A 114,589-nucleotide genomic window follows, 5' to 3' on the forward strand; every position below is an offset into this window, starting at 1 on the left:
GATGGACCATGCGCTGGAAGGCACCCCTGAACGCCTTCCAGGTCGCCTTCGAGGGCCGACTCACCCCGGCCAACGACTGACCACCTCAACAACCAAGATCAGCCGTTAACTTGACAGACCCGGTAATACGACGGTCTACCAGTACGCCCATCGTTATGGGCAGATTAGTGGATCGGCGTGCTTCATGTTCTGCATAACTGCCACCTATCAGGATGGCTACATAAGTAGCTCTTTCGGCGCAGGGGTGGGTCTCGGTGTTAGTGCGACTGCTGGGGGCGTTAGTGCGAGGCCGCATGAACAAAGCCCGAAGGGTTGGATGGGTTGCTTTGGAGACGGTTTCGGCGCCTGCTATGTCGGTGGCGTAAAGAGTGGTGAGGGTGATCAGAATGGACACGCGAAGACATACCACGGCGGGGGTGTTGGTGTGGGCGTCTCGTTGTGGGTAGGTGTGACATATAGTTGGGGTGGATGGAGGATTGGCACCCGTGATGGCTGGTTCTTCCCGGAGATGTAGGCGGAGGTGTCTAGATGTGGCGAGCCGTTCTCGGTGTCTTGTGGGGAACTGTGTTGGTCCTTGTAGGATCGGCCCTTGCGGCTAACTTCAAGGACGCCGCTACGAAGCATATAGATATGTCAATGCGTATGGTTGGCAGAGTCGGCCCCCCTAGGAGAATGGACTGGAGTGGCGAGCGACTTGCGCGTCGCCGTGCCCGGTTCATCGCTATCGATAGACTTCTTGGAGTCCTGATTATCTTGCTGGGGGTTGGGGCTTTGGGTGTCGGTGGTTATTTGTTGGCAATGCGGTTAGGGGATGGCATTTAGCCCAGCGTCGTTGTTATTCAAGTGGCAATGGAGGGAGCTGAGGAAGATGCCCGCCACACGCTGGCGGGCATCTTCCTCATGCATCCCGCGGGTGGCTGGCTTACGGGGACGTCCGTTATTCAGAGGACACCGCTACAGATCTTCCCGAGGGCTGGGCACCTGCGCACACGGCGATCTCGTCTGCAGGAAAACGACCTGATTATGGTGGATCGAGGTGGCTGTCCGCGCAGCCACGATGGCCGGGTCAGACCGTGCGTCCACGTACCGCTGGGACCGTTACGATCGGTCCCTGAGCTTGGGAATGTGGTTCGGATTCTGCCGAGTATGGTCCACCCGGGTTCAGGGCTCAGGCAAGGTAGCCATACGCCCGTTTTCAGGTGATCGCGAGTAGTTGTAGCGGTCGGTACGGGTTCCGGCTGTTGCGGTGTAGGGCTTTCGCGATGGTGGTGATGCCGGCCAGGCGGAGCAGGCTGATCGCGGTGTTGCGCAGGGTGGCCATGACACGGGGTGCGTTGCCGGTGCGCAGGCGGCTGGTGTCTTCGGCGTAGGTGGTCTTGGTGACGTAGCCGCGCTGCCCGTGGCCGTGGTTGTCTTCTTCGAAGTAGAGGCCGGTGGGGGCGCTGTATGTGGCTGGAGAGTTGTTGGCGTACGCAAACCCATGTATCTGCTGCGGGTCAGTCAAGCCCACGCTCAACCGATCAACTCAAGCTGAATACGTACATGTACTCGGCCTCCCCATGGCTGGCGAGGCCGAGTACACCGATGGTCGCTACATCGTTTCTATAGGTGGCCCGGGTCAAGTGGTGGTCGCTCACGAAGGAGCCCGAGGGATGCGACGGGGGTACGCCTCTCTCGGGCTCCAGCAGAAGGGCCTAGCTCACCTGGTGCGCGGGCGCATCACATTCCAGGTCACGAAGGCGCTCGCGGCGGTCGCCATGGCCAGGCAGCCGAGGACGGCCCAGGTCAGGGTGCCGCCGTTGAGGCGCATCGTCACCCGGGTCGCGGTCTCCGCGCTGAGGCCCGAGGCGACGCCGGCCAACGGTGGCAGGGTGGCGAGCAAACCCAGCATCGAGCCGATGATCACCAGCAGCCCGGTCTCGCTGACCGCGAAGCCGAGCAGCTGCCGGCGGGTGCCGCCGGCCGACTTCATCACCGCGAAGTCGGTGCGCCGCCCGTATCCCGCCATGGCCATGCTGTTGGCCACTGCCAGACCGCTGTAGCCCACCGCGACCACCGTGAGCATCATGGCCAAGCTGTCCGTCAGTCTGGCGTCGGTGTTGTACTCCTTCAGCGCGAACTGCTCGGCGTTCTGCAACCGGGCTCCCGCGCTGAGGCGTTGCGGCGCCTGGTCGGCGGCCATGAAGATGTTGTCGGTCAGGGCCGTCGGGTCGTGCTCACGAACCGTGTCCCGCGACAGCACGAACGAACCACGGGCCTGATCCGGCGGCAGCACCTGGGCGACCCGCAGCGGGGCGCTGAGGCCGTCGGCGAACCGTACGGTGACCGTCGAGCCGGCCTGTACGTTCAGGAACTTCGCCATGGCCGTGTCCAGCACCGCCTCGCCCGGTCGCGACCAGCGCGGATCCCGCGATCCGACCCCGTCGATCACGGTGTCGCCGCCGTCCGGCCGGGTCACGAACAAGCGGGTCGGCAGCGCGGCCCGGCCGACCGGGTTCTCCCGGACCACCGCGTCGCTCAGCCCGGGCGCGTTGCCGGGATCGATGAGCACCTGCCCGGCCAGTTGCTTGGTGGTCTCGGCGGGGTAGGCCATCCGCATGGTGTCGACCAGCCCACTGATCAGAACGGCGAAGCCCACCGCCACGATGACCGGGGCGGCAGTGGAGGCGGCTCGCCGGGTCGCGTTGAGCAGCTCGGCCCGGACGAGCATCGAGCCCGCGCCGGACGACCGGCGGGCGAACGGCGCGGTCGCCAGGCGTACCACCGGCCCGATGACGATCGGCGCCAGCAGCGCGGCGGCGGCGATCAGGCACATCGAGGTCGCGATCGCCAGGTTGACGCGGCGGTCCGCGCCACCGACAGCGGTCATGGAGGCCAGCGCCACGCCCAGTCCGAGGATCGCCAGCCCGGCGATCCACCGGCCCCTGCTCATCGGACGATGATCCGTCGCGGCGTCGAGCAGTGCCTCGATCGGCGACACCCGGGCGGCCGAGCGGCTGGCCACCCAGGCGCCCAGCACGGCGACCCCGGTGCCGACCGCGGTGGCGGCCAGCAGCGGCCACGCCGAGATGATGATCCGGGAGTCGGGAGGCGTGACCTCAAGCCGATCGAGCGACGCCAGCATGGCGGGCGCGGCGAGTATGCCGGCCAGACAGCCGACCACCGAGCCGAGCAGACCGACGATGACCGCCTCGCCGAGCACCATGCGGCGGATCTGGCGCGGGTCGGCGCCGATCGTCCGCAGCAGCCCGATCTCGCGACGGCGTTGCGTCGTTGCCAGGGCCAGGGTGGCGGCGACCACGAAGATCGTGGTGAACAGGGCCATGATCGCCATCGCGCCGATCAACTGAGCGCCCAGGAACCGTTTGTGCGTGATGTAGCCGGGCTCCACGACACCACGTGCGTCACCGGTCAGCGCGGAGCCGCCGTCGCCGACGATGCTGCCGGCCCGGTCGGCGATCTTCGAGACGGAGGAACCCGGTGACACCAGCAGCCCGATCGTGGTCACCCCGGTGTCCCGCCGAGCGGCCTCGGCGTCCGTGAAATAGAAGCCGTGACCATCGGCCGTCCCGCTCACCGTGTACGTGTGCACGCCGTCGGTGAGGCCGACCGAAAGAGCTGATCCGGCGGGCACTCCGAGGTCGGTGCCGACCACCACCTCGTTGTCGGACTGCGGCGGTCGGCCAGCGGTCAGCTGGTACGGCGCCAGCCGGGTGCTGGACCAGCCATGCCCGGCCTCCATCGCGGCCTCGTCGGCCACCGGCTCGTCGTCGGCGAAGGCCTGTGCATAGAAGTTGCGGTCGATGATCGCGGCCTCGACGCCGTCGATACCGTCGAGCTGCCGGACCAGGGCGCCGGCTTCGCTCTCGCTCCACGGCACGCGGTCCCGAAGGGCGCCGGCCTGGTCCGTCGCCTGGTTCGACACCACAAGAACCGGTGCGTCGGCCACTCGGGGCTGGGGCCGCGGCCGGCCCGAGTCGTAGAGGATGAAGGTGACGGCGATCAGGCCGACGCCGACGACGACGGCGAGGAAAGTGGCGAGGAAGGCCCGCCAGTGTTCCCGAATGTTCGCAGCGGCCAGCATCATGCCTCCAGCCGAGCCATCTGAGCGGCGATCTGGGCGGGCTTCGATCCGTCGGCCGGGTCGAGCTCCAAGCGGCCGGCGATCCGGCCGTCCTTCAGGAAAACCACCACGTCGGCGTACGACGCGGCGACCGGATCGTGGGTGACCATGAGAGTGGTCTGCGCCTGTTGGTCGACCAGCCGGCGCAGCAGCGACAGCACCTCACGCGAGGTCTTGGTGTCGAGCGCGCCGGTCGGCTCGTCGGCGATCAGCACGTCGGGCCGGGTGATCAGCGCGCGGGCCAGTGCGACCCGCTGCTGCTGGCCGCCGGAGAGCTCACTCGGCCGGTGCCCGGTGCGCTCGCCGAGGCCGACCGCGGACAGGGCCCGGGTCACCTCGGCGCGGTCGGGGCGGCGGCCGGCGAAGCGCAGCGGCAGCTCCACGTTCTGCGCCGCGGTCAGGGACGCGACCAGGTTGAAGGCCTGGAACACGAAGCCGACCCGGTCCCTCCGCAAGGCTGTTCTCTGGCGCTCGTCCATCCCGCTGATGTCCTCGCCGGCGACGAATATCTGCCCCGCGCTGGGCTCGTCCAGGCCGGCAGCGCACTGTAGGAGCGTGGACTTACCGGAGCCGGAGGGGCCCATGATCGCGGTGAAGGTGCCCGTCGCGAAGCCGATGGACACGCCGTCCAGCGCCTGAACCTCCTGTGTGCCCCGGTGATAGACCTTGTGCACAGCGCGGAGCTCGACCGCCGTCGTCACAGACGAATCTTGAGTCGCAGTCATGCCTTTGATTCGATCGCATCGGCCCTTCTGCGGGCACTGGTCCTGGAAATAGTCATTCTGGTAGAGCTCGCACTACCGTGCCGGCATCGGTCGTTGGCCTACCGTGGCGGGGTGCGAAGCTGTGGCGAGATGCGAAGCCGAACCGCCTGGCAGGCGATGGCCCTGCACCCGGTCGGATTCCTTGCCTCGGCCTGGCCCTGGCGAGCCCTGCTCTATCTAAGCTCGGGCGTGCTCGCCGGTGCCCTCACGATGTTCCTCTTCGTCGGGGTGGTCACCGCCGGCATCCTCACCGTCGTCGTGCTCGTCGGGGCCGGGCTGTTGCTGGCCGCTGCGCTGATGGGACTGCCCTTCGCACGCCTGGAGCGGCTGCGCCTGCGGCTGGTGGATCTGGATGGCATCCAGGATCCGCACCGGCCACCGGAGCAGCCGGGGCTGCGCGCATGGTTGTGTACCCGGCTGACGGAGTCGGCGACCTGGCGTGAACTGATCCTGATGGTGATCTCGCTGACCGCGCTCTGGTGGGTCGACGTCGCCGTGCTCGGCCTGGCCTTCGTGGTGCCGGCGCTGTGCATCAGCGCGCCGATCGACGACCCGTTCGCCTGGCCCTGGGCCGTGCTGGGCGGGTTACTGCTGCTCGCTGCACCCTATTCGCTGACCGCCTGGGCGGGCGCCCGCGCGACGCTGTGCCGGATCGTTCTCGCGCCCAGAGACGCCGAAGTCGACCCGGACCTGAAAGAGATCAGCGAGTCGCGGGCGCGGCTGCTCGACGCGTTCGAGGCCGAGCGGGCGCGCATCGAGCGCGACCTGCACGATGGCGCCCAGCAGCGGCTCGTCTCGCTCAGCGTGATGCTGGGCCTGATGGCCTTGGACGTGCCCGAGAACTCGCCGCTCCAGCGCGAAATCGAGTCGGCGCGGGAGCAGCTCGCCCTGGCGTTGGCCGACCTGCGCAACCTGGTCCGCGGGCTGAACCCGCAGGTGCTCACCGACAACGGGCTGGTAGCCGCGCTTGAGGAGGTGGCCAGCCGGTTCCCGGTGCCGGTCTCGCTCGACCTGCGACTCGCCGGACGGCTGCCACAGCCGGTCGAGACCGCCGCCTACTATGCCGTCACCGAGGCACTGGCCAATGTGGCCAAGCACAGCCGGGCCACCCAGGTCGAGCTGATCGGCCGGCACCACGCCGACATCCTCGTCCTGCAGGTCAGGGACAATGGCGTCGGTGGCGCGAACCCCTCCGCCGGGACCGGGCTGACCGGGCTCGCGGACCGGCTCGCCGTGCTGAACGGGCGCACGCGGGTTTCCAGCCCGCCGGGCGGTCCGACTCTCGTAATGATGGAGATTTCATGTCCCTTCGGGTGACCCTTGCGGAGGACTCCGCCCTCCTGCGGGAGGGGCTGGTGAGCATCCTCGGCCGGTTCGGGCACGAGGTCATCGACGCGGTGGCGGACGCCGACGCGCTGACCGAAACCGTCCAGTCCCGGCGCCCGGACATCATCATCACCGACGTCCGGATGCCGCCGGGTAACGCCAACGACGGACTGCGGGCAGCCGTACGGCTCCGCCAGTCCTTCCCCGGCCTGCCCGTACTGGTTCTCAGCCAGTACGTGGACCAGTCGTACGCGGCGCAGTTACTGGATTCCGACAACGGCGAGGGCGTCGGTTACCTTCTGAAGGACCGAGTCGGCGCGGTCGTGGAGTTCAACGCCGCGGTGGAACAGGTCTCAGCCGGGGAGACGGTCGTCGATCCCGAGGTGGTCCGCCAGCTGATCAGCCGGCGGCCGGACCCGAGGCAGCGGCTGACCGCCCGCGAGCTCGAGGTCCTCGCGCTGATGGCCGAGGGGCGCTCCAACGACACGATCGGCAAGCGGCTGCACGTCACGGACGCGGCGGTCAACAAGCACATCGGCAACATCTTCAGCAAACTCGACCTGCCGACCACGACGGAAGGCCACCGGCGGGTGCTCGCGGTGCTGACCTACCTGCGCAGCTGAGCCGCAGGGTCACCGAGCTCGGCAAGGCTGCCCGGTCGCCAGATCGCAGAACCCGCCGTTGAAGAAGAGCAGCGGCTCGCCCGCGTCGGGCGCGTGGTGGACGGCCACCACCTGGCCGATGAGGATCGTGGGGTCGTCGCCCGGCACCACGTCCCGGATGACCGAGTCGATCCACGTGAGGGCGCCGTCCCGGTGCGGTACGCCGGTGAGCGGTGACGCCTGCCAGTCCACTCCGGCGAACTTGTCTGGCCGGGAGGTCGCGAAGCGCCGTCCCAGCGCTTCCGAATCCGCGCACTGACGCGGTGGCCGTCGGCGGCGAGCCCTCCGGGCGGGGGTGGAGGTCGTCGGCGGCGACCTGACGGACCCGCCGTCGCTGAACGGCGTCGAGAACATGTATCTGTTCCCGGTCGGACGGACAGCGTGTGAGGTAGTCACCGCCGCGAAGCGGGCCGGTGTGTAGCGCATCGTCGTACTGTTCTGGGCGCTGGCCGACACCGACGACAGCGAGGACGGATGCATGACCTTGGCCGGTCGAGCCGCTGTCGTGTCGAGGCGCAGGCAGACCACTAAGCCCTTCTCATCCTACGTAGCGGTTGGCTTCGACGTGGTGCAGAACGAGGATGGCCGCCACGATCGGAGCCGCTCGATGTGGACAGCAGCGCAGCTTGTTCAGGATCTTTCAGGTCTTGAGGGTGGTGATCGCGCGTTCGCCGCGGGCGCGGTTGACGGCCCTTCTGCCGGCGTGACAGCTTCGGCTGGAAGCGGCGCCGCTTGAATGGCGTGCGCACGCTGCCACGGGTTCCTTGGTGGCCTTGTCGGTGAAGGTCAACACGTCTGCCCTGCTCAGTGCGTCGATGATGCCGTGGGTTCGGGCTGCGGTCAGGTCATGGACGGAACCGGGCAGCGCTGGCGAAGCCCAGACGAGCCGACCGGCGGCATCGGCGATGACCTGCACGTTCACGCCGTGGTGCTGGTGTTTCCCGGAGTGGTACGGCCGCTGGTCGGCGACCCGGTCGATCGGAATCGGGGTGCCGTCGAGGATCGCGTACGCCAGCAGCCGGATGCGTCGCATCGCGGTGTTCAGGTCGGCGGCTGCCGAGCTGAGGAGGGTATCGCTTCCTGGACGTAGCGCCAGGCGGTGGCGACGACGATGGTGAAGCCGGACGCGAGTCGGGTGTAGGTGTCGCCGTTGCGCAGATGAGCCAGGGCGAGCAGCGCTTGCCGGCCGGGGTCGAGGCGTCGCCAACGGGATTGGCGCTGCTTGCGGTTGCCGCGGATGCGTTCGGCAAGGTGGTTCAGGGTGCGGCTGGACAACGGAATCGTGGCGGGGTAGGACAGCATGGCGAGGCTCCCGGTCGGGGCTTCGAGTCTTGGTCGACAGCTGTCCTACCTGGAGCCTCGCACCCATCGATCACCGGGCCTGCCGCACCACCCTGAGCTGCAAGATCAGCTTGGAAAGGCTCAGTGATGGAGGAAACGATGGCAACCGGCGGGACGGTCACTTGCCGCGGAGGATGGGCAAGGGGCGGACCCGCAGCCAGTCGTCACCCACCACGACGATTGCTCCACTGCGCAGGTCGTCATCGACTGCGGCGAGGTTCGCCACCGGGATTGCGACGATCTGTGCGGCTCGACGACCGCTGATCCGCCGTACCAATAACACGGACGGTTCGCTGGCCCCGGAGGATGCCAGCAGAGTGCCGAAGTCGGCATCTGCTGAGATCAACACCCGCCGTTCCTGGCGTGTCCGATCCAGCACGATCTCATCCGACGCCGCCGCCAAGCCGTAGTCCCTGACGTGCTCGGCATCATGCCCCTGTATGCACAGACCTTCGGCCACCGCTGGCGACAGGTTGTTGTCGATCAGAAATCTCATGCCGCGCGATGTAGCGGCAGTTCCCGCTCCCGAACAGCCTCGGCGGCGAAGCGCAGCGCCTCCCAGACGTCATCGACAGTCAGGTCGGGCAACTCCGACACGATCTCATCCGCGCTCATGCCGTCCGCGACCATCGCGACGACCGTCGCAACCGGGATGCGTAGACCACGGATACACGGCGCGCCGCCCATCTGGGCCGGGTTGACGCTGATCCGTTCGAAGTTCATGACGGCATCGTAACCCGCCGTGACCTGATCCGACTCGACCAACCTGAGGAGCCCGGCTCGCCATCGCACCCCGAAGGATCCACGACAGCCATGACGATCGCGTGGTTGGCCGCAGCCCCGAATCGCTACCATGCTGGCAGTGTGGGGGTCAGGGGTTCGAGACCCCTCGGCTTCACCTCGCGTTTATGCAGGTCAATCGGCGTCAGTCATCGACTAGTGCTGATTGTTTGTGATCTTGTGGTCACAGCCGTGGTCACCCAGCGCCCCACACTGCACTTCGGTGATCGGTGTCGAGACTTCGTCCGAAACCTCCTCCGGCCAGGGATCTTTCGACTGCGCCGCCTGTTCGGGTGCTGTCGGGGCGGAATGTGGGGCGCAATACAGTGTGGTACCGGGGTGCCGGCTCGTACCGTCAGAGGCTGCCCCGACGGTGTGCTGGCGTACTCGATTGGTGCGCGGAGGGGTACGTAACTTCGTAAAGCCCAGAACCGTCGCCCGTAACGCCTACGGATTCCTCAACCAGGCTGTGCACGTGTGCGGCGACCGTCCGCCGCCACCGTGGACACCTCAACCCTGCTTGATGGTCGAACGCCAGGGTGGCCCCGAGCGCATGACTCCACCATGAGCTCGGGGCCTAGGCCGCAACTTCAGGAGGTGACAACCATCCCCGGCGACCTTTCTGGTGGGGCAGGTGTCGGCGCCTTGGCGTAGCTGGGAGGTGTCAGCGGGCGGGTTGGTGAACGCGGCGGTACTACTCGTTCCTGCCGCCAGCTTTTGTCACCGGGCTCGTCGGCGCTGGTTGCCGCTGGTCGGGCCGAGGGGGTTTCGGCTGCTGCCCTGGCCTCCGCCCCGCCGGTCGTGTCTCCTTTCGGACGACGAGGACGTCGAAGCGGCTGCCGAAGTTCTGGGATCCGGCATGCTGTATCGCCCCGAATTGAACGCGACTATGTTCGTCAGTCCTCGGGTGTTAATTCTGTTGATTAGATTCACGCGCTGATTTTCCAGCGTGTTTCTTGCGTTCTCGGCGGCGGCTCTGATGTTAGCCATCAATTGGTTCTGCACACCTGCGGAGTTTTGGTATAGAACTTGAATCTGCGCCTCGTTGAAGTTGTTTTCGTGGGCGAATTCCCTAATGTGTTCCTCGAACTGGTCGAGTGCTTCCTCACTACTTGCCAGCCTGTCGCTGGCCGCGACGATTTCTTGCGGTGGGTTTGCCCGGTCAAAGGACCGTCGCTCGTTGTCGGGTAGGGCGTCTCGTGCAGCCTCGAGGCCCAAGGCGTCAACCAGTTCCCGTGCCGTCCGTGGAGGTGGCGGCAACTCGTAGATATTGAAGTTTTCACCCTGATTTGGATAGCTCATCGCTGCCCCTTCGTAGTGGAAGACTGTCGGCATGACGAGCCGGGGGGCCGGAAGGTTCAGCTGACTGCTGGGTGAAGTTGAGCCGGGTGGTCCGGTCGACGTCGGCCGTCCGTGCGGGTGGGCGACTGTCGCCGGCCCACCCGCACGGACGACTCCGGTCAGCTGTCGCGCCAGGTGATCAGATTGTTGAAGACGCTCTCGGTGATGCGGGTGCCGTGGTTGTTGCTCGAATGTGGCCAGGAGCCGTACAGGCCGTACGCGTGGATCGCCATCACGCACTGCCCGACGCAGAACGAACTACCGGCGGCCCGGGTCTGGTAGACGGGGCTGCCGCTCTGGCAGCCGAAGGTGTCGTTCTGGTAGAACACCTGTCGGTCGTGGGTGACCGTGACGGTCTGCCCGGCGTGCCGCCACTGCTGCCCGAAAGTCTTGTCGCAGGGGTAGCCGCTGACGGTGGTGGCGGTGCCGGTCAGTGAGGCGCTCTGCCACCACATGCCGAACCAGCCGGTGCTGTTGCCGGCGGCGCAGCTCAGCCGGATGGCTCCGTAGTCATAAGTCACGTCGCCGTTCTGGGTCCAGCCGGTGACCGACAGGAGTTGGGTGGCGGTGCAGGTGCCGTACGGGGTCGACGTCCCGTTGCGTCCAGGGATGATCTGAAAGTCGCCACGCGGGTAGAAGTTGTTGCCGCCACCACCGTTCTGACCGCCGCCCGGGTGCACGCAGTGTCCGGCGGTGGCGATGATGTTCGGCCCGTAGAGCCAGCCGGTGCAACCCCAGGTTCTGCCGTTGGTGGTGCGGACGATCTGCACGATGGCGCTCGACGGGAACACGGTGGTCGGGTCGACGCGGACCCGGTTGTCGGTGCCGATGACACTCTGGACGCCGACCGAGCCGCTGACGGGTGCGGCGGGACGGGCGCCGACGTCGAAGCGGTTGCCTCCCGGTCCGGCCTTGCCGGTGCCGACCGACCCGGAGGTGCCGGAACCCCGTACGCCGTTGGGGGCCTGCTGCACGGTGGGTGGCGCGACGGCGGCGGGTACGGTGCCCGAGTCGGCGACGGCGCCGTGCGCGTCGGTGCGGGTGGTGGTGGTCGGAGCCTCGTTGGCCGGTGCGGCGGTGGCCGGTGCGGCGGCGAGTGCCGCCGCCAGGACGGTGGTGATCCCGATGCCGAGGATGATCCCCGGGCGGGTCCTGCTGAGCGGAGCGGATGTCACGAGAGCCCTCCTCATCGGAAGCTGGGTGCTTCCGATGGGCAAGCTAACTCGACCGGATTGATCCAAACTCGTCTCTGTCCGTCCGTCGACAGCATTACGTTCGGTTTCGGACAGATCACCGCTGGTGGTGGTCAGCAGACCAGGGCTGCGGTGGGTACGGCGCCGGGGCCGTCGTGTTCGACGGTGGAGAGATTGGCGATGGTTGTCTCCGCGATGTTGTGTAGGCCGTCCTCGGTGAAGAAAGCCTGGTGCCCGGTGATCAGCACGTTGGGAAAGGTGGTGAGTCGGGCGAAGTCGTCGTCACCGAGGACCCGTTCGGAGCGGTCCTCGAAGAACAGGTCGCTCTCCTCCTCGTACACGTCGAGGCCGAGGTAGCCGATCCGACCGCTCTTGAGCCCGTCGATCACCGCCCGGGTGTCCACGAGCGCACCCCGGCCGGTGTTGATCAGCATGACACCCGCACGGCACCGGGCGATCCGCTCGGCGTCGATCAGGTGCCGGGTGTCGGCTGTGAGCGGGCAGTGCAGAGTGACGATGTGCGACTCGGTGAGCAACCGCTCAAGCGGCACGTACTGCACCCCGGCGGCGGCTGCCGTGTCGCTCGGGCACGGGTCGCTGGCCAGCACCCGGCAACCGAAGCCAACCATGATCTGGGCGACGCAGACCCCGATCCGCCCGGTCCCGACGATGCCGACCGTACGGCCGTGCAGGTCGAAGCCGAGCAGGCCGGTGAGGGCGAAGTTGTGTTCGCGTACCCGGTTGTAGGCTCTGTGGATCTTGCGGTTGAGGGCGAGGATCAGGCCGACGGTGTGCTCAGCCACCGCGTGCGGTGAGTACTCCGGCACCCGCACCACGGTCAGACCCAGCTCACGGCCGGCGACCACGTCGACGTTGTTGAAGCCGGCCGAGCGCAGCGCCACCACCCGGACACCGACGTCGGTGAGCTGGTCGAGCACCACGGCACAGAGGTCGTCGTTGACGAAGGCGCAGACCGCGTCCGACCCCTCGGCGAGCCGGGCGGTCTGCGCGGTGAGTCTCGGCTCCAGGAACGTCAGCTCGTGGCCGGCCTTCTCGTTCGCCTCGGCGAGGAACGTCCGGTCGTACGGCTTGGTGCTGAACACTGTCACGCGCATGGGCCACCTCCCCCCTCACGCTAGGCCCTGCCTACGATCCGTGGGCAGGGTCCTTCGACCCTGTCGACCCTGAGGGGGAGGGTCAGGTCAACTGGGCCTCGATGTCGGCCAGGTCCTCGGCGGTCAGGTCGAGCCTGTCCACCGCTGCGATGTTCGCCTCCAACTGCGGCACGCTGCTGGCGCCGATGATGAGGCTCGTCATCCGCGGGTCGCGTAGTGCCCAGGCGAGCGCGAGCTGTGCGAGGGACTGACCCCGGCGCCGGGCGATGTCGGCAAGCCCACGGATGGTGGCCAGTCGCTGCTCGTCGAGGTCGCTCTCGTCGAGGAAGACGCTGGTGCGGACCCGGGAGTCGGCCGGGATGCCATCGAGGTAGCGGTCGGTGAGCAGACCCTGGGCCAACGGACTGTAGGCGATACAGCCGGCACCGACCCGCTCCAGCGTGTCGAGCAGCCCGTCCTGCTCGGTCCACCGGTTGAACATCGAGTACGCCGGCTGATTGATCAGCAACGGCGTACCGAGTTCGCGCAGAATCGTTGCGGCTCGCGCGGTCTGCTCGGAGGTGTAGTTGGAGATGCCGACGTAGCGGGCCTTACCGGAGCGGACGGCGGTGTCGAGCGCACCCATCGTCTCCTCGAGCGGGGTGTCCGGGTCGTACCGGTGGCTGTAGAAGATGTCGACGTGGTCCAGACCGAGCCGGCGCAGTGACTGGTCGAGTGAGGCGAGCAGACTCTTGCGGGAGCCCCACTCGCCGTACGGGCCGGGCCACATCAGGTAGCCGGCCTTGCTGGAGACGACCAGCTCGTCGCGGTACGGCCTGAGGTCCGTGGCGAGCATCCGGCCGAAGTTCTCCTCGGCGGACCCGGGCGGCGGGCCGTAGTTGTTGGCCAGGTCGAAGTGGGTGACGCCGAGGTCGAAGGCGCGCCGGACGATGTCTCGTTGCCGTTCGACGGGGCGGTCCGGTCCGAAGTTGTGCCACAGACCGAGCGAGATCACGGGCAGCCGAAGCCCGCTGGCTCCACTGCGCCGGTAGGTCATCTGGTCGTAGCGCGTGTCTGCGGCGAGGTAGGTCACGATCATGACCATAGCCCTTGGTGGGATGTTCCCCACACGGCGGCGTCGATGGTCGGTGACCAGGCGGTTCGCTGGGTGCGGGACGGGTCGTGGACGCTGTCGAGCTGAGCGGTTCCGTGGATCGATCGGCGGTTGACGTGCGGCTGTGACGGGTAGCGTCGTCTCATGCGTTACGTGCGTCTCGACACCCCGAAGCCGGTGTCCAGGATCGGCCTCGGTACATGGCAGTTCGGTTCGCGGGAGTGGGGATACGGCTCCGACTACGAGCGGCTGGCGGCGAACATCGTGCGGCGCGCCGTCGAGCTGGGCGTGACCCTCTTCGACACCGCCGAGGTCTACGGCTTCGGCCGCAGTGAACGGCTCCTCGGCGCGGCGCTGGCTGCCGACCGGGACAAGGTGACGGTCGCGTCCAAGATCTTCCCGGTGCTGCCGGTCTCCTCGGTGGTGCAGCAGCGAGCGGTGGCCTCGGCGGCCCGGCTCGGTGTCACATGCATCGACCTTTACCAGGTGCACCAACCCAATCCGGTGGTCAGCGACCACCGGACCATGCGTGGCATGCGCGCGTTGCAGGACGTCGGCCTGGTCGGTGAGGTCGGGGTGAGCAACTACAGCCTGCGCCGCTGGCAGGTGGCGGAGGTCGCGCTCGGCCGGCGGGTGCTCAGCAACCAGGTCCGCTACAGCATGCTTGACCGCAGGCCGGAGGAGGACCTTCTGCGTTACGCCGAACAGGCCGGCCGGTTGGTCATCGCGTACAGCCCGCTGGCGCAGGGCTTTCTCTCCGGGCGGTACGACGCGAACCGTCCGCCGGTCGGTGCGGTCCGTCGGGCCAACCCGTACTTCCTGCCGGAGAATCTGGCGCGCGGTGGCGCGCTCATCGAGACGCTGCGCCAGGTGGCCGCCGCGCACGACGCGACGCCGAGCCAGATCGCCCTGGCCTACGTGCTGCGTCACCCGAACGTGGCGGCAATTCCTGGTGCGTCGAGCGTGGAGCAGTTGGAGCGCAACGCCGCCGCCGCGGAGATCGATCTGACCGAGGACGAGTACGCCGCACTGGTCAATGCGGCCCGGGCGTTCCGCCCGGTCACCGGTCTCGCGGCCGTACCGAGGCTGATCAGGTCCCGGGCGCGCGGCTGAGCACCGTCTCCCGGTCCGCTGCCCGCATCGGGCGGCGGACCGGGTTGTCACGGCAGGTGACGGGCGTAGCAGACGGAGAGCGGCTCGCCGCGGTACGGCCCGAAGTTGTCGATGCGCTGGTAGCCCTCCCGTTCGTAGAAGCGCATGGCGTCGGGCTGGGCGGTGCCGGTCTCCAACAGCAGGGTGCGCACCCCGTTGTCGCGGGCGGCCTGTTCCAGGGCGTGCAGGATGGCGGTTGCGACGCCGGTGCCCCGGGCCGGCGGGCTGACGTACATCCGTTTGATCTCGGCGGAGCCGGCGGCGAGGAAGCGCAGACCGCCGCAGCCCACGGCGGTGCCGTCCGGCTCGCGGGCGACCAGGAAGATGCTCACCGTTGCGGCGGTGGGTGCTTCCCCCGGTTCGTGGTCGTCGCAGCCGTAGCGGGCGTCGAGTTCGGCCCGCTGAGCTGCGCGCAGCCGGGCGGCGTCGGGCGACTCGAAGGGTTCATGTTCGACGGAGAGCACCTGTCCCACCTTTCCGTAACGAGCGTTACCGTAACGTACGCTACGGTACGGGTCGTCGACCAGGGAAGGGACCCACATGGCCAGACGACGTGACCTCGCCGACCAGCAGCAACGCCTGTCGGCTGCCACCTGGTCGGTCCTTGCCGAACGTGGCCTGCCCGGGCTGACCCTGCGTGCCGTCGCCGAGCGGGCCGGCTGCACCACCGGGATGGTGCTGCACACCTTCGCCGACAAGCAGGCACTGCTCGTACACGCCCGCGAGCTGCTGCACCGGCGCACCGGCAGGCGCGCCGACGCCGCCCAGGCCACGGCCGCCGACCCAGTGGAAGCGCTGCGGGCAGTGCTGCTCCAGGCCGCCTCTCCCACCGAGGAGAAGCGGGAGGAAGCCCGGGTCTGGGTCGGCTTTCTCGCCGCCGCGCTCGCCGACCCGGTGCTGGCCGACCTGCACCGCGACTACAACCGCAGATTCGTCACCCGGGTCCGTGAGCTGGTCCGCGCCGCCCGGCCCGACTGGCGTCCGGTCCAGGTCACCGACACGGCCACCAGTCTGGTGGCCGTGGTCGAAGGGCTCAACGCCCTCGCCTGCCTGGACCCGGAAACCTACGACGAGCGAACCCAGCAGACCGCACTCGACGCCACACTCGCCCGGCTACGGGCCGAACCCTGACCAGGAGGCGGACCGGCAGGGACACCCACCCACAATTCATGATCGAGCAGCGCTGACGGGGGCGGGCTGCGCGCTAGCGTGGGCGAGGTGAGTGAGTCTTCGCCTGTTCCGCCGCTCCCACCGGCCGACCTGCCCGTCACGCTCGGCGCGCTACGCGCCGCCGGGCACCGGCACCGCACCGTCAAGCAGGAGCTACGCGACAACCTGCGGGCCAGGATGCGTACCGGCGCGCCCCGGTTCCCCGGCATCGTCGGGTACGACGACACGGTGCTGCCAGAGGTGGAGCGGGCGCTGCTCGCCGGGCACGACATGGTGCTGCTCGGCGAGCGGGGCCAGGGCAAGACCCGGCTCATCCGGGCACTGGCCACGCTGCTTGACGAGTGGACGCCGGTGATCGTCGGATCGGTGCTCAACGAGCACCCGCTACACCCGGTCACCCCGGCGTCGCGGACGCTCGTCGCCGAGGCCGGCGACGACCTGCCGGTGGGCTGGCTGCACCGCTCGATGCGGTACGGGGAGAAGTTGGCCACCCCGGACACCAGCGTGGGTGACCTGATCGGCGACGTGGACCCGGTGCGGCTGGCCCAGGGACGTACGCTCGGTGACCCCGAGACGATCCACTTCGGGTTGGTGCCGCGGACGAACCGGGGCATCTTCGCGGTGAACGAGCTTCCCGACCTGGCCGAGCGGATTCAGGTGGCGCTGCTCAACGTGCTCGAGGAGCGGGACATCCAGGTACGCGGCCACCAGCTGCGACTGCCGTTGGACCTGCTGCTGGTAGCCAGCGCCAACCCGGAGGACTACACGAACCGGGGCCGGATCATCACCCCGCTCAAGGATCGTTTCGGTGCGGAGATCCGTACCCACTATCCGACCGACCTGGAGCTGGAACTGGCCCTGATCCAGCAGGAGGCCGACCTGGTCGCCGAGGTGCCGGAACATGTGCTGGAGGTGCTGGCCCGGTTCGCCCGGGCGGTACGCGAGTCGCCGTCGGTGGACCCACGCTCCGGTGTCTCCGCCCGCTTCGCCATCGCCGCCACCGAGACCGTCGCCGCTGCCGCGCTGCGCCGGACGTGTCTGCTCGGCGCCGACTCGGACGAGGTGTCGGGCAACGACCCCTCCGCCACCGCAGGCGTCAGCGAGGTGCCCTGCCTGTCACCTGAGGCGGTGGCGCGGGTGGGGGATGCGGTGTCGGTGACGTCGACGCTGCGCGGCAAGGTGGAGTTCGAGAGCGGCGAGGAGGGTCGGGAGACCGAACTTCTGGGCCACCTGCTGCGTACCGCGACCGCGGAGACGTTCCGCGCCCGGCTGGCCGGGCTGGACCTGTCCGGTTTCACCGCACTGGTCGAGGAGGGGCAGGCGGTCGAGACCGGCGAGCTGGTGTCGGCGGCTGACCTGCTGCGCCAGGTGGGCACGGTGCCAGGGCTGGCCAAGGTGCTCGACCGGCTCGGTTTCGGCGACGCTCCGAGCGCCGGGCAGGCCGCGGCGGCAGTCGAGTTCGTGCTGGAAGGGCTGTACCTCAGCCGCCGGCTCGGCAAGGACGTCACCGATGCCGGGCGGACCCGTTACGGCGGCCGGGACTGAGATGACCGGCAACCGGTTCCGGTACGGGCAGTGGCGCGGCGGCCCTGATCCGCTCGCCCCGCCGTACGACGTGCAGGGCGCAGTGGACCAGGTCGGCGCGGAGGTGCTGACCGGCGGTAGCCTCCGGGACGCGCTGCGGGATCTGCTGCGCCGGGGTCCACAGGGGCGTGGCGGGCTGGACGGGCTGACCGCCCGCGCCCGCCGGCTGCGCCGTGAGGCGTTGCGCCGGGGTGAGCTCGACGGAGTGGTGACCCGGGCACGGGCGCAGCTCGACCAGGCGTTGGCCGCCGAACGGGACGAGTTGGCCCGGCGTGGCGACGAGGCGGCCCGGTTCGCCGAGACGGTTCTCCACGACCTGCCCCGCTCGACCGCGCAGGCGGTGCGGGACCTGTCCGACTACCGGTGGGCCAGCGACGAGGCCCGGCAGATCTACCAGCGGATCCTCGACGGGCTGCGCGACGACGTGCTCGGCCAGCGTTTCGCCGGGTTGCGCGACTCGGCGCGGTTGGCCGGTGACCCGGCGGTGCAGGGACAGGTCGCCGACATGGTGCGGGACCTCAACGCTCTGCTGGCCCGGCACGCTCGCGCCGAGGACACCACCGACGCGTTCGCCGAGTTCATGCGGCGGCACGGCGACTTCTTCCCGGAACGTCCGCGCGACGTGGACGAGCTGATCGACATCCTGGCTCGACGATCGGCGGCCGGGCAGCGGCTGCTGAACTCACTGTCGCAGCGGCAGCGGGAGGAACTTGCCGGACTGATGCGTGAGTCCCTCGGTGACCGGCTCGCCGGTGAGTTGACCACGTTGGAGGGGAATCTGCGGGCGTTGCGGCCCGACCTGCGCTGGGGGCGGGGCGAGCGGATGCAGGGCAGCCGCCCGTTGGGTTACGGCGAGGCGACCGGTGCGCTCGACGAAATCGCCGAACTGGACGACCTGCTCGATCAGTTGGGCCAGGCGCATCCGGGGGCGACCCTGGACGACATCGACGTCGACGCGGTGGCCCGGACACTGGGCCGGGACGCGGCCGACGACGTACGCCGGCTGCGGGAGCTGGAGCGGGAGCTGCGCCGGCAGGGTTGGGTGACCCGCGATGCCGACGGTCTGACCCTGAGTCCGAAAGCGCTGCGCCGTCTCGGTGGCACCGCGCTGCGACAGGTCTTCGCCGAGCTGACCGCCGGCCCCCGCGGCCAGCACGACCTGCGTTCGGCCGGGGCGGCCGGAGAGGTGACGGGGGCGTCGCGTCCCTGGGAGTACGGTGACGAGCAGCCACTGGACGTGGTGCGGACGCTGACCCGGGCGGTCCGTCGAGCGGGTCCGGGAGTGCCTGTCCAACTGGCCGTCGAGGACTTCGAGGTCGTCGAGACCGAGCGGCGGGCGTCAGCGGCGGTGGCGCTCTGCGTCGACCTGTCGTACTCGATGATCTCGCAGGGGCGGTGGGGGCCGATGAAGCAGACCGGGCTGGCCCTGGCCCATCTGATGGCGACCCGGTTTCCGCAGGACGCTTTGCAGATCATCGGGTTCGGCCGGCGGGCCGAGACGCTTACCCAGCAGGAACTGGCCGCCGTCGAGCCGGACATGACGCAGGGGACCAACCTGCAGCACGCGTTGCGGCTGGCTGGCCGGCACCTGCGACGCCATCCGGAGGCGGAGCCGGTGGTGCTTGTGGTCACCGACGGGGAACCGACCGCCCACCTGGACCCGGACGACGGAGAGGCGCTGTTCGCCTGGCCGTCGTCGCCGGAGACGATCGAGGCGACGGTTCGGGAGGTGGACCGGCTCGGCCGGATCGGGGCCACGCTGAACGTCTTCATGCTCGGCGACGATCCCGGCCTGCGACGCTTCGTCGACGCGGTGGCCCGACGCAGCGGCGGTCGGGTGTTCACCCCGGACGCCGACGATCTCGGCGAGTACGTCGTCAGCGACTATCTACGTGCCCGCCGGGGCCGCCGCTAGACCCGGCCGCGGTACGGGGCAGGTCGGCCGGTGAAGGTGGCTCGAAGCTGTGTGCTTCGTCGCGACATGAGCCCCCGAGCATGCGGCTACTGGAGGGTCCAGCGCTGGGCCGGGTTACCGTCGCAGGTCGTCTGGACGATGTCGGTGCCGGCAGTCGCGCCACCGTCGCGGGCCTGGGCGCACTTGCCGCTGTGCACGGCCACCAGGACGGTCGCGCCGTCGTCGACCCGGCGCAGCTGCCACTGCTGGTTGCTCTCGCCGTGGCAGCCGAACTGCTGCAACCGGGCGCCGTCGTCACCGCTGCGGCCCTCCACGTCGAGGCACTGGTTGTAGGCGGCGTTGGTGAGCGTCACCGTCTGCGGCCCGAAGGCGTTCACCACCCACTGCTGCTCCGGCCCGCCCCCGCACTCGGTCAGCTTGGCGGCGGCCTTCTCACCATCACCGTCGAGGCCGAGGCAGAGACCGGATCCGACCCCCCGCAACACCTTCGGCCGGGCGGGCACGTCCGGATCCTCGCGGGGACTCGGGGTGGGTGACGGCTCGGAACTACTCGGGCTGGGCTCCGGCTCGTTCCCGGTCGGGCTGGCCTGCACGGTGCTCGGGCTGGGCGCGACCGCCGTCGTGGCCGGGCCCGGCTCACCGCCGCCGAGCACGCCGGTGGCGAACAGCACCCCCAGCAGTACGCCGACCAGCCCGACCGCCATCGCCCCGACCAGGAGGGGATCGCGGAACGGTCCGGTTCGGCGGGTGCCGTAGACCCCGCCTGATCCATCGGTGTGCGACATGCCGGCATCCTGTCCCACGGTGCCCCGCGCCGACCACTCGCCCCCGGCGGCAACCAGCTTCGAATGCGAAACACCTGTGCTGGAGGTCCCGTAAGCCAGGTGTGCGCGCGTAGAGTGATCCCATGCACGCCCTGCGTGATCATGATCTGGCGGTGGCGCAACTGCGACGGTCGTACGCGGCGGTGCCGCGCGGCCAGCCGGTGCGGTTGGCCAAACGCACCTCCAACCTGTTCCGCCCGCGCAGCGCCGCCGCCTCCGGACTGGACGTCAGCGGTCTGGGCGGCGTGATCGGTGTCGACCCGGTCGCCCGCACCGCCGACGTGCAGGGCATGTGTACCTACGAACGGCTGGTCGCCGCGACCCTGCCCCACGGACTGATGCCGCTGGTGGTGCCGCAGCTACGCACCATCACCCTGGGCGGGGCGGTGACCGGGCTGGGCATCGAGTCGACCTCGTTCCGGAACGGCCTGCCACACGAGTCGGTGACCGAACTGGACGTGCTCACCGGCGCCGGTGAGGTGGTCACCGCCCGCCCCGACGGCCCACACGCGGAGTTGTACGCGGCGTTCCCCAACTCACTCGGCAGCCTCGGGTACGCCACCCGGCTGCGGATCGAGCTGCAACCGGTCCGCCGGTACGTCGCCCTACGCAACCTGCGCTTCACCGACCTGACGGCGTTGACCGAGGCGATCAGCGAGATCTCCGCGACCCGCCGCTGGGCTGGTGAGCGCGTCGACGCGATGGACGGGGTGATGTTCAGTCCAGGTGAGGCGTACCTCGTCCTGGGTGGCTTCGCCGACGACGTGCCAGTGGCATCCGACTACACCGGCCAGAGGATCTACTACCGTTCGCTACGCCAGCGTCCGCACGACGCACTCACCGCCCACGACTATCTGTGGCGATGGGACACCGACTGGTTCTGGTGCTCGGCGGCGTTCGGTGCGCAGCATCCGGTGGTGCGGCGGTTGTGGCCGGCGCGGTGGCGGCGCAGCGACGTCTATCACCGTATCGTGCGCCTGGAGCACCGGCACCGGGTTGCCGCACGGGTCGACAGGTGGCGCGGCCAGCCGGCCCGGGAACGGGTCGTGCAGGACGTGGAGATCCCGCTGGCGGGTGCCGCCGAGTTCCTGCACTGGTTCGCCACCCGGGTCGGGATGACGCCGGTGTGGCTGTGTCCCCTGCGCCTACGCGAGCCGGCGGGCCAGGGATCGGCCCGCTCCTGGCCGCTGTATCCGCTCCGGCCGGGGCAGGACTACGTCAACATAGGTTTCTGGGGGAGCGTTCCGATCGCCGACGGTGCCGCCGACGGTGACGTCAACCGGGTGATCGAGCGCGCGGTGTCGGAGGCGGGCGGGCACAAGTCGCTCTACTCCGACGCGTACTACGACCGGGATTCGTTCGACCGGCTCTACGGCGGCGGGACGTGGCGCGCCGTGCGGGACCGGTACGACCCGGAGCATCGGCTGACCGGACTGTACGAGAAGGCGGTAGCGCGAGCATGAGTCTCACCGACCGAAGTAGAGGAGCCGCAGGCGCTTCCGCCACACCACCCACCGGGGGTCGACGGCCCTGGTCGACCGTGGCGGACATCGTCCGGGCAGTGACCTCCGGCCCCCTGCCGGTACGCGTCACCGCGTACGACGGCAGCTCCGTCGGCCCGGCCGACGCCGGAATCACCCTGTCGATCCGCTCCGCGCGCGGGCTGTCGTATCTGCTCACCGCGCCGGGGGATCTGGGCATGGCCCGGGCCTACGTCAGCGGTGACCTGACCTTGGAGGGTGTGCATCCGGGCGACCCGTACGAGGCACTGCGGTTGCTCAGTGGGCTGCGGATGCGGCCTCCGGCGCTGGCCGACGGGCTGGCGCTGGCTCGTGAGCTGGGCTGGGAGCGGCTGCTGCCGCCGCCGGCTCCGCCGCAGGAGGCCCGGCCTCGCTGGAAACGGGTCATGGGTGGCTTGCGGCATTCGCGTACCCGCGACAACATCGCCGTCTCACACCACTACGACGTGTCGAACGCCTTCTACGAGCGGGTGCTCGGCCCGTCGATGACGTACACCTGCGCGGTGTACCGCAGCCCCGACGACACCTTGGAGCAGGCTCAGGCGAACAAGTACGACCTGGTCGCCGGCAAGCTCGCGCTGCGGCCGGGGATGCGGCTGCTGGACGTCGGCTGCGGCTGGGGCGGCATGGTCCGGCACGCGGCCCGGGAGTACGGCGTCAAGGCGCTCGGGGTGACGCTGTCGCGGGCACAGGCACAGTGGGCGCAGGCGGCGATCGAACGGGAGGGGTTGACCGGGTTGGCGCAGGTGCGACACCTGGACTACCGCGACGCGCCCCGTGAACAGTTCGACGCGGTCTCCTCGATCGGGTTGACCGAGCACATCGGAGTCCGCAACTATCCTGCCTACTTCGGGTGCCTGCGGAACCGGTTACGTCCGGGTGCCCGGCTGCTCAACCACTGCATCACCCGGGCGGACAACCGGGCGCCGCACCGCTCCGGGGCGTTCATCGACCGCTACGTCTTCCCCGACGGTGAGCTGGCCGGCCCGGGGCGGGTGATAGGTGAGATCCACGATGCCGGTTTGGAGGTGCAGCACGAGGAGAATCTGCGGCAGCACTACGCGCTGACCCTCGCTGCCTGGTGCCGCAATCTGGTGGAGCACTGGGACTTCTGCGTCGGCGAGGTCGGTGCGGGTAGGGCCCGGGTGTGGGGGCTCTACATGGCCGGGTCGCGGCTGGCGTTCGAGCGCAACGGCATCCAGTTGCATCAGGTGGTGGCGACGCGCAACGGCCCGGACGCGGTGAACGGCTACCCGCTGCGCCCGGACTGGCTGCCCTGACGGGGCCGCCGTAGGGCTGACCGGCCGGCGGCGTGCCGCCCGGGTGTGAAACGGGCCGGAATACGCGGGCACGGCTATCGTGGCCTGTCGTGATGGACACCGAGCAGCGTCTGGCCGTGATTCGGGGTGGCGTGCCCCCGAAACGGCACAACGCGCGCACGATCGCGGCGTTGACCGGCAACCCGGGCTGCACCCGCCGGGCGGTCCTCGACGGTGCCGGGGTTGACAAGCCGGCACTCGCGGAGCGGGTCGGTTTCCCCGCCCGGTTCGGGCAGTCCCGCTTCGCCATCACCCGGGGCAACGTCTTCGAGGCGCAGGTGAAGGCCGACGGCGGGGCCGAGCTGCTGCGGCTGGTCGCCGAGCGGCTGGGCGTACCGGTGCCGGCGGCGGCCCGCTGGACGAACCTCGGCGGTGACGACGACCCGGCGGCCCGGGCTCGACGTTCGGCGACCCTGCTCACCGAGGTACTGTCGCCCGCCGACGAACCGGCGGCCCTGTTCGACCATCCGATGCTCGGTCTGGTCGTCGCTGGGCAGCGGGTACACCTGGAACCTGACCTGGTCGCCGCCCGGCTGGGCGGCCGGTTCCATGTGGTCGAGGTCAAGTCGTTTCCGGTGATCGACGGCCAGGCAGACCCGGCGAAGCTGGCCGCTGCTGCGGTGCAGTCCGCCGTCTACGTGCTCGCTCTGCGGGACCTGATGGCCGCCGGGGGACACGACCCGCACCTGGTGTCGCACGAGGTGGTGCTGGTCTGCCCGCGGGACTTCAGCAACGCCCCGGTCGCACATCTGCTCGACGTCCGCCGGCAACTGCTCGTGGTACGCCGGCAGCTGGACCGGATGGACCGGCTCGACACGTTGCTGGCCGGTGTCCCAGACGGCTTCACTGCCGATCCCGCGGCCGATCCGGCGGCCCTGGCCGGATCACTGGCCCAGGTTCCCGCCCGATATGCCCCCGATTGTCTGGCCAGTTGTGAGCTGGCCTACTTCTGTCGGCAGGAGACGCGCGGACAGACCGGGGCGCTCGGCCGGCCGGTCCGTGAGGCTCTCGGCGGGATCGCCGAGGTCGCCGAGGTGCTGGCGTTCGCCGCCGGGGAGCCCGCCACCGACCCGGACCGGGCCGAGGCCGCCGCGTTGCTGCGGACCGCCGCCCGCCTGCGCGCCGACGCCCTCGCCACCGCATGAGCAGCGGGCGGATCAGGCACCGTGCCGGGGGCCCCCGCCGCAGCGGGGTGCCGGCATGAGTACGTTGCGGGCGTTGGCGGCGGCGCAGGCGGTGGCCACGGGTGTGGCTCAACCGGTGGCCACGGTCCGGCACCTGCACCTGTCACGGCGACCGCTGGTGCTGGTGCCGCTGGCGATGGCGGGGGAGGCGAACGCCCCACTGGCCGCGATGGTCGGCTCGGCTCCCGGTGAGGGCCGCCTGCTGATCGTGCCGCAGCCGCGTAACCGGGACCAACGGTTCGGGTTCGCCGCCGAGCTGGCCGCGATCGTGCTGCCCTACGTGGATGGGCACCGCACGGCGAACGAGGCGGTCGCCGTGGATCGGGGCCGCGACGTGCGGTACCGCTACCTCGACGCTCCGCAGCTGCTGGTGCCGAATCCGGCAGCGGTGACGTTCCTGCGGCTGCTCGGCCGGTCCACCCGGTTCCGTCGGGTCGACGGTGACCATCCGGTGCCGCCACAGGTGCCACTGTTGGGTCGGTGGCTGACCTTTCTCGCCGAACGGGCCGAGCATCCCGGTTCGTCGGCGTTGGTGGCGATGACGCAGGCGTTGACGCTGCACTGGGCGACGGGGCAGAGCGCCGTGGAGGACCTGCATCTTCCGGCGCTGCTCGGCTGGATCGCGCCGCCGTCCGGGTTGTCCGGTGCTGAGGCGGCCGTCCGGGCCGAGGACCCGTCGATCTGCCCACCGGCTGGCCCGGCCACCGATCCCGGGTTCGACAACCGGCTGCTGGCGCCGGCTTTCGAGGCGTACGCCGAAGCTGACGACGAGGCGACGCGCGTCGAGGCGTACGCCGAGCTGGAGCGGCTGCTGCGGGGTCAGCTGACGCCGACGTGGGAGCTGATGTGGCGCGGCGTGGGGATGTTGCGTGCCATGCCGCCGGGTTCCCGGGTCGCCGGGCGGTGGGACGGCGACCGGGACGCCTTCACGGCCCACGCCGACCACCTCGACGAGGACGGTGCGCCTCAGCCTCGCCGTGACGGTGCGGTGGCTGCCGCGGCCCGGCTACACCGCCTGGAGCGGGCTGCGGCGACCTACGCGGTGCAGCGCGCCTACGACGATCCGCTGGTGATGGCGGAGTACCGGCTGACCGGGGAGGCTTTCGTCGGTGAGGTGCTGCTGGCCGACCCGACCCGGGTCGACGACAGTGGCCGACGGCCGGTGCTGCGCCCGCGTGTCCAGCTGATGACCACCGACCCGGTGCTGGTGCAGGTCGGTGCGACCCTGTCCAGTCCGTCGCGTCCCGGGCAGAAGGCGCGGGTCGTGTACCTCACGCGGGCCGCCGACGGGAAGACCGAGGTGGTGCTGGAACTGTCCGGCGGCATGGGTCGTGGCCTGACGGCCAACCCGGGGAGCGTGCCGGAGGTGGGCGAGCGGCTCTGCTACACCACGCTCAGCGACGCGTACGTGCCGGGCGCTGGCTTTCCCACGGTGGACGAGACGCCGTGGACCCATGGTGGTCCACCCGCGATCGGTACGGCAGAGCCCGACGAGGAATGGGTGTAGGAGCGACCTGCGCACCTGGCGGGGTGCGGCGGGCGTGGCTAGGCTTTCGTGGTTTGCCGGGGCCGGACCTCACCGTCGACGGTGTACGCACGAGAGAGAGCCGGAGCGATCGCTGTGTCGCGCAAGGACATCGAGCGGGCTGCCGCGCGCTCACCCGGAACGGACCGGGTCGACCGTGTGGGGCTGGTCGGTGCCGGTGTCGTCGTGGCCGTCGAGGCGCTCTGGCTGCTGGTGGGGTTGCCCGCCGGTGCGTTGGTGAGCGATCTGGGTGCGCTCGCGGTGGCGGGTTGGGCTGCAGTGGCCTGCGCTGCGGCGGCTCGTCGCCATCCGGCACGTGTGCGGCGGTTCTGGCTGCTGCTCGCCGTCACCATGGCGTTGGCGCTGGCCGGGCGGGCACTGTGGACAATCGAGCGGCTGCTCGGGAACAGCCTGCCGCATACCCTGCCCACCGGATTGATCTTCGCGGCGAGCCTGGTGACGGGTACTGCTGCGCTGTTCTTGTCGGTCACCGCGCCGCGTACCACGGTGGGTCGGGCCCGGACCCTGCTCGACGGGGTGATCGTCGGGTTGGCGCTGGTCCCGATCGGCTGGCTGTTGATCTTCCGTAACGTCAGCTTGGCCGATCTGGACGAGCCGCTGCGCACCGCCGGTCTGCTGTACCCGACGTTCGACCTGATGCAGCTGACCATCCTGGTCGCGGTGATGGTCCCGAAACGGCCGGTGTGGCTGCCGATGGCGCTGCTCGGCGCGAGCCTGACGGTACGGGCGGTGGCCGACGCTATCTACGTGGCGCAGGTGGCCGCAGGCACATATCAGACCGGCACCCCGATCGACGTCCTCTGGCCGTTGAGCTATCTGCTGATCGTGGTGGCAACCCGAATGCCCGCGCCTCGGGACCACGGTGTCACCGAGGACGCCACCGAGAAGCCGTTGCCGCCCTGGTGGCGGGTGGTGCTGCCCTATCTGCCCGTGGGCGGGGCGATCGTGGCGACCATGTTGGCCCGCGACGTCGACGGCCACACCCCGATGCCGATCTTTCTGTCGATGATGGCGTTGTTGGCCGTGTTGGCGCTGCGGCAGGGCCTGGCGGCCAACGAGAACCTGCGTCTGGTCGTGCGGCTACGTAAGCTCGCCTACGCCGACCAGCTCACCGGGCTACCGAACCGGCTGGCGTTCACCCGAAAGCTGCGGATCGCGTTGCGTGGCACCGACCGGGTGGCCGTGCTGCTGCTCGACCTGGACGGCTTCAAGCAGGTCAACGATCGGTTCGGGCACACCACCGGCGACACCCTGCTGTCCGGTCTGTCCCGACGGATGCGCCGGGCGGTGGGGGACGACGGCATGATCGCCCGGATCGGTGGTGACGAGTTCGCCGTGCTGGTGACCGGCGGGCGACCGCTGGCACCGGAGCGGCTCGCCGAACGATTGCTGGCGGCTCTGCAACCGTCCCCCGGCGAGGAACTGGTCGGGGTGCACCCGTCGGCCAGCATCGGCATCGCCGAGTACGGGCCGCAACACATCTCGCACACCGATCTGCTGCGCGACGCGGACATCGCCATGTACGCGGCCAAAGCGGCCGGGAAGTCCGCGTACCGGCGATGCACGCAGGGCCTGCGGGAGTCGGCGGTGAGCCGGGCCGAGCTGATCGCCGACCTGCGACGGGCTGTCGACGAGCAGCAGCTGCACCTGGAGTTCCAACCAATCGTGGACTTGGCGACCGGCACGGTACGTAGCGCGGAGGCGTTGGTGCGGTGGCGTCACCCGGCGCTGGGCATGCTCAGCCCGGCCAGGTTCCTGCCGTTGGCCGAGGAGACCGGGCTGATCGTGTCGATCGACAGGTGGGTCATCCACGAGGCGTGTCGGGCTGCGGCCACCTGGCAGGATCGGGTGCCGGCGGTGACGGTGGCGGTGAACATCGCCGCGTCGCACCTGCGCCGACCCGACCTGATCGCCACCGTCACCGAGGCCATCGCGGCCGCCGGGCTGGCGCCCCGGGCGCTGACCCTGGAGCTGACCGAGTCGGCGCTGATCGAGGGCAGCGACGTGGTGCTGGACCGGCTCAGGCAGCTGCGGGAACTTGGCTTCCGGATCGCCATCGACGACTTCGGCACCGGCTACTCCTCGTTGAGCTACCTGCACCGGATCCCAGCCACGGAGTTGAAGATCGACCGCTCGTTCGTGGGCCGGATCCCCGAGGACACTCGGGCGTACGCGACCGTGGAGATGGTGACCCGGCTGGCCGGCGCGTTCGACCTCGGCGTGGTGGCGGAGGGAGTGGAGACCGAACGGCAGCATGAGGCGGTGGCGGCGATCGGCTGTCTGCAGGGACAGGGCTACCGCTACGGTCGCCCGGCCAGCCTGGCCGAGTTGCGTACCGTCCTGGCGGACACCCGCCCGCCGGACGTGCCCGGCGTCGCAGAATCAGGCTTGACCCTCACGTAACGGCAGGCGGGACCGTGGTTGTCGGAGAGGGGGAACCATGGCCCACACGGTTGGTCAGGTGGCGAAGCTCGCCGGGGTGACGATTCGGGCGCTGCACCACTACGACGAGATCGGGTTGCTGACGCCGAGCGGGCGTAGCGGCTCGGGATACCGCCGTTACTCCGAGGCGGACCTGGAGCGCTTGCAGCTGATCCGGTACTACCGCGAGTTGGGGTTCCCGTTGGAAGAGATCGCCGTGATCCTCGACGACCCGGCGAGCGACTCGGGAGCGCACCTGCGTCGTCAGCACGAGCTGTTGACGGTGCGGATCAAGCGCCTGCAGGAGATGGTCGCGGCGATCGAGTTTGCGATGGAGGCGAGCAAGATGAACATCCGACTGACCCCGCAGGAGCGGTTCGAGGTCTTCGGTGACTTCGACCCGGACGCGTACGCCGAGGAGGCGGAGCAGCGTTGGGGTGGAACCGAGGCGTACCGGGAGTCGAACCGGCGGACGTCGAGCTACAGCAAGCAGGACTGGCAACGGTTCAGGGCGGAGACCGAGGACTGGGGACGGCGGATCGTCGCGTTGCTGGGTTCGGGTGCGCCGGCCGACGGGCCGGAGGCGATGGAGTTGGCTGAGGAGCACCGGCAGCAGATCGGCCGGTGGTTCTACGAGTGCTCGTACGAAATGCACACCGGTCTGGCCGACATGTATCTGGCCGATGAGCGGTTCACCGCACATTACGAGACGCTGGCTGCCGGTCTGACCCGGTTCGTGGCGGAGGCGATCCACGCCAACGCGAGAAATCGTGCCTGATCGGTGACGTGCGTACGGTGACGGATCGGGAGAGTATGACTGGCGTCCGCTCTCCCGATCTTCGGAGGTTGCCTTGTTGATCGTCGCCGGCACGCTACAGGTCGACCCGGCCGGACGGGACACCTACCTTGCCACCTGCGCCGAGATCGTCCGCCAGGCGCGTGCGGCACCCGGTTGCCTCGGCTTCGCCATCAGTCCGGACCTGCTTGAGCCGGGGCGGATCAACGTCTACGAGCGGTGGGAGTCCGAGGAGCAGATGCTCGACTTCCGCGGCTCCGGCCCGGAACCGGAGCAGCAGGTGGCGATCGTGGAGGCCGAGGTTCACAAGTTCCTCATCAGCGCGGTCGAGTCTCCGTGAGGTAGCTCTGCACCACAACCCGGCGTACAGCTACCACCCTTTCGCCAATCTTGCTCCGCCGAAAGAACAATTTGCCCGATCTAGGCCGTGTCCCTGCTGGCTCCCGTGGCCGTTAACACCATGACACCCCTTCCGGTGGCCTGCGGTTGACGGCCTGCGCGGCGAAGGAGTTCGGCGTGGCGAGGACTGATTCGACGGGTTCGACGTGGCGGTACCGGTGGGCGCGCCGGCAGAACGAGCGCCGGCTGCGGTTGTTCCGCAGCGCCGAGGGGACCTGGCGGCGACGCGACGACGAGCTGCGCCGTCTGCGTACACTCGCCGAGCATTGCCAGGGCTCTGCCACGGCCGGTGACGGCCTCCCGCTGGAGCTGGTACCCGACGAGGTCGTCCTGCGGGTGGCACCCGCAGCCCAACTCGTCGAGATGCGGCACAACGCTGTGCTGCCCGCCCCTGACCTGACCGTGGGGACGCAGACCGGTCGGCTGCGCCGGCACCTGCCCGACGGGGTACGAGTCACCGACGCCGGAATGGCAGTGATCACAAACCGGCGTCTGGTGCTGCTCGGCGGGCGGGGCCGGCGCGACTGGGCGTACGGCAGGATGACCGGTCTGTCGCACGACCCGCACGCCTCGGTCACCCTGATCCAGGTGCTGGACCGGCGGCGGACGTCGGGCGTGCTGCTGCGCCCAGACGTGGCGGTCGAATTCCGGTTCGTGCTCACGCTGGCCTTCGCCGACGCTATCGAGCAGCGCCAGACAGTCATCGACGAACTCGACGAGTTGATCGGCGAACACGCAAGGCTGCGTCCGTCCCGTCCGGGCATCGCCACTCCCGGGCAGGCCCGGCTGTCGGCACTCGTGCCCGGCGGTCGGCGGACCGCCGTGGTCGCCGCCGCGCTCGCCGTGATGGTGCCGGTGGCTCTGGCCAACTCCGGTCCGTCCGACCCGACGAGCACCGAAACCGCGGTGGCCGCCACCGGAATGCCTGTCCCGACCGGTACGACGCCTGCACCGCGCGCCACCGGCTCCGCGCCGACAACCCGCACCTCCGGGTCCGCGAAGGTCAGCCCGAAGCCAGAGCAGCGCTGCGGTGCCCCCGACAACCCGATGGGGTACGACTTCTGCGGTGGGCAACGGGTACGCGAACCCGCCCGCGAGGTCTGCGACCACTTCGACTGCGTACCCGGTTTCTGGGAGGGGCGCGGTTACCTGGTGCAGTGTGAGAACGGCAAGGTCAGCCTGGCCGGCGGCAGCCCTCGGGCCTGCGGCCTGCACGGCGGGGTACGCCGCACCGTCTGGACCTGACCCCTCACGGCAGTTCGGCGGTGCGGTCGGCCAGGCGGGACAGGGCTGGCGCGGCGGCGCGTAGTCGCTCCCGGTCGGTCGCGTCGAGGTCGGCCAGGGCGGCGGCGAGAAGTTCGCGGCGGTACTGCTCGTAGGCGGCGACGCGGTCGTACGCCATCTCGGTCAACGTCAACCGGACGGTACGCCGGTCGGCCGGATCCCGGTCCCGGCGCAGCAGACCGGCGGTGGTCAGTTCGCCGACCAGGGTGCTGACCGTGTTCGCGGCGGTGCCCAGCCGCTCGGCGGCCTCCCGGACACTGATCCCGGGCTGGCGTTGCACCAGCCGCAGCACCTCGACCTGCGCGTCCGGCAGGGCGGCCCGCCCGGTCCGCTGGACGGCCCGACGGCGGAGCACCCGGTGCAGGTCACTGAGGGCGGCGCCGAGCTGGTCGAGCGTCTCGTCGGTCACAGTGCCGCCCCTTCACCCTGCAACACCTCTGTAGGCAGAGCTATCGTAGCCGCACGCCCCCGGCAACCGGCGACGCCGTGGTGGCGCCGACCGCCGGGAGGACCACCGATGCCTCACACCGCCGTGCCCGTACGCCCGCCGGAGGGGATCACCCCACCCACCGGCCGTGCCGCTCTCGCACTGCTGATGCTGCTCGGCTCCCTCACCGCGATCGGCCCCCTGTCGCTCGACACCTACCTGCCGGCTTTCCCCGGGATGACCCGCGACCTGGCCGCCAGCCAGGCGCAGATCCAGCTCTCCCTCACCACCTGCCTGATCGGCATGGCCCTGGGACAACTCGTTACCGGCCCACTCAGCGACCGCTGGGGGCGACGCCGCCCGGTGCTGGTCGGGGTCGCCGCGTACACCCTGTTGTCGCTGGTCTGCGCCCTCGCACCGTCGTCGGAGACGCTCGCGGTAGCCCGCTTCGCGCAGGGTTTCGCCGGCGGCATGGGCACGGTCGTCGCCCGCGCCGTCGTGCGTGACCTGTATGCCGGCCGGGCCGCCGCGAAGTACTTCTCCCGACTCGTCCTGATCTTCGGTATCGCGCCGATGGTTGCCCCCGCCCTCGGCAGCCTGGTGCTCAACGTCGGCGACTGGCGCACCATCTTCGTCGCCCTCGCCCTGGTCGGTGCCCTGCTCGCCACCGCCGTCGCGCTGCGGCTACCGGAAACCCTACCCGCCGCGCGGCGCAGCCCCGGCGGCCTGGCCGCGACCGCCGCCGCCGGGCGCACGCTGATCGCCGACCGCATCTACCTCGGGTACGCGCTGACCCAGGGCCTCGCCTTCGCCGGCCTCTTCGCCTACCTCTCCGGCTCCTCGTTCGTGCTCCAGGACGTCTTCGGCCTCTCCGCCGGCACGTTCAGCCTCCTCTTCGGCGCCAATGCGCTCGCCTTCGTCGCCGTCGGCCAGCTCAACGCCCGCCTGCTCGACCGCTACGAGCCCCGACTGCTGCTGGCCAGTGGCCTCGGCCTCGGCCTGCTCGCCGCCCTCGGGGTACTCGCCGGGGCACTGCTGAACAACCTGCCCCTGGTCGTCGCCGCACTCTTCGTCTTCCTCGGCTCGCTCGGCCTGGTGATGCCCAACGGGACCGCCCTCGCCCTGGACCGGCACGCCGCCCGCGCCGGCACCGCCGCAGCGTTGCTCGGCGGCATCCAGGCGGTGGTCGCCGCCAGCGCCGCACCACTTGTCGGGCTCGGCGGGGAGGGCAGCGCGCTCCCGATGGCCGTGGTGCTCAGCGCCGCCGCAGCCGCCGCGCTGCTGATGCTGCTGACCCTCGCCCGCCCCGCCCGCGTGCGTTAGCTGCGACTGCGCCGGCTATTCGGGCTGTTGCGGCTGTGCTGGCTCGTTGGCGAGCGCGGCGCAGAGCCGCTCCAGGTAGGCGTCGACCTGCCCCATGTCGTAGCCGCGCAGCGCGACCTCCAGCGTCCCGATTCCTGCGCAGCTCCATGACGACACCTCGATCAGCTGAGTGGCGTGCAGAGCATGCCACGCCGGGCACCCCGTCGGTTGCCCTGACGGCGGGCACCGGCGCAGGTGGTCCCCGGACCGTCGGGTGGCGATCTGCGTGCGGTGATGACGAGACCCGTGAAGCCCGGTCGGGTCAGGGTGCGTCGAAGTCGGGGATGGTGATCGTGCCGTCCGCGGCGATCGGGAAGCCGGGGTTCCAGGCGATCTCCCAGAGGTGACCGTCCGGGTCGGTGAAGTAGCCGGCGTACCCGCCGTAGGAGGTGTCGCGGGCCGGTTGGGTGACCTTGGCCCCGGCCCGGGTGGCGGCGGCCATCAGCTGATCCACCTCGGCGGGCTCGCGTACGTTGTGGGCCAGCGCGACCCCGGCGAACCCACCCGCGCCCCGGTCCTCGACACCGGCGTCCTCGGCCAACGACTGCCGCGCCCACAGCACCACGGCGAGCCCGCCGGCCTGGAAGAACACGGTCTGCTCGACCTCCTGGCCATGCCAGCCGAGCTGCCGGTAGAAGTCGCGGGACTGGGCCAGGTCGGCGACGCCGAGCGTGATCAGGCTGAGTCGCTGTTCCATCAGCGTAACCTAACCCGGATCTGCGACGGGCTATCCGAGGGAGACCTGGACGGCGACGTCGTGTTTCGGGTAGAGCGAGGCGAACTGGTCAGCACCGTACTTGTCGCGGAACATCGTCACGACGTGGTCGACCCGGTCGGCCTCGGTGATCGGGGTGGCGCTGGAACTCAACGCGGTGCCGTCGACGGCCAACTGGACCATCGGGGTCTGCTTGACGTTTTTGTACCACTGACTGTCCGAGCCGGTCACCGGCACCAGGAACACGTTGTCGTCCTCCTGCACGAACCAGACCGGATGGGTGATCTGCCGCCCGGTCCTGCGGCCGGTCACCGTCATCTCGACTTCGCGTACGCCATCAAGTGCGTCACCGATCGCGTTGGTCATGGTGTCCCCCCGGGCTGTTTGCCCCCGACGATGCCTCTGCTGGCCAGGCTAGGGACCGACGCCGGGCCGCGTCGCCGCATCCGGCAGCTTCGCCCGGCGAAACAGAGAACTCCCGGTGCCGCGTGGCGCGGCACCGGGAGAAACCTGCTCAGGGTCAGCTCAGCGGTGCGCCGCCGGGCTGCGCCACGTCGTTGACCGTCAGGGTGTACGGGGCGTACTGGGTGACCTGCTCGGTCGGCTCGTCATAGGCGACGATGGCGACCACCTTCGGGAAGGCGGACAGCAGCGCCGTCTGGATCAGGCCGAGGGTGAAGTTGGACTTGCCGTCGGCCTCCACCTGGTAGGCCAGCTTCAGCTTCTCGTTGATGCCGACGAAGCGGACGTTCCAGTTCGCCACCGGCGTCGGCTTGATCTCCGACGGCGAGTCGAACTGCTCCAGGCCCGAACCGTCGCTGACCAGCGTGCCGCCGACCGCGATGTCGTCGATCAGCAGACCGCCCTCGTTGACACCGCCGTCGCTGACGTACCGGAAGCTGACCAGCACCTCCTGACCGGCGTACGCGGACAGGTCGAACGAGTGCGGCTGGAAGCCGTCGGTGGTGCCGTTCAGCGCCGGGCCGAGCGGACCGGCGACCGTCTCCTCACCGGCGATGACGGTGTAGCTCTCGCCGCCGTCGGTGGAGACGCCGACGTAGCCGTAGTCGTAGCCGGCCTCGGCACCGTACTTCGCCAGGAAGGTAAGCGTCGGGTCGGCGGCCGGCACGGTCACCGGGGTGACCGCGGCGACGTCCAGGCTGTTGCCGTTGCCGGACCACAGCACCGGGTTGCCGCTGCGATCCGGGTCGTCGCTGACGACCTGCCAGGCCAGCGGGACCGGCGGCAACGTCTTCGCGCCCTGGAACTTGATCGAACGCAGATCGCCCAGGCCCAGCGGCTTACCGTTGGCCTTCTGCAAGGTGACGTAGTCGGCGCCGTTGGGTGCCGCGCCGGCAGTCGCGTACGAGGCTGGGTTGGCCAGGTTCACCGTGGCGTCGAGGCTGGCCGTGGTGACCCGGCGCTTGTTCACCCCGAGCATCACACCGAGCCTGGAGTTGCCGACGACCCGGTCCACCAGGTTCATCGTCTGGTAGTCGTGGATCACCTCGTACATGTCCTTGACGCCCTCAGCCTTCAGCGCCGCTTCAAGGCTGGCGAAACCCTGAAGCTCACCGTCGCGGTGCAACCGTGAAATGAAGTCCAGGCCGTAGCGGTCGTACAGGAACAGGGTGAACGCATAGACGTTGCCGTAATCTGCCAGCACCCCGCTTGAGGTACTGCCCTCGTTCCACAGGTTTATCGAGTTTTCCGGGCCACCGCAGTCCCGTGGGTTCGTGTTGTAGTCCGTCCCGACTATGCCGAAGCCCTGGAAACAGTGGATGTGGCTGTCCGTGCCCGGCTCGTCGATCCGGGCCGTGGTGTCGACGTAGCCGGCGAGCGTCTGCACGAAGTCGGATAGACCCTCGTTCAACCAGGTCGTCTCGAACGGGTCGGTGTAGTAGTGCGCCAGGTGCTGCCACTCGTGGATGAATGTGCCCTCGTACAGCTGCGGGCGGGCCGGTCGGCTGGTGCACAGGTCGTTGGTCGGCTCGTTCGGCGGGTTCGCACCGGTGCGGTGCGCCCAGTCGTACGCGTCGACAGTCATGATGTTGCGGTCGAGCAACTCGTTGAAGAGCGAGAAGAAGAAGCCGGCGATGTAGCTGGGGGCGGCCGGGAAGTCGTAGAAGTTGTCGTCGCGTACGTTGTCGACGAGCGTGACCGTCCGGTTGCCGGCGCCGGTGAAGTCCCCGGCGATCTGCGCGTTGCTGCCGTCGCGTTCCGGCGGGGTGCTGAACGCAGCCGTCGACGTCGGGTACATGTTGCTGTCGAACTCGTCGACCAGACCCGCGACCTGCTCGTCGGTGATCACTGTGGAGTTCGGGATCTGCCGGCGGCAGTCACCTTCGGGGAACTCCGTGTCGTTTGCGACCCACACCTCGATGTTGTCGCCGACACCGCGCAGCGTGTAGTCCTTCAGGTAGATGACGCCCTGGTAGTCGTCCAGGGCCAGCCACTGCCGCACCGTGCCGACCGGCGGTGTGTCGGCTGCCGCCGCCCTCGACCGGGCCTGGGTACGCGGCTGGTACCGGGTGGGTGCCTCCAGGCGCTGCCCGTTGAAGGTGAAGTCCTTACGGGTCAGCTCACGAACATCACCGGCCAGCCCGGTAGCTGGTGCCGGCACCGGCTTCACGGTCGCGGCCTGTGTGGTGGTCGAGGCGGCGGTCGGCTGGGCGATGACGAGTAACGGTAGGACGATGGCGCTGGCTGCTATCCCCGCGAAGCGGCGTCGTGCCACGAAACCTCCTCATAGGTGGAAGACCACCGGCCCGGGATGGCCCAGGCACCGGTGGATCTACGCACGCTGATCGAGCGTCCTCGTATCCTGTGCACGTCGCTACCGATCAGGCAACCCTCTACTGTCGAGCCCCGGGTTCGATGGAGAGTTGGTTACCTGGTCTTCAGGGGCCCGCCCGTCCAGGTGCAGCGCTTCGCTGACCGTCGGCGCGGGCTGACCGCTGCCGACCTGGTCGACGGCGAGACGCTTCTACACACCGACGTGACGACGCGGAACGTCCTCGTTGCCGATCGGCTGTGGGGCGTCGACTGGTCCAGCCCGGCGCGCACCATGGACCGTTGATCGATGTCGCCTGCCGATGGCGGGACCACCGGGCGAGCCGCACCGCCTCCCGCACCCTCGTCCACGAGGTACGCCCGACGACCTGCTCCACCTGCCCACGATCTGTTGAGCCCTGGACTTGCCCGTGCCGCCCTCGGATGGCTGCGAGACGAGGCAAGGCACGCGGGTAAGGCGACGATCTCGCACAGTATTCAGCCGCGACAGGTCGTTGATGTGACCTTCGACATAGCAGGTAACCCTTTTCCCGTGACGATGACCTCACCTACTGGTGATGTCTAATCTTCTCCAAAGATGAATTTAAGTCGGCGTTAGTCGGTTTCATCCCGTACAGGCTGCGGCCTCCGTTGCGGGCGGAGGTGGCATGTTTTAGCCTTCCGCTGGCACTAGTGCCAGCCTGTCCGTTTATAGGAATGACATCCCCTAGGGAAGCCGATGCGACGAAAAGTTCTGCTGGGCATTCCAGCGGCGCTGGTGGTTGTTGGCGCTGCGGCAGTCGTACTGCCCGCGCAGGCGATGACCGGCGTTCCAGTATCCGCCGTGACTGCCAGCACTGACGACGGTAACGTGCCGGCCAACACCGTGGACGGCGATCTCGCCACCCGCTGGTCGGGTAAGGGCGATGGTGCGTGGATCCGGTACGACCTCGGATCCAGCACGAAGATCAGTTCGATCGGGATCGCCTGGCATCACGGTGACAAGCGGAAGAGCACGTTCCTGGTGCAGGCGTCCGCAGATGCGAAGTCGTGGCAGACCGTTGTTGGTCAGCGGGAGAGCAGTGGGCGTACGACGGATTTCGAGGTCTACGATTTCGCAGACCGTGCCGCCCGCTACGTGCAGATCGTGGGATTCGGCAACACCCTGAGCGACTGGAACAGCATCAGCGAGGCGGCGATCCAGCCGGCCGACAGCGGTGGCGAGAACGTCGCTGACCCCGGTGCTGATTGTGCGGGTCCGTCGGATGTGCTTGATCTGACGAATTGGAAGGTGACGTTGCCGACGGGGTCGGGGAGCAAGCCGACTGAGATCAAGCAGCCTGATCTGAAGGGTTTCGAGGTTTCGCCTTCGTTTGTGGCTGCTGCTGGTTGTGAGTCGGTGCAGTTCCGGGCTCCGGTCAATGGTGTGACGACGAGTGGTTCGGGTTACCCGCGTTCTGAGTTGCGGGAGATGGCGGACGGCGGGTCGGCGCAGGCGAGTTGGTCCTCGACGTCGGGTACGCACACGTTGGTGGCGGAGCTTGCGTTTGATGTGTTGCCGAAGGTGAAGCCGCATCTGGTGGGTGCGCAGATTCACGATGGTGGTGACGACATCACTGTCTTCCGGTTGGAGGGCAGTAATCTGTACGTGACGAATGGTGATGACAGTAAGCACAAGTTGGTGACGAGTGACTACAAGTTGGGTACTCGTTTCGAGGCGAAGTTCGTGGTCGCTGGTGGGCAGGTGAAGGCCTACTACAACGGGCAGTTGCAGACGACGATCGCGAGTAAGTTCTCTGGCGCGTACTTCAAGGCTGGTGCTTACACGCAGGCGAACTGCTCGAACTCGTCGCCGTGTAGCAACGACAACTACGGTCAGACCAGCATCTACAAACTCGCCGTCACGCACCTGCCCGACGGCGAGGAGGACGTGACGGACGCGGCAGTGACCGCCAGCACGCACGACGGCAATGTGCCGGCCAACACGGTGGACGGCGATCTCTCGACCCGCTGGTCGGGTAGGGGCGATGGCGCGTGGATCCGGTACGACCTGGGGTCCAGCACGAAGGTCGGCTCGATCGGGATCGCCTGGTACCGGGGTGACCAGCGGAAGAGCACGTTCCAGGTGCAGGCGTCTGCTGACGCGAAGACCTGGCAGACGGTGATCAGCCAGCGTGAAAGCAGCGGAAGTACGACGGATTTCGAGGTCTACGACTTCACGGATCGTGCCGCCCGCTACGTGCAGATCGTGGGCTTCGGTAACTCCGAGAGCGACTGGAACAGCATCAGCGAGGCGGCGGTCTACGCAGCCGACGGCGACACCGGCAGTGGTACGGGTAGCGGCACCGGCACGGGTAGCGGCACCGGCACGGGAAGTGGTACCGGCACCGGCAGTGGCACCGGCACCGGTAACCCCGGTGCTGATTGTGCGAGTCCGTCGGATGTGCTTGATCTGACGAATTGGAAGGTGACGTTGCCGACGGGGTCGGGGAGCAAGCCGACTGAGATCAAGCAGCCTGATCTGAAGGGTTTCGAGGTTTCGCCTTCGTTTGTGGCTGCTGCTGGTTGTGAGTCGGTGCAGTTCCGGGCTCCGGTCAATGGTGTGACGACGAGTGGTTCGGGTTACCCGCGTTCTGAGTTGCGGGAGATGGCGGACGGCGGGTCGGCGCAGGCGAGTTGGTCGTCGACGTCGGGTACGCACACGTTGGTGGCGGAGCTTGCGTTTGATGTGTTGCCGAAGGTGAAGCCGCATCTGGTGGGTGCGCAGATTCACGATGGTGGTGACGACATCACTGTCTTCCGGTTGGAGGGCAGTAATCTGTACGTGACGAATGGTGATGACAGTAAGCACAAGTTGGTGACGAGTGACTACAAGTTGGGTACTCGTTTCGAGGCGAAGTTCGTGGTCGCTGGTGGGCAGGTGAAGGCCTACTACAACGGGCAGTTGCAGACGACGATCGCGAGTAAGTTCTCTGGCGCGTACTTCAAGGCTGGTGCTTACACGCAGGCGAACTGCTCGAACTCGTCGCCGTGTAGCAACGACAACTACGGTCAGACCAGCATCTACAAACTCGCCGTCACGCATTCGTGACAGCTGCCCGGGGTTTCCGACCCGGGCAGCCAGGCAGTCAGCGGTCCCGGGCAACATTCTGCCCGGGACCGCTCGCCGTCGGAAGGCGACGGGTTCCGCGGGCGGGAGTCTCCAACAAAGTCGCTCGCGGCAGTCGGACAGCGCAAACCGTGGCCTATGCGTACGTGTCGCCGTATTCGCGTAGGCCGTCGACGGTGATCCGACCGTTGCTGGTCCATCCGCCGGTGGCCTGCTGCCAACTCGGGTCGTCGCGCTCGTCGATCGCGGACCAGTTCGGCCGGTGGTGGCGTAGGCAGATGGGGCCGGTCGACGCACCGGGAGCCGGTACCCGGCTGGTGAAGGTCAGCTCGATCGAACGGGGACCGGAGAACCGTTCCGTCGACACGGATCCGGCGCGAAGTGAACTGTTCGAATGCTGTGGACCGTATTCGTGGTCATGCGTACGACGGAGTTCATGGTCTGTCCCCGCGATGTCGCCGACTGGCTGGGTCCGACCGGTGTCCGCACAGTGGTGCACCGCTGGATGCGGCTGGTGGCCGCCGACGCGGAGCTGGCGCCGTACCTCCTCGGGATTGACAGACCCCGGCTCGCCGGTCAGCTCGCCGCCCAGCTCTCCTCGGCCATGCGAGGGCTTGGCGGCAGGCGTCGGTCGGCGGTCGGGCTGTGGCGGCGGCTGGGGTTGACCGAGGAGCAGCACGTGCGGGTGCTCGACTACCTGGCGGCGGTCCTGTGGGTGCTGGACCTACCCGTGGACACGATCTTCGAGGTGCAGCGCGCGGCTGGTGCGCCACGACCCTGACCCGACACCGCGACGGAGACCGGCCGGAGACGCAACGGTGCGGTGGTGTCCGCCGCCGCACCAGTAGGAGTCACTGGCCGGGTGGCTGGTAGCTCACCGGTAGCCGGGCGGCAGCGTCGATCTCTTCGCTGGTCAGCAGCGGAACGATGATGAGGTCGACGCCGCCGGCCGCCCGTACGATGATGCCGAACGCGGCGACCGTCACGCTGTCCGGTACCTCGCAGATGACATACAGGTCGTAGGGGCCGAACGCGAAGTACAGGGCCTCCACGTGCCCACCGGCGTTCTCGACGAGGGCGCGGATCACCTCGGCCCGTGCCGTTCCGCCGTCCTTCGCCAACCCTGCCATTCCCTTGACCGTGTAATTCGCCGCGACCAGGAACTTCACCACGTCGGCTCCACCTTCCCCGCGCTGCTGGTGCCTCCACCGGGTTCGCCGCGCCTACCCCTTCTCCGCTCACTTACGCACGTGTGCAGGTGTCACGGCGGTGCGCCGGCCACGACTGCCGGGTGGCGTGGCCGTGCTCACAGAACAATGCGTTGGGTGCAAAACCGGCAGCGGAGTGTCGCCGGTGAAGGCTAATGTGCGCTTCGGGCTCACCCGATGTCCCGTTTCGAGCCCACCCGCCCCGCGTGATGTGCCGCCCACCCAGGGCGTCGCCTCGGCGACCACCGCCCGTCCATCCGGGTCACTCCGACAACAGGAGACTTCGTGACACAGCAATCCGTCGCGGCACCACAGCCTGTCCCGACCTCGGACAAGCTCGACGCCGCGGTACTCAAGGTGGCCGGCGTCGTGGTGCTCGGTGCGCTCATGTCGATCCTCGACGTGACGGTGGTGAGCGTCGCCCTACCGACGTTCCAGAGCGAGTTCGACGCGTCGTACGCCCGCGTCGCCTGGACGATGACCGGCTACACGCTCGCGTTGGCCACGGTCATCCCGCTCAGCGGGTGGGCAGCGGACCGGTTCGGCACCAAACGCCTCTACATGATGGCCCTGGCGCTGTTCACCATCGGTTCGGGCCTCTGCGCCACCGCCGACTCGATCGGCGAGTTGATCACGTACCGGGTGTTGCAGGGCCTCGGTGGAGGCATGCTCATGCCGATCGGTATGGCGATCATGACGCGGGCTGCCGGGCCGAACCGGATCGGCCGACTGATGGCCGTGCTCGGCATCCCGATGCTGCTCGGCCCGATCGGTGGACCGATCCTGGGCGGCTGGCTGATCGACGTGGCGAGCTGGCACTGGATCTTCCTGATCAACCTGCCGATCGGCATCGTCGCGTTGGTCTACGCGCAGCTGGCCCTGCCGAAGGACAGCCCGCAGCCCTCCGAGTCGTTCGACTTCCTCGGCATGCTGATGCTCTCGCCGGGTCTCGCTCTCTTCCTGTACGGCGTCTCCACGCTGCCCGAGGCCGGCACTTTCACCGACCCCGAGGTGTGGGGGCCGATGCTGATCGGTGCCGTGCTTGTGGTGGCGTTCGTCATCTACTCGTTCAAGCCCCGGCATCCGCTGCTCGACCTGCGGCTGTTCCGCAACCGCCGGCTGACCATCGCGGCGTTGACCATGTTCGTTTTCATCATCGCCTTCATGGGCGCCGGGCTGCTGTTCCCCAGCTATTTCCTCCAGGTGCGCGGTGAGTCGACGCTGCACGCAGGTCTGCTGATCGCCCCGCAAGGGCTCGGTGCCATGGTCACCATGCCGATCGCCGGCATGCTCGCCGACAAGGTGCCGGTCGGCCGGACGGTGCCGTTCGCGTTGCTGCTCATCCTCGCCGGGTTCTTCACCTTCACCCAGGTAGACGCGGAGACCTCCTACGTGCTTATCTGCGGCTCGCTGTTCGTGATGGGCCTGGGCATGGGTGGCACGATGATGCCCGTCATGACTTCGGCGTTGAAGACGCTCACCGGGCACGAGGTGGCCCGCGGATCCACCCTGCTGAACATCCTCCAGCAGATCGGCGGTTCCGTCGGTGCCGCAGTCATGTCGGTGATCCTCACCAACGAGCTGAACGGTTCCCGGCAGATACCCGAACTGACCGACGAGAACGGCAACCCGGTCACCGAGGCCGGCCTGGCGATCGCCGCCCAGCAGCGGCCCGAACTGGCCCAGCAGGTCCCCGACCCGTCACTGATCGAGCGCGGGTTGGACTACGCCGCCAACTCCTTCGCCACCACCTTCTGGGTAGCGTTCGCCCTGGTGGCAGCCACCTTCGTCCCGGCAGCGTTCCTGCCCAGACGGCGGGAGCGGTCCCACCTGCTCGACGAGGAGCCCGGTGACCAGCCGGGCGACCAGCCGAAGGTCCCGGTCATCGTCCACTGACCGTCCGTCCTTTCCTGTCCGCCCTACCGGACCCGTCTCGGCCGGTGCAGGTGTCGCGCATCCGCTGCGGCCGAGCGGTGGCGGCGCATCGGACCGGTAGGGTGCGGCCGGTGGGGGAGATCGGGTTGACGTCGGAGTTGGCGGTGCCGCCTGCGGTCGAGGCGGAGCGGGTGATCACTGCTGTGCTGGCGGACCTGCGGTCGGGGGAACACCGGGGCGTGGTGGTCGATTCGCCGCCGGGGGCCGGAAAATCGACACTGGTGGTGCGGGCTGCGGTGGACATCGCCGGTGGTACCAAGTCACCTGGTGGTCACTGGGCGGGGGCTGAAGGTTCGGGTCGGCGCGACCCGGGGGGCGACGGGTCACCCTCCGGCGAGCCGTTAATGATCATCGCGCAGACGAACGAGCAGGTTGATGACCTGATCGATCGGCTCGCTACGAAGGCGCCGCAGCTGCTGCTCGGACGGCTCTCGGCTGGCGACTACCGGCCGTCGGCACGGGTACGCGCGCATTCACAGGTCCGGGTCGCCGCGAAGGTCGGCGATCTGGCCGCCTCGCCTGTGGTGATCGGGACCGCGGCCAAGTGGGCGACAGTCACCGAGGGCTGCTGGCCGTGGGCGATCGTGGACGAGGCGTACCAGATGCGTTCGGATTCCCTGCTGAGGGTGGCAGGCAGGTTCGAACGGGCCCTGTTCGTCGGTGATCCGGGGCAGCTCGACCCGTTTTCCACTGTGGAGACCGGTCGGTGGGCCGGGTTGACCTGGGACCCGATGCAGTCGGCGGTCGCGGTGCTGCTGCGGCACAACCCGCATCTTCCGGTGCATCGGCTGCCGGTCTCCTGGCGGTTGCCGGCCTCAGCGGCCCCGGTCGTGTCCCGCGCGTTCTACCCGTTCACCGGCTTCCGCGCCGGCACCGGCCCGAACGACCGGGCACTGCACCTCACCGGGGCGGGCTCGGGTGACGCCGTCGACGGGGCGGTGGAGATGGCCGCCGCCACCGGCTGGGCGCTGTACGAACTGCCGGCCCGGCACACCCTGCGTACCGACGGGGAGGCCGCTGCCGCCTGTGCCGCACTCGCGTTGCGGGTGTTGCGTCGTGGGGCGGTCGCGGTCAGTGAACAGGCGCCCGACGGTGCGCCGGTCAGCGTGGACCGTATCGCCGTCGGTGCCGCCCACCGTGACCAGGTCGCGGCGATTCGCGCTCGCCTCGGCGAGGCCGGCGCGGACATCACCGTCGACACCGCCAACCGCCTCCAGGGTCGGGAGTACGACGTGACGGTCGTGTTGCACCCGCTTTCCGGCCGGCGTGACGCCACCGCATTCCACCTGGAATCGGGGCGACTCTGCGTGCTCACCTCCCGACACCGGCACGCCTGCCTGGTGGTGGCCCGCTCCGGCATCGGTGAGCTGCTGGACGCCCACCCGTCGACCGAGGCGCCGCAACTGGACGCGCCGGTCCGGTTCCCCGACGGCTGGGAGGCCAACCAGGCCATCCTCGCCCACCTCGACACGGTGGCCCCGCCGCTGCCTCACGGCATGTCAGCTCTGCGGCCCTCGAACAGTTGACCACGAGGTTGGCGGCGTGTCCGTCCGTGGACAGCGCCACCAACTCGTGAGCGACGGTGGTGCACTCACCGGCGGTTGTACCGGTACATGGTCAGGGTGCCGAAGACCACGATGAAGGCGGCGCTCCAGAGCACGATCCACATCATTGCCGAGGCGTCCGTGGTGCCGGCCATCGCCGCGCGTACCGACGACACCAGGTGTGTGATCGGGTTCGCCTTGACGAAAGCCTGGAGCCAGCCGGGCATGGTGGACGGGTCGACGAAGACGTTGCTGAGGAAGGTCAGTGGGAACAGCACCATCATGCTGGCCCCCATCACCGACTTCTCGCTGCGTAGGACCAGCCCGAAGAACGTCCAGACCCAGGAGAACGCGAAGGAGAAGACGACCAGCAGACCGATGCCGGCGAGGACGCCGGGGACGCCGCCGTCGGGGCGGAAGCCGAGCACCAGCCCGACGGTGAGGATCACCAGCGCGGCGAGGACGTAGCGCAGCACGTCACCGACGATCATGCCCACCAGTGCGGCGGGCCGCCACACCGGCAGCGTCCGGAACCGGTCGAAGACACCCTTCTCGATGTCGGTGTTCAGCCCGACACCGGTGTACATGGTGATCATCACGACGCTCGTCACCATGATGCCCGGCAGGAAGAACTGCAGATAGTCACGGGGACTGTCGGCGAGCGCGCCGCCGAACAGGTACGTGAACATCAGCACCATGATGATCGGGAAGGCGGTGACGTCGAACAGCTGCTCCGGCACGTGCTTGATCTTCAGCAGGGCACGCCAACTGAAGGTCAGCGAGGCCGACAGAGGACTCGGCCGGGGCGGTCGGGTGCTCGGCGCGAGAACTGTCGCGAGCGCCTCGGACGAGGGTACGAAGACCGTCGGCACCGGGCCGGTCGAGGTGGCGGTGTCGCTGCTCATCGGGCTGCCTCCAGTTCGTCCCGCTCGTCGGTGACCGGCACGGCCGGGCGGTCGGTGAGTGCCAGGAAGACCTCGTCCAGGCTCGGCTGGCCGAGGGAGAAGTCGTCGACCATGATCCCGGCCCGGGACAGCTCGCCGAGCGCCCGGGCGGCCTGCGCGCTGGCATCCAGCTCGCTGCCGTCGCCCCCGACGCGGGCGGTGATCGCCACCGCGTCAGCCTCCACCTGGACCGGCCCGCCAAGCGTCGCCTGCAGCAGCCGTTCGGCTTCGGGTCGCTGGTCGGCGTCGCGCAGCCGCAGGTGGACGGTGCCGGAGCCCACCGACGACTTCAACTCGCCCGGGCTACCCTCCGCGATCACCCGGCCGTGGTCGACCACCGCGATCCGACTAGCCAGCTTGTCGGCTTCGTCCAGGTACTGCGTGGTGAGCAGGACGGTCGTGCCGTGCGCGACCACCGCCCGGACGATCTCCCACACCTGGTTACGGCTTCGCGGGTCCAATCCGGTCGTCGGCTCGTCGAGGAAAAGCAGATCCGGTGTGTTGAGGATGCTCGCCGCGATGTCGACACGTCGCCGCATGCCACCCGAGTACTTCTTCACCTGCCGCCCAGCCGCCTCGGTCAACCCGAACGCGGCCAGCAACTGTTCCGCCCGCTGCCGGGCGGCGGACTTGGTCAACCCGAGCAGTCGGCCCAGCAGGACCAGATTCTCGACGCCGGTCAGGTCCTCGTCCACCGAGGCGTACTGCCCGGTGAGGCTGACCCGGGCGCGTACCGCGTCGGCCGCGGCGACGACGTCGTGACCGAACACCCGGGCCTGCCCGCCGTCCGGGCGCAGCAGGGTGGCCAGTACGCGTACCGCAGTGGTCTTGCCCGCCCCGTTCGGGCCGAGCAGCCCGTACACGGCGCCGGCCGGAACCTTCAGGTCGAGGCCGGCGAGCGCACGGGTCTCGCCGAACGACCGGGTCAGGCCCTCGGCCTCGATGGCGGGCCCAGTGGTGCGTCTACTCATGACTACGTGCGTCCTTCCGATCGTCACGCCGGTGTACGGGCCGTCACGAACCCGGTGCCCACCACATCCCACGGGTACGACAGATTGTGCCGTTTCGGTGGCCACTCGACAGCTACAACGACTGTGGCCGTTGGGAGTGGTCGGTTCACCTCGTCGGCGGGCGACTGCGGCGGTCTCGGCTAACCCCCGTACCGGGAGGATCAGCGGAGGCGGAGCGCGGTGGAGATGAGGCGGTAGCCGATGGCGTGCTCGACCAGCCGCTCGACCAGGTCGGCCTTGCGTAGCCCACCGACGCCGCGCAGGTCCAGCCGTGCGGCCAGTCCCCGCAGGTCACGCAGTGGCCACGCGGAGAGGTACGCGGTGCCGTCGGCTCGGCTGGTCATCGTCGCCAGCCGGTCGACGGCACTGGACAGGTCGTCCCGGCCGTTCACGCCGACTGCCGTTCCGGTTGCAGGTGGTCGATGAACTCCGTGGCGAGGCGGCGCAGTTCGTCGCGTACCGCAGACACCGTGACGCGGTCACGGAGCACCACCGGAACGCCGCGCGGGGTGTTCGTGGCGTAGAGGGTGACATTTTCCCGTAGCGCGGTCGGAAAGACCGGCAGGCCGAGGTTGCGGACCTGGTTCATGTAGTTCTGATGAGTGGCGATGGGCTGCTGGGACAGCAACTGGATCATCGTGAAGACCACGCCCGCGACACCGGGGGCGACTTTCTGGTGCCGGCGTACGGTGGCGAACCGGCGGGCGTCGGCGTTGTACTGCTCGACGAGTTCCCGTACGTTGCCGTGCAGGTAGTCGATGCCGAGGGTGGACAGGTAGTCGGCTCGGGCCGGGATGACCAGGTGGTCGCTGGCGATGATGGCCGACTGGGTGACCACGTTGAAGTTCGGTGGACAGTCGATCAGCACCATGTCGTACGGTTCGAGTCCGTCGGCGAGCAGTCCCTCGGCCAACGAACCTCGGACCCGGAACAGTTCGGCGTCGTACTCCTCGCCACCGGCGACGCTGCGGGCCAGGGCCAGGTCGATGTCCACCAGTTGCAGATGCGAGGCGATCAGGTCGAGCCGGCCGGTGCCGCTGAGCCGGGCATTCGCGGGGCCAGGCGACACCACGAGGTCACCGAGTGTGACTGACGGGCTGCCTTCGCGCAGGCTGTCGTACCACCGTTTCACTGTCCGGCTGTCGCGTAGCCGTTCCCGCCAGTCGTCCGGGTCGTAGAAGCCGAAGGTCAGGCTGGCCTGTGGGTCAAGGTCGATGAGCAGCACCTTCATCCCCCGGTTGGCCAGTTCGGCGCCGAGGTTGGCGGTCACGGTGGTCTTGCCGACCCCACCCTTGTAGTTGATCACGGACACGACGTACATCGACGTACCTCCCCAAGACGACTGACGGTAGCGGGCTGCCCGGTACAAAGTCGATCTTCCCCAGCTTGCATGTAACTACGTAAGTTCGTATCATCGAATTATGGTGGATGTGGAAGCGCGGTTGGCCGCGCTGGAAGCACAGGTGGCTGACCTGGTCGAGCGGATCGGCGTTCCGGACGCACCGGCACCGCCCCCGGAAGGGATCCTCTGGGCGCTCGACGGGCTCAAGCAGCGCCTACCCGAGGACAGCACGGGCGCCGTGCTCTACACCGGCACGGTGCGTCTCGGTGAGCAGCGCTACGACTGGCAGTACGGCCGTGGCGTCGACGACCTGCTGGACGGCGACTGGGCCGAGCTACCAGCCGTCCTGGCCGCCCTGGCCCATCCGGTCCGTCTGCGGCTGCTACGCGAGATCCTCGGCAGCCGGCAGAGCACCGCCGAACTGGCCGGAATCGAAGAACTCGGCACCACTGGTCAGCTGCACCACCACCTGCGTCAGCTCACCGCTGCCGGCTGGCTGCGCAGCGCCGGTCGGGGCCGGTACAACGTCCCCGCCGAGCGGGTGGTGCCGTTGCTGGCCATCCTCTGCGCCGCCGCCCGCTGACCGCACCCACCACGTTCCAGGGAGCACGCCACGCGTAAGAAGTGCGGTCCTGTCAGCGTCGCGGACCACTACGCAGGAACGGAACAGGCCGACGCACAGTTCCTCACAATGCCGAGAAAACGGTTTGAACGAACTCGCTGTGACGGCCGTACCTATGACTGAGGTGCGGTGCTGAAGCGCACCGCTACCGGAGCTGCGGGAGGTCTGCCGTGCGAGTTGATGAGCAGTCGACGGATCCCATCGATCTGATTCTCGGAGAGTTGTCGGTCCCGACGCCGTTGACCCCTGAGGATGTCCGGTTGGCTGTCCGGGCGGTGGTCGTGCACGCGGCCGAGGAATGGCCGTCCGGTGCGCTGTGCCGCAACGATGGTGCCCGGTTCCCCTGCCGGTTGCATCGTTGGGGTCGGAAGGTATTGCTGAACCACGGGCTCAACGAGCGACAGCTCGACGCCCTCATCCGGCACGGAAATCCATTCGTGCACGTGCCGTTCCCATTCCTGATCAACGGGCCGTCGGCGGGCCGTACGCCCGCCGCGCGTCCGCCGGGCACCGACCGGGCCGCCGGTTATCCGCCGAGGGCCGCCGGTCATCCGGGACGACCCGACCGCGCCCCCGGTTACCCGGCGCGTGGCCCGGCTCCCCGGGTGGCCGCACCGGTCGGGCGCACCGGGGTGCGGACACCCGGCTCCGGCCGGCCGGTGGCACCCCCCGCCACCGCGCCGCGCTGGCCGCGGGCGAGCTGAGCGGATCCACTCGTCGGCGGTACGACGCCGGCCCGGAGTGCGCGGTCGTTCCCCACCCGCGCCCGGGCCGGCGTCGCGATGCACCTCGCGATCAGCGGTATCCGGCGGGAATTCCGCAGTCGGGTGCCGCCCAGTAGGTCCTGTTGGCGCTGCGGTCCTGGTTGTTCTCCCGCCGCGAGTCGACGTGGACGTGGCTGTTGTGACCGGACACGCCCGGCCCGATGATGCCGCTGAACCCGTGGTTGCGGGCCTGGCGGGCGACCTGGCACAGGGACCTGTCGCGCGAGACGAGGTCGGCGGCGTTGCCGTAGAGGTGCTGGCTGTCCGACGCCCCGCCCACCTGGTTGTTGCAGGTGCGGCTACGGAACCCGCTGGTGACGATGAGTGGCTTGTCGCCGAGGCTCTTGCGTAGCGCCTCCAGCTTCCACATGGTCTCCAGCGCGTTCTGCCGGGTCTGTCCGCTGCTCAGCGGACCACCCGTCCATCCGCTGCCGCCACAGCCCTCGTCCATCTCACTCCAGCTGAAGTGCCGGGGCGTGCAGTTGTCGTCCTGGATCTGGTACAGCTTCCCGTACGTCTGTGACCCGGCGATCCCGTCGACTTCGAGGCCGTACGCGGACTGGAATCGGCGAACCGCAGCAGCGGTTTTCGGGCCGAACCTCCCGTCAAGTTCCACGATGTCGTTGTTGCCGGCCCAGCCGGCAATCCGTAGTTGCAGCTGACGTACGTCGCTGCCGGAGCGCCCTTGGTAGAGGGTGCGGTTCCAGGTGTAGCAGCCGTCGGCATGGGCCGCTGGCGCGGCGACCACCGAGGCGATCGCGGCGCCCGGCAGGGCCAGGGCGAGGGCGACGACTGCCCGTTTGAAGGTGTGTACGCGCACAGAAGTCCTCCCGATTGGAGAGTGAATGGGAAGCGTCCGGGACTTCGACCGGGCTGTCCCGTGGATCCACCCTCGCACCGGACGGGCCCAATTGGAGGGGATAACGAGAATTGTCCTCACAATTAGCCGTACCTGAGTATCACCTGGGAATTCGGCCCGTATGAGAAGCCGACAATCGGCGCTGAGCAGTTACAGATGAGCCGAATCAGCGCGGAAGTTCACAATCAGCGGCACGGAGGGTGATGTTCCCGGTGCCGACCGGGCCGGTAACGTCACCGCTGGCGACGACGGGGAGGCGGACGTGGCGCGTGGTGGCATCTTCTGCGTGGAGGGTCAGTGGCACCGCGATCTCAACGAACGCGGATCCGTGCTGCCCACCCTGGAACTACTCGAACGACTGGGTAAGGTCCGCTTCATCCACAAGGACGCGGCCACCCGGGACGAACTGTTCTACTTCATCGACCGCTGGCTGCTCAAGCAGTACGCCGACCATCGACTGGGGTTCTTCGCCATGCACGGCGAGCCGAACCGGCTCTGCCTCACCGACTGGCACTCGGTCGAGCTGACCGAGGTGGCCGAGCTGATGGCCGGGCGCTGCGAGGGACGACGCCTCTACTTCGGCAGCTGCTCGGTGCTCCGCGCGCCCGAGCCGGTGCTGCGGGACTTCCTCGACGTCACCGGCGCCGCGTTGATCTGCGGCTTCACCCGCGAGGTGGACTGGGTCGAGTCGGCGGCCTTCGAGACCGTGCTGCTCGACGTGCTCGCCAACGGCCGCCGGCACAACGCCGCCGAACTGCGAATGGGTTCGGCGCATTGGGCACCGCTCGCCTCGTACCTGGGTTTCCGGATCATCTACGCGAACGGTCGAGCCTGGCGACCGTCGATGCGCCTGCGCGTACCCAGCCAGCCGTCCGCCGGTCAGCACGCCTGACTGCCGGTAGAACGAGCGACGACACGCATGACGCCCGGAACGCTGACCCGGGGTCGGGGCGCAGCGCGTTGCAACGTGGTGTCAGAGCGCAACCGGTCGAGCTGACCGGCGACGTAGTGCGCCGCCCGGCGCTCCGAGTCGGTGCCGCCGATCCGGGGACCGATGTCCTCGGAGAACACCTTCAGATGTTGCAGGGCCCGCCGGGCTGACAGTTGCGCGACGACGATCCGGTCGTGCGGGGGTGAGTGTCGGTGGTCGGTGCGCCTGATTCGAGGTCCAACCCGCGCGTCAGGGGTGCGACGGCTGGGTCACAAAGACTTTGATCTATCCGACGGCCCGTCGTTGCTCAAGATCAGAGCTTAGTACGCGGCGGTGAAACGCATGTTCCGGAAGCGCCCGTTCTCGATCTCGTCGATCACCGCCACGGCCAGGTCCTCGTAGCTGAGCACGCTACGGCCCTGCGCGTCGGTCACGGGTCGGTCGGTGCCGGTGCGGTAGCGGCCGGTGCGTTCGCCCGGACGGAACTCCAGTGGCGGCGGGCTGACATACGTCCAGATCACCCCGTCGGCCGAGGAGCGGTAGACGTCCAGAGCAGCCGCCTGACCCTGCGCCGCGTCACGGTACTCCTCGGGGAAGTCCGGGTCGTCGAAGAGCTGGACACCGTCCGGGCCGAGCAGGGTGGCCCCGCCACCCACGTGGATCACCCGGGGAGCCGCCGGCATCCCGCGCAACGCGCCGAGCACGCTGCGCGCCGCGTCGGGCCACAGCGAACGGTCACCACCGCCGATCGCGACCACGAGCGCGTCGGCCTCCGAGGCCAGCTCCCGCACACTGCGCTCACTCGTCGCGTCCCCGGTGACGACCCGGACCCCGGCCGGCAGGTACGACGCGTCCGCCTCGGGGCGGCGTACCGCGGCCACCACCCGATGTCCCCGGTCGAACGCCTCCCTGACGATCCGGGAACCCGCGGTGCCCGCCGCACCGAACACCACGACGTCGCTCACGCCGAGGCCCGGTACGTGCGACGGCCGCGCGGGGCGACCACTGTTGGGCCTGACGGTTCCTTCGCGAGCTCGCTCACGCCTCCCAGGCTAGGTAGCTCGCTCGTCGGTCGCCGGTCGAACGGTGATTCCGGCGCTCAGCCGACGAGCGCCGAGTAGACGAGCTGGCGAAGCTGCGGGCGGAGCGGCCAGGTGCTCGACGGCATCAGCTGGGTGAAGAACATGGCGGTGATCTCCTCGACCGGGTCGACCCAGAACGCGGTGCTGGCCACACCACCCCAGTAGTACTCGCCGACGCTGCTCGGTACCCGGCTCGGCACGGGATCGTCGACGACGGCGAAGCCGAGACCGAACCCGATGCCGTCGAGGTTGGTCTCAGCGAACCCGCCCACGGACAGGGTGCCCAGGTCCTGCCCGCCGGGGAGGTGGTTGCGAGTCATGAAACGCACCGTCCGGGGACCGAGCAGGCGGGTGCCGTCCAACTCGCCGCCGCGCAGCAGCAGCTGGGTGAAACGGTGGTAGTCGGCGGCTGACGAGATCAGCCCACCGCCGCCGGAGAGCAACATCGGCTTCTCGTACGCCAGTGCGCCGAGGGTGTCGTGCCGTACCGCGCGACCGGACGCCGGGTCCGGCACGTAGAGGGCGGCCAGCCGCTCCGCGTCGGTGCCGTCGACGTGCCAACGTGTGTCGTCCATGCCGAGTGGGCGCAGGATCCGGTCGGTGAGGAAGACGTCCAGGCTCTGCCCGGAGACCACCTCGATCAGCCGACCGAGTACGTCGGTGGCGACCGAGTAGCCCCAGGCGGTGCCGGGCTGGAACAGCAGCGGTAGCTCGCCGAAGACCCGGCAGGCCTGCGCCAGGTCGACCTCGGCCGGTGGGTAGAGGTCGTAGCCGGCGGCCCGGTACAGACCGTCGACCACCGACGTCTGCATGAAACCGTAGGTGAGTCCGGCGGTGTGGGTGAGCAGGTGCCAGATCCGGATCGGTTCGACCGCCGGCACGGTGTACGGCTTGAGCGTCGAACCCTTCGAGTAGACCCGCATGTCGGCGAACTCGGGCAGCCAGCGCCCGATCTCGTCGGTCAGCTCGAAGCGGCCCTCCTCCCAGAGGATCATCGCTGCGACCGAGGTGATCGGTTTGGTCATCGAGTAGATCCGCCAGAGGGTGTCCGGCCCCACCGGGGTGGCCGCCTCGCGGTCCCGCAGCCCGTACGTCGAGCTGTGCACGATCTCGCCGCGCCGGGTGACCACCGTCTGCCAGCCGGCGAGTCGGCCGGCGTCGACGTAGCCGGCGAAATGCTCGTCGATCCGGGCCAGTCGGGTCGGGTCGAATCCGACCGTTTCCGCCGCAACGCTGGGTGTCATGCTCACCCCACGCAACCTACCGGCCGAGGGGGATGGCGACCGGCTGACCCTACGGGACAGTTTGTCCGTCACTGCGGGTCGACCGGGTCGTAACGTGCTGCTGTCCGTTTCTAATTGTCCTGTGTGGAGGTTTGGCCGATGAACGTCAGCAACAGCACGACCTCTCTCGCCCCGCCCGTCGCTGAGCGGACCGGAACGGTGCTGCGGGATATTCCGCTGCCGCCGTACGTGACCGCCGAGGATGCCCAGTTCGCCGTGCGGGCTGTCGTGGTACACGCACCTCGACGCTGGTCCGGGGGCACGGTCTGCCGCAACGACGCCAGCCCGCACCCGTGTCGGCTGCACCGTTGGGGCACTCGGGTGCTTGCGCTGCGTGGCCTCCGCGACGCCGACATCGCCGCGCTCATCGAGCGCGGCGATCCGGCTGCCGCACTGCCGCCCCGCCCCCCGGCCTGATCGACGCGCGAGATCCCGACGGTTGCGTGAGACGCAACCGACCGTGGTACCCGCACACCAGGCGGTCATGCCTCGCGTCGCGCTGACATCGCTCTATTTGACGAGGGCCTGCACAGCAGGCACCGTGGGGGCTGGATGGGCCTTGAGCTGCCCCGATGCGGCGGTGAGTGGCACCGCTCGGGAACCCGGAAACCCATGAGGAGTCCCCACCATGCTCACGATGACCGACAATGCCGTCCTGGTGATCCGTGATCTAGCCGCGCAACAGGACGTCTCCGAGGGCGGCGGGGTACGTATCGCCGCGGACACCACCGCCGGTTCGCTCAGCGTCGAGTTGGTACCCGCGCCAGTCGAGGGTGATCAGGTGGTCGACAACCAGGGTGCCCGGATCTTCCTCGATTCCGACGCGGCCGACCTGCTCGGCGATGCCTCGGTCGACGCGACCGTCGACGATGAGGGTGTCGTGCAGTTCGGGTTCACCGAGCAGGAGTAGATGTCCTCACGCGGTGCCCGACGCGGCGGCGCGTGCCCGCTACCACGCCCGGGTTGCCGCCCTCGCTCCGCCGGACCTGCTGTCCTGGCTGCACCGAGCTGGCCGGAGCTGACGGACGGAGAACCCGTAGTCCTCGCGCACCATGGGCTGGCGGCCCCGACCGGACGGGCGCATGTCCTTGATCGGACAGCAGATGACCTGGCTGTCGACAGGGAACGCGACATACGTTCGAGGCACAAAGGGGGCTGATCGGTGCTGATCGTCCTTTACTTCCCGCTACGACTCAGCACGCCCAGGACCGCTCGGCCGGGTCGGGAAAGGAGTCCGATGTCCAGCGCGAGAGCCAGGGGCAGAGAAGTACCTCAGCCGGTGCCGGGCGACGAGGCCACGGCCCACGCGGAGGCGGAACACACCACCTGTGCCGATACCGGTATGCCGCTGACCGCGAGGGTGCTCTTCGCCGTGGTCAGCGCCGACGGCTTCCTGATCCGAGGACTGGGCGCGGCGGCGGCCAACCGGTTGCGCACCGGGATGTATCAGGTGGTGTTCGATCAGGACGTCACCGGAGCCAGCCTGGTCGGCACCGTGGGTCTCACCGGAAGCTCCGGGCTGGCCCCGGCCGGTCAGATCGCGGTGGCCGGGCGTACCAACATTCCGAACGCCGTCTTCGTGACCACCTTCGACGGTGTCGGAACGGCCGCCGACCGTCCCTTCCACCTGGCCGTGTTCTCCTGAGACGTACTGTCCGACTGCCGTCGCACACGAGCGCGCGGCGCCGTTGACCCTGAGGTCGAAACCGCGCCGCGCTCGACCGTCTCCCACCGCCGCAGCCGTACGGCGGTACGTCAGTGGGGACCTGGCATGACCGGCCGCACCGGTCGGTCATGTCGATCCCCGATCGGACGCGGTCCAAACCCGCAGACGGTGGCCAATTCCACCATCTGCGAACCCCGGCGTGGAGCAGCCCGCGACGGGGTACTGATTGGGCATGGAGCACTTCACTATCGCAACTGTCGCCGAGAAGAGCCCGGACTTCCGGCGGGTGCTGTGGACCGGGGAGCACACCCAGTTGGTGATCATGACGATCCCACCCGGCGGTGAGATCGGTGAGGAGGTCCACGAGGACATCGACCAGATCCTCACCTTCGTCAGTGGCGCCGGTGAGGCGCAGGTGGCCGGCGAGAAGCGTGCCGTGGCGCAGGGCGACCTGGTGGTCGTCCCGGCTGGCACCCGGCACAACTTCGTGAACACCGGGCCGAACCCGCTGGTGCTGTACACCGTCTACGGTCCGCCGGAGCACGCCGACCAGGCTGTCCACCGCACCAAGGAGGAAGCAGACGCCGCAGAGGCAGCCGGCGAGGACGAGCCGCCGACCTCCTGAACCGTTTCGCCGGCCCGGCCCGGCCCGGCCGGGCCGGCGGACATCCTCGGGGGCGTGATGAGCCCCGGGATCCCGGGTACGCCGACCGCATGCGGCAGCCAGCGATCTCCGACTACGGGTACCTCTCCGACTGCCGGTCAGGTGCGCTGGTCAGCAGGGACGGCTCGATCGACTGGTGGTGCCCGAACCGGTTCGACTCGCCCTCCGTCTTCGGTCGACTTCTCGACCCGGACGCCGGGCACTGGCGTCTGGCCCCGAGGGCCGCGGGGCAACCCGGTCATCGGGTGCAGCGCTCTTACCAGCCGGACACGTTGGTGCTGCGTACCGTGCACCACACCGCTGAGGGAAGCGTCGCCGTCACCGACGCGCTCGCCGCCGAGACGGGGGCCCGCGCGCACCAGCTCGGCATGCACTCCCCTGCCGTACTGGTCCGTGTCGTCGAGGGCCTGTCCGGCCGGGTCACGATGGCGCTGGACTACCGGCCACGACCGGAGTACGGCCTGCTCGCCCCGTATCTGCGGGAACTACCCGGCGGCGCGGTGGCGGCCTCGGCCGGCCCGGTCGAGCTGGTGCTGAACTGCGCCGGGTTGCCGCTACACGCCGACCATGACCGGGTGTGGCACACCTTCACCGTCGGCAAGGGACAGGTCCTCGGCTTCGACCTGGCGTACGCCCCAGCCTACGGCGGACCACCCGCTCGGCTGGACCCGGTCCGAACGCTCGCCGACACCGTGCTGGCCTGGCAGGCGTTCCGCGAAAGTCACCGCTACGACGGGCGGTATCCCGGCGCGGTCAGGCACAGCTCCACGGTCCTCACCGGCCTCACCTACGCCCGCAGTGGTGCCGTCGCCGCCGCACCGACCACCTCGCTGCCGGAACGGATCGGCGGTGATCGCAACTACGACTACCGCTTCTGCTGGCTCCGGGACTTCGCGATGACCGTACGAGCGTTGTGGGTCGCGGCCTGCCCGACCGAGGCGTCCCGCCTGTTCGAGTGGGCGGCCCGGTCGATCGGCCGGATCGACTCGGATCCGGTGCCGGTGCTGTTCGGGCTGGAGGGGGAGCGGGACGTCTCCGAGCACCACCGCCCGCACCTGACCGGGTACGCCGCCAGCCGGCCGGTACGCGTCGGCAACGATGCCTGGCGGCAACGGCAGCTCGACGTGCCGGGCGAGGTCGTCTCGGCCGTGTGGCGGTTGCGTGACTATCTCGGCGACCAGCTCTCCGCCGAGGTGCGGGACATGGTGGTCGGCCTCACCGAGCAGGTGGCCGCTACCTGGCGGCTACCCGACCGGGGCATCTGGGAACCACGCGACCAGGAGCGGCACTACCTGTCGTCGAAGGTGCTCTGCTGGGTGGCGATGGACCGGGCGGTGCGGCTGGCCCCGCAGTTGGGGGAGCGGGCGGAGGTACGCCGCTGGGCCGCGATCCGGGACGAGATCCGGGCCACCGTCCTGCGGGACGGCTTCGACGCGCGTCGGGGTGTCTTCACCGGTGCCTTCGGGTCGACGGACCTGGACGCGTCGGCCCTGTACCTACCGGTGGTGGGATTCCTGCCGGCGACTGATCCTCGGATGTGGGCGACCATCGAGGCGGTGGAGCGGGAACTCGGCGGTGCGGACGGACTGATCCACCGTTGGGGCGATGACCCGGCCGGCTTCGTACTCTGCTCGTTCTGGCTCGTCGAGTGTCTGGTGTTGGCCGGCCACCACGAGCGCGCTGCCCGGCTGTTCGAACAGATCAGCGGGCATGCCAACGACGTCGGGTTGTTCAGCGAGCAGATCGATCCGGCCACCGGGGCGCACCTCGGTAACACACCGCAGGCGTTGTCCCACATCGGTCAGGTCAACGCCGCGTGGCGGCTCACCGACCCCACCGGTGAGTGACTGACACGTCAGAGGAAGACGGCCGTGCTCCCGATCATGGGCATGTCGAGCGTCAACGGGGGTAGAACGGTCGACATGAACCACAGTGATCACTGCACCGCAGTTCTCCCTGGGGGTGTCCAGATTCCCCTGCTCGGCTTCGGTACCTGGCAGGCCACCGGCGAGGACGGCTACCGGGCCGTGCTCGCCGCACTCGACTCCGGATACCGGCACATCGACACCGCCACCATGTACGGCAACGAAGAGCAGGTCGGCCGGGCGGTCCGGGACAGCGGGCTGCGCCGGGAAGTCATCTTCATCACCACCAAGCTCCCACCCGAGCGGGTCGGCTGGGAACGGAAGACGATCGAGGAGAGCCTGCGTACGCTCGGCGTGGACTACGTCGACCTGTGGCTGGTCCACTGGCCACCGAACGACGCTGGCGATTTGATCCCGGTCTGGCGGGAGATGCTCGCAGCCCGCGACGACAACCTGGCCCGCACCGTCGGGGTCAGCAACTTCAGCACCGCCCAGATCGACGAGTTGATCCAGGCCACCGAGGAGGCCCCGGCGGTCAACCAGATCAAGTGGGGGCCCCGGCTCTACGACCGGCAGCGGCATGCCGAGCACCGTGACCGTGGGGTGGTGCTGGAGGGCTACAGTCCGTTCAAGACCACCGACCTGTCCGACCCGGTGCTGACCCGGATCGCCGACGCCCACGATGTCTCGCCCGCCCAGGTGGTGCTGCGCTGGCACCTCGACCACGAGATCGTGGCAATCCCCAAGTCGGTGACGCCGGAACGGATCCGCGCCAACGCGGACATCTTCGGCTTCTCCCTGACCCCCGAGGAGATGCGAGACATCGACGCCCTCGGCTCCTGACCCGTCTGCGCGTAGCCGATGGTCCCCGCGGCCTGGGTCGCCATCGGTAGGCGGTACGCCACCTGCGAGTTCGTGTCACCACGGAGCAACCCCGGGTGGGGCCACCGGCGGTGACGTCGGACGGCCTGGTCCGGGGGGTGCGGTGGGCGCCGCACCCCCCGGCGGACGTTTGTCAGGAGCGGGAGCAGGTGGCGCCGTTGAGGGTGAAGGCAGTGGGGTTGGAGTACGAGCCGCTGAGCGTGCCCTGGTAGCCGAGGCTGGCGGTGCCGCCGGGCGAGATCGTGCCGTTGTGGCCGACGTTGCGGGCGGTAACCGTCTGGCCGCTCTGGCTCACCGTGGCGTTCCAGGAGTTGGTGATCCGCTGGCCGGAGGGCAGGGTGTAGGCAAGGGTCCAGCCGTTGATGGTGCTGGAACCGGTGTTGGTGATCTGCACGTCGGCGGTGAACCCGCCGTTCCACGAGTTGGCCGTGTACTTCACCGTGCACGGGCCGTTGCCCGAGGGCGGCGGCGTGGTGGGTGGCGGGCTGCTCGGCGGCGGGGTGGTCGGGTTACCGCCACCGTTCACGGCGGCCGAGAAGTTCGTCACGGCCAGACCGACGCCGCCCTGCCAGGGCTCGAAGCCGGCCTGGATGCTCGTCAGGTACCACGAGTTGGTGATCGCGCCCCGGTTACGGGTGTCGTTGATGAACGCCAGCAGGTTCAGGTTGGCGCTGCTGATGGCTGATGGTGCCAGGTACGAGATGACGTTGTTGGCGCCGTTGCTGCCCCGCCACACCTGCCAGGTGCGTCCGTCGATGGTGGCGTTGCCGACCGGGGAGCCGATGGGCTGGATCGGGCCCTGCCGGTTGAACCAGATCATGATCTCCATCTGGTTCACGCCGTCGCGCTTGGGGGACGGGTCGAGCCAGATGTCGTACGAGGCGTTGTAGGTGCCGTCACTCACGTACCGGTAGTTGATGCTGCTGGTCGCGCTGCTGATCTGGCTGACCTGGATCGGCAGGTTGGTCCCGGGGGAGCAGTTGGTGTAGTGGCAGCCGAGGAAGACCGACGGGTACGCCGTCGGAGCGCCGTTGGTCGGCCTGCTGCCGTTCTGTGTGGTGATCTCGAAGCCGTTGCTTGTGACGTCGATGCACTGCTGGGCGGTGGTGCCCCAACGGTTGTTCTGCACCACGTACCGGTTCTGGATGACCGTGGAGCCGTACTGCTCGCAGATCTGGGTGTCGGCGGAGGCGGTTCCGCCGAGGGCCACCGTGACGATCGAGCCGGCGGCGGCGAGGCCGACGGCCACGATGGCCCGCAGGGTACGTCTCATGATGCTCCTAGCGCTGCGGCGTCGCCCGGACGTCGGGGACGGGTGCGGACGGAACGGTCGGGAACGTGGCCTGACAGCTCGGGAGAGCTCCCGACAATCGTCACATTTACCTCCCCGAAACGGTCGCCGCAACCGGCTCGGGTGCTTAGTACCGTTTGCTACATGTGTCACGGACGCCACCATCGGGTAGCAGGTGGCTCCGGATGGCTGGTGACCGGCCCCGATGGGCCGCTCGGGCGGTGTCGAGGGGTGCCGGAGGTGGACCGGTTGCCTCTGGTGTGCACCGATTGCTCCGAGTAGTCTCTTGCCTTCAACGCGTGCCGAACCCCTCCGGAGGCGTACACCCCTATGCGTGGCTCCCCCCTGCGCATCCTCGTCGTCGGCGCGGGCATCGCCGGGCTTGCCGTGGCCCGGGCGCTGCGCCTGGCAGGCTTTCGGCCGGACCTCACCGACAAGGCGCCGTCACACGACCCCACCGACGCCGGCCTGTACCTTCCCGGTAACGCGGCACGCGCACTGCGCCGGCTTGACCTCGACGACCCCGTCCGGCCGTACGGGAACGTCGTCCACCGGCAGCGGTTCCTCGACTCGACAGGTACGCCGCTCTGCGAGGTCGACCTCGACGCGCTCTGGGCCGAGGTCGGGGAGTGCCGGGCCTTGGCCCGCTCCGACCTGCACCGGGTCCTGCTCAGCGGCGCCGGGGGTGCGGTCCGGCACGGCGCGGAGGTGCGCACCATAGACCTACTGCCGTCCACCGTCGGTGTCACCTTCGTCGACGGTACCCAGACCGAGTACGACCTGGTGATCGGTGCCGACGGGCCCCGCTCGTCGATCCGGGCGCTGGCCGCGCTGGGCGGTCCGCCCCGGCCGGCCGGCCAGGTGGTCTACCGCGGGATCGTCCGCGACGGCCCGACGGTCGACGAGTGGACCGCCCTGCTCGGGCGGCGGTGCGGCTTCCTCGTGGTGCCGATCGGTGCCGGCCGGCTGCACTGCTACGCCGACGAGGCTGGCACCGACCTGCCGGCCGACCCGCTGTCCCGGCTGCGTGAGCTGTTCGACGAATACGGCGGACCGGTGCCGGAGGTGCTGGACGCGCTCGACCGGGTGCACGTCACCACGACCGACGAGGTCACCCTCGGGCGTTGGCACCGGGGCCGGGTGCTGCTGGTCGGCGACGCCGCCCACGCCACCGCGCCGACCCTGTCCCAGGGGGCCGCGATGGCACTTGAGGACGCGGTGGTGCTCGCCGAGTCGCTGAGCGCGGCGGGCAGCGTCGAGGCGGCGCTCACCGCGTACGAGAGCCGGCGCCGCCCGCGTACCCGATGGGTGCAGGACCGGACCCGGGACCGCAACCGGACCCGCGACGTGCCCCCGGCGTTGCGTGACCCGTTGCTGCGCGGGCGCGGCGACCGCATCTTCGGGGAGCACTACCGGCTGCTTCTCGGCCCGCTGTGATCACCTCCGGGCGACCCCACGCGGTGCTGTCACCTGCCGGGGACTATCCTCCTTGCGGATGACGGCCCGCCGAGTCAGCGCGTGCCGAGCGGGACAACCCAGAACCGGAGGCCCCTCGTGACCACCGTCGCACCCAAGCCGGTCGTGACCCGGCCCTGGCCGGTCCGGGAGCCGGTCAAGGGGTCGGCCATCGCGCGGCTGCTGCGGACCACGGACGCGAAGCAGATCGGGATCATGTACATGGTCACCGCGTTCGTGTTCTTCATGATCGGTGGCCTGATGGCCCTGATCATGCGGGCCGAGCTGGCCCGGCCCGGGCTGCAGTTCCTCTCGCCTGAGCAGTACAACCAGCTCTTCACGATGCACGGCACGATCATGCTGCTGTTCTTCGCGACGCCCATCGTGTTCGCGTTCGGCAACTACGTCGTGCCCATCCAGATCGGTGCTCCCGACGTCTCCTTCCCGCGGCTGAACAGCTTCGCCTACTGGCTGTACCTGTTCGGCGGCACCATGGCCACCGCCGGCTTCCTCACCCCGGGTGGGGCCGCCGACTTCGGTTGGACCGCCTACACCCCGCTCAGCACCAGCGAGCATGCTCCGGGTGTCGGCGCCAACATGTGGGTGGTCGGTCTGGCCGTCTCCGGTCTGGGCACCATCCTCGGCGCGGTCAACCTGATCACCACGATCCTGACCCTACGCGCGCCCGGCATGACCATGTTCCGGATGCCGATCTTCACCTGGAACATGCTCGTCACGAGCCTCCTGGCGATCCTGGTCTTCCCGCTGCTGGCCGCCGCGCTGTTCGCGTTGGCCGCCGACCGGCTGCTGGGTGCACACGTCTACAGTCCGGAGACCGGCGGGCCGATGCTGTGGCAGCACCTGTTCTGGTTCTTCGGCCACCCTGAGGTCTACATCATCGCCCTGCCGTTCTTCGGCATCATCAGCGAGATCATTCCGGTCTTCTCCCGCAAGCCGATCTTCGGCTACAAGGGTCTGGTGGCCGCCACCATCGCCATCGCCGGCCTGTCGATGAGCGTCTGGGCGCACCACATGTTCGCCACCGGTCAGGTACTGCTGCCCTTCTTCAGCTTCCTGAGCTACCTCATCGCCGTACCGACCGGCATGAAGTTCTTCAACTGGATCGGCACCATGTGGCGGGGGCAGATCAGCTTCGAGACGCCGATGCTCTGGTCCGTCGGCTTCCTGGTCACCTTCCTGCTCGGTGGGCTGACCGGGGTGCTGCTGGCCGCCCCGCCAATCGACTTCCACCTGCACGACTCGTACTTCGTGGTGGCTCACTTCCACTACGTCCTCTTCGGGACGATCGTCTTCGCGGTCTTCGCCGGGATCTACTTCTGGTTCCCGAAGATGTTCGGCCGGATGCTCGACGAGCGGCTCGGAAAAATCCACTTCTGGCTGACCATGATCGGCTTCCACATGACCTTCCTGGTGCAGCACTGGCTGGGCAGCGAGGGCATGCCCCGGCGATACGCCGACTACCTGCCCAGCGACGGCTTCACCACGCTGAACATGATCTCCACGGTGGGCGCGTTCATCACCGGCATCTCGACGCTGCCGTTCCTTTACAACTGCTGGAAGTCGTACAAGGCCGGCCCGGTGGTCGAGGTCGACGACCCGTGGGGGCACGGGAACTCGCTCGAGTGGGCGACCACGTCGCCGCCGCCGCTGCGCAACTTCGACCGGATGCCGCGGATCCGCTCCGAGCGGCCGGCCTTCGACCACAAGTTCCCGGAACTGGCCGCCGGACAGACCCTGGCCGCTCCACCCGAGGGCGGTTCCAAGCCATTGACCAGCGAAGCCGACGGCGGTGCCAGCTACACCGAGGATGTCGCCAGCGACGTCGACCGCCGCTGACCACCGCTGCCACGCACGATGGGCGTCGACCCCTTGCCGGGGGTCGGCGCCCATCGTCTCGCCCGCAGCCGCAGCCGGCTCTGCCGTCTGCCGTTTCGCGGCCCTGACCCGCTCTGGTCCGGACACACCGCATGGGGACGGGTCAGGAGGCTGCAGAGGTGATGGCGGCAGCGGTGTTCTCGCCACTGGCTGCGGTGACGGTCACGACGTCCGCACGGCGGTGGCGCAGTTCGATCGGCAGCACCGCGAGGGCCACCAGGGCGCCGACCGCGCCGGTCACCGCGAAGCCCCACAGGGGGGCCGAGGCGTCGATGACCGCGCCGGCCAGCGGTGCACCCACCGCGATGCCGACGGTTACTGCCGAACCGTGCAGACCCATCGCCTCGCCACGGACGCCGGCCGGGGCGAGCCGGCTGACAGCGTCGGAGGTGGCCGCGATGGTCGGCGCGCAGAGCGCCCCCGCCGGAATCAACGCCAGGCAGAGCAGCCACCATCGGGAACCACCCAACCCGACGGGAACGGTGCAGAGGCTCAGCAGGCCCATCAGTGCCACCGGCGAGAACGACCGGCGGACGGCACCGTAGGCGAATCCGCCCAACAGCGACGCCACCGCCCAGACGGAGAGCACCACGCCGGTGAAACCGGCGTCACCGCTCTCCCGCAGTACCGCGATGACCGCCACGTCGGTGCCGCCCAGCACCAGCGTGGCCGCGGCGCTCACCGCGAAGACGGCCACCAACCGTGAGGTGAGCCACTGCCGCCGGGCGACCCGCGGCTGCGGCCCGGTCGACGTCTCGGTGGCGCTGCGTACCGGCGGATCGAGCAACCACAGCACCACCCCGGCGACGACGATGCCGGCGCCGACGAGGTAGAGCGTCAGGCGGGCCGAGATGGTGGTGACGCCCACCGTGGCCAGGGCGGGACCGATCATGAACGACAGCTCTACCGACATGGAGTCCAGTGCGTACGCCGGCCGGCGCTTCTCAGCCGGCACCAGCGCGGCAACGGACTGCCGGATCACCGAGAAGACCGGCAGTGCCAGCAGGCCAGCCAGGAAGGCGGCCGGCAACAGCAGGTAGTACGACAACACCGGCGCGGTCACCCAGAAGACGGCCTCCGCCACCGTGGTGAGGACCAGCACGGGCCGCAGCCCGCGACGGTCCACCAAACGGCCGAGTAGCGGACCGCCGACCGCCGCGCCGACGGTGATCGCCGCACCGACCAGACCGGCCGCACCGTAACCGCGTCCGAGGTCCTGCACGACGTAGAACGTGAGCGTGACACCGGTGGCGGTCAGCGGGACCCGCGCCAGCACCGCGACGAGCAGCAGCGACCGCAGACCGGGCAGGGCGAGCGCCTCCCGGTAAGGCTTCATGTTCACGTCGGTCGGTACCTCCGTCGACATCCTCGACCGGCGGAGGCACCGCTGCCAACGAATTAGCCGCTCATGCGGCTCTGATCACAGGGGCGCCGACCGTGGTGATCCCAGCCCCGCCGAAAGCCCGCAACGCCACGTCCGTGGAGGCCGGCGCGACCGCCGCCGTCAGGTCCAGCAGCACGGTGGTGGCGAAACCCTCCCGGGCGGCGTCCAGCGCGGTGGCCCGTACGCAGTGGTCGGTGGCGATACCGACCACGTCCACCCGCGTCACGCCGCGTCGCCGTAGCCAGTCGGCCAGACCCGCACCGTCGTCGGCCTGCCCCTCGAACCCGGAGTACGCGGCGGCGTACTCGCCCTTGTGGAAGATCGCCTCGATCCGGTCGGTCGCCAGCTCCGGGTGGAACTCCGAGCCGGGGGTGCCGACCACGCAGTGCCGGGGCCAGGTGCTCACGAAGTCCGGCGAGTCGGCGAAGTGCGTGCCCGGATCGATGTGGTAGTCCTTCGTGGCGACGACGTGCTCCCAGCGGTGCGGCTCGGTGGCGAGCATGCGGGAGATCCCGGCCGCCACACCCGCCCCGCCCGCGACCGCGAGGGAGCCGCCCTCGCAGAAGTCCTTCTGCACATCCACGATGATCAGCGCATTGCTCACCGGTTGAACTCCTCTTACTCGGCGGGGACCACGGTGACCGGGACGGCCGGATCGCCCGCGGAGAGCTTCAGACCCTCCCACGGGATCGAGATCAGGCACTGGCGCAGGTGTTCCCGTGACTCGTCCAGCGTCGGCAGGGGCACCGGCTCGCCGTCGACGACGTACGACCGTTGCAGCAGTCGGTCGTTGGGGCGGTGGTCCGGCACCCCCTGCGGTACGACGATCTCCTCAGTTGCCGTACCGGTCGGCTTGTGCCGGCGGACGGCGACCTTACGCCCGCCGATGGTGGCCTTCTGCTCGGAGCGCTTGACCACCGGGCGCCCCTCGACCTCGACCAACTTGTAGACGAGCCCAGCCGTGGGTGCGCCGGAGCCGGTCACCACCGCCGTACCCGCGCCGTACATGTCGACCGGTTCGGCTGCCAACGCCGCGATGGCGTACTCGTCGAGGTCACCCGAGACGATGATCTTCGTTTCGGTGGCACCCAGCGAGTCCAGCAGCTGCCGCGACTGCTGGGCGATCACCGCGAGGTCGCCGGAATCGATGCGGACCGCCCGTAGCTCCGGCCCGGCCACCTCGATCGCGTTCCGGATGCCCTGGCTGATGTCGTACGTGTCGACCAGCAGCGTGGTGTCCTTGCCCAGCGTGGCGACCTGTGAGGCGAATGCGGCCCGCTCGTCGTCGTGTAGCAGGGTGAAGGCGTGTGCGGCGGTGCCGGCGGTGGGAATGCCGTACCGCTGCCCCGCCGCCAGGTTGGAGGTGAACCGGAAACCGGCCAGGTAGGCAGCTCGGGCCGCCGCGACCGCCGCCCCCTCGTGGGCCCGCCGCGACCCCATCTCGATGAGCGCCCGGCCGCGGGCCGCGGTGACCATCCGCGCGGCGGCGGCGGCCACCGCGCAGTCGTGGTTGAGCACCGACAGCGCAAGCGTCTCCAGCACCACGCACTCGGCGAAGCTGCCGGAGACGGTGAGGATCGGTGAGCCGGGGAAGAAGAGCTCACCCTCGGCGTACCCGTCGATTTCGCCGGTGAACCGGTACCGGGACAGCCAGTCGGCGCCCGCTTCGTCCACCACGCCGGTACGGCGCAGAAAGTCGATCTCGGCCGGCTGGAAACGGAACTCGCGGATCAGTTCGACCAGGCGGGTGGTGCCGGCGACCACGCCGTACCGGCGGCCGGTGGGCAGCCGTCGGCTGAACACCTCGAACACGCAGCGCCGGTCAGCCGTGCCGTCCCGCAGGGCGGCGCTGACCATGGTCAGCTCGTAGTGGTCGGTCAGCAGCGCGGGACGAAGGGTGTGCACTCCATCAGAGTAGGGTTCACATTGCCGTTGTGCCGTCGTGGCCCGGGATCGTGCCGAGGGCCACCTTCAGCTCCGCCCGGCTCGTGACCCCGAGTTTGCTGTACACGCGTTGCAGGTGGTTCTCGACCGTGCGGGCGGAGAGAAACAGCTGCTCGGCGATGGCGCGGCTGGTGCCGCCGTCCGCCACGAGTCGAGCCACCTGCCACTCCCGGTCGGTGAGCGCCGGGATGGCTGCCAGTAGCGCCGGAGTGTGGACCATGTCACACCTGGCGAGCAGTGCGCCGAGCCGTTGGCGGGCGTGCCCGACCTCGGGCGAGCGGCGCTGACGCAGCAGGTGGACGGCCTCTGCCGCAGCCTCGGCGGCCAGCAGGTCGAGGCCCCGCACGGCGAAGTCGTCGGCGGCACCGATCAGCCCCTCCGGCCGGCTGTCGGCCGCCGCCCGGGCATGCCTGGCCAGCAGCGGCGGCAGCTCCCCGTCGACCTGCTCGGACAGCTCCGTCAACCGCTGCGCGACGGTACGACGGTCGCCGTCGTAACACCTCGGGCCGGTGTGCGCCCCGGCCTGCCCCAGCCGTACCAGATCGTGCAGCGCCAGGGCCTCGTGTCCGGCGAAGCCGTCGGCACGCAGCCGGTCCACCAGGGCGTGCAGTCGGCTCTTCGCCGTGGACAGGTCACCACCGGCCGCCAGCGTCGCGACCCGGGCCTGCTCCAGCCACGGATACAGCACCACCATGGTCGGCGAGTGGAGGCGGTCGGCTTCGGCCATCGCGTCGGCGGCCTGCCTGGCGTCGCCGCGCAGCGCGGCGGCCTGAGCGCGCTCCGACTGCGCCAGCCCCGCGTACACCCGGCTGGTCGCCAGGACCGCGCAGGCACTGAGCGCGGCCTGCAGTGCGGCGTCGCTGCGTCCGCGCAGCCGCGCCGCGTACGCTCGCAGGATCGCCAGGTAGCCGGTGCCGAGCCGGAAGTCACCCGCGTCGGCGAGGTCGGCGAATTCGTCCGCGACCAACGTGTCGATGCCGGCGAGGTCACCGGAGAGCGCCAGCCGGGTGCCTCGCGCCAGCTCCACCGCCAGTTGCAGGTACGGCATGTCGGCCCGCCAACTGGCCACCTTCGCCTGGACCAGGTCTACGGCGGTCGCGCTGCGGCACAGCTGCCCCTGCACGGCCTGCAGATGCGCGATCGTGCATCGGGCCAGCTCGCGGGCGGCGGCACTGGCCGCCGGCCGATCAAGCACACCCTGTGCGAGCCGTAGCGCGGTCGGTGCGTCCAACCGGTGCAGCCGCATGATCGCCTCGAAGGCGCGGACCCGGGCCTGGGCTGCGGCGTCGGTCAGCTTCGTGCCACTGGCGGCGATTTCCTCCACAGTGGACTCTCGGCTCAGCCCCCAGTAGCTGACCATGCCGCGTACCGTCAGCCAGCGACTGAGACGTTCCTCCTGACCAGCGTCGGTGGCGACGGCGTCGAGCACACCGAGCGCCTCGGCCGGCCGGTCGGCGAACATCAGGATGGTCGCCAGTAGTTCAGCCGCGTCGAATCCTCCACCGGCGTCGAGCGCCGCGCGGGCCAGCCGGGTCGCCAGTGGTACGTCGTAGCGGGCGAACGCCTCGCCCGCCGCAGCTATCAGCATCGCCGGATTCTGCGCGGTGCCGGAGGCCAGCCGCCACCTCGCCACCCGCAGCAGGTCCTCCCGCCGCCGCTTGCCGACCTTCTCCAGCAGGTCCGCCAGGTGTGCCTGCAACCGGCGGGTCCGGCTCACCGGGCACTGCCGGCGTACCACCTCGCCGTAGAGCGGGTGGGCCAGCCGCACGTCGAGGCGCCGGTCGGACTCGACCATGGTGATCAGGCCCCGTTCCTCGGCGTACTCCACGTCGTGCTGTTCCACGGCCTGGTGCAGCAGCCGCAGGCCGAGCGGCTCGCCGAACGCGACAAGTTCGACCACCGTCCGTACCCCGGGGGTGAGCTGGCCGATCCGAATGTCGATCAGCTCGGTCAGGCTGGGCGCCAGTTCCAGCCTCCCCGTCCAGGTCCAGACGCCGTACCTTTCGACGAGTTCGCCGCTGTTGGTGGCCGCGTGCACGAGTTCGCGCAGCAGCAGCGGGTTGCCGGCGCTGAGCCGACCCAGGCGGTCGGTGGAGCTGCTGTCCACCTGGCCACCGACGACGGCGGTGAGCATCGCCGCCGTCTCGTCCGGCGTCATCGGCCCCAGCACGGCCCGCTCGACCAGGCCATCGGTCCACAGTGACCTGATCGGTAGCGGGATCTGCTCGCCGTCGCGGAGGGTGCCGACCACGGAGGCGTTCTCGGCGCGGGCCACCAGGTGTACCAGCGCGGCCGATGGCGGATCGAGCAGGTGTGCGTCATCGACCGCGAGGACGATCCGTCGGCCTGCGGCCTGCTGTTGCAGCACGTCGACGGCCCAGCGCAGGATGCCGGCCGGGGACAGGCCAGGTGGTTGCTCCGCAAGCACCTGGACCAGCCCGCCGAAGGCCATCGCCGAGGTGGTGGCGCTGGCCGCGATCCGCCAGACCGCGTACGTTTCGCCGGGCAACGCGTCGACACCCTCGTGTAGTAGTCGGCTCTTGCCGATGCCGGCGCTGCCGGTGAAGAGGATTCCCCGTCCACGGTCGCCGGCCACCGCCATCCGGAAACGGTCGAGTTGCTCAGCCCGGCCCACGAAGCTCCACCGACTCATCCGCGCAGCATATCGACGGAGCTGCGAGCCGTACGCCAGCGCGCGGGGCCAACTTGAGTAGTTCTGGAGTTACCGGTGAGTATCGCACTTGGCCCGTTCCTGCCGCTCGCGCCCTTACTCTTCCGGAATCCGAGTTTCGACACCGGATGCCCACTGCGGCCGGATCACCGGCCGCCCTGCCTCGGAGGCCGTCGCCTGATGAAGCCGGGCCCGCTCCATCATCTCGGTACGCCCGACGATGCTGAGGGGCCGCCTCGTCGCCGGCCCTTTCCGCAGCGGCCGGGTGCGTCCGGCACCGAAGCCCGGGAGCCGGTCGCGGTGGTCGCCGCCGGTCCCGCCGACGCCGGGCGTACCGGCGCTCTGGCCGCGCTCCTGGAGGTGGACTCCGGGCTGCTCACCGTCCCTAGTGGCGGGTGGCTGGTGGTACGTCACAGCGCCGAACCCACCCGAGCCGCCTACGTACCCGGGTACCGAACGCCCCACTCGTACCGGCCCGACCTGTCGACCGCCGGCCCGGCCCTGTCCAGGCCGCCACGCCGGGTCGAGCTGAGTCTTCCCCGGCCGTTGCTGCGACGTTTCGTGCTGGTCGACACGCCGGACCTCGCCACCTCGGGTGCCGGCGGTCGAGAGGTCCTGCTCGACGCGGTGGGGCGGGCCGGGGCACTGCTGTTCGTGATCGCGGCGGATCAGTCGTTCGGCGCCGCCGAGCTGGAGCTGCTGTCCGACCTCGCCGGGACACCGGTCCGGGTCTTCTTCGCGGTCACGCCGGGCATCGGCGACTGGACGGCCAGCGAGGGCACTGGGGCGGGGGAGGCCGGCGGCTGTGCGGTCGATGCGCTGACCGTCGAGGCACACCGGGCGGCGTTGCTCGCCGCCGTACCCGGGCTGGCCGATGCCCGCTGGTTCCCGTTGGCCACCGACGGCGAGGCCGATCTCCGGCGGACACTCGTCGGCTGGGCCAGCGCGGAGGAACTGCGACGGGGCAGTCTGGAGCCACCCGAGCTGCCCGGTGAGCGTGGCCGGGTGCCGGTGCTCACCGAGCCGGGCGTCTGGTCGGAACAATTCGACCGGCAGGCCCGCACCGCCGCTCAGCGGATCCGCCAGCACCTCGCCCTGGAACTGGCGAACCTGCACCTGCGGCTGGTGCAGGAAATCGTTTTCGGCGCCGGCTGCGCCGGACTGCCCGAACTTCTCGACCGGGAGTTGGCGGCGCTGTCCCTGCTGGCCACCGCGAAGTGCGACCACCATGCCGGCGAACTCGTCGAGGACAACGCCGGTCGGCTGTTCGGTTCGCCGTTGCCCACGGGGGTTCGCCGGCGAATCGAGAAGGCGGTCCGCTGGGGCCTGGTCGACGATCCCGTCGGGCAGGACCTCGATCGGGCGTTCCTCGTCACAAGTACGGCAGGCGTGGCGTCGCTCACCGGCCCGGCAGCTGTCGACATGCTGTCCGCCTATCCGACTCCACCCCGTACGGCGGTGCTCCCGCCGGTGGCCGTGGCGCTGTCGGGGGGCTGCTGGCAGCACTGGCGTTCACCTGGCAACAACGACCCCGACGCGGCCCGGGCCTGGGTGCAACGGGCGTTGCGGGAAGTCGAGCTGGAACTGTCGCGGGAGGTTGCCCGTCGTTTCGAGGCGGTCCGGCTCTCACTCGGCACGGTGCTGTCCGATGCTGCTGAACACGGCCTCCTGCTCGCCTGACCGGGCTGCCCGTCACCCTGCCGGCGGTGCCGGTGGGGTACCCGCGTACGCCCGGGTCGGTACCGGCCGGGGTGCGGGTGCGGGCACTGGTGGTGATCCGGGCCGGTCCGGCGTTCCGGTTCCTCGATTCTCCGGATCCGGTGGCACGATGGGGGGCATGGCGGCTCCGCAGGTTGCACCGGTCGAGACCCCGGACACCGATGAGGTGCCGGCAGCTGAACGACCGTGGGTGACGATCGTGTGGGACGACCCGGTCAACCTGATGACCTACGTGACCTGGGTGTTCCAGAAGCTTTTCGGTTACAGCCGGGAGAGGGCCGAGCAGCTCATGCTGGACGTGCATCACAAGGGCAAGGCGGTGGTCTCCAGCGGGGCCCGGGAACGGATGGAGCATGACGCCTCCCAGCTGCATGCGTACGGTCTCTGGGCGACTGTGGACCGGTCGTGAGCATGTTTCGTCGCCGGGGTGACCGGTACACCGCCAGCTTCGCGGTGGACGAGGTGCGGGTGCTCCGGAAGGTCGCCTCCGAGGTGGTCGGCCTGCTCACCGATGGTTTCGACCATTCCGACCCGGTTGTCTGCCGGCTCTTCCCGGAGGTCTACCCGGAAGACGTGACGGGCACTGCCGAGTTCCGCCGATACACCGAGGGCGACCTGAAGACCGCGAAGATCGACCAGGCGGGCGCGATCCTGGCCGCGCTGCCCGGCGACGGCGGAGGGGAGGTACGCCTGGACGCCGAGGCGGCCGAGGCGTGGCTGCGGGCACTCAACGACGCCCGGCTGGCGATGGGTGTACGGCTGGAGATCAAGGACGGGACGGACCTGGGCGCGGAACTCGACGACGCGGTCGCCGACGATCCGAGTTCCAGCCGGGTGTTCCAACTGTCGGTCTACGCGTATCTGGGTTATCTCCAGGAGTCCCTGCTCAACGCCTTGATCGACTGACTGTGACCGGCGCCGCCTCGCGGTTGGCCACGGTCGGGCGCTACCCTTGGCGGCGTGCTGAGCATTGACCGGTCGATCGTCGACGCGATCGTCGCCCACGCCCGCCGGGACCACCCCGACGAGGCATGCGGTGTGGTCGCCGGCCCCGTCGGCAGTGACACGCCGACCCGGCACATCCCCATGGAGAACGCCGCTCGGTCGATGACCTTCTACGAGTTCGACTCGATGGAACACCTACGGGTGTGGCGCGAGATGGACGACCGCGACGAGGAGCCGGTGGTCATCTACCATTCGCACACCGCAACCGAGGCGTACCCGTCCCGGACGGATGTCTCCTTCGCCGGTGAGCCTGGTGCCCACTATCTGCTCGTTTCCACGCGTGAGTCCGACACGGAGGAGATCCGCTCCTTCCGCATCGTGGACGGCGTGGTGACCGAAGAGCCGGTGCGGATCCTCGACGCCGGGGTGGATCCGCACGCCGTGCAGTCATACATGTTCGGGCAGAGCCCGGCGACGGTCGACTACGAGTGTTCGGGCCGCTGACCACCCTCAGCCCCCGCCCGCTCTTCCCGTCACCGAGCATCCAACCGATCGAGGAGTACGACATCATGGCCATCGAGGTTCGCATCCCCACCATCCTGCGCAGCTACACCGGCGGCACAAAGGTCGTCGAGGGCAGTGGCGACACGCTCGACGACCTGCTCACCGACCTGGATTCCCGGCACTCCGGGCTGCGCGGCCGGCTGGTCACCGAGGCTGGCGCACTGCACCGCTTCGTGAACGTCTACGTCAACGACGAGGACGTGCGGTTCCTCGGCGCACTCGATGCCAAGCTCAACGACGGCGACAGCGTGACCATCCTGCCCGCGGTGGCCGGTGGTGCGCCCGGTGTGTCGGCCACGGGCCACCACGTCGCGGCCGCACCGGCCGAGGTCCGGGCGCCGCGCGTCACCGCGAGCTGAGGCGGCCGCGATGGCGCGGTACGACAGCCTGCTGGACGCCTGCGGTGGCACACCGCTGGTGGGGCTTCCCCGGTTGTCGCCCACGGTGCCCGAGGGGGCACCGCCGGTGCGGCTGTGGGCGAAGCTCGAGGACCGGAACCCGACCGGCAGCATCAAGGATCGGGCTGCCCTGTTCATGGTCCGGGCCGCGGAGGCGGCCGGCCGCCTTCGGCCCGGCGACACCATCTTGGAGCCGACCAGCGGCAACACCGGCATTTCGCTGGCCATGGTGGCCAAGCTGCGGGGGTACCGCCTGGTCTGTGTGATGCCCGAGAACGTCTCCACCGAGCGGGTGCAGCTGCTGCGGATGTACGGCGCGGAGATCATCTTTTCGCCGGCGGCCGGCGGCTCCAACCAGGCGGTGGCCACGGCCAAGCAGATCGCCACCGAGCATCCCGACTGGGTGATGCTCTTCCAGTACGGCAACGAGGCGAACGCCCGCGCGCACTACGAGACGACCGGGCCTGAGCTACTGCACGACCTGCCGACCATCACGCACTTCGTGGCTGGGCTCGGCACCACCGGCACCCTGATGGGGACCGGACGCTACCTGCGCGAGAAGGTCGAGGGCATCCAGATCATCGCCGCCGAGCCGCGCTACGGCGAGCTGGTCTACGGGCTCCGGAACATCGACGAGGGATATGTTCCCGAGTTGTACGACGCGACGGTGCTGACCCGCCGGTTCTCCGTCGGTACCCGGGACGCGGTGTTACGTACCCGGCAGCTGGTGGAGGTGGAAGGACTGTTCGTCGGTTTCTCCACCGGTGCAGTCCTGCACGCGGCGTTGGCGGTGGCGCACGAGGCGGCCCGCGACGGTCGCCGTGCCGACGTGGCGTTCGTGGTCAGTGACGGCGGCTGGAAGTATCTCAGCACCGGGGCGTACGGCGGGACGCTCGCCGACGCGGAGGAGGCGCTCGACGGTCAGCTCTGGGCCTGACCTGCAGCGAATCGACATGTGACGAGGGCCACCGGCGCAGTGCCGGTGGTCCTCGTCGCGTCGGGTTCGCGTAGCCGGCCACTGCGGTGACGGGTGGTCCATCGGACGGGCGGAACCGGTGTCACGTTGATGACAACTTCCGGCAGATCATTCTTGCCCCCGTGTGCGCGGGCGTAGGCTGCCCAGCGTGGCGTACGCGTCGGTAGTGATCACCGCCGGAGCGGCGACCGGCACGTTCACTACCTACCGTGACAGCGAGACAACTCGATGCGACTGACCGTCCTGGGCTGTGCGGGCAGCTTCCCCGGACCCGAGTCCCCCTGCTCGGCCTACCTGATCGAGGCCGAGGACTTCCGGCTCCTGGTCGACTTCGGCTCGGGTTCACTGTCCACCCTGCAACGCTATGCCGGGCTGCACGCACCGGACGCCATCCTTCTGACCCACCTGCACTGCGACCACATCCTCGACGCCGTGACCTACGTGGTGGTGCGGCGGTACGCCCCGGACGGGCCGTACCCGCCGTTGCCGGTCTACGCGCCGGCCGGCGCCCCGGACCGCCTCACCACCGCGTACGGGCAGGACGACAGCACCGTCGAGGACGTCTACCAGTTCTACGCGCTGCAACCCGGCACCTTCCCCATCGGCCCCTTCACCGTCACCGTCGACCGGGTGCTGCATCCCGTGGAGACCTACGGCGTACGCCTGGAGCACGCCGGTCGGGTGCTCTGCTACTCCTCGGACACCGCCCCCTGTGAGGCGCTGCTGCGGCTGGCCCAGAACGCCGACGTCTTCCTCTGCGAGGCCAGCTACCTCGATGGCGTCGACAATCCGCCGGAGCTGCACCTCACCGGTGGTGAGGCGGGCGAGGCGGCAGCCAAGGCCAACGTGGGACGGCTGCTGCTGACCCATCTGGTCCCCGCCTGGGGCAGCGAGGCGCTCACGGTGGCGGCTGCCTCCGCCGCGTACGCCGGCCCGCTGGAAGTGGTCCGTCCCGGCGCCAGCTACGAGGTCTGACCCACCGGACGCGGGTTCGTGCCGCACTGTTCGCCGGGTCGTCAAGTCGACGTCTCCTGGACCTTCGCTGCCGCCGGCACGGTGAGGGCATGCGGATCGCCATCGTGACCGAGTCGTTCCCGCCCGACGTCAACGGAGTCGCGCACTCGGTCGTGCGGGCTGCCGAGCATCTCGTCGCCCGTGGCCACGAGCCGTTGGTGATCGCACCCGCACCTCCGGGCACACAGCATCGCGACACCGACCGGTACCCGTACCGGGTGGTCCGGATCCCGAGCGTGCCGTTGCCGCGCTACCAGGGCTTCCGCCTCGGCGTGCCGACGAACAACCGGCTGGCAGGGGCGCTGCTCGAGCACTCACCCGATGTGGTGCACCTGGCCAGTCCGTTCGTTCTCGGCGCCCGGGCAGCGGTGCTGGCGGCCCGGCACGGCCTGCCCACCGTCGCCGTCTACCAGACCGATGTCGCCGCCTACGCCCGGGCGTACCGGGTCGGTTGGGGGGAGGCTGCGGCCTGGCGGCGACTGCGGGAGATCCACAACTCGGCCCACCGCACGTTGGCACCCTCCTCCCGGGCCGCCGAGGACCTTGCCGCGCACGGCGTACAGCGGATCTGGCTGTGGCGCCGGGGCGTCGACGCCGAACGGTTCCACCCGGACAAGCGTTGCCCGAGCCTGCGCAAAGCCTTCGCCCCCAACGGGGAGCTCCTGATCGGCTACGTGGGGCGGCTCGCCCCGGAGAAGCGGGTCGACCTGCTCGCCGCCACCGCCCGACTGCCCGGCGTCCGGGTCGTGGTCGCCGGTGACGGTCCGGCCCGTCGCCAGCTCGAACGGGACCTGCCCGGTGTACGGTTCCTCGGCGTTCAGCACGGTGAGTCCCTGGCCCGCCTCTACGCCAGCCTCGACCTGTTCGTGCACACCGGTCCGCACGAGACCTTCGGCCAGACCGTCCAGGAGGCGCTGGCCAGCGGGGTACCGGTGGTCGCACCGGCCAGCGGTGGTCCGGTCGATCTGGTCGATCCGGGGCAGACCGGCGAACTGGTGCCACCCGAGGACGAGGCGGCGATCGCCGAAGCGGTGGCCGGGCTGGCTGCCGACGGGGTCCGGCGGCAGGCGTACGGGGTCGCGGCGCGTGCCGCGGTGCGCGGACGCAGCTGGGCGGCCGTCGGGGACGAACTCGTCGGGCACTACCGTGCCGCCCGCGCCGGCACACCCGCCGTCGACCTGCCGGCGGCGTCGTGACCGGCGTCCGCCCGGACCACATCACCACGCTGCGACGCGGCAGGACGGCTACGACCGCTACCCGGGTACCGGACGCGCCCGCCCGAGCGCTGCGGATCGTTCGACTGGCCAGCTTCGTCACCGGCACCTCCGGCGGGCTGCGCACCGCGTTGCAGCAGTTGGGCGCGGGCTACCGGGACGCCGGGCACCATCCGGTGCTGGTGGTGCCGGGCCGTCGCGACGACGACGAGCAGCATCCGTGGGGTCGGGTCGTCACCCTCGCCGGTCCGCCGCTGCCGCACAGTGGCGGCTACCGGCTACTGACCGCTCGCCGTCGGCTCGCGCGGCTGCTGACCTCGCTCGCCCCCGATCGGTTGGAGGTGTCCGACCGGTCGACGCTGCGCTGGACCGGCGACTGGGCACGGGCGAACGGCGTGCCGTCGGTGATGGTGTCACACGAGTCCCTCACCGGCCTGCTCGATGCCTGGGGGATGCCCGTGACGTTCGCGCGGCGGCTCGCCGACCGGCTGAACGCCGACACGGCCCGCCGCTACGACCGGATCGTCTGTACCACGCGGTGGGCGGCGGAGGAGTTCGTCCGCATCGGTGCGCCGCACGTCGATCTGGTGCCACTCGGCGTGGACCTGGACACCTTTCACCCTCGCCGTGCCGACCCGGTGGTCCGGGAACGCTACGCCGGCCCGGCGGAGGTGCTGCTCGTGCACTGCGCCCGGCTTTCGGTGGAGAAGCGGCCCGAGCTGGCTGTCGACGCGTTGGCGCAGCTGCGGCGGGCCGGTGTGCCGGCGGTGCTGGTGATGGTCGGTGACGGTCCGCGCCGCGCCGCGCTGCGGCGGCGAGCGGCCGGTCTGCCGGTCACCTTCACCGGATTCCTGCCCGATCGTCGTGCCCTCGCGGCAGTGTTGGCCAGCGCTGATGTGGTGCTGGCCCCTGGCCCGGTGGAGACCTTCGGTCTGGCCGGGCTGGAGGCGTTGGCCTGCGGCACGCCGGTGGTGGTCAACGCGGCCAGCGCTCTGCCCGAGGTGGTCGGCTCGGGGGGACTCGCCGCCGACGGTGACCCGGCGGCGTTCGCCGGAGCGGTCCGTCAGCTACTTGAGCGTCCGGCGGTCGAGCGGCAGTCCGACGCCCGCCGCCGGGCGGAGCAGTTCGGTTGGCAGTCGGCGGTCGCCGGGTTCCTCCGCGCCCACGGCGCCGAGGTCGACCACTGACCGGCTGATTGTGGCCAGCCGGCGTCTGGTCAGCGTTCGTCGCACCGGCCACGCCGCCCGCGCCGCCGGGGTACGGGCCGCGTCGGCCCCGCTGCGGACACCCGGGGTGGGGACGATCAGCGGACCGCATAGGGTGCAGGGATGGCGCGACCTGACGGGCGGCGACCCGACCAACTTCGACCGGTGGCCCTGACTCGCGGTTGGAGTACCCACCCCGAGGGCTCGGTGCTCGTGGAATTCGGCGGTACCCGGGTGTTGTGCACCGCAAGCGTCACCGAGGGGGTGCCGCGCTGGCGCCGTGGCTCCGGGCTGGGCTGGGTGACCGCGGAGTACGCGATGCTGCCCCGGGCCACGAACACCCGGTCGGACCGGGAGAGCGTCAAGGGTCGGGTCGGTGGGCGTACCCATGAGATCTCCAGGCTGGTCGGCCGGAGCCTGCGCGCCGCGATCGACCTGAAGGCGCTCGGTGAGAACTCGATCGTGCTCGACTGCGACGTGCTGCAGGCCGACGGCGGCACCCGGACCGCCGCGATCACCGGTGCCTACGTGGCGCTGCACGACGCGGTGCACTGGCTCGCCGCCCGCAAGGCGCTCTACGGAAAGCCGGAGAAGGTGATGCACCGGTCGGTGGCGGCGGTGAGCGTCGGGGTGATTGACGGCGAGCCGCGCCTGGACCTGTGCTACGACGAGGACGTGGCCGCCGAAGTAGACATGAACGTGGTGTGTACCGGCACCGGCGACTTCGTCGAGGTGCAGGGCACCGGCGAGGACGGCGTTTTCGCCCGCGATCAGCTCGACGCCCTGCTCGACCTGGCCGTGGCCGGCTGTCTGGATCTGGCCGAAGCCCAGCGGAAGGCTCTACTGCCATGAACAAGGTGCTGCTCGCCACCCGCAACCGCAAGAAGTTGATCGAGTTGCAGCGCATCCTGGACGGCGCCCTTGGCACGCACCGGGTGGCTCTGATCGGCTTGGATGACGTCGAGGCGTACCCGGAGCTGCCGGAGACCGGGCTGACGTTCGGGGAGAATGCGCTGATCAAGGCCCGGGAGGGCTGCCGGCGTACCGGGCTGCCGACGATCGCCGACGACTCCGGGCTGGCCGTCGACGCGCTCAACGGAATGCCGGGGGTGTTCAGCGCCCGCTGGGCCGGGAGGCACGGTGACGACCAGGCCAACCTTCAACTGGTGCTGGACCAGATAGGTGACGTGCCGGACGAGCACCGGGGTGCCTCCTTCGTCTGCACTGTCGCGCTGGTGCTGCCGGGAGGCAAGGAACACCTGGTCGACGGTCGCCAGGCGGGCCAGCTGCTGCGTACTCCGCGTGGCGAAGGTGGTTTCGGCTACGACCCGATCTTCCTGGGTGACGGCCAGGACCGCACGAACGCCGAGCTGACCCCGCAGGAGAAGGACGCGATCAGCCATCGCGGCAAGGCGCTGCGCGAGCTGGCTGCCCTGGTCGCGAAGGTGCTTCCGCCGGCCGCCTGACCCTGCCCCGCCGCGCCCGCTGTCTGACCGCACGTCGCCGGGCCGCGTACTGGCCTGACGATGAGTCCCGAGAGTCATGCCACCCAGACATGATCATGTCGGAGTGGCATGATGCCGAGGAGACTTGTCGACCTCAGCCGAGGAGACCGATCTCCCGCTCGATGGCGGTACGCAGGTCGGGGGCGGCCAGCACGCAACGGGCGGCCTCCATCAGCGGGGCGAGGAAAACGTCGGGACCGGGATCGCCGACAGCCCCTCCGAGCGCGGTGATCGCCGCCCGCCCGGCCGGCGACGGTGTCAGCGGCGCCCGCAACTGCAGTCCGCGTACGGCGGCGAGCAGTTCCACCGCGAGCAGACTGGTCAGGTTGTCCAGCACCGTGCGCAGTTTCCGGGTCGCCGCCCAACCCATCGAGACGTGGTCCTCCTGCATGCCGCTTGTGGGCAGCGAGTCCACCGAGGCCGGCGCGGCCAGCCGGCGGTTCTCCGCGACGATCCCGGCTGCCGTGTACTGCGCGATCATCAGCCCGGAGTTGACCCCGGCGTCGGCGGAGAGGAACGCCGGCAGGTCCCGGGACCGGGTGACGTCGAGCAGCCGATCCACCCGACGTTCGGCGATCGCGCCCACCTCGGCGGCAGCGATGGCCAGATAGTCCGCCGCGAAGCCCAGCGGCGCGCCATGGAAGTTTCCGGTCGACTCGACCCGGCCGTCGGGCAGCACCACCGGGTTGTCCACCACCGACACCAGTTCCCGGTCGGCGACGGTCCGGACGAATTCGAGGGTGTCCCGTGCCGCACCAGCCACCTGCGGCGCGCAGCGCATCGAATAGGCGTCCTGCACGGCGTGCGCCAGATCGTCGCGGTGCGAATCCATCACCGCTGAGTCCTGCAACAACCGGTGGATGTTGGCGGCCGAGACACCCTGCCCGGGGTGCGGACGGATGGTGTGCAGTTCCGGTAGGAACGGCCGCTCCGAGCCGAGCATCGCCTCGATCGCCAGCGCGGCGGTCACATCGGCCATGGTGAACAGGTGGCCGGCGTCGTGGATGGCGAGCAACAGCATGGCGAGCATCCCGTCGGTGCCGTTGATCAGGGCAAGGCCCTCCTTGGCGGCCAGCTCGACCGGGGCGAGGCCAGCCCGACGCAACGCGTCGGCGGCGGGCAGCCGATCGCCGTCCGGGCCGAGCACCCAGCCTTCGCCGAGCAGCACCAACGCGCAGTGTGCCAGCGGGGCGAGGTCACCGGAGGCACCGAGCGAGCCGTGTTCCGGCACCCACGGGGTGACCTCGTGGTTGAGCAGGTCCACCAGTGCCTGGGCGACCAGGGGCCGTACCCCGGAACGGCCGAGAGCCAGCGAGCGGACCCGCAGCAGCATCATCGCGCGTACCACCTCCCGGGGCATCGGCGCGCCGACCCCGGCGGCGTGCGACCGGATCAGTGCGTGCTGCAACTCGGCACGGCGTTCGGGAGCGACGAAGGTGTTGGCCAGCGCCCCGAAACCGGTGGACACGCCGTACACGGGACGGCCGGCGGCCTCGATGCCGTCCACGATGGACCGGCTGGTGGCCATCGCCCCGATCGTGGCCGGGGCGAGGCTCACCGAGGCGCCGCCGCGCGCCACGGCGAGCACGCCGGCGGGGGAGATTCCGGTGGGCAGGACGGTGACGGTCATCGCGGTACTCCGTTGTGCAGGACCTGACGGACGAGAGGCACCCCGGGCCGGTAGGCCAAGTGCAGGTGGGACGGTGCGTCGAGGATGACCAGGTCCGCTCGGGCGCCGGGCCGCAACACACCGACGTCGGCCCGCCGCAGCGCCTGTGCGCCACCGGCCGTCGCGGCCCACACCGCCTCCGCCGGGGTCATCCCCAACTCGCGTACGGCCAACGCGATGCAGAACGGCATCGACGAGGTGAACGACGAGCCAGGGTTGCAGTCGGTGGCCAGTGCCACGGTGACACCGGCGTCGAGCAGCCGACGGGCGTCCGGGTAGGGCGACCGGGTGGAGAACTCGGCACCGGGCAACAGCGTGGCGACGGTGGCGGTCCGACCGTCGTCCGAGGCGGTCGACGCCAACGCGTCGACGTCGGCGTCGGTCAAATGGGTGCAGTGGTCGACACTCGCCGCGCCCAGCTCCACCCCGAGCCGTACACCCGGGCCGGGGCCGAGCTGGTTGGCGTGCACCCGCACCCCGAGCCCCATCGCCTGCCCGCAAGCCAGGATCGCCCGAGCATGATCGACGTCGAAGGCACCCCGCTCGCAGAACACGTCGACCCACCGGGCATGCCGCACGGCGGCGGCGAGCATCGGCCCGCAGACCAGTGAGACGTAGTCGTCGGGGCGGTGCGCGTACTCGGCCGGCACCACGTGCGCGCCGAGGAACGTGGTCTCCGCCGTCACCTCGGCGGCGATCCGCAGCGAGCGGGTTTCGTCGGCGACAGTGAGGCCGTACCCACTCTTGATCTCGATCGTGGTGGTGCCCTGCCGCAACGCCTCGGCCCGCAACCGGCGCACTGTGGTGCGCAGTTCCTCGTCGCAGGCGGCGCGGGTCGCGCGAACGGTGGTTCGGATACCGCCGCCGGTGTACGGCTCCCCGGCCATCCGGGCGGCGAACTCCGCGGCCCGGTCCCCGGCGAAAACGAGGTGGGCGTGGCTGTCCACGAACCCGGGCAGCACCGCCGCCCCTCCCGCGTCGATGCGCCGGTCCGCTGCCGGTGCGTCGTCCACCGGACCGACCCAGACCACCTCGCCCTCCTCGATGAGCAGCGCGGCCCGTCGCCGGACACCCAGCGGCCCACCATCGCCCGAGCCCGCGACATTCGTCACCAGCTCACCGATGTCGTCCACCAGCAGGCTACTCACGAATCCCGCCTCTCGCCGAGGACAGGGCTGTTCCGCTGCGTCACCCAACTCGCGCTCACCGGGTGGTGACCTCCGCGACAGCCGTGGCCAGTTCCTGTGACACGTCCACCCGGGCGTGCCGGCCGTCACGCACCAGCACCTGACCGTCCACCACCACCTGCGTGACGTCGACGGTGCCCGCCGCGAACCAGACGCCCGCCGGGGCCACCCCGGCTGTGCGTACGCTGTCCAGCCGTACCGTCACCAGGTCCGCCCGGTCACCGACAGCTATCCGGCCGGCGTCGGTCCAGCCGAGCGCGGTGTGCCCGGCGCTGCTCGCCGCGGTGAGCAACTCGACCGGAGTGAAATGACCACGTCGCCGGGTACGCAGCCGCTCGTCCAACTCGACCGCACGCGCCTCCTCGAACAGGTCGATCACAGCGTGGCTGTCGCTGCCCAGGCTGAGCGGGATTCCGGCGTCGGCCAGTCGGCGGGCCGGACCGATCCCGTCGGCGAGATCCCGCTCGGTGGTGGGGCACAGACACACCCCGGTACGGCTCCCGCCCAGCAGACCCAGGTCGCCGCTGGTGGGATGGGTGGCGTGCACCGCCGTGGTGGCCCGGCCGAGCACCCCGTGATCGGCGAGCAGCCGCGTCGGGGTGCGCCCGTGCACCGCGCGGCAGGCGTCGTTCTCGGCGGGCTGCTCCGACAGGTGCACGTGCAGTGGCGCGGCCCGGTTCCGCGCCCACTCGGCGACCGTGGCGAGCTGCCCGGCCGGCACCGCGCGTACCGAGTGGATCGCGGCCCCGACTCGCGCGTGGCCGCCGTCCGGGTTGAACGCGTCGAGCCGCTGCGCCCAGCGCAGCGCGTCACCGTCACCGAACCGCTGCTGCGGCCCGGCAAGCGGCTGGCCGTCCACCGAAGCGGTCAGGTAGCAGGCGTCCAGCAGGGTCAACCGGATCCCGGCCTGCGCCGCCGCCTCGACAAGCGCCGCGCCCATCGCGTTCGGGTCGGCGTAGGGGCGACCGCCCGGCCCGTGGTGCAGGTAGTGGAACTCGCCCACGCAGGTGATCCCGGCCAGCGTCATCTCGGCGTAGACCGCCCGGGCCAGCGCCAGGTAGCTGTCGGGGTCGAGGCGGGCGGCGACCGCGTACATCTGGTCGCGCCAGCTCCAGAAGTCGCCCCGCCCGACGTGGGTACGCCCGCGCAGCGCCCGGTGGAACGCGTGGGAGTGCGCGTTCGCCAGCCCCGGCAACGTCACCCCCGGCAGCCGTACCGCGTCGGCAAGTACGTCGACTCCGGCGTCGGGTCCACCGTCGGGCGCCAGCGGGGTGACGCCGGTGATCCGGTCGCGTACGGTCTCGATCAGCACGTCCGGGGTCGGCTCGTCGTCTCCGGCCAGCCAGGCGTACTCCGCGAGCCAACGGGTCGAGGTCACCGCCCCCACCCCCGGCCGAGCAGAACTGGGCCCGCCGACCGGTGGTCGTCGTCGGTTCGGGCGGTTGGGTTCAGCGGCATGCCAGCTCCTCCAGCACCGTCGCCAGGGCGGTCACCCCGGCGGCACAGTCGATGTCGGTGGCCGATTCGGCCGGCGAGTGCGACACCCCGGTCGGGTTGCGGACGAAGAGCATCGCGGTGGGTACGTGCGCGGCGAGCACCCCGGCGTCGTGTCCCGCACCGGTGGGCAGCACCGGTACGGCCAACAGCCCGGCCAGCCGGCCGGCCAGCCCGCCGTCGAAGGCCACCAGCGGGGTCACCGACTCCTCGGTCATCGTCACCACCGTGCCGTCGCGCCGGGCCCGTTCCGTGACCTTGCCGTGTACGGCCTCGACCAGACCGGTCAACGTCTCCGGTTCGGCGGCGCGGGCGTCCAGCCAGCCGGTGACCCGCGACGGGATCGCGTTCGTGGCGTTCGGCTCCACCGCCACCCGACCGACGGTGGCGTGGGCGTCGCGCAACCGGGCCTCCTTGTTCGCGGCGAGCACCGTGAACGCGTACGTGAGCATGGGGTCTCGGCGGTCGGCCATCCGCGTCGTACCGGCGTGGTTGCCCTCGCCGGTGAAGTCGAAACGCCAGCGGCCGTGCGGCCAGATGGCACTCGCGACGGCGACCGGTGCGTCTCGGTCGACGAGTACGCGGCCCTGCTCGACGTGTAACTCCACGAAGGACCCGAGCCGCCCGAGCAGCTCCGGAACGGCGCCGGTCGGCCGGTCGCCCAGCGCCTCGGCGAAACTCACCCCGTGCGGGTCGCGCAGCGCGGCGGCGCGCCCGACATCCAGCGCGCCGGTGAGCAGCCGGGACCCCAGGCACGGTACGCCGAACCGGGCGCCCTCCTCCTCCACGAAAGCCGCCACGACCACCGGCCGGTCGGGCGTGACGTCCGCGGCGCGCAACTCGTCGATGGCGAGGAAGGCGCTCACGATGCCCAGCGGTCCGTCGTAAGCCCCGCCGTGCGGCACCGAGTCGAAGTGGCTGCCGGTGAGGACGGCGTTGCCAGCGTCCCGGTGACCCCACCAGGCGAACAGGTTGCCGTTGCCGTCCTCGGTGACCGGCAGGCCACGCGCGTCGGCTTGCTGCCGGAACCACTCCCGCAACCGCAGTTCCGGCTCGGTGAGCGCGTAGCGCAGGTAGCCACCGCTGTCCTCGTCGCGCCCGATCGGTGTAATCTCGTCCCACAGCGCACGGAACCGGTCGGGAAGGGGCCCTTTCGCCACCGGATGCGTCAACAAGGCGCCCCTCCCCACTCGGCCATCGGGATGCGGACACCAGTGCGTGCGGCCTCCTCGCGGGCAGTGTCGTAACCAGCGTCGACGTGTCGGATGACGCCCATCGCCGGGTCGTTCGTGAGTACCCGCTCGATTTTCTGCCCGGCCAGCGCGGTGCCGTCGGCGACGCACACCTGGCCGGCGTGGATGGACCGGCCGATGCCGACCCCGCCGCCATGGTGGATGGAGACCCAGGAGGCCCCGCTCGCGGTGTTGACGAGCGCGTTGAGCAGGGGCCAGTCGGCGATCGCGTCGGAGCCGTCGGCCATCGCCTCGGTCTCCCGGTAAGGGCTGGCCACGCTGCCGCAGTCCAGGTGGTCACGGCCGATCACCACCGGCGCGTTCAACTCACCCGAGGCGACCATGTCGTTGAACCGTACGCCGGCCCGGTCCCGTTCGCCGTAGCCGAGCCAGCAGATCCGCGCCGGCAGGCCCTGGAAGGCGACCCGTTCACCGGCCATCCGGATCCACCGGGCCAGGGACTCGTTCTCCGGGAACAGCTCCAGGACCGCCCGGTCGGTGGCGGCGATGTCGGCCGGGTCGCCGGAGAGCGCCGCCCACCGGAACGGTCCCTTGCCCTCGCAGAACAACGGCCGGATGTACGCCGGCACGAAGCCGGGGAAGTCGAAGGCGCGTCCGTAGCCGCCGAGGCGTGCCTCGCCCCGGATCGAGTTGCCGTAGTCGAAGACCTCCGCGCCCGCGTCGAGGAACCCCACCATCGCCTCGACGTGTCTGGCCATCGACGCGCGGGCCCGGTCGGTGAACTCGGCCGGCTCGGCTGTCGCGTACTCCTGGGCGTCGGCCAGCTCCACCCCTTCCGGCAGGTACGACAGCGGATCGTGCGCGCTGGTCTGGTCGGTGACGATGTCGACTGGTACGCCGCGGCGCAGCAGCTCGGGGAAGACCGTGGCGGCGTTGCCGACGACACCGACGCTCGACGCCCGGTGTTCCCGTCTCGCGGCGAGTACCCGTCGCACCGCGTCGTCCAGGTCGTCGGCGACCTCGTCGAGGTAGCGGTCGTGTGCCCGGCGGGCCAGTCGGCTGCCGTCCACGTCCACGATCAGGCAGGTGCCTCCGTTCATGGTGACCGCGAGTGGCTGCGCCCCGCCCATGCCGCCGCAGCCACCGGTCAACGTCAGGGTGCCGGCCAGTGTGCCACCGAAACGTTTCTCCGCCACGGCGGCGAACGTCTCGTAGGTGCCCTGGAGGATGCCCTGGGTGCCGATGTAGATCCACGAGCCGGCGGTCATCTGCCCGTACATGGTCAGGCCGAGCTGCTCCAGGCGACGGAACTCCGGCCAGGTCGCCCAGTCGCCGACCAGGTTCGAGTTGGCGAGCAGCACCCGGGGCGCCCACTCGTGGGTACGCAGCACGCCGACCGGGCGACCGGACTGCACCAGCATGGTCTCGTCGTCGTGCAGGTCATTGAGCGTACGCGCCAGGGCGTGGTACGACGGCCAGTCCCGGGCCGCCCGGCCGGTGCCGCCGTACACGACGAGGTCGTCGGGGTGTTCGGCGACCTCCGGGTCGAGGTTGTTCATCAGCATCCGTAGGGCGGCCTCCTGCGGCCACCCTCGGGCGGTGCGGTCCGGTCCCCGGGCGGCCCGTACGGGCCCGGTGGCGGTCTGGTCGGCGTGGGTCAAGGTGGACTCCTCCTAACCGAGGAACAACTGTCGACGGGCCGCCGAGGCTTCGAACGCCTCCAGCCGCCGCTGGGTCTCGGCCGGGGCGGCGTCGCAGATCGCCTGGAGCAGCACCATGGCCAGGGTCATCGGGGCGGTGTGCAGGTCGAACACGAGTTGCGCGCCGACCGCGGCGGTCAGTACCACGTCGGCGTACTCGGTCGCCGGGCTCACCGGGGAGTCGGTGATCGCCACGACGGTCAGGTGCGCTTCGCGGGCCGTACGCAGCGCGTCCAGCGTCTCCCGGGGGTAGCGCGGCAGCACGAACGCCAACAGCGCACGTGCCCCCGCCTCGGTGGCCTGTTCGAGACGGTCGGTCAGCAGGCTGCCGCCGGTGTCGAGCACCCGAACGTCGGGATGCACCTTGGCGGCGAAGTACGCGAAGTACGCGGCCAGTGGTGCGCCGGAGCGCAGGCCGAGCACCGGCAGTGGCCGGCTGGCCGCCAGCAGCCGCCCGGTGTCGGCGATCCGCTCCCGGTCGGCCAGCTGACCGGCCAGTCGGTCCAGGTTGCTGATCTCGGCGCGTACCGCCTGCTGAAGTTCGTTGCCGCTGGTGCTCGGGCCGGGCGTGGTGGTGGTGAGTTCGCGCAGCCGGCGACGCAGCGCGGGGTAGCCGTCATGGCCCAGCGCCACTGCGAACCGGGTGACCGAGGGCTGACTGACCCCGGCCAACTCGGCGACCTCGGCGGCGGAGAGGTAGCCGATGGCGGGTGCGTGCTGCACCAGGCAGTGCGCGATTCGCCGTTGAGTCGGAGTGAGCCGGACCCCGTCGAACAGGCCGACGACCCGCTCCGTCGACGCCATGGCAACCTCTTCATTCACCCCGTGACTCTATGCATGAAAACTTTCAGCGGGCAAGCTCGTGTCGAAGCCGCCAACTCTGTCTTAGCTTTCGCTTAGCTCGCTTGTCCGGGCGGTCGACGCTCCGGCAGCATGTCTGCACGTGACCGACGGAACCGACGGCCCCGCCCACCGGCCCTCGGCGCGGCGTTCCGCGCTGCGTCATTGGCTGGCCGGTGGGGCCGTCGCGGCCATCGCCACGGTCGTCGGGCTGAGTCTCGTCCTACGGTCCGGTGCCGCACCCGCGTGCGCCGCACCGGTCCCGCACGGCGTCGCGTTGCTCGCCCCTCCCGCCACCGGCATCCTCCACAAGGGAAAGGCCACCTTCTACGACCTGGGAGGCTCGGGCGGGAACTGTTCCTACCCCGCAGCCCCGGCCGACGGGAACTACGTCGCGCTCGGCCCCGCCGAGTACGCTGCCGGTGCCGCCTGCGGCGGCTACCTCGACGTGACCGGCCCGAAGGGCAGCGTACGGGTGATGGTGTTGGACAAGTGTCCGGAGTGCGCCCCCGGTCACCTCGACCTGTCCCGGGACGCCTTCGCCCGTATCGCCGACCCGGTGCGGGGGGTCGTCGACGTCAGCTACCGGTCCGTCGCCGATCCGCCGCTGTCCGGCCCGCTCACGTTCCGGATCAAGGAGGGCGCGTCACAGTGGTGGTTCGCCGTCCTCGTCGCCGGCCACGGAAATCCGCTGCGCGCGGTCGAGGTGCGGCAGGGCAGTTCGGGTCCGTGGCGGGAGGCTGCCCGGGAGAGCTACAACTACTGGCTGATCGACTCCGGGGCCGGGCCGGGCCCGTACCAGATCCGAGTCACCGACACCCGTGGGCACCGGGCCACCGCCAGCGGCGTTCGGCTGGCGCCCGGCACCGTCCAGCGCAGTTCAGTGCGCATGTACGGGGGCAGTTCAGGCGGCTCCGTCACGGTCACCGCAACACCGTCGGCGAATCCGGCACCGTCAGCCAGCGCGTCGACCCGTGCCGCTACCCGGCCCACACCGACGCTCGCGGTGACAGCCGGTCCACCCGCGTCGGTCGAGCCGACAGGGGGCGAAGCGTTCGCGCCCGTGCCGCTCGCCGGGTCGTCGCCCGGTTGCGGCTGACAGGACGCCGGAGCGGTCTCCCGGGAGCGTGCAGCCGCCGGTGAGCCGGGCGTGTCAGGTCTCCGCGAGACCGCGCCACATCAGGATCTCGTCGCGGTCGTCACCGGGGGCCACGCGGATCGCGCCGGGCCAGCGGCCCACCTCCCGGTATCCGAGTCGACGGTAGAACCGGTCGAGCCCGGACCCGTCCCGCACGGTCACGTGCAGCGCCGCCAGTCCGAGGTCTCGCCCCACCCGTTCGGCCTCGCGCATCAGCGCCGCCCCGAAGCCACGTCCCTGCGTGTCGGGGTGCACCATGACCCGGGTGAGCACCCGCAGGTGGGTCTTGAGATGGAACCGGGGGTCGGTGAAGATCGCCATGGCGACCAGTCGACCGCCGTCGTAGCCGAGCAGCAACCGGTCGGGACCGTCCTCGATGCCCTCGAGCGTGGGATCGGCGATGGTGCGGACCTCCGTGGCGGTGACCGGCGCCACGAACCCGACCGCGCCGCCGGCGTTCGTCACGTCGACCCAGAGTTCGACGATCCGTTCGCACAGTTCGGCGGTGAGTTCGGGGTCGAGGATGAAGTGCAGACTCACGCCCGTCATCCTGGCCCGCCGGTCACCCGTACCACCCGCGATGGTGACGAGCCCGACAGCGTCCGCATCTCCTCGGGCAGCGTCCACTGGTGCGGGAGGGGGGACTTGAACCCCCACATCCTTTCGGACAATAGGACCTAAACCTATCGCGTCTGCCGATTCCGCCACTCCCGCCGGCCTGACTGATTCTAGAGCGACCCGCAGCCATGTCGACTCCGGCCTCCCACCCGCACGTCAACGGATGCCTGCCGGGTGCCGCCCCGACGCTCAGTCCAGGCCGAGATCGCGACGCAGCTTGGCGACGTGACCGGTGGCCTTCACGTTGTACAGCGCCCGCTCGACCCGGCCCGCCTCGTCGATGACGAAGGTGGAGCGGATCACCCCGGTGACGGTGCGGCCGTACATCTGCTTCTCGCCGTACGCGCCGTAGGCGGTGAGGACCGCCTTGTCGGTGTCGGAGACGAGCGGAAAGGTGATCTCGTCGCGCTCTCGGAACGTCGCCAGCTTCTCCGGCTTGTCCGGTGAGATGCCCACCACCTCGTACCCGGCGGCCTGCAACGAGGCCAACGAGTCGCGGAAGTCGCAAGCCTGCTTGGTGCAGCCGGGCGTCATGGCGGCAGGGTACGCGTACAACACGACCTTGCGACCGCGCAGGTCGGCCAGGCTGAGCTGCCCGCCGGTGTCGGTGGGGAGGCTGAAGCCGGGGGCCTGGTCACCGGAGGAGAGGCGGGCGGGTGCGGTCATGGTCACGACCCTACCGTCGCGCGCTGAACCGGCACGGCACGGCACGGCACGGCGGAGGAGGCGTACGGCACTGTTGCCAGGTGTTGGCAACAGCATGCCACGGGAAATACGCTCACCTCGGCCGGCGGACACGGGTCCGCCGACACGTGGGAGGTCACGTGGAAACCCTGGCGATGCACATTTCCAACGGCATCATCGACGGTCCGGTCGCCGCAGTCTTCGCGGTGATCGCGCTGGCGGCGATGGCGTACTGCGTCATGCGTGGCCGGCAGGACCTGGACGACCGGCTGGCACCGATGGCCGGCCTGGTGGCCGCGTTCCTCTTCGCCGTGCAGATGCTCAACTTTCCGATCTTCACCGCCGGGGTCAGTGGTCATCTGCTCGGTGGTGCGCTCGCCGCAATGCTGGTCGGGCCCTGGGTCGGCGCGCTCTGCGTCGCGGTGGTTCTCGTGGTGCAGGCGCTCGTGTTCGGCGACGGCGGGGTGGCCATGCTCGGACTCAACATCACGAACATGGCGGTCATCGGCATCGCGGTCGCGTACCTGTTGATCGCGCTGCTGCTCCGGGTGCTGCCCCGCAGCCCGGCCGGATTGGCCGTCACCGCCTTCGTCGCCGCGCTGGTGAGCGTGGTCGTCGCGGCGATGGGCTTCGTGTTGCAGTACCAGCTCGGCGGCACCACCGATCTCGGCGGCAACCTGGCCGGACTGGCCGGAACCATGGCCGTCTCCCATCTGTTCATCGGCATCGGTGAAGGGCTGATCACAGCGACCACCGTGGTCACCGTGGCGAAGGTCCGCCCCGACCTGGTGTACGCGCTGCGCGCCCTGAAACCGGTCGCCTCGGCGACCGCCCCGACCGTCGGAGGTGTCCGGTGAAAAAGTGGGGTTTCCTCGCCGGCGGGCTCCTCGTCGCCCTGCTGCTGGCCAGCGTGGTCAGCAACTTCGCCTCGTCTCACCCCGACGGGCTCGACTCGTCGCTGCGGGAAGGCTGCACCTTCGACGCCAACGACGAGATCACCGGCGGCAGTTGCCCAGCCCAGCAGGAGCGGGAACACGAGGTCGGCGGACCGTTCGCCGACTACGGCATCGCCGGCCTGGACAACGACTTCCTGTCCACCGGGCTCTCCGGTGCGCTTGGCGTACTGCTGACCTTTGCGGTGGCCGGTGGCGCCTTCTGGCTGGTCCGTCGTCGGGAGCCGGCAGCGGGGAACGACACCGGGGCGGAGCGTACCGACCCGGCTGCCACGAGCGGCGGATGACCGGGGTGGGGGCCGGTCACGCCCACGTGCTGTACCGGGCCACCAACTCACCTGTGCACCGGCTGCCACCCGAGGTGAAGATCGCGGCGATGGTGGCGTTCACCATCGCCGTGGTGGCCACCCCCCGCGAGGCACTCTGGGCCTTCGGCGTGTACGCCCTGCTGGTCGCGGTCGTCGCGGCACTGGCCCGGGTGAACGCCCGCTGGCTGCTGCTGCGCTCGACGATCGAGCTGCCGTTCGTGCTGTTCGCCGTCGCCCTACCGTTCCTCGGCGCGGGCGAGCGGGTGGAGCTGGCCGGACTGCACCTGTCAGTCGACGGCCTCTACGGGGCGTGGAACATCATCGCCAAGGGCACCCTCGGTGTCTGGGCGTCGCTGCTGCTGGCCGCGACCACCAGCACCCGGGACCTGATCGTGGGGCTGGACCGGCTACGTTGCCCGCAGATCCTCACCCAGATCGCCACCTTCATGCTGCGCTACCTCGACGTCCTGGTGGGCGAGACCCGGCGGATGCGTCTCGCCCGGATCTCCCGGGGCGACGATCCACGGTTCGTGTGGCAGCTGCGCGGTTTCGCCGCCGGCATCGGGGCGCTGTTCCTGCGCGCCTTCGAGCGAGGTGAGCGGGTCTACCTGGCGATGTTGTCGCGCGGCTACACGGGTCGGATGCCGACGGTGTGGCAGGGCAGTGCGACGGCGACGACCGGGCAGTGGCTGATCGCGGCCACCGTACCGGTCCTGGCGGGCACCGTCGCCGCCACGGCCGTCGCCCTGACATGATCGAAGCGTGCAGCCCACCCCACCGAGCCTGGACGTCCGTGGCGTCCGGTACACCTACCCCGATGGTCACGTCGCGCTGCACGGTGTCGACCTCAGCGTGGGACGCGGCGAACGGGTGGCGCTGCTCGGCCCCAACGGAGCCGGCAAGACCACGCTGGTGCTGCACCTCAACGGCATTCTGGTGCCCACCGAGGGTCAGATCACGGTCGGTGGACTGACGATCGGCCCGGACCGGGCGACGCTCGCGGAGATCCGCCGCCGGGTAGGCATCGTCTTCCAGGATCCGGACGACCAGCTGTTCCTGCCCACCGTGGCCGAGGACGTGGCGTTCGGACCGGCCAACCTGGGGTTGCGCGGGCCGGAACTGGCTGCCCGGGTGGACGAGGCGCTGGGCGCGGTGGGCATGTCCGAGCACCGCGACCGCACCCCGCACCACCTTTCCTTCGGGCAGCGCCGCCGGGTGGCGGTGGCCACCGTGCTGGCGATGCGCCCGGAGATCCTGGTGCTCGACGAGCCGTCGTCGAACCTCGACCCGGCGGCGCGGCGGGAACTGGCCGGCATCCTGCGCTCCCTGCCGGTGACCCTGCTGATGGTCACCCACGACCTGCCGTACGCCTACGAACTCTGTGACCGGTCGGTCATCCTCGACAGCGGGCGGATCGTGGCCGACAGGCCGACATCCGTCCTGCTGGACGACGAGGAACTACTCGCCCGGCACCGCCTCGAACTGCCCTATCCGTTCCGTCCCACGCCCGGACGCACGCCGGTCAGTGAGTAGCGGCCGACGCCGTGGGCGCGTGCCGGCCGGCGGCGTGCAGGCGCAGCAGCGCGGCGGCCAGCGCACCGGCGCCTGCCACCAGCACGAGGGCGACGAGCACCCGGGCGGTCGTGGGGGGCCACGGCTGCGGAAGTACCGCCCGGGTGAACCCGGCGACGTTCGTCACCCCGGCGAACAACGCCAGGCAGGTCCCGGCGAGCGCGACCAGGAAGTCGGTGTGCGCACGGTGCGACGGTGCAGTCTCACCGGCGCTACCGTGGTCGTGGTCGCCGGTCGCTGCCCTGGCACCGGCGGCGATCGCGCCCAGGCCGGTCAGCGCGGCCCACACCGGACCGGTGAGCAGACCGCCCAGGACGCCACCCACCCCCTGCGCACCGGCATCGAGTGTCCGTCCGAGGGCGAGCGTGACCGCTGCGGCCCCGCCGACGATCAGCAGCCCACCGAGGGCCACCGGCACCCGCCGGCCGGGACCTGAGGCCGCCGGCAGCACCCCGAGTGCACCGACGGCCAGCGCACCGACGGTGGCCACCACCCACCAGGCGTACGGGTCCGGTGGCGGAACCCAGTGCAGAGTGCCGTGGATCTCCATTGGCCCGTCCGCGCCGCGCAGGGGCACCACCCAGTCGCGTACCTGGTGCTCGCGGTCGGGGGCGACGCGGACCTGGGCGGGCGGTTCCGCCTCGCGCCACAGGGCCCGCTGGTCGTGCCAACGGGCCGTGGTTTCGTCGTCGACGCGATGCCAGCGTGGCTCAGCAGCCGGGTCGGCCTCGGCCGGCAGGGCCGTGTCACCGATGATCGTGCGGTTCAGGTACGTCGCCGGCGAGCGGGAATTCTCGTATACCCCGTCCGGTCCGATCCGCAGGTACGGCTCACCCGAGTAGCCCATCACCTCGACCGGCGTGTCGCCGGTGTTCGTCAGTTCCAGCCGGGCACCCGCCTCGATCACCCGTACCCGCAGGGCGGCGTCAGCCCCGGTGACCTCGGTGACGGCCACCCGGTAGTCCGTACCGTCCGGCGCGTCCGCGCCATGGGCCAGGGCGGGGGCGGCGGTTGCGAGGAGCGCGGTGACCGTGGCGGCGAGCAGCAGCCCGACCCGGCGGAGCTGGGTCACCGGCCGGCCGCCTCCACCGCCGCCGTGATGTTCTCCGGCGTCCATTCCCGCACCTGCTCGCCGTCGACCAGAACTGTCGGCGTACCGGAGACGTTGGCGCGGCTCGCCTCGGCGGTCACGTGTTCCGTCCACGGGCGGTACTTCCCGTCCCGGACGCAACTGCCGAACGCGTCGCGGTCCAGCCCTGCCTCGACTCCGATGTCAATCAACTCGTCGTCGCTGAGGCCGGCGCCGCCCTCCGGGGGTTGCCGCTCGAACAGCGCCTTGCTGAACTCGGCGAACGTGTCGCCCTCTGCGGCGCAACCGGAGGCAGCCGAGGCTCGGGTCGAGTATTCGGTGCTGGAGTAGCGGTCGAGGTAGGCCACGGGGTGGTACACCACCCGCACCTTGCCGTCGGTGATCAACTGCTCGATGGTGGCGCCGCTGGTCTGCTCGAACTGTCTGCAGGCCGGGCAGATGTAGTCCTCGTAGATGTCGACGGTCACCGGCCCGGATCCGACCACGATGCCGGTGCCCGTTTCGTTGGCTCCCGGCGGCGGGGTGAACTCGTCGGACCCCTGGCTCGACCAGACACTCCAGCCGATCAGGCCGGCGACGATCAGCACCAGCACCGCACCCAGGGAGATCCACAGGGTCCGTTTGCGGCGCCGTTCCCGGGCCAGCTGTTCCCGGACCACCCGGGCCGCGTCCTTGCGTCCCTTGCGACTACTCATTGTCGTCCTCCACCGGTTCGCCCGTCAGCGCGCCGTCGGCGGAGACGGCGGTGCGGGGCCAGATCAGCAGGAACCCGGCCAACGCCAGGAAGCCGATGTCCCGGAGGATCTCCGGGAGATAGCTGGGGTTCTCCCCGGCAGGCAACTCGCCGCCCACCCCGAAACAGCCACAGTCGATGGTCAGCCCGCGCGACCAGGCCGAGACGATGCCCGCGACGAAGACCAGCAGCAGGGCCGCGGATACGCCGGCGGTCAGCCGGGTGGCCAGTCCGAGCAGCAGCAGCAGACCCAACGCCAGTTCGACGAAGGGCAGTGCCGCGCCGATCACCATCGCTACGTCGTAGGGCATGACCTGGTAGGCGTGCACCGCGCGACCGGAGGCGGCGAGGTCGCCGACCTTCGACCAGCCGGCCCACAGCCAGACGACAGCGAGGCCGAGCCGGACGGCGAGACCGAGCCAGGGGCGCCAGGCGCGCAGTTCGGTGTTCACCCGGCCAACGCCTCACCTACCGCGTCGACGAGTTCGGCGCGGGCGCGCGCCACCCGGGAGCGGATGGTGCCGACCGGCACCCCTTCGACTGCGGCGGCCTCGGCGTATGACAGGCCGAGTAGCTGGGTCAGCACGAACGCCCCGCGCCGGTCGGCGGTCAGCCGGTGCACCAGGTCGGTCGCGCCGAGCTGACCGGCCGGGTCGGGGTACGGCAGGGCGGTGTGCGCGTGCGCGCTGAGACGCCGGTCGAGCCGCCGCTGTCGTACCACGGTGCGCAGGTGGTCGGCGCAGACCCGTCGGGCGATGCCGAACAACCAGGTGCGTGCGCTGGACCGGCCGGCGAATGCGGGCAGCGCGCGGAACGCCCGCAGGTAGGTCTCCTGGGTGAGATCGTCGGCGCTGTCCGGATCGACGAGCGCTGCGGCGTAACGCCACACCTCGGCCTGAGTGGCGCGCACGAACGCGGCCTGGGCGTTCGGGTCGCCGTCCCGCGCGGCCAGCGCCCACCCGGTGGTGGGGTCGGCGGCCGGCTCCGGCTCGCTGTACTGCGACGTCCGAGCGCTCCGGCGGTCGGCGCGGCCCGTGCCGATGTCGGCGGTGGCGGGGGTGTCGCGCGGGGCGGGCATCACGACAATCCAGGTTACGCTGCGGTACGGCGCGTGGCAGGGTCCTTCGACCCTTCCATGGCGTGCACCACTCCTGGAACTTTCCCGGCGTTTCGGCCGACTATCAGCCCATGACTCCCGGTCCGGTCTCCGTGCGCCCGCGCCCGAACACCGGTAATCGTCGTCTTTCGATGGAGCTGGCTCGCCTGGAACCGGGGTCGTCGGAGACGATGGGCGTCATGACTGCCGCCCATCGCCGCCGCTTCGCCCGGCTGGCCGCGACCGCAGGCCTGCTGGTCGCTGTCGTGGCGCTGCTGCTCGTCCCCGCCGGCCCGGCCAGTGCCCACGCCGTCCTGTCGAGCAGCAGCCCCTCCGCCTCGTCCGTGGTGCCCGCCGCGCCGGCCGAGGTGGTGCTCACCTTCAGCGAGACGGTACGCAAGGTGCCGGACCGCATCCGGGTCATCGCACCGGACGGTTCCCGCGCGGACCAGGGCGAGCCCAACTTCGCCGGCAGCGTGGTCAACATCCCGGTCGATACCGGTCGCGGCAACGGCACCTACCTGGTCACCTACCGGGTGATCTCCGCGGACAGCCACCCGGTCTCCGGTGCGTTCACCTACTCCGTCGGGGCGCCCTCCGAGCCGCCGGTGGACAGCGGCGACGACGGCCGGGCCAACCCGGTGGTCGGCAACGCGGTGAAGGTCGCCAAATTCGCCGGCTACGCCGGACTGCTGCTGGTCGTCGGGCCGGCGCTGGTACTCGCCCTGCTCTGGCCGCGTCGACTGTCACGGCGCGGGCCGAGCCGATTGGCGTGGACCGGCCTCGGGCTGGTGGCGCTGGCCACGGTGGCGGCCGTCCTGCTCCAGGTGCCCTACACCAACGGCGGTGGACTGTTCGACATCACCGGCGACGGGTTGAGCCTGGCGCTCGGCAGCGCCTTCGGCGCCGCCCACCTGGTCAGACTCGGCCTACTGGCGGCGGTGGCGTTGCTGCTCCGGCCGTTGCTGACCGGTCCGGTGGGCCGTACTGATCTGATCATCCTGGGCGTGCTCGCGGTGGGCGCGCTGCTCACCTGGCCGATGGCCGGGCATCCCGCCGCCTCACCCGCCCCCGGAGTGTCGGTGGTCGTGGATGCGGTGCACCTGGGCGGCATGGCCGTCTGGCTGGGCGGGTTGGTGATGCTCGCCGTGTTCCTGCTTCCGCGGGCCGACGAGCGCGAGCTGGGCGCGATCCTGCCGATCTGGTCACGATGGGCGGCCCTGGCCGTCTCCGCGCTGCTGCTCGCCGGCACCGTCCAGGCGCTGATCGAGGTGGCGACTCCGGCGGCGCTCGTGAACACCACGTACGGACGCCTGGTACTGGCCAAGATCGGGCTCTTCGTGATCGTCATAGCGGTGGCCGCGTACTCACGTCACCTGGTACGCACCCGCGTCGCGGCCAGCCGACCGGCACCGGTACGCCGGGCGATCTGGGTGGAGCTGGCGGTCACCGCGATCGTGCTCGGGGTGTCGGCCGTGCTGGTGCAGACCACCCCCGCCCGCAGCGTGGCGACCGACGTGAGCGCCTCCGACAGCGGATACTTCAGCACCACCGCGACCAGTTCGCTCTACTCCATGCAGATCGAGGTGACCCCGGCCCGGCGCGGCAACAACTCGGTGCACCTGTACGCGTACACGCTGGAGAACCAGCCGCTGCCGATCGTCGAATGGCAGGTCACCGTGGCCCTTCCGGACGCCGGAATCGAGCCGATCCAGGTGCCCCTGCTGCCGCTCACCGACAACCACGCCACCGGGGAGATCAGCCTTCCCTCGGCCGGAGAGTGGGAACTGCGGGTCACCGCCCGTACCACAGAGATCGACCAGGCCACGGTGACCGCCACCGTGCCCGTCCGATAGAGAGGTTCCACCGATGCTCCGTCACCGGCGTTTCGCCGCCACCGCCACCGCACTGACCCTCGGCGCGGTCGCCGCCGCCGTGTTCGGCTTCGTGAACCCGGCGTCCGCGCACGTCACGGTCAACCCGAGCGAGGCGAGGCAGGGCGACTACGGTCGGTTCGCGTTCCGGGCCCCCAACGAGAGCGACACCGCGTCCACCACCAAGCTGGAGATCTTCCTGCCGGAGAACGCACCGGTCGGCTCGGTACTGACCATGCCGGTGCCCGGCTGGACGGTGGCTGTGGAGAAGCGGCAGGTCGACCCGCCGGTGCTGGTGCACGGTGCGGAGATGACCGAGGTGGTCGCCAAGATCACCTGGACGGCGGATGCGGGAGCTGCCATCGCCCCCGGTACCTTCCAGGAGTTCCCGGTGACCATGGGCCCGCTTCCCGAGGTGGACCAGGTCGTCTTCAAGGCGTTGCAGACCTACTCCGACGGCGTCGTGGTGCGCTGGATCGACGAGCCGCAGGCCGGTGGCGAGGAGATGGCTGCCCCGGCGCCGGTGCTCACTCTCACTGCCGCTGGTGGCGACGCGCCGACGGCGCCAGCAGACCCGCCAGCCTCGGCACCGGCCGACGAGACCGACGACGAGGACGGCGACGCAACTGCTGTGGGCCTCGGCGTCGCCGGAATGGTCACCGGGCTCGGTGGACTGGTGCTCGGCGGGCTGGCGTTCGCCCGTACCCGGCGATCCGGCGGCGGGGAGCCCGGCGACAAGGCGGCCACCGAGACCTCCTGAGCCGCACAGCATCGCAGGCCCGCCGGGTGATTCCGGCGGGCCTGCCCGCTTTCGGCGTCGGTGCCGTGGATATCCGCTGGTCGGCGGGTCGGTGTAGGTAAGGTCGGCCGGGTGTCTGGCTACAGAGGGGAACAGGGCGCATGCGTTTCGTGTGGACGCTTACCGGAATGCTGCTGCTGACCGTCGGCACGACCGCGCTGCTCGGCGCGGCCCTACTCGGTCTGCTGACCGGTCACGCCGATCCCGACGGGGCGTTCACCGCCCGGTTCGAGACAGTGCAGACCCCCGGCCACGCGGTGGTGGTGACCGACCTCGACGCACTGGTCCGGCGGGAGGTGCCGTTCGCCCGGGGTGGGCAGGCCCGGCTGCGGTTGGAGGCGAACACTCCCGACGGGCCCGCCTTCGTCGGGTTGGCCCCGGCCGAGGAGGTGCAGCGGTGGCTGGCTGACGCGCCGCACGCGGCGGTCCTACGGATGTCGCTGACCCGGGGGCCGCTGCCGGTCCGACTGGAACAGGAGACCCCGGCGGCCGGGCCACCGCCCACCGTCCCGGCCACACCCGTCGCGCAGACGTTCTGGGTACGCGCCGGCTACGGGGTGCTCGAGTGGAATCCGGGCGACCTCGCAGGGCGGCGGTTGACCCTGGTGATGGCGCGACCCGACGGCGGGCCGGGGGTGACCCTCGACCTGCGCGCGGAACTACGGGCCGGCTGGATCGCCCCGGCAACCTGGGGCTCGCTCGCCGGCGGGACACTGCTGGTCATCCTCGCCGCTCTGGTGCTGCTACGACCGGTCCGCCCGCGTGAGGTGGTCATCGTGGTCGAGCCGGACCAGGTGCCGGTGCTCGCCGGCCGACTCGGGATCAGCTCGCTCACCGGCCTTGGTGCTCCGGCGCCGCCCGGCCCCCGCCGACGGCCCGACCGCCAACTCGTCCCGGCGGTCGCCGCCGTGCCGACCGCCACGAGCCGACCAGCCATCGGCCCCGTGCCACGCCCGGCCACTCTCGCCGAACTCCCCGACCCCGCCACCCCCGACCATCGCCTCCGCCCCCCGTCCCCACCCCCCTAACCCCACTCGCCGCGGGAAGGGTGGTGGCGCTCGGTGCTGGTGGTGCGGGGGTTGGTCATCGCCGGGCGGGGGCTTCGGGGATGGTGTCCGACTTGGCAGGATCTGGGTGAAATATGCGGGAGTCGTGGCGTACCGGGAGGATGACCAGCAACACCAGGCAGAGCCACACGTACGTGTTGCGCAGCAGGAACTCCCACGGACTGTCGGTGGGTGACGGCGTGATCCCCCAGTCGTGGAAGGACACCACGCCGTACACCACGATCGCGATGACGGCGACGGTGAGGAGCATCAGTCGGCGACGTCGGCGGGCCCCGGCACCGGTACGCGGATCGGTGCCCAACGCCGCGTCGGCCAGTATCACCACCGCCGGAATGAACCAGTAGATGTGGTGCGTCCAGGTGATCGGGCTGACCAGCGCCGCCACCAGACCGGTGAGCGTCAGCCCGGTCAGCGCGTCACCGGAGTGTGCCGCCCGCACCGCCCGCCACAGCCCGTATCCGCTCACCGCCGCGACCAGCAGCAACCAGATCACCCGGCTCGGCTCCTCCGGGGCGGTGAGCCGGCTCAATAGTCCGAACAGCGACTGGTTACCGGTGTAGTCGGTACGACCGACCCGGTCGGTGGCCCACAGTTCGTGCGTCCAGAACCGCCATGAATCACCGGGCGCGACCGCTGCGGCGAGCAGCGTCGCGCCGGCCGCGGTGACACCGGCCGCCACCGCCGCCCGCCACCGCCGAGTGGCCAGCAGGTAGATCACGAAAATGGCCGGGAACAGCTTGAGCGCCGCCGCCAACCCGACGCCGACCCCGGCCCAGCGGCTATCCCGGGGTACGGCGAACAGCAGGTCGGCCAGGATCAGCACCACAAGCAGCATGTTGATCTGCCCGAAGGTGATCGTCTCCCGGGTGCTCTCCACGCCGAGCACCAGCAGCACGCCCACCGCGAGCGTGAACAGGCGGGGCAGGTGATGCCGGCGGATCACCGGGTCGAGAAGCCACTTCGTGGTGATCACCACGCCGAGCACAGTCAGACCGGTGAAGATCGTCACGGTGGCGCCCAGTCGGAGCCAGGAGAACGGGAGCAGCAACAGGGCGGCGAACGGCGGGTAGGTGAAGTACAACTCACCCTGCACCCGGTCAGGCTGCATGTAGTCGTACAGCGGATTACCGGCGGCCCACCAGTCCATGGCCGCGATGTAGATCTTCAGGTCGAAGAAGTTGTGGGTGATCCCGGGCAGGTAGAGGGCCGGTAGCGCCGCCGCCAACGCCAAGGCTCCCACGATCCGGCGGACCGTACGGCTCCCCGGGTCGTCCAAGTCGACGCAGGGCGGTGTGACGGGTTCGGCGGGCACGGGGAAGACCCTAGCGGTCGGTGACCGTGGCGGCGCGGAGCCACGAGACTTGGCCTGCGCGTAGGCTGTCCCGGTGGCTGATCTTCTCGTCTGGATCGACTGTGAGATGACCGGGCTGGACCTCGGCGGCGACAAGCTGATCGAAGTCGCCGCGCTCGTCACCGACCCCGACCTCAACGTGCTCGGAGACGGTGTCGACGTGGTGATCCACGTCGACGACGCCGCACTGGACGCGATGCCGGAGATCGTCCGGACGATGCACGGAAAGTCGGGGCTGACCGAGGAGGTGCGCCGCTCCACCGTCACCCTGGCCGAGGCGGAGGAGCGGGTGCTCGACTACGTCACCAGGCACGTCAAGGATCCGCGTACCGCCCCGCTCTGCGGCAACTCGATCGCCACCGACCGCGGCTTCATCGCCCGCGACATGCCACGCCTCGACGCACACCTGCACTACCGCATGATCGACGTTTCCTCGATCAAGGAACTGTGCCGCCGCTGGTACCCCCGGGTGTACTTCGGTCAGCCGCAGAAGGGACTGGCGCACCGCGCCCTGGCCGACATCCGGGAGAGCATCCGGGAGCTGGAGTACTACCGGCGCACCATCTTCGTCCCCCTGCCCGGCCCCGACGTGGAGAGCGCCAGGGCCATCGCCGCCGACCTCTGACAGCCACCGCGAGGTACGGCCCGTCGACGGGCCGCGCCCCGGCGGCAACCCGCTGGACGGAGTCGCCCGTGGTGGGGGTATGATTTCCCCGCACCCGCCCCGGGCATTCGACCGGGCGCGGCGGGCATGGTGGCTGTAGCTCAGTTGGCAGAGCACCGGGTTGTGGTCCCGGTTGTCGTGGGTTCAATTCCCATCAGTCACCCGGCACGTGGATCTCATCCACAGCAGGTCAGGCCCCCTCGACCCGAGGGGGCCTGACGCGTCGTGGGGGACCTGTGGGGGCGGCCTCCGACCGGGCAGAGACCGCCGCGCCGGCGTTCAGGCGGTGGGGGTTCCGCTCGGCGCCACGCCCGGGTCGGACCCCACCGGCTCGTACGGCAGGGCGCTGCCCTTGACGTACTCCTCCCAGCTGATGTTCCAGTCGGTCCAACCGTTACCGAGCTGGAGCTTGCGTTCGGTGCCCTTGACGACGATCGGGTCACCGACCTTCGTGTTGTCGAACAGCCAGGCGCCGTTGGCCATCGACACGTTCACGCAGCCGTGTGAGACGTTCGTCGTGCCCTGCTGTCCCTCCGACCATGGTGCCGCGTGGATGAACTCGCCACCCCAGGTGAGCCGCTGCGCATAGTCGATCTTCGTGCGGTAACCCTCGTCCGGGCCCAACTCCTCGAACGTGTCGAAGACCGTCTTGCGCAGCTTCTCCATCACCACCATGGTGCCGCTCGAGGACGGCGTGCTCTTCTTGCCCAGGCTCACCGGGATCGTCTTGACCTTCTCACCGCCCCGGGTGACGACCATCTGCTTGGTCCGGTTGTCCACAGTCATCACCAGCTCCGGGCCGACGGCGATGTCGACGGTCAGGTCGGCCCGGCCGTACCAGCCGTCACCGAGCGGCAGCCCACCCGCCTGCACCCGGTACGACACCTTGCTGCCGGCCTGCCAGAACTCTTTCGGCCGGTACCGGATCTCGGTGGGGCTCACCCAGTGCCAAATTCCCTCCTGAGCCGGCTCCGAGGTCACCGTCATCCGCCGTTGCAGGTCGGCACGATACTCCTCGGGAATTGCCCGACCGAACTTCACGATCAGCGGCATGGCCACCCCGACCGTCTGGTCGTCGCCGAGGAAACTGCTGACCCGTACCTGGTTCTCCGGCTGCTCCATCACAGTGAAAGCACTGGTCGCGGTCACCGGAACGCCGTCGTCGCCGGTCGCGGTGACGGTCGCGGTGTACGCGGCACCGTAGGTCAACGCCTTCGCCGGCAGCCAGCTGGTGCCGGCTGCGTCGAGACTGCCCTCGACCGTCGCGCCATCGGCGTCGGTCAACTCGACCGTGACGTCCTCGGCCTGTTCGGTGGCGAAGGTGATCTCCGTCGACGCCGGCACATCGTTGGCGTCCGCCGCCGGCTCACTGATGCTGACCGTCGCCTTCGCCGCCGGCTGATCAACTCCGTCCTGCCACCCCGGCCCCTCGTCGCCGTCCCCACCGCCGGTGCAGGCGGAGGTCAACGCCAACGTCACGGCGAGCAAGCCCGCTGCGAGCAGCCGCCGCCGGTTGCGCTGGTCCCGAACTCGCATGGTGTCCTCACAGTCGTGGTCCGCTGCCCGTCCCCATCACTGACGCACCGGTTCACGTACCCGTCGCGGCGAGTGAACCGAAACACGTGGAGCAAGATGTCAGGATAGTGACATCTTTGATCGGGTTACAGGGCCGGACCGGCGCCACCGTCCGGGACCGGCAGTGCACTGCCCTTCACGAACTCCGACCAGCTCAAACTCCACGCGGTCCACCCGTTACCCGCCGCCAACCTGCGCTCGGTGCCGGTGATGGTGATCGGATCACCGATCTTCGTACGCTGGAAGAGCCAGCGCGCGTCGGCCAGCGAGACGTTCACACAGCCGTGGGAGACATTGCGCTCCCCTTGGACATTCTCCGACCAGGGCGCCGCATGGATGTACTCGCCGCCCCAGGTGAGCCGCTGGGCGAACTGGATGTCGGTGACGTACCGATTCTCCGGATCCGGGTCGTCCATCGTGTCGAAGACAGTTTCTTCTTTCTTCTCCATCACCACGAACGTGCCACTCGATGACGGAGTCTTCTTCTTGCCCAAACTCACCGGCAGCGTCTTGACCAACCGCCCGTCCTCGTACACCCGCATCTGCTTGTCCGAGTTGGTCACCTTCATCTCGAAGGCCGACCCGATCTTGGCGGAGGCGTTGCGGTCCACATTACCGAAACGGCCGTTACTCAGCGGAATGCCAGCAAGCGCGATGCGTACGGTGAGCGTGGTGCCGGCCTTCCAGTACTCCGGCGCCCGGTAGTACGCCTGCGTGCCGTTGCTCACCCAGTGCCAGGCCCCCGGCTGCGGCGGGTCGGTCTGTACGAACATTCGCGCCTGCACCTTGGCCCGGTCCTGCACCGGGATGCCCGGGTGAAACTCCGCCACCACCGGCATCGCCACCCCGTACGTCCGGTCGTCGAACAGGTACAACCCAGAGGTGATCATCGAGCCCGGCTTGGCCATCGTGGTGAACGTGCTGGTGCCCTCGCTCACCGCCCCGTCCGGCCGGATAGCGGAAACGGTGGCGGTGTAACTGGTCGACCACTTCAAAGGTGCCGACGGAACCCACGAAGACCCGTCCGTACGCAGTTTGCCCTCGACCTGCTCGCCGTCCTCAGCCTTCAAGACGACCCGCGACACTTCACCGCCGTCCGGAAGCGCCGCGCTGATCTCCACGCTCACCGGCCGATCCTTCGCCCCATCGGCCGGGCTCACCGTCAACGGTGGGCCACTCGGCGCGCCCCCTGCCGCCGTCTCGACCGATCCGGGTGTCTGACCAGGTACGAACTCGGCTGCTGTCCGCTCCTCGCCGCAGCCCGACAACGCCAGCGACGCCACCAGCCCCAGGACGCCCAGCAACGCCCCGGTTCGCCCGAACCTGACCATCCCCACCCCTGTCCGTTGCGCATCTGGCAAACATCGTGCCGCATCGCTGTCGCCCGGCATCACCCCGGTCCCGTACTTTGCGAAGCAAATTCGCCAAATGTCCGGAATGCTTGACCGAAGGGGGGACCCGGGGATCGGATTGGAACCCGGTTCAAGGTGCGTGCTAGTGTTCCCCTCGTTGTCAGCGAGCGCCGCTAGCTCAACTGGCAGAGCAGCGGACTCTTAATCCGCGGGTTCGGGGTTCGAGTCCCTGGCGGCGCACCAACGAGCAAGGCCCTGACCTGGCAGAACTCTGCCAGTCGGGGCCTTTTTCGCCTACGGCGATGGTGGGTGGTCGCTCGGTGGGTGCTCGGGAGCCGCTGGACCGGGATGGCGTTGCCCGGGACGCGTCGTTGTTTCGTGGACGCCTGCGCTCATCGTCACTTCTGAGGTGGCCAGCCCGCGTCGGCCCTTCGGGGTCGTTGGCGCATCCGCTTCGTCCAGGGGCACGGGGCAGCACCCACGCGGGGACGATCATTGGCGATTACGCTGGCGGCGTGGGGGGACAGCCGCGGGTTCGTGTGCAGGGGGACCTCTATCACCCCGTGGTGCCGCCGGGTGCTGTGTACGTGGGGCGGCAGGGGTTCGGGTTGCGGCGTTCTCCCTGGGCCAATCCGTTCAGCATGCGAAAGCATGATCGGGCGGAGGCGTTACGTCTCTATCGGCAGTGGCTTGTGGGGCAGCCGGCCCTTGTTGACCGGGCGCGTCGGGAACTCACGGGGAAGCAGTTGGCGTGCTGGTGTCGGGTCGAGGATGCGTGCCATGCCGACGTGCTGGCCGACGTCATTGGTTGACGTGCAGCCGGTACCGGGCGGTGGGCCGTCTCGGTGCGTAGACGCCGCCGATGCTGAAGGACTGCGGTCTTGCCGCTTGGTTGCCTACGTAGAAGGCGACGTCGCGGTCGGTGGCGCAGAGCTGGGTGAGGAACTTGTTTCTCAGGTGCTCCGCGGCCTCCGCGTCGGTGAGCTGGTCCAGGCGGCGTTGTAGGGCGACGAACTCCCAGTCCCAGAGTGTCTGCTGGTGACCGCGGCAATGCGGGTCTGCGCAGCGGTAGCGGTAGGCGCCGGTGAAGCGTGGTGCTTGAAGCGGGCTGCGCGTGGCCGGTTCCAGCAGGTCGAGCTGGTTGAGGTAGCCGGCGATCTTCTTGTGATCCTCCGTCGACCAGCCGGGGTGTCGCTTGATCTGAAGAGTCGAGATGTCTGCCACGCGGATCAGCGCGATCGATTGTGCGCTCGGGTCGTCGCGTGCCTGTTTGTTGAGTCGGCACATGGAGTCTTCGACGAGTGGATCGAGGAGGTTTCGACGCGACTGCTGATCGGCGATGTGCCGCTCGGTGGTGATGGTGTCCACGATCGGCTTCCAGCTCTCGCGCCGCTGGTCTTGCCTGGCTGGCAGTGCATCGACGTGGATGATGTCGTACTTGTGGAACGTGCCGTCGTCGTCGAGGTCCCGATAGTGGACCGGGTAGAGGCGAATCCAACCCGTCCAAGGCGGGTCTATGCCCAGTGCCCCGACGCAGACCGTCTCCCCGTACCGCGCGGAGGGGTTGGGTGCCGCTTTCACCGTGATCAGGAGGCGCAGTTTTGCTGGTCGTACCAGGACTGGCTTCGGTCTCGGATCTTCGTCGGTGCTCGGTCCCCACAACGGGAGCTGTTCCAACGGAATCACCCACATCGCTAAATGCAGCTACCCAGACACATTTAGTTACATAGACAGTCTCGCATTTGGGTGGAACGAGCGCTAGCCGGCAGGGGGCGAGGGGCAGCCTCGCGGCCGAACGTCGGCTCGCAGAACTCATCTGGCTTATCACTATTAGTAACCGCCGACTCGGCGAGTGGCGCGCCATCGCCGGGGCCGGGAAGGCGGGTGTCTGGCATTTCTGGAGATCGGTGCCCGGTGCAGCGCTCTCCGTGGAGATCAACTTTCGGCGGCCCGGTTTGACCGCTTCGCTTCCTTCGTCCTTAGCTCTTCGGCTGATTCACTGAACAGTGATCTCCAAGATCGGCCCCAAAACCACGGTTTGGGTATGTGGGTGCTCGCGGGCCCGCCGACGCCTCGCTCAATGGCCCACGGCGGGCGTGGTCTCCGCTCGCGGCGGTCCCGGCTTGCGATCTTCCGGTCGGGGCATTGACCACTCTCTGTTACGGCTGCGGGAAACAGGATGTCGGACTGCCGATGTGCGGAGGGATCATCGGGGGATGGTTGACCAGGGTGCCACGCGGCAGCTGTCTCCGCGGCGGTGGCGGATCCTGTCGTACCTGGCACAGCACGGTTCCGCGTCGACGCTGGACGTGGCGCTTGTTTGTGCGGTGTCGCGGCTGACGGCTCACCGGGACCTGGTGTGGCTGCACGAGGCGGGACTGGCGAACCGCGAGCGTTCGCCGGAGGACCGGACCCACACCTGGTGGTACGAGGTCACGGCCGAAGGGACGGAAGTGCTCCGGCGTGCTTTGACGGCGTCGGGGCGGCCGGTTCCGTTGCGGTTGGGTCAGCGGTCCTCCGGTGTGGCGGATGCCCTGCTGTTTCTGCCGTTGGTGGAGGTGTCGCGGCGCGACCCGGGGCGGTGCGAGTTGTTCCAGTGGCTGGCGATGATGGAGACCTCGGCGTGGTTGTGTCAGCACGACCTGGCGCAGTTGCGGGCCGATGGGTACGGCGTCTGGTTGCAGGACGGGCGGTGCCTGCGGTTCCTGGTCCACGTCGACCGTGGCCCGAGCGGCGGTGTCGTCGCTGAGCACGAGCGGTCGACGTCAGGTCTGGGTGGTCTGCTGGCGGGCTACCGGCGCGTGGACCGGCTGGTGCCGGTCGGGGCGGTTCTGGTGATCGCTCAGGACGCCGAGCGGGAGGAACGGTTGCGGGCCGACCTGCTCCGCGAGCCGCTGCGGAATGCTGCCGCCACGACCACTCAGCAGTTGTTGTACCGCCACTGGCCGGACGATCAGGTATGGCAGGTACCGGGCGAGAGTGGCAGGCGTCGCCTCATCGAGGTCGGATCCTGACCGCACCACGTCACGACGCCTCGACCACCGCCGACCTCCTGATCCTTACGAAGGCCAGCGGCGTGATGCTGGAGTCAGCGGCGTTGGGCTGCGGTGCTACCCCTACGCTGGCGGCATGAGGGAATCCAGCGCGGACCGGACTTACGCCACGCCTGACGACCTTCCGCTGTCGGCTGTGCTACCTGAACTACTGCGGAGCGTGCGTGAGGGCCAGATTGTCTACCTGAGTGAGCGGGACGAGCCCGTGGCCGCCGTCGTTCCTCTGGAGGTGGCGAGGGCGGGATTGGCGGCCTTGGGCAGGTCCGACGAGGGCCCCGATGACGGTCCTCTTCGGTAGGTGCTGATGAACCGGCATGCGGCGGCACCTGCCGAGGCGATTCCCGACGCTATCCGGGCGGACGTGGAGACGCTCTGGCGCTACCACGACATGCGTCACGAGTTGCGGCCGTGCGACGTGGGGATCGGGTTGGGCAGCCATGACCTCGGCGTGGCTGTCATCGCGACGCGCTTGTTTCACGAGGGCCTGTTCCCCAGGATCGTGTTCACCGGCGCGAACGCCCCGACGACCGTCGAGCGGTTCCCGCGGGGAGAAGCATTGCACTACCGCGAGTACGCCGTCGAGCAGGGCGTACCCGGGGAAGCGATTCTCGTGGAGCCGCGTGCCACGAACACCGCCCAGAACCTGGAGTACTCGCGTCAGCTCCTGACCGAACATCGGATCCCGGTGAAGTCGGTGCTGCTCATGTCGCGGCCCTACCAGCAGCGTCGGGCGTACGCCACCTGCAGGCTGATGTGGCCGGAGGTCGATGTGGTGTGCGCGTCGAACCCACTCGAACTGGACGACTACGTGTGCAGCATCGGTGACCCGCGGCGGGTGGTGGACATGCTGGTCGGCGACACGCAGCGGATCGAGGTGTACGCCGAGCGCGGGTTCGCGATCCCGCAGGAGATGCCGGACGAGGTGCGGGCGGCCTTCGAGCGCCTGGTGGCGGCTGGCTACACGAGCCGGCTGATCTGAGCCCAGCTACCAGCGCGGCCCTCCCGACCGGACGCCCATCCGGTCGCTGAGTTCGACGGCCAGTCGAGGTGGCCGGGGGCGAGTGAGGATGTCCCGGACTAGGTCGCGGGAGAGCCGGTGGTAGCGTACCTGGTCGGGGCCGATGACCTCGGCGTCCAGAAGCGCCGCGAGCGCGTCGTCGATGCGGTTCCACCGGGCAAGGGCTCGGGCGGTTTCGATGGCGTGCCGAACCTGCCGCTCGACGGGCACGGTGCTGGTGTCGAGTGGGGCACCGATGGCGATGGCGCGTTGCACGTCGCCGAGTTCCATCGCCACGGTCGTCTTGTGGATCGACACGTTGGTCGGCCCGAACGCGGTCCACACGTGGTTGCCATCGGCACCGAGCCGCTGCGCGGCGGCATCGGCCTCGGCGATGTGGGTGTCGGCGGAGGCGCGGTCGGCGTCTCGGGCGGCGGCCAGCGCGCAGACGAGGTGCAGGCTGCCGTAGACCGACAGCAGCTGCGGAGTCGGCTTGACGAGCCGTGGTTCCAGGAACTGTGCCGCCGTGGCGGCGAGGCCGCGGGCTTGGGTGTACTCACCGATGGACGCCAGCGAGTGTGCGGCGGAGCGGCTGAGTGAGCCGATGACGACGTGATCGTGGCTGGTGTTGGCGGCGGCCAGGCCTCGGCTGGCGGCGGTCCACGCGAGGTCACCTTCGCCGAGCTTGGTGAGGAACAACGCGGCGAGCTGGTGGGCGTAGGCGGTCATCGCGTGCGCGCGCTGGCCGTCGTCTCCGTCGTACGCCTCGGTGGCGGTGAGGCAGTCGTGGATGAGGTAGGGCAGCCGGCGGGCGAGGGCGCCGTACCGCGAGTGCTGGTAGCCGGTCCAGATCTCGGCGACGTCGTTCTCGATCTCGCCCAGGGCGGGTGCCTCGACGTCCCCTGTGCTGGCCAGCGCCGGCGCGAGGTGACGATAGTCGTGGAGCGCGGCCCGTAAGGCGGGGATGGTCTCGCGCCCTGAGTCGTCTGACCACTCGAACAGGCTTGGCGCGCCGATCAGGTCGCCGAGGGACACGTCGAGGGCCTTGGCGATCGCGCGTATGACCGACAGCCGGTCCAGGTCGGCCCGGTTCGTTTCGATCTTGCGTAACCACTCCTGCGTCTTGCCGACCAGACCGGCCAGCACCTCCTGGGAGAGTCCACGTCGACGCCGGTAGAAGGCGACGCGCTGGCCGATCGTCATGTCGTCCGTCATCCCTCGCACACCATCACCCTGCCCGCTGAAGGCCGTCGGACCCGGTACGGATTTTCCCAGTCCTCCGAACGGACCGCCCCTACGTTCAGTTCACCCCGGATCACCGGCGTGTGTCGATGCCGGTGTCGGGATGACTGACAGGCGCTGTAGATGGAGGGATCGATGAGCGGCGCACCACACCACGGCTGGGGCCGCTGGCTCGGCCCGTCCGGGAGCGAACTGTCTCGGTGCTTTCCCTGCCTGCGTACTGCCATGAGGGCTGCGTGGGTGGGTGATCGGCGGTCTGCTCCCAGCCGCCGTGATGCGGCGGCGGGCTCGCCCTTCCCCCGGCGGGCCCGCCGCTCATCGTCGGTGGTGGGGGTGGCGGCATGACGGTGTACGTCTCGCGTAACGCCATGTCCGGCCAGGCCCGGTGCCCCGAGCCTAGGGGGACGGCCTCGGCGGGCAGGTGTGGCCCGCTGATCCGCCGCTGCTCACCTTCGTGTGGCGTCGGCTGTTCGAGCAGCAGGCCCGCGAGGGTGGTCGCCGGTGACCGGCCAGCAGCGTCGTCTTTCGGTGAACCGGCTCGCGTCAGCCGAGGTGGAACATTTGCCGATGCGTCCGCTGTGGCGGTGCCGCCGGTGTGGGCAGCCGTGGCCCTGCGGCGCGGCGAAGCTCGCGCTTCTGGCCGAGTACCGGGAAGTGCCGGTGAGCCTGTTCCTCTACCTGGGCGGCTGCCTGCACGACGCGATCGACGATCTGCACCGGCTCAACCCGAGCGTCACGGGCAGCGTCGCTGACATGTTCGACCGGTTCCTGGGCTGGCCTGCCCGCCACACCCACGCCTACCGCGTGGGTACCACCACGGCCGTCAGTATCGAGGAGGCCACCTCGTGAACGGCATCGGCCTCGTCAACGCCACCGGCCAGCCGGCGGTCGCTGGCAGCTTCCACACCCTGGTCGTGCAGCCGACGAGCTTCTGCAACCTCGACTGCACCTACTGCTACCTGCCCGACCGACGATCCTTCCGCCTGATGAGCGGCGCGGTCGCGCGGGCCTGCGCGGAGTCGATCGTCCAGCAGAACAGCGGTCATCCGGTGAGTGTCGTGTGGCACGGGGGCGAACCCACCGCCACACCCATCGGGCTGTTCCGGGATCTCTTGGCCCCGTTCGAGGAGCTGCGGAGCGCGGGGCTGGTGCGTCACGAGATCCAGACCAACGGCACGCTGATCAACCGCCAGTGGTGCGAGCTGTTCACCGCTTACGGCTTCGAGGTCGGGGTCAGCCTCGACGGACCGGGCGCGTTGAACCGGAACCGCCTTGACCGGGCCGGCAACCCGACGGACGCCCGAACCCTGCGCGGCATGCAGACCCTCGCCGACACAGGGCTGGTGTACTCGGTGATCTGTGTGGTCACCCCGGAAACCATCGACCACGCGGAAGCCCTTGTCGACTTCTTCACCGGCCTGCCCGGCTGTGAGTCGGTGGGCTTCAACATCGAAGAGCAGGAGGGCGCCGACCGAGCACCGGTGTCGGAGGATGCCTCGTACCGGTTCTGGCAGCGCCTCATCGCACGGCGCGTCGGCGGCAGCCCGCTGCGGATCCGCGACGTGGACCGGCTGGCCGACTATGTCGCCGCCACCCGCGCCGGGCACGTCGACCACGCTCCGTACGAGCCGATCCCGACCGTCTCCTGGGATGGGCAGGTGGTGCTGCTGTCACCGGAACTGCTCGGCATCACCGAGCCTCGATACGGCAACTTCATCGTCAGCAACGTCCTCCAGCAACCCATCACCGCCATGCTCACCCGCGCCGGCGACCTGGACTACGTCGCCGAGTTCATTACGGCCCTCAACGACTGCGCCGACCATTGCGCCTTCTACGACTTCTGCCGTGGCGCCCAGGCGGGCAACCGCTACTTCGAGCACGCGACGTTCACCGCCCGAGAAACGACCTACTGCCGGACCACCCGACAGGCCCTCGTCCGCGCCGCTGCGGATCACCTCACCCCTCAAGGAGGAGCACGATGACCAACGCACTCGCGGTCCTCGTCAACGCCGCACCCGAGCAACTCGCCCGCCTCGGCGTCGACCCGCAGCGGTCGGTAGCGTCGATCGACGCGGCGAAGTTCGACAACCGCCCCACCTGGGACAACAAGGGTAGGTTCGACAGTCGACCCGGCTGGGACAACTGGAACAAGAAGAAATAGCCCCGCGACGGGACGCGCGGGGTGGCGTGCCCACCCCGCGCCCACACAGGTTGAGGACACATGCGCACCACCACGATCGGCGACGTGAAGGTCCTGCAGCCGGAACTCGAACCGGACGACCTCGACACCACGACGGACTTGGCCGACAGCCTCACCGAGGTCCTGGTTGAGGGCGCCGCGTGGCACGGCTCGCACCTTGAGGACGTCAGCATCCGCAGCAGCCTGATCATTGGCGTGGACCTGAGCGAGAGCACCTGGGAAGCCAGCAGCCTCTTCGGCTGCGAGTTCACCCGTACCGACTTCTCCGGAGCGACCCTGACCGGCATCTCCATCGAACGGTGCGCGATCAGCGGCTCCCGGTTCACCGGCACCAGACTCACCGACGTGCGCCTGAAGGATGTCCTGTTCGACGGCTGCCGCTTCGACTACGCCACCCTTCAACGTGTCACCGCCTCCGGCTCGGTCGCGTTCATCGACTGCACTCTTACCAACGGCGCGTGGTCTTCCTGCCGACTGCCGCGCATGGCACTGCGATCATGTGACCTGGGCGGTCTGGAACTTGACTCCTGCCACCTCGACGGGGCCGACCTGCGGGGCAGCCGGCTCCAGGGCGTCAAGACGCCGCTGGACAACCTGCGCGGCGTCACCCTCGGCGAGGACCAACTTCCCGACCTCACCCAGCTGACCGTCGCCGCCCTCGACCTCACCGTGCACAACAACTGAAGCAGAGGAGGCGTCGTGGTCGCTGAACTCACCGGCAGCCCGGACACAACCCTCGTCTGCATTCGGGGCAACTCCGGCTCGGGTAAGAGCAGCATCTCCCGCGAGCTACGACGCCGACACGGCCGGGGCTGCGCCCTGGTTGAGCAGGACTACCTGCGCCGCATCCTGCTGCGCGAACGGGACAAGCCCGGCGGGGCAGCACCGGCGTTGATCGCGCAGACCGTTCGGTTCGCGCTGGACCACGGCTACCACGTCGTGCTTGAAGGCATCATGCACACCAGCCGCTACCGCAGCATGCTCACCGCTCTGCGGGACGACCACCGCGGCCGGTCGCTGTACTGCTACCTCGACGTGTCCCTGGCCGAGACCCTGCGCCGGCACCTCACTCGCCCGCAGGTCAGTGAGTTCACCGCCGAGCACATGAGCGGGTGGTACGCCGCCCATGACGTCCTGGGCTGGCCCGACGAACTCGTCCTACCCGAGACCACCGGACTGGACGAGGCCGTCGAGGCCATCGCCGCTGCCGCTGGGCTACCCCAGACCGGACGCGACGACGACCTGCTACCGAACGTTCCGTCCCTGTAGAGCAGCTCAGCCGGCTACTGGTATCGCCGTTCCGGCGCAACGTTCGCCAACATCAAACCCGAGTGGCCAGCCCATCTAGCACGGCGACTGCGACGACGTGCAGCTCGCCCTACCGTGCCCGCCTGAGCCAGCTCTCGATGACGGTGAAGTCGTGCTCGGTCAGCCCGCGACGTGGGTCGACCCGATGCAGCAGGGCCGGACCTGGGTGATGAGTCGACACCCACTGCTGATCGGCGTCGGAGATCTCGTCGTCGACCCAGACGAAGGGGCGTCCCTGCGCCCATTCGACCAGCCCACGGGTCTTCCAGTGCAGGACGCCGACCTCGTCGGAGTCGGGCCAGTCGACGACCGGCAGGGTCGGTAGCCCAAGCCGGGGTGCGAGCACGTCGTTCGCGTCGTTCATCCAGGTTGTCGCCCACACCAGATCGCACGGCAGGGCCTCCAGTCGGCGGCCGTGTTCCGGATCGACCCTGTGCAGCAGGGGATGGGTGTCCCGCACCGGGTTAGATGGAGACATCGAAACCTGGAGGAACACCAGCGATGCCTGCACCGAAGAAGTACCCCGATGAGCTGCGTGAGCGTGCGACCCGGTTGGTCTTTGAGGCCCGTCGGGATCCGGCTGGTGCGGTCGGCGTGATCCGGCGGATCGCCGACCAGCTTGGAGTTCATCCGGAGGCGTTGCGGACGTGGGTGAAGCAGGCCGAGGTCGACGCCGGTGTGCGGCCGGGCACGACCAGCAGCGATGCCGAACGCATCGCGGCCCTCGAACGGGAGAATCGTGAGCTGCGGCGGGCGAACCAGATCCTGAAGTCCGCGGCGTCTTTCTTCGCGGCCGAGCTGGACCGGCCGTCGCGATGAGGGTCGCGTTCGTCGACTCGCAGCAGGAACAGCATGGTGTCCAGTCGGTCTTGCGGCGTTGCAAGACACGCCCGCGGCGATCGCACCGTCGACCTGCTACGCCACCAAGACCCGTCCGGTCAGCGCCCGTTGCCGGCGCGACGAGGAACTGACCGCGCTGATCAAGCGGATCCACGCCGAGAACTACGGCGTGTACGGGGCCCGCAAGATCTGGCACGAGCTGCACCGCCAGGGCGTCGAGGTGGCCCGGTGCACGGTCGAGCGGCTGATGCGTGCCGCCGGGCTGCGCGGGTTGCTGCGTGACAAGTCGCCGCGCACGACCCGGCCCGCAGCTGAGACCGGCCGGCCTCGTGACGTGGTCGAACGTGACTTCACCGCCGTGCGGCCGAACCAGCTGTGGGTCGCCGACCTGACCTACGTACGCACCGCCGTCGGCTGGGCGTACGCCGCGTTCGTCCTCGACGTGTACTCCCGCATGATCGTCGGCTGGCAGGTATCCACGTCGCTCTACACCGACCTCGCGTTGGACGCGTTGAAGATGGCGATCTGGCGGCGCGAGCATCAGGGCGCTGACCTGGGCGGACTTGTGCATCACTCGGACCGAGGAGTCCAATATCGAGCGATTCGCTCCAGCCAGCGCCTCGCCGAAGCCGGCGCCGTGGCCTCCGTCGGGTCCAAGGGCGACTCGTACGACAACGCGATGGCCGAAGCGTTCAACTCGTTGTACAAGGCCGAACTCGTCCGCAACCAAGGCCCGTGGCGCGGACTCGACGACCTGGAGATGGCCACCATCGAGTACATCGACTGGTACAACAACCGCCGGCTGCACGGCGAACTCGGACACGTCCCACCCGCCGAACACGAGACGCTACACGCGATGACCCACCCGGTCACCGCACCCCTGAAAACCAGCTAACCAACTCTCCACCAAACCCGGGGCTCGACACCGCACTGTTTGACCGGTTCCTCGGGTGGCCCACCCGTACCCACGGCTACCGAGCCAACCCCGCCGCGGCGATCGGGAACGAGGAGATGTCGTGAACGGCATCGGCCTCATCAGCGTCAATCGTCAGCCGGCGATCGCCAGCAGGTTCCACACACTGGTCGTGCAGCCCACCAGCTTCTGCAACCTCGACTGCACCTACCGCTACAGATCTTGAATGGCTGGGTCATCCGGTCAGCGTCGTGTGGCACGGCGAGCCCCTTCGGGCCGCGGCGACCCGCCGAACCAGTCGGGGATCGACACCTCGCCCAGGCGCTCCGGCTCGACGAACTTGCACTGATTCCTGTTGACCTCATCCAGGGTCCAGGTGCTTCGATGACAGCCATGGATCTTGACGGTTTGCGCATCGCTGTCACGGGCGCGGCACGTGGCACGGGTCGACTTCTTGCCGAGGCGTTCGCTGAACGCGGTGCACACGTCTACCTCGCGGCCCGTAATGTAGTGGCCGCCCGGCAGGTTGCAGCTGTGATCAGTCAGCGGGATGCGGGGCGAGCGGATGCGTTTCATGTGACCTTGCCGCACCGGATTCGGTTCGTGGTTTCGCCACGTCCTTGGCGGACCAGACGAACTACCTCGACGTACTGATCAACAACGGTGCCGCGTACATCGAAGGCGACGACCTGGCCGACGTAGGACGCCACGATCGAAAGCGTGATGGCCGCGGGCGGGACCGGCACCGTGCTGCTGATCCCGCCGGACTTCGTGCAGAACGGGCCACGGCAGGCAGACGGCGACCTTACTGCGCAGTCGGTCATCGACTGCGTGGCATTCGCAGTTGGTCAGCCAAGGGCTGCTTCATCCGGGAGTTCACTTCGAGCAGGTACAGACCTCACACTTCTGAACGCCCGCCGCGGTTGTTCGCCCGAGAAGGTGTGGCGCGTCGCCCCGAGCCTGTCGGGGGCGGACCCTGCTGATGGGTCCACCCCCGCATACCTCGCCCCGGCGGGTCGACCCGCCCCCAGCTGCGACTACTCGGACTTGCCGAATGCGT

At 69.6% G+C, this 114,589-nt stretch carries 107 protein-coding genes, 3 tRNA genes and 7 pseudogenes (1 of these 117 cut by a window edge); 64 read left to right on the top strand and 53 right to left on the bottom strand.

Annotated elements, in window-relative coordinates:
* Window positions 1–1,195: 1,195 nt before the first annotated feature.
* From HCA58_RS23190 to HCA58_RS16850, 3 genes are all read right to left on the bottom strand, one after another.
* Window positions 1,196–1,504 carry a hypothetical protein gene (locus HCA58_RS23190; protein WP_205808932.1) on the bottom strand — a complete coding sequence of 103 codons (309 nt, stop codon included), beginning with the start codon at window positions 1,502–1,504 and terminating at the stop codon, window positions 1,196–1,198.
* Window positions 1,505–1,699: 195 nt separating this feature from the next.
* On the bottom strand, window positions 1,700–4,084 hold the full coding sequence (locus HCA58_RS16845) for an ABC transporter permease (RefSeq protein WP_169598904.1): 2,385 nt from the start codon (window positions 4,082–4,084) through the stop codon (window positions 1,700–1,702).
* Window positions 4,084–4,848 (bottom strand): ABC transporter ATP-binding protein, encoded by a 765-nt coding sequence (locus tag HCA58_RS16850; protein ID WP_169598802.1) that lies wholly within the window; start codon window positions 4,846–4,848, stop codon window positions 4,084–4,086. The genes HCA58_RS16845 and HCA58_RS16850 overlap by 1 nt, the downstream gene beginning before the upstream one ends.
* Window positions 4,849–4,977: 129 nt before the next feature.
* Between HCA58_RS16850 and HCA58_RS16855 the strand changes: the two genes are divergently transcribed.
* Both HCA58_RS16855 and HCA58_RS16860 read left to right on the top strand, forming a co-directional pair.
* Complete coding sequence (locus tag HCA58_RS16855) at window positions 4,978–6,204, top strand: sensor domain-containing protein (RefSeq protein ID WP_169598803.1); 1,227 nt, start codon at window positions 4,978–4,980, stop codon at window positions 6,202–6,204.
* On the top strand, window positions 6,201–6,836 hold the full coding sequence (locus HCA58_RS16860) for a response regulator transcription factor (protein ID WP_346776030.1): 636 nt from the start codon (window positions 6,201–6,203) through the stop codon (window positions 6,834–6,836). The genes HCA58_RS16855 and HCA58_RS16860 overlap by 4 nt, the downstream gene beginning before the upstream one ends.
* Before the next feature lie 9 nt (window positions 6,837–6,845).
* Here HCA58_RS16860 and HCA58_RS24080 read toward each other — a convergent pair whose 3' ends face one another.
* From HCA58_RS24080 to mgrA, 8 genes and pseudogenes are all read right to left on the bottom strand, one after another.
* Window positions 6,846–7,067, bottom strand: coding sequence for a flavin reductase (locus tag HCA58_RS24080; RefSeq protein WP_346776019.1), 222 nt, complete (start codon window positions 7,065–7,067; stop codon window positions 6,846–6,848).
* A 346-nt stretch (window positions 7,068–7,413) separates the two neighbouring features.
* Window positions 7,414–8,177, bottom strand: a pseudogene (locus HCA58_RS16870) (transposase family protein).
* Window positions 8,178–8,334: 157 nt separating this feature from the next.
* Window positions 8,335–8,712 (bottom strand): DUF5615 family PIN-like protein, encoded by a 378-nt coding sequence (locus HCA58_RS16875; protein ID WP_169598806.1) that lies wholly within the window; start codon window positions 8,710–8,712, stop codon window positions 8,335–8,337.
* On the bottom strand, window positions 8,709–8,939 hold the full coding sequence (locus HCA58_RS16880) for a DUF433 domain-containing protein (protein ID WP_169598807.1): 231 nt from the start codon (window positions 8,937–8,939) through the stop codon (window positions 8,709–8,711). Before HCA58_RS16880 ends, HCA58_RS16875 begins: the two co-directional genes overlap by 4 nt.
* Before the next feature lie 777 nt (window positions 8,940–9,716).
* On the bottom strand, window positions 9,717–10,298 hold the full coding sequence (locus HCA58_RS16885; protein WP_169598808.1) for a hypothetical protein: 582 nt from the start codon (window positions 10,296–10,298) through the stop codon (window positions 9,717–9,719).
* Between the two features lie 158 nt (window positions 10,299–10,456).
* Complete coding sequence (locus tag HCA58_RS16890) at window positions 10,457–11,512, bottom strand: trypsin-like serine protease (protein WP_169598809.1); 1,056 nt, start codon at window positions 11,510–11,512, stop codon at window positions 10,457–10,459.
* A gap of 131 nt (window positions 11,513–11,643) precedes the next feature.
* Complete coding sequence (locus HCA58_RS16895) at window positions 11,644–12,645, bottom strand: 2-hydroxyacid dehydrogenase (protein ID WP_169598810.1); 1,002 nt, start codon at window positions 12,643–12,645, stop codon at window positions 11,644–11,646.
* Between the two features lie 82 nt (window positions 12,646–12,727).
* A complete protein-coding gene (mgrA, locus tag HCA58_RS16900) occupies window positions 12,728–13,723 on the bottom strand; it encodes an L-glyceraldehyde 3-phosphate reductase (protein WP_169598811.1) in 996 nt (331 codons plus the stop codon).
* Between the two features lie 159 nt (window positions 13,724–13,882).
* Between mgrA and HCA58_RS16905 the strand changes: the two genes are divergently transcribed.
* Entirely contained in the window at window positions 13,883–14,851 is a 969-nt protein-coding gene (locus tag HCA58_RS16905) for an aldo/keto reductase (protein WP_169598812.1), read from the top strand.
* Between the two features lie 47 nt (window positions 14,852–14,898).
* Here HCA58_RS16905 and HCA58_RS16910 read toward each other — a convergent pair whose 3' ends face one another.
* Window positions 14,899–15,354 (bottom strand): GNAT family N-acetyltransferase, encoded by a 456-nt coding sequence (locus tag HCA58_RS16910; protein ID WP_169598813.1) that lies wholly within the window; start codon window positions 15,352–15,354, stop codon window positions 14,899–14,901.
* Window positions 15,355–15,430: 76 nt separating this feature from the next.
* Here HCA58_RS16910 and HCA58_RS16915 point away from each other — a divergent pair, with 76 nt between their 5' ends.
* From HCA58_RS16915 to HCA58_RS16925, 3 genes are all read left to right on the top strand, one after another.
* Complete coding sequence (locus tag HCA58_RS16915; RefSeq protein ID WP_169598814.1) at window positions 15,431–16,021, top strand: TetR/AcrR family transcriptional regulator; 591 nt, start codon at window positions 15,431–15,433, stop codon at window positions 16,019–16,021.
* 78 nt (window positions 16,022–16,099) lie between these two features.
* Window positions 16,100–17,605 (top strand): sigma 54-interacting transcriptional regulator, encoded by a 1,506-nt coding sequence (locus HCA58_RS16920; protein WP_346776020.1) that lies wholly within the window; start codon window positions 16,100–16,102, stop codon window positions 17,603–17,605.
* 1 nt (window position 17,606) lies between these two features.
* A complete protein-coding gene (locus HCA58_RS16925; protein ID WP_169598816.1) occupies window positions 17,607–19,559 on the top strand; it encodes a VWA domain-containing protein in 1,953 nt (650 codons plus the stop codon).
* Window positions 19,560–19,645: 86 nt separating this feature from the next.
* Here HCA58_RS16925 and HCA58_RS16930 read toward each other — a convergent pair whose 3' ends face one another.
* On the bottom strand, window positions 19,646–20,344 hold the full coding sequence (locus HCA58_RS16930) for an RICIN domain-containing protein (RefSeq protein WP_169598817.1): 699 nt from the start codon (window positions 20,342–20,344) through the stop codon (window positions 19,646–19,648).
* Window positions 20,345–20,466: 122 nt separating this feature from the next.
* On the opposite strand from HCA58_RS16930, the gene HCA58_RS16935 reads away from it, so the two are divergent.
* The 8 genes from HCA58_RS16935 to HCA58_RS16970 all read left to right on the top strand — a co-directional run bounded on the left by HCA58_RS16935 (window position 20,467) and on the right by HCA58_RS16970 (window position 30,813).
* The gene (locus HCA58_RS16935) at window positions 20,467–21,846 is read left to right on the top strand and encodes an FAD-binding oxidoreductase (RefSeq protein ID WP_169598818.1); all 1,380 of its coding nucleotides are present in this window, start codon (window positions 20,467–20,469) and stop codon (window positions 21,844–21,846) included.
* Complete coding sequence (locus HCA58_RS16940; protein ID WP_169598819.1) at window positions 21,843–23,183, top strand: class I SAM-dependent methyltransferase; 1,341 nt, start codon at window positions 21,843–21,845, stop codon at window positions 23,181–23,183. The genes HCA58_RS16935 and HCA58_RS16940 overlap by 4 nt, the downstream gene beginning before the upstream one ends.
* A gap of 92 nt (window positions 23,184–23,275) precedes the next feature.
* On the top strand, window positions 23,276–24,367 hold the full coding sequence (locus tag HCA58_RS16945; RefSeq protein ID WP_169598905.1) for a hypothetical protein: 1,092 nt from the start codon (window positions 23,276–23,278) through the stop codon (window positions 24,365–24,367).
* Between the two features lie 55 nt (window positions 24,368–24,422).
* A complete protein-coding gene (locus HCA58_RS16950; RefSeq protein WP_169598820.1) occupies window positions 24,423–25,913 on the top strand; it encodes a hypothetical protein in 1,491 nt (496 codons plus the stop codon).
* 114 nt (window positions 25,914–26,027) lie between these two features.
* The gene (locus HCA58_RS16955) at window positions 26,028–28,355 is read left to right on the top strand and encodes an EAL domain-containing protein (protein ID WP_169598821.1); all 2,328 of its coding nucleotides are present in this window, start codon (window positions 26,028–26,030) and stop codon (window positions 28,353–28,355) included.
* A gap of 37 nt (window positions 28,356–28,392) precedes the next feature.
* Complete coding sequence (locus HCA58_RS16960; protein WP_169598822.1) at window positions 28,393–29,151, top strand: MerR family transcriptional regulator; 759 nt, start codon at window positions 28,393–28,395, stop codon at window positions 29,149–29,151.
* 73 nt (window positions 29,152–29,224) lie between these two features.
* The gene (locus HCA58_RS16965) at window positions 29,225–29,509 is read left to right on the top strand and encodes an antibiotic biosynthesis monooxygenase family protein (RefSeq protein WP_169598823.1); all 285 of its coding nucleotides are present in this window, start codon (window positions 29,225–29,227) and stop codon (window positions 29,507–29,509) included.
* A gap of 176 nt (window positions 29,510–29,685) precedes the next feature.
* Entirely contained in the window at window positions 29,686–30,813 is a 1,128-nt protein-coding gene (locus HCA58_RS16970; RefSeq protein WP_169598824.1) for a hypothetical protein, read from the top strand.
* A 4-nt stretch (window positions 30,814–30,817) separates the two neighbouring features.
* Here HCA58_RS16970 and HCA58_RS16975 read toward each other — a convergent pair whose 3' ends face one another.
* Window positions 30,818–31,261, bottom strand: a complete 444-nt coding sequence (locus tag HCA58_RS16975; protein ID WP_169598825.1) for a winged helix-turn-helix domain-containing protein — start codon at window positions 31,259–31,261, stop codon at window positions 30,818–30,820.
* A gap of 108 nt (window positions 31,262–31,369) precedes the next feature.
* Between HCA58_RS16975 and HCA58_RS16980 the strand changes: the two genes are divergently transcribed.
* Window positions 31,370–32,602 carry a multidrug effflux MFS transporter gene (locus tag HCA58_RS16980; protein WP_169598826.1) on the top strand — a complete coding sequence of 411 codons (1,233 nt, stop codon included), beginning with the start codon at window positions 31,370–31,372 and terminating at the stop codon, window positions 32,600–32,602.
* Window positions 32,603–32,617: 15 nt separating this feature from the next.
* On the opposite strand, the gene HCA58_RS16985 is transcribed toward HCA58_RS16980, so the two are convergent.
* From HCA58_RS16985 to HCA58_RS17000, 4 genes and pseudogenes are all read right to left on the bottom strand, one after another.
* Window positions 32,618–32,758 carry a DivIVA domain-containing protein gene (locus HCA58_RS16985; RefSeq protein ID WP_169598827.1) on the bottom strand — a complete coding sequence of 47 codons (141 nt, stop codon included), beginning with the start codon at window positions 32,756–32,758 and terminating at the stop codon, window positions 32,618–32,620.
* A 145-nt stretch (window positions 32,759–32,903) separates the two neighbouring features.
* Entirely contained in the window at window positions 32,904–33,338 is a 435-nt protein-coding gene (locus HCA58_RS16990) for a VOC family protein (RefSeq protein ID WP_169598828.1), read from the bottom strand.
* A gap of 30 nt (window positions 33,339–33,368) precedes the next feature.
* A pseudogene (locus tag HCA58_RS16995) lies at window positions 33,369–33,731 on the bottom strand (nitroreductase/quinone reductase family protein); the annotation flags it as partial.
* 145 nt (window positions 33,732–33,876) lie between these two features.
* Entirely contained in the window at window positions 33,877–36,093 is a 2,217-nt protein-coding gene (locus tag HCA58_RS17000; protein ID WP_346776021.1) for a choice-of-anchor J domain-containing protein, read from the bottom strand.
* A 183-nt stretch (window positions 36,094–36,276) separates the two neighbouring features.
* Here HCA58_RS17000 and HCA58_RS17005 point away from each other — a divergent pair, with 183 nt between their 5' ends.
* Window positions 36,277–36,435 (top strand): hypothetical protein, encoded by a 159-nt coding sequence (locus HCA58_RS17005; RefSeq protein ID WP_169598830.1) that lies wholly within the window; start codon window positions 36,277–36,279, stop codon window positions 36,433–36,435.
* 432 nt (window positions 36,436–36,867) lie between these two features.
* Window positions 36,868–39,219 carry a polysaccharide lyase family 7 protein gene (locus HCA58_RS23615; RefSeq protein ID WP_169598831.1) on the top strand — a complete coding sequence of 784 codons (2,352 nt, stop codon included), beginning with the start codon at window positions 36,868–36,870 and terminating at the stop codon, window positions 39,217–39,219.
* A gap of 154 nt (window positions 39,220–39,373) precedes the next feature.
* Here HCA58_RS23615 and HCA58_RS17015 read toward each other — a convergent pair whose 3' ends face one another.
* Window positions 39,374–39,604 carry a hypothetical protein gene (locus HCA58_RS17015; RefSeq protein WP_205808877.1) on the bottom strand — a complete coding sequence of 77 codons (231 nt, stop codon included), beginning with the start codon at window positions 39,602–39,604 and terminating at the stop codon, window positions 39,374–39,376.
* A 27-nt stretch (window positions 39,605–39,631) separates the two neighbouring features.
* On the opposite strand from HCA58_RS17015, the gene HCA58_RS17020 reads away from it, so the two are divergent.
* Window positions 39,632–40,018, top strand: coding sequence for a globin (locus tag HCA58_RS17020; RefSeq protein WP_240956370.1), 387 nt, complete (start codon window positions 39,632–39,634; stop codon window positions 40,016–40,018).
* 70 nt (window positions 40,019–40,088) lie between these two features.
* Here the strand turns inward: HCA58_RS17020 and HCA58_RS17025 are convergent, their stop codons facing one another.
* On the bottom strand, window positions 40,089–40,406 hold the full coding sequence (locus HCA58_RS17025) for a GYD domain-containing protein (RefSeq protein ID WP_169598908.1): 318 nt from the start codon (window positions 40,404–40,406) through the stop codon (window positions 40,089–40,091).
* Window positions 40,407–40,730: 324 nt separating this feature from the next.
* Here HCA58_RS17025 and HCA58_RS17030 point away from each other — a divergent pair, with 324 nt between their 5' ends.
* Window positions 40,731–42,341, top strand: coding sequence for a DHA2 family efflux MFS transporter permease subunit (locus HCA58_RS17030; RefSeq protein WP_169598832.1), 1,611 nt, complete (start codon window positions 40,731–40,733; stop codon window positions 42,339–42,341).
* Between the two features lie 110 nt (window positions 42,342–42,451).
* Complete coding sequence (locus HCA58_RS17035) at window positions 42,452–43,906, top strand: AAA domain-containing protein (RefSeq protein WP_346776023.1); 1,455 nt, start codon at window positions 42,452–42,454, stop codon at window positions 43,904–43,906.
* Window positions 43,907–43,971: 65 nt separating this feature from the next.
* On the opposite strand, the gene HCA58_RS17040 is transcribed toward HCA58_RS17035, so the two are convergent.
* The 4 genes from HCA58_RS17040 to HCA58_RS17055 form a co-directional block, all read right to left on the bottom strand.
* A complete protein-coding gene (locus tag HCA58_RS17040) occupies window positions 43,972–44,829 on the bottom strand; it encodes an ABC transporter permease (RefSeq protein ID WP_169598833.1) in 858 nt (285 codons plus the stop codon).
* A complete protein-coding gene (locus tag HCA58_RS17045) occupies window positions 44,826–45,839 on the bottom strand; it encodes an ATP-binding cassette domain-containing protein (protein ID WP_169598834.1) in 1,014 nt (337 codons plus the stop codon). The genes HCA58_RS17040 and HCA58_RS17045 overlap by 4 nt, the downstream gene beginning before the upstream one ends.
* Window positions 45,840–46,039: 200 nt before the next feature.
* Window positions 46,040–46,270: a hypothetical protein gene (locus tag HCA58_RS17050; protein ID WP_169598835.1), complete on the bottom strand. Its 231-nt coding sequence runs from the start codon at window positions 46,268–46,270 to the stop codon at window positions 46,040–46,042.
* Complete coding sequence (locus HCA58_RS17055; RefSeq protein ID WP_169598836.1) at window positions 46,267–47,199, bottom strand: AAA family ATPase; 933 nt, start codon at window positions 47,197–47,199, stop codon at window positions 46,267–46,269. The genes HCA58_RS17050 and HCA58_RS17055 overlap by 4 nt, the downstream gene beginning before the upstream one ends.
* A 100-nt stretch (window positions 47,200–47,299) precedes the next feature.
* On the opposite strand from HCA58_RS17055, the gene HCA58_RS17060 reads away from it, so the two are divergent.
* Together HCA58_RS17060 and HCA58_RS17065 are read left to right on the top strand one after the other, a co-directional pair.
* Entirely contained in the window at window positions 47,300–47,803 is a 504-nt protein-coding gene (locus tag HCA58_RS17060) for a helix-turn-helix domain-containing protein (protein ID WP_169598837.1), read from the top strand.
* A gap of 209 nt (window positions 47,804–48,012) precedes the next feature.
* A complete protein-coding gene (locus HCA58_RS17065; protein ID WP_169598838.1) occupies window positions 48,013–48,546 on the top strand; it encodes a hypothetical protein in 534 nt (177 codons plus the stop codon).
* Window positions 48,547–48,637: 91 nt separating this feature from the next.
* On the opposite strand, the gene HCA58_RS17070 is transcribed toward HCA58_RS17065, so the two are convergent.
* Window positions 48,638–49,426 (bottom strand): M15 family metallopeptidase, encoded by a 789-nt coding sequence (locus HCA58_RS17070; protein ID WP_169598839.1) that lies wholly within the window; start codon window positions 49,424–49,426, stop codon window positions 48,638–48,640.
* 301 nt (window positions 49,427–49,727) lie between these two features.
* Here HCA58_RS17070 and HCA58_RS17075 point away from each other — a divergent pair, with 301 nt between their 5' ends.
* Window positions 49,728–50,357, top strand: a complete 630-nt coding sequence (locus tag HCA58_RS17075) for a DUF6642 family protein (RefSeq protein ID WP_169598840.1) — start codon at window positions 49,728–49,730, stop codon at window positions 50,355–50,357.
* Here HCA58_RS17075 and HCA58_RS17080 read toward each other — a convergent pair.
* The 3 genes from HCA58_RS17080 to HCA58_RS17090 all read right to left on the bottom strand — a co-directional run bounded on the left by HCA58_RS17080 (window position 50,345) and on the right by HCA58_RS17090 (window position 52,722).
* On the bottom strand, window positions 50,345–50,536 hold the full coding sequence (locus HCA58_RS17080) for a hypothetical protein (protein WP_169598841.1): 192 nt from the start codon (window positions 50,534–50,536) through the stop codon (window positions 50,345–50,347). The two genes, HCA58_RS17075 and HCA58_RS17080, sit on opposite strands and share 13 nt — an antisense overlap.
* A 180-nt stretch (window positions 50,537–50,716) precedes the next feature.
* The gene (locus tag HCA58_RS17085; protein WP_169598842.1) at window positions 50,717–51,361 is read right to left on the bottom strand and encodes an NAD(P)H-binding protein; all 645 of its coding nucleotides are present in this window, start codon (window positions 51,359–51,361) and stop codon (window positions 50,717–50,719) included.
* 134 nt (window positions 51,362–51,495) lie between these two features.
* The gene (locus HCA58_RS17090) at window positions 51,496–52,722 is read right to left on the bottom strand and encodes a serine hydrolase domain-containing protein (RefSeq protein WP_169598910.1); all 1,227 of its coding nucleotides are present in this window, start codon (window positions 52,720–52,722) and stop codon (window positions 51,496–51,498) included.
* Between the two features lie 138 nt (window positions 52,723–52,860).
* Here HCA58_RS17090 and HCA58_RS17095 point away from each other — a divergent pair, with 138 nt between their 5' ends.
* The 6 genes from HCA58_RS17095 to HCA58_RS17120 all read left to right on the top strand — a co-directional run bounded on the left by HCA58_RS17095 (window position 52,861) and on the right by HCA58_RS17120 (window position 57,799).
* The gene (locus tag HCA58_RS17095; protein ID WP_169598843.1) at window positions 52,861–53,178 is read left to right on the top strand and encodes a hypothetical protein; all 318 of its coding nucleotides are present in this window, start codon (window positions 52,861–52,863) and stop codon (window positions 53,176–53,178) included.
* 211 nt (window positions 53,179–53,389) lie between these two features.
* Window positions 53,390–53,671 (top strand): adhesin, encoded by a 282-nt coding sequence (locus HCA58_RS17100; protein WP_169598844.1) that lies wholly within the window; start codon window positions 53,390–53,392, stop codon window positions 53,669–53,671.
* Window positions 53,672–53,998: 327 nt separating this feature from the next.
* Entirely contained in the window at window positions 53,999–54,406 is a 408-nt protein-coding gene (locus tag HCA58_RS17105; RefSeq protein WP_169598845.1) for a hypothetical protein, read from the top strand.
* A gap of 253 nt (window positions 54,407–54,659) precedes the next feature.
* Window positions 54,660–55,052, top strand: coding sequence for a cupin domain-containing protein (locus HCA58_RS17110; protein WP_169598846.1), 393 nt, complete (start codon window positions 54,660–54,662; stop codon window positions 55,050–55,052).
* An 89-nt stretch (window positions 55,053–55,141) separates the two neighbouring features.
* The gene (locus HCA58_RS17115; RefSeq protein WP_169598847.1) at window positions 55,142–56,938 is read left to right on the top strand and encodes a glycoside hydrolase family 15 protein; all 1,797 of its coding nucleotides are present in this window, start codon (window positions 55,142–55,144) and stop codon (window positions 56,936–56,938) included.
* A gap of 75 nt (window positions 56,939–57,013) precedes the next feature.
* Window positions 57,014–57,799, top strand: a complete 786-nt coding sequence (locus HCA58_RS17120; protein WP_169598848.1) for an aldo/keto reductase — start codon at window positions 57,014–57,016, stop codon at window positions 57,797–57,799.
* A 172-nt stretch (window positions 57,800–57,971) separates the two neighbouring features.
* Here the strand turns inward: HCA58_RS17120 and HCA58_RS17125 are convergent, their stop codons facing one another.
* Window positions 57,972–59,111: a cellulose binding domain-containing protein gene (locus tag HCA58_RS17125; RefSeq protein WP_169598849.1), complete on the bottom strand. Its 1,140-nt coding sequence runs from the start codon at window positions 59,109–59,111 to the stop codon at window positions 57,972–57,974.
* 348 nt (window positions 59,112–59,459) lie between these two features.
* On the opposite strand from HCA58_RS17125, the gene HCA58_RS17130 reads away from it, so the two are divergent.
* Together HCA58_RS17130 and ctaD are read left to right on the top strand one after the other, a co-directional pair.
* Window positions 59,460–60,566, top strand: a complete 1,107-nt coding sequence (locus HCA58_RS17130) for an FAD-dependent monooxygenase (RefSeq protein WP_169598850.1) — start codon at window positions 59,460–59,462, stop codon at window positions 60,564–60,566.
* A 117-nt stretch (window positions 60,567–60,683) separates the two neighbouring features.
* A complete protein-coding gene (gene ctaD, locus HCA58_RS17135; RefSeq protein ID WP_169598851.1) occupies window positions 60,684–62,441 on the top strand; it encodes a cytochrome c oxidase subunit I in 1,758 nt (585 codons plus the stop codon).
* Between the two features lie 142 nt (window positions 62,442–62,583).
* Here ctaD and HCA58_RS17140 read toward each other — a convergent pair whose 3' ends face one another.
* Genes HCA58_RS17140 through HCA58_RS17155 form a run of 4 tightly spaced genes read right to left on the bottom strand, consistent with a single transcriptional unit; the run spans window position 62,584 to window position 68,461 of the window.
* Entirely contained in the window at window positions 62,584–63,846 is a 1,263-nt protein-coding gene (locus HCA58_RS17140) for an MFS transporter (protein WP_169598852.1), read from the bottom strand.
* A gap of 40 nt (window positions 63,847–63,886) precedes the next feature.
* Complete coding sequence (locus HCA58_RS17145; protein ID WP_169598853.1) at window positions 63,887–64,468, bottom strand: isochorismatase family protein; 582 nt, start codon at window positions 64,466–64,468, stop codon at window positions 63,887–63,889.
* Between the two features lie 14 nt (window positions 64,469–64,482).
* Window positions 64,483–65,769 carry a nicotinate phosphoribosyltransferase gene (locus tag HCA58_RS17150; protein ID WP_169598854.1) on the bottom strand — a complete coding sequence of 429 codons (1,287 nt, stop codon included), beginning with the start codon at window positions 65,767–65,769 and terminating at the stop codon, window positions 64,483–64,485.
* Between the two features lie 16 nt (window positions 65,770–65,785).
* Window positions 65,786–68,461: a LuxR family transcriptional regulator gene (locus HCA58_RS17155; RefSeq protein ID WP_169598855.1), complete on the bottom strand. Its 2,676-nt coding sequence runs from the start codon at window positions 68,459–68,461 to the stop codon at window positions 65,786–65,788.
* 198 nt (window positions 68,462–68,659) lie between these two features.
* On the opposite strand from HCA58_RS17155, the gene HCA58_RS17160 reads away from it, so the two are divergent.
* The 11 genes from HCA58_RS17160 to rdgB all read left to right on the top strand — a co-directional run bounded on the left by HCA58_RS17160 (window position 68,660) and on the right by rdgB (window position 77,980).
* The gene (locus HCA58_RS17160; RefSeq protein ID WP_169598856.1) at window positions 68,660–70,159 is read left to right on the top strand and encodes a hypothetical protein; all 1,500 of its coding nucleotides are present in this window, start codon (window positions 68,660–68,662) and stop codon (window positions 70,157–70,159) included.
* 157 nt (window positions 70,160–70,316) lie between these two features.
* The gene (gene clpS / locus HCA58_RS17165) at window positions 70,317–70,607 is read left to right on the top strand and encodes an ATP-dependent Clp protease adapter ClpS (RefSeq protein ID WP_169598911.1); all 291 of its coding nucleotides are present in this window, start codon (window positions 70,317–70,319) and stop codon (window positions 70,605–70,607) included.
* A 2-nt stretch (window positions 70,608–70,609) separates the two neighbouring features.
* Window positions 70,610–71,104, top strand: coding sequence for a DUF2017 domain-containing protein (locus tag HCA58_RS17170; RefSeq protein WP_205808909.1), 495 nt, complete (start codon window positions 70,610–70,612; stop codon window positions 71,102–71,104).
* A 54-nt stretch (window positions 71,105–71,158) separates the two neighbouring features.
* On the top strand, window positions 71,159–71,647 hold the full coding sequence (locus HCA58_RS17175) for a M67 family metallopeptidase (protein WP_169598858.1): 489 nt from the start codon (window positions 71,159–71,161) through the stop codon (window positions 71,645–71,647).
* Window positions 71,648–71,712: 65 nt separating this feature from the next.
* Window positions 71,713–72,066: a MoaD family protein gene (locus HCA58_RS17180; RefSeq protein WP_240956400.1), complete on the top strand. Its 354-nt coding sequence runs from the start codon at window positions 71,713–71,715 to the stop codon at window positions 72,064–72,066.
* 10 nt (window positions 72,067–72,076) lie between these two features.
* On the top strand, window positions 72,077–73,042 hold the full coding sequence (locus HCA58_RS17185) for a pyridoxal-phosphate dependent enzyme (protein WP_169598859.1): 966 nt from the start codon (window positions 72,077–72,079) through the stop codon (window positions 73,040–73,042).
* Window positions 73,043–73,309: 267 nt separating this feature from the next.
* Window positions 73,310–74,056, top strand: a complete 747-nt coding sequence (locus HCA58_RS17190) for an MBL fold metallo-hydrolase (RefSeq protein WP_169598860.1) — start codon at window positions 73,310–73,312, stop codon at window positions 74,054–74,056.
* A gap of 89 nt (window positions 74,057–74,145) precedes the next feature.
* Window positions 74,146–75,291 (top strand): glycosyltransferase family 1 protein, encoded by a 1,146-nt coding sequence (locus tag HCA58_RS17195; protein ID WP_169598861.1) that lies wholly within the window; start codon window positions 74,146–74,148, stop codon window positions 75,289–75,291.
* A gap of 89 nt (window positions 75,292–75,380) precedes the next feature.
* On the top strand, window positions 75,381–76,496 hold the full coding sequence (locus tag HCA58_RS17200; RefSeq protein ID WP_169598912.1) for a glycosyltransferase: 1,116 nt from the start codon (window positions 75,381–75,383) through the stop codon (window positions 76,494–76,496).
* Between the two features lie 141 nt (window positions 76,497–76,637).
* Complete coding sequence (gene rph, locus HCA58_RS17205; protein ID WP_169598862.1) at window positions 76,638–77,366, top strand: ribonuclease PH; 729 nt, start codon at window positions 76,638–76,640, stop codon at window positions 77,364–77,366.
* The gene (gene rdgB / locus HCA58_RS17210) at window positions 77,363–77,980 is read left to right on the top strand and encodes an RdgB/HAM1 family non-canonical purine NTP pyrophosphatase (protein WP_169598863.1); all 618 of its coding nucleotides are present in this window, start codon (window positions 77,363–77,365) and stop codon (window positions 77,978–77,980) included. Before rph ends, rdgB begins: the two co-directional genes overlap by 4 nt.
* A gap of 133 nt (window positions 77,981–78,113) precedes the next feature.
* On the opposite strand, the gene hutH is transcribed toward rdgB, so the two are convergent.
* From hutH to HCA58_RS17240, 6 genes are all read right to left on the bottom strand, one after another.
* A complete protein-coding gene (gene hutH / locus HCA58_RS17215; RefSeq protein ID WP_169598864.1) occupies window positions 78,114–79,649 on the bottom strand; it encodes a histidine ammonia-lyase in 1,536 nt (511 codons plus the stop codon).
* Window positions 79,646–80,836, bottom strand: a complete 1,191-nt coding sequence (gene hutI, locus HCA58_RS17220) for an imidazolonepropionase (protein ID WP_169598865.1) — start codon at window positions 80,834–80,836, stop codon at window positions 79,646–79,648. The genes hutH and hutI overlap by 4 nt, the downstream gene beginning before the upstream one ends.
* Before the next feature lie 55 nt (window positions 80,837–80,891).
* Window positions 80,892–82,253 (bottom strand): formimidoylglutamate deiminase, encoded by a 1,362-nt coding sequence (locus HCA58_RS17225; protein WP_169598866.1) that lies wholly within the window; start codon window positions 82,251–82,253, stop codon window positions 80,892–80,894.
* Between the two features lie 70 nt (window positions 82,254–82,323).
* Window positions 82,324–83,544, bottom strand: a complete 1,221-nt coding sequence (locus tag HCA58_RS17230; RefSeq protein WP_169598867.1) for an allantoate amidohydrolase — start codon at window positions 83,542–83,544, stop codon at window positions 82,324–82,326.
* A complete protein-coding gene (hutU, locus tag HCA58_RS17235; RefSeq protein WP_169598868.1) occupies window positions 83,538–85,223 on the bottom strand; it encodes a urocanate hydratase in 1,686 nt (561 codons plus the stop codon). The genes HCA58_RS17230 and hutU overlap by 7 nt, the downstream gene beginning before the upstream one ends.
* A gap of 12 nt (window positions 85,224–85,235) precedes the next feature.
* A complete protein-coding gene (locus HCA58_RS17240; RefSeq protein WP_169598913.1) occupies window positions 85,236–86,066 on the bottom strand; it encodes a MurR/RpiR family transcriptional regulator in 831 nt (276 codons plus the stop codon).
* Window positions 86,067–86,205: 139 nt separating this feature from the next.
* On the opposite strand from HCA58_RS17240, the gene HCA58_RS17245 reads away from it, so the two are divergent.
* Window positions 86,206–87,201, top strand: coding sequence for an expansin EXLX1 family cellulose-binding protein (locus tag HCA58_RS17245; RefSeq protein WP_346776024.1), 996 nt, complete (start codon window positions 86,206–86,208; stop codon window positions 87,199–87,201).
* Between the two features lie 54 nt (window positions 87,202–87,255).
* On the opposite strand, the gene HCA58_RS17250 is transcribed toward HCA58_RS17245, so the two are convergent.
* The 3 genes from HCA58_RS17250 to bcp form a co-directional block, all read right to left on the bottom strand.
* Complete coding sequence (locus HCA58_RS17250) at window positions 87,256–87,780, bottom strand: GNAT family N-acetyltransferase (protein WP_169598869.1); 525 nt, start codon at window positions 87,778–87,780, stop codon at window positions 87,256–87,258.
* Between the two features lie 87 nt (window positions 87,781–87,867).
* Window positions 87,868–87,954 (bottom strand) — tRNA-Leu (locus tag HCA58_RS17255).
* Window positions 87,955–88,047: 93 nt separating this feature from the next.
* Window positions 88,048–88,524, bottom strand: coding sequence for a thioredoxin-dependent thiol peroxidase (bcp, locus tag HCA58_RS17260; protein ID WP_169598870.1), 477 nt, complete (start codon window positions 88,522–88,524; stop codon window positions 88,048–88,050).
* Window positions 88,525–88,682: 158 nt separating this feature from the next.
* Between bcp and HCA58_RS17265 the strand changes: the two genes are divergently transcribed.
* The 4 genes from HCA58_RS17265 to HCA58_RS17280 are packed head-to-tail and all read left to right on the top strand — an operon-like array spanning window position 88,683 to window position 91,336.
* On the top strand, window positions 88,683–89,399 hold the full coding sequence (locus HCA58_RS17265; protein WP_169598871.1) for an energy-coupling factor ABC transporter permease: 717 nt from the start codon (window positions 88,683–88,685) through the stop codon (window positions 89,397–89,399).
* Window positions 89,396–89,782, top strand: a complete 387-nt coding sequence (locus tag HCA58_RS17270; RefSeq protein WP_169598872.1) for a PDGLE domain-containing protein — start codon at window positions 89,396–89,398, stop codon at window positions 89,780–89,782. Before HCA58_RS17265 ends, HCA58_RS17270 begins: the two co-directional genes overlap by 4 nt.
* A gap of 5 nt (window positions 89,783–89,787) precedes the next feature.
* A complete protein-coding gene (gene cbiQ, locus HCA58_RS17275) occupies window positions 89,788–90,558 on the top strand; it encodes a cobalt ECF transporter T component CbiQ (RefSeq protein WP_169598915.1) in 771 nt (256 codons plus the stop codon).
* A gap of 7 nt (window positions 90,559–90,565) precedes the next feature.
* The gene (locus tag HCA58_RS17280; RefSeq protein ID WP_169598873.1) at window positions 90,566–91,336 is read left to right on the top strand and encodes an ABC transporter ATP-binding protein; all 771 of its coding nucleotides are present in this window, start codon (window positions 90,566–90,568) and stop codon (window positions 91,334–91,336) included.
* Here the strand turns inward: HCA58_RS17280 and HCA58_RS17285 are convergent.
* From HCA58_RS17285 to HCA58_RS17300, 4 genes are read right to left on the bottom strand one after another with little or no spacing between them, the layout of a single operon-like run.
* The gene (locus tag HCA58_RS17285; protein WP_346776025.1) at window positions 91,326–92,447 is read right to left on the bottom strand and encodes a hypothetical protein; all 1,122 of its coding nucleotides are present in this window, start codon (window positions 92,445–92,447) and stop codon (window positions 91,326–91,328) included. The two genes, HCA58_RS17280 and HCA58_RS17285, sit on opposite strands and share 11 nt — an antisense overlap.
* Window positions 92,444–93,160 carry a thioredoxin domain-containing protein gene (locus HCA58_RS17290; RefSeq protein ID WP_169598875.1) on the bottom strand — a complete coding sequence of 239 codons (717 nt, stop codon included), beginning with the start codon at window positions 93,158–93,160 and terminating at the stop codon, window positions 92,444–92,446. The genes HCA58_RS17285 and HCA58_RS17290 overlap by 4 nt, the downstream gene beginning before the upstream one ends.
* Entirely contained in the window at window positions 93,153–93,650 is a 498-nt protein-coding gene (locus HCA58_RS17295) for a MauE/DoxX family redox-associated membrane protein (RefSeq protein WP_169598876.1), read from the bottom strand. The genes HCA58_RS17290 and HCA58_RS17295 overlap by 8 nt, the downstream gene beginning before the upstream one ends.
* On the bottom strand, window positions 93,647–94,279 hold the full coding sequence (locus tag HCA58_RS17300; protein ID WP_346776026.1) for a sigma-70 family RNA polymerase sigma factor: 633 nt from the start codon (window positions 94,277–94,279) through the stop codon (window positions 93,647–93,649). Before HCA58_RS17300 ends, HCA58_RS17295 begins: the two co-directional genes overlap by 4 nt.
* Window positions 94,280–94,485: 206 nt before the next feature.
* Here HCA58_RS17300 and HCA58_RS17305 point away from each other — a divergent pair, with 206 nt between their 5' ends.
* The 3 genes and pseudogenes from HCA58_RS17305 to HCA58_RS23620 form a co-directional block, all read left to right on the top strand.
* Entirely contained in the window at window positions 94,486–96,150 is a 1,665-nt protein-coding gene (locus HCA58_RS17305; protein ID WP_169598917.1) for a copper resistance protein CopC, read from the top strand.
* A 13-nt stretch (window positions 96,151–96,163) separates the two neighbouring features.
* Complete coding sequence (locus HCA58_RS17310) at window positions 96,164–96,928, top strand: YcnI family protein (protein WP_169598877.1); 765 nt, start codon at window positions 96,164–96,166, stop codon at window positions 96,926–96,928.
* A 674-nt stretch (window positions 96,929–97,602) separates the two neighbouring features.
* Window positions 97,603–97,818 (top strand): annotated as a pseudogene (locus HCA58_RS23620) (hypothetical protein); the annotation flags it as partial.
* 232 nt (window positions 97,819–98,050) lie between these two features.
* On the opposite strand, the gene HCA58_RS17320 reads toward HCA58_RS23620, so the two are convergent.
* The gene (locus HCA58_RS17320) at window positions 98,051–99,346 is read right to left on the bottom strand and encodes a glycosyltransferase 87 family protein (RefSeq protein WP_169598879.1); all 1,296 of its coding nucleotides are present in this window, start codon (window positions 99,344–99,346) and stop codon (window positions 98,051–98,053) included.
* 73 nt (window positions 99,347–99,419) lie between these two features.
* Between HCA58_RS17320 and orn the strand changes: the two genes are divergently transcribed.
* Together orn and HCA58_RS17330 are read left to right on the top strand one after the other, a co-directional pair.
* A complete protein-coding gene (orn, locus tag HCA58_RS17325) occupies window positions 99,420–100,010 on the top strand; it encodes an oligoribonuclease (RefSeq protein WP_169598880.1) in 591 nt (196 codons plus the stop codon).
* 129 nt (window positions 100,011–100,139) lie between these two features.
* Window positions 100,140–100,212, top strand: a tRNA-His gene (locus tag HCA58_RS17330).
* Between the two features lie 116 nt (window positions 100,213–100,328).
* Here HCA58_RS17330 and HCA58_RS17335 read toward each other — a convergent pair.
* Both HCA58_RS17335 and HCA58_RS17340 read right to left on the bottom strand, forming a co-directional pair.
* Window positions 100,329–101,585, bottom strand: a complete 1,257-nt coding sequence (locus HCA58_RS17335) for an Ig-like domain-containing protein (protein ID WP_169598881.1) — start codon at window positions 101,583–101,585, stop codon at window positions 100,329–100,331.
* A 125-nt stretch (window positions 101,586–101,710) separates the two neighbouring features.
* On the bottom strand, window positions 101,711–102,955 hold the full coding sequence (locus tag HCA58_RS17340; RefSeq protein WP_169598882.1) for an Ig-like domain-containing protein: 1,245 nt from the start codon (window positions 102,953–102,955) through the stop codon (window positions 101,711–101,713).
* A 188-nt stretch (window positions 102,956–103,143) separates the two neighbouring features.
* Here HCA58_RS17340 and HCA58_RS17345 point away from each other — a divergent pair.
* Window positions 103,144–103,219, top strand: a tRNA-Lys gene (locus tag HCA58_RS17345).
* A gap of 558 nt (window positions 103,220–103,777) precedes the next feature.
* Here HCA58_RS17345 and HCA58_RS17355 read toward each other — a convergent pair.
* Window positions 103,778–104,668 carry a hypothetical protein gene (locus tag HCA58_RS17355; RefSeq protein WP_169598884.1) on the bottom strand — a complete coding sequence of 297 codons (891 nt, stop codon included), beginning with the start codon at window positions 104,666–104,668 and terminating at the stop codon, window positions 103,778–103,780.
* A gap of 524 nt (window positions 104,669–105,192) precedes the next feature.
* Here HCA58_RS17355 and HCA58_RS23205 point away from each other — a divergent pair.
* Both HCA58_RS23205 and HCA58_RS17365 read left to right on the top strand, forming a co-directional pair.
* On the top strand, window positions 105,193–105,990 hold the full coding sequence (locus tag HCA58_RS23205) for a DeoR family transcriptional regulator (RefSeq protein WP_240956373.1): 798 nt from the start codon (window positions 105,193–105,195) through the stop codon (window positions 105,988–105,990).
* A gap of 337 nt (window positions 105,991–106,327) precedes the next feature.
* Complete coding sequence (locus HCA58_RS17365) at window positions 106,328–107,008, top strand: YdcF family protein (protein ID WP_346776027.1); 681 nt, start codon at window positions 106,328–106,330, stop codon at window positions 107,006–107,008.
* 6 nt (window positions 107,009–107,014) lie between these two features.
* Here the strand turns inward: HCA58_RS17365 and HCA58_RS17370 are convergent, their stop codons facing one another.
* Window positions 107,015–108,241 (bottom strand): helix-turn-helix transcriptional regulator, encoded by a 1,227-nt coding sequence (locus tag HCA58_RS17370; RefSeq protein ID WP_205808883.1) that lies wholly within the window; start codon window positions 108,239–108,241, stop codon window positions 107,015–107,017.
* A gap of 368 nt (window positions 108,242–108,609) precedes the next feature.
* Here HCA58_RS17370 and amcA (HCA58_RS24085) point away from each other — a divergent pair.
* From amcA (HCA58_RS24085) to HCA58_RS17395, 6 genes and pseudogenes are all read left to right on the top strand, one after another.
* Window positions 108,610–108,773: pseudogene (amcA, locus tag HCA58_RS24085) on the top strand (multiple cyclophane-containing RiPP AmcA).
* Complete coding sequence (locus HCA58_RS17375) at window positions 108,770–109,117, top strand: hypothetical protein (protein ID WP_169598886.1); 348 nt, start codon at window positions 108,770–108,772, stop codon at window positions 109,115–109,117. Before amcA (HCA58_RS24085) ends, HCA58_RS17375 begins: the two are co-directional and overlap by 4 nt.
* Window positions 109,114–110,250, top strand: coding sequence for a cyclophane-forming radical SAM peptide maturase AmcB (gene amcB, locus HCA58_RS17380; RefSeq protein ID WP_169598887.1), 1,137 nt, complete (start codon window positions 109,114–109,116; stop codon window positions 110,248–110,250). Before HCA58_RS17375 ends, amcB begins: the two co-directional genes overlap by 4 nt.
* Entirely contained in the window at window positions 110,247–110,429 is a 183-nt protein-coding gene (gene amcA / locus HCA58_RS17385; RefSeq protein ID WP_018789098.1) for a multiple cyclophane-containing RiPP AmcA, read from the top strand. The genes amcB and amcA (HCA58_RS17385) overlap by 4 nt, the downstream gene beginning before the upstream one ends.
* A gap of 60 nt (window positions 110,430–110,489) precedes the next feature.
* A complete protein-coding gene (locus HCA58_RS17390; RefSeq protein ID WP_169598888.1) occupies window positions 110,490–111,152 on the top strand; it encodes a pentapeptide repeat-containing protein in 663 nt (220 codons plus the stop codon).
* A 15-nt stretch (window positions 111,153–111,167) separates the two neighbouring features.
* On the top strand, window positions 111,168–111,737 hold the full coding sequence (locus HCA58_RS17395; RefSeq protein WP_169598889.1) for a kinase: 570 nt from the start codon (window positions 111,168–111,170) through the stop codon (window positions 111,735–111,737).
* A gap of 109 nt (window positions 111,738–111,846) precedes the next feature.
* On the opposite strand, the gene HCA58_RS17400 is transcribed toward HCA58_RS17395, so the two are convergent.
* Entirely contained in the window at window positions 111,847–112,287 is a 441-nt protein-coding gene (locus HCA58_RS17400) for a hypothetical protein (RefSeq protein WP_169598890.1), read from the bottom strand.
* Here HCA58_RS17400 and HCA58_RS17405 point away from each other — a divergent pair.
* The 3 pseudogenes from HCA58_RS17405 to HCA58_RS17415 all read left to right on the top strand — a co-directional run bounded on the left by HCA58_RS17405 (window position 112,278) and on the right by HCA58_RS17415 (window position 114,512).
* A pseudogene (locus HCA58_RS17405) lies at window positions 112,278–113,511 on the top strand (IS3 family transposase). The gene HCA58_RS17400 and the pseudogene HCA58_RS17405 sit on opposite strands and share 10 nt — an antisense overlap.
* Window positions 113,512–113,632: 121 nt before the next feature.
* A pseudogene (locus tag HCA58_RS23915) lies at window positions 113,633–113,746 on the top strand (radical SAM protein); the annotation flags it as partial.
* 176 nt (window positions 113,747–113,922) lie between these two features.
* Window positions 113,923–114,512 (top strand): annotated as a pseudogene (locus HCA58_RS17415) (SDR family oxidoreductase).
* Between the two features lie 54 nt (window positions 114,513–114,566).
* Here HCA58_RS17415 and HCA58_RS17420 read toward each other — a convergent pair.
* Window positions 114,567–114,589 carry the end of an oxidoreductase gene (locus tag HCA58_RS17420; RefSeq protein WP_346776028.1) on the bottom strand. Its footprint extends 937 nt past the window's final position, so only the last 23 of its 960 coding nucleotides appear in the window; the start codon falls outside the window, past its right edge; it ends in the stop codon at window positions 114,567–114,569.

The organism is Micromonospora sp. HNM0581 (assembly GCF_012726175.1).
Classification (GTDB): Bacteria; Actinomycetota; Actinomycetes; order Mycobacteriales; family Micromonosporaceae; genus Micromonospora.

Coding starts and splice junctions, on each gene's coding strand:
- HCA58_RS16855 (WP_169598803.1), top strand. CDS start 4,978: ATGCGAAGCCGAACCGCCTGGCAGGCGATGGCCCTGCACCCGGTCGGA.
- HCA58_RS17355 (WP_169598884.1), bottom strand. CDS start 104,668: ATGTGGGTGATTCCGTTGGAACAGCTCCCGTTGTGGGGACCGAGCACC.
- HCA58_RS16845 (WP_169598904.1), bottom strand. CDS start 4,084: ATGCTGGCCGCTGCGAACATTCGGGAACACTGGCGGGCCTTCCTCGCC.
- HCA58_RS16950 (WP_169598820.1), top strand. CDS start 24,423: ATGAGTACGTTGCGGGCGTTGGCGGCGGCGCAGGCGGTGGCCACGGGT.
- HCA58_RS17190 (WP_169598860.1), top strand. CDS start 73,310: ATGCGACTGACCGTCCTGGGCTGTGCGGGCAGCTTCCCCGGACCCGAG.
- HCA58_RS16960 (WP_169598822.1), top strand. CDS start 28,393: ATGGCCCACACGGTTGGTCAGGTGGCGAAGCTCGCCGGGGTGACGATT.
- mgrA (WP_169598811.1), bottom strand. CDS start 13,723: ATGATCGTGACCTACCTCGCCGCAGACACGCGCTACGACCAGATGACC.
- HCA58_RS16875 (WP_169598806.1), bottom strand. CDS start 8,712: ATGAGATTTCTGATCGACAACAACCTGTCGCCAGCGGTGGCCGAAGGT.
- HCA58_RS17240 (WP_169598913.1), bottom strand. CDS start 86,066: ATGGCGTCGACGGAGCGGGTCGTCGGCCTGTTCGACGGGGTCCGGCTC.
- HCA58_RS16935 (WP_169598818.1), top strand. CDS start 20,467: ATGCACGCCCTGCGTGATCATGATCTGGCGGTGGCGCAACTGCGACGG.
- HCA58_RS16945 (WP_169598905.1), top strand. CDS start 23,276: ATGGACACCGAGCAGCGTCTGGCCGTGATTCGGGGTGGCGTGCCCCCG.
- HCA58_RS17390 (WP_169598888.1), top strand. CDS start 110,490: ATGCGCACCACCACGATCGGCGACGTGAAGGTCCTGCAGCCGGAACTC.
- amcA (WP_018789098.1), top strand. CDS start 110,247: ATGACCAACGCACTCGCGGTCCTCGTCAACGCCGCACCCGAGCAACTC.
- HCA58_RS16930 (WP_169598817.1), bottom strand. CDS start 20,344: ATGTCGCACACCGATGGATCAGGCGGGGTCTACGGCACCCGCCGAACC.
- bcp (WP_169598870.1), bottom strand. CDS start 88,524: ATGACCGCACCCGCCCGCCTCTCCTCCGGTGACCAGGCCCCCGGCTTC.
- HCA58_RS17340 (WP_169598882.1), bottom strand. CDS start 102,955: ATGGTCAGGTTCGGGCGAACCGGGGCGTTGCTGGGCGTCCTGGGGCTG.
- HCA58_RS17110 (WP_169598846.1), top strand. CDS start 54,660: ATGGAGCACTTCACTATCGCAACTGTCGCCGAGAAGAGCCCGGACTTC.
- HCA58_RS17170 (WP_205808909.1), top strand. CDS start 70,610: ATGTTTCGTCGCCGGGGTGACCGGTACACCGCCAGCTTCGCGGTGGAC.
- HCA58_RS17160 (WP_169598856.1), top strand. CDS start 68,660: ATGAAGCCGGGCCCGCTCCATCATCTCGGTACGCCCGACGATGCTGAG.
- HCA58_RS17305 (WP_169598917.1), top strand. CDS start 94,486: ATGGGCGTCATGACTGCCGCCCATCGCCGCCGCTTCGCCCGGCTGGCC.
- HCA58_RS16915 (WP_169598814.1), top strand. CDS start 15,431: ATGGCCAGACGACGTGACCTCGCCGACCAGCAGCAACGCCTGTCGGCT.
- HCA58_RS17125 (WP_169598849.1), bottom strand. CDS start 59,111: ATGAGACGTACCCTGCGGGCCATCGTGGCCGTCGGCCTCGCCGCCGCC.
- HCA58_RS17130 (WP_169598850.1), top strand. CDS start 59,460: ATGCGTGGCTCCCCCCTGCGCATCCTCGTCGTCGGCGCGGGCATCGCC.
- hutH (WP_169598864.1), bottom strand. CDS start 79,649: ATGACCGTCACCGTCCTGCCCACCGGAATCTCCCCCGCCGGCGTGCTC.
- HCA58_RS17290 (WP_169598875.1), bottom strand. CDS start 93,160: ATGAGTAGTCGCAAGGGACGCAAGGACGCGGCCCGGGTGGTCCGGGAA.
- HCA58_RS17090 (WP_169598910.1), bottom strand. CDS start 52,722: ATGACACCCAGCGTTGCGGCGGAAACGGTCGGATTCGACCCGACCCGA.
- HCA58_RS16905 (WP_169598812.1), top strand. CDS start 13,883: ATGCGTTACGTGCGTCTCGACACCCCGAAGCCGGTGTCCAGGATCGGC.
- HCA58_RS17020 (WP_240956370.1), top strand. CDS start 39,632: ATGCTGTGGACCGTATTCGTGGTCATGCGTACGACGGAGTTCATGGTC.
- HCA58_RS17335 (WP_169598881.1), bottom strand. CDS start 101,585: ATGCGAGTTCGGGACCAGCGCAACCGGCGGCGGCTGCTCGCAGCGGGC.
- HCA58_RS17055 (WP_169598836.1), bottom strand. CDS start 47,199: ATGTACGTCGTGTCCGTGATCAACTACAAGGGTGGGGTCGGCAAGACC.
- HCA58_RS17095 (WP_169598843.1), top strand. CDS start 52,861: ATGAACGTCAGCAACAGCACGACCTCTCTCGCCCCGCCCGTCGCTGAG.
- HCA58_RS17100 (WP_169598844.1), top strand. CDS start 53,390: ATGCTCACGATGACCGACAATGCCGTCCTGGTGATCCGTGATCTAGCC.
- HCA58_RS17185 (WP_169598859.1), top strand. CDS start 72,077: ATGGCGCGGTACGACAGCCTGCTGGACGCCTGCGGTGGCACACCGCTG.
- HCA58_RS16880 (WP_169598807.1), bottom strand. CDS start 8,939: ATGAACTTCGAACGGATCAGCGTCAACCCGGCCCAGATGGGCGGCGCG.
- HCA58_RS17115 (WP_169598847.1), top strand. CDS start 55,142: ATGCGGCAGCCAGCGATCTCCGACTACGGGTACCTCTCCGACTGCCGG.
- HCA58_RS17120 (WP_169598848.1), top strand. CDS start 57,014: ATGAACCACAGTGATCACTGCACCGCAGTTCTCCCTGGGGGTGTCCAG.
- HCA58_RS23615 (WP_169598831.1), top strand. CDS start 36,868: ATGCGACGAAAAGTTCTGCTGGGCATTCCAGCGGCGCTGGTGGTTGTT.
- HCA58_RS17140 (WP_169598852.1), bottom strand. CDS start 63,846: ATGTCGACGGAGGTACCGACCGACGTGAACATGAAGCCTTACCGGGAG.
- HCA58_RS16850 (WP_169598802.1), bottom strand. CDS start 4,848: ATGACTGCGACTCAAGATTCGTCTGTGACGACGGCGGTCGAGCTCCGC.
- HCA58_RS16980 (WP_169598826.1), top strand. CDS start 31,370: ATGCCTCACACCGCCGTGCCCGTACGCCCGCCGGAGGGGATCACCCCA.
- HCA58_RS16940 (WP_169598819.1), top strand. CDS start 21,843: ATGAGTCTCACCGACCGAAGTAGAGGAGCCGCAGGCGCTTCCGCCACA.
- HCA58_RS17045 (WP_169598834.1), bottom strand. CDS start 45,839: ATGAGTAGACGCACCACTGGGCCCGCCATCGAGGCCGAGGGCCTGACC.
- HCA58_RS17180 (WP_240956400.1), top strand. CDS start 71,713: ATGGCCATCGAGGTTCGCATCCCCACCATCCTGCGCAGCTACACCGGC.
- rdgB (WP_169598863.1), top strand. CDS start 77,363: ATGAACAAGGTGCTGCTCGCCACCCGCAACCGCAAGAAGTTGATCGAG.
- HCA58_RS17370 (WP_205808883.1), bottom strand. CDS start 108,241: ATGACGGACGACATGACGATCGGCCAGCGCGTCGCCTTCTACCGGCGT.
- HCA58_RS16895 (WP_169598810.1), bottom strand. CDS start 12,645: ATGCGCGTGACAGTGTTCAGCACCAAGCCGTACGACCGGACGTTCCTC.
- HCA58_RS17060 (WP_169598837.1), top strand. CDS start 47,300: ATGGTGGATGTGGAAGCGCGGTTGGCCGCGCTGGAAGCACAGGTGGCT.
- HCA58_RS17195 (WP_169598861.1), top strand. CDS start 74,146: ATGCGGATCGCCATCGTGACCGAGTCGTTCCCGCCCGACGTCAACGGA.
- clpS (WP_169598911.1), top strand. CDS start 70,317: ATGGCGGCTCCGCAGGTTGCACCGGTCGAGACCCCGGACACCGATGAG.
- HCA58_RS16925 (WP_169598816.1), top strand. CDS start 17,607: ATGACCGGCAACCGGTTCCGGTACGGGCAGTGGCGCGGCGGCCCTGAT.
- HCA58_RS23205 (WP_240956373.1), top strand. CDS start 105,193: ATGGTTGACCAGGGTGCCACGCGGCAGCTGTCTCCGCGGCGGTGGCGG.
- HCA58_RS17155 (WP_169598855.1), bottom strand. CDS start 68,461: ATGAGTCGGTGGAGCTTCGTGGGCCGGGCTGAGCAACTCGACCGTTTC.
- rph (WP_169598862.1), top strand. CDS start 76,638: ATGGCGCGACCTGACGGGCGGCGACCCGACCAACTTCGACCGGTGGCC.
- HCA58_RS17310 (WP_169598877.1), top strand. CDS start 96,164: ATGCTCCGTCACCGGCGTTTCGCCGCCACCGCCACCGCACTGACCCTC.
- HCA58_RS17040 (WP_169598833.1), bottom strand. CDS start 44,829: ATGAGCAGCGACACCGCCACCTCGACCGGCCCGGTGCCGACGGTCTTC.
- HCA58_RS17105 (WP_169598845.1), top strand. CDS start 53,999: ATGTCCAGCGCGAGAGCCAGGGGCAGAGAAGTACCTCAGCCGGTGCCG.
- HCA58_RS16990 (WP_169598828.1), bottom strand. CDS start 33,338: ATGGAACAGCGACTCAGCCTGATCACGCTCGGCGTCGCCGACCTGGCC.
- HCA58_RS16885 (WP_169598808.1), bottom strand. CDS start 10,298: ATGAGCTATCCAAATCAGGGTGAAAACTTCAATATCTACGAGTTGCCG.